The sequence below is a fragment of the Lactiplantibacillus sp. C232 genome, from assembly GCF_023806725.1.
Classification (GTDB): domain Bacteria; phylum Bacillota; class Bacilli; order Lactobacillales; family Lactobacillaceae; genus Lactiplantibacillus; species Lactiplantibacillus plantarum.
This window is the reverse complement of the sequence record NZ_JAMSKZ010000010.1, coordinates 57,672-139,887: the sequence shown is the minus strand read 5'-3', so window position 1 is coordinate 139,887 and position 82,216 is coordinate 57,672. Positions and strand designations below refer to the sequence as shown.

Annotated in this window: 77 protein-coding genes and 1 other annotated feature (1 of these 78 running past the window's edge); of the genes, 64 read left to right on the top strand and 13 right to left on the bottom strand. The window is 45.6% G+C overall.

Annotation, left to right across the window (positions count from 1 at the left end; genetic code table 11):
* Window positions 1–363: 363 nt before the first annotated feature.
* The gene (locus tag MZO41_RS10970; protein WP_003640886.1) at window positions 364–864 is read right to left on the bottom strand and encodes an antibiotic biosynthesis monooxygenase; all 501 of its coding nucleotides are present in this window, start codon (window positions 862–864) and stop codon (window positions 364–366) included.
* A 140-nt stretch (window positions 865–1,004) separates the two neighbouring features.
* On the opposite strand from MZO41_RS10970, the gene MZO41_RS10965 reads away from it, so the two are divergent.
* From MZO41_RS10965 to pepF, 5 genes are all read left to right on the top strand, one after another.
* Window positions 1,005–1,748: an MBL fold metallo-hydrolase gene (locus MZO41_RS10965; RefSeq protein WP_013355698.1), complete on the top strand. Its 744-nt coding sequence runs from the start codon at window positions 1,005–1,007 to the stop codon at window positions 1,746–1,748.
* Window positions 1,749–2,034: 286 nt separating this feature from the next.
* A complete protein-coding gene (gene spxA, locus MZO41_RS10960) occupies window positions 2,035–2,433 on the top strand; it encodes a transcriptional regulator SpxA (protein ID WP_011101690.1) in 399 nt (132 codons plus the stop codon).
* Between the two features lie 135 nt (window positions 2,434–2,568).
* Window positions 2,569–3,300, top strand: coding sequence for an adaptor protein MecA (locus MZO41_RS10955; RefSeq protein ID WP_003640883.1), 732 nt, complete (start codon window positions 2,569–2,571; stop codon window positions 3,298–3,300).
* Between the two features lie 184 nt (window positions 3,301–3,484).
* Window positions 3,485–4,570 carry a competence protein CoiA gene (locus tag MZO41_RS10950; protein ID WP_013355697.1) on the top strand — a complete coding sequence of 362 codons (1,086 nt, stop codon included), beginning with the start codon at window positions 3,485–3,487 and terminating at the stop codon, window positions 4,568–4,570.
* Window positions 4,571–4,647: 77 nt separating this feature from the next.
* The gene (gene pepF, locus MZO41_RS10945) at window positions 4,648–6,459 is read left to right on the top strand and encodes an oligoendopeptidase F (protein WP_011101688.1); all 1,812 of its coding nucleotides are present in this window, start codon (window positions 4,648–4,650) and stop codon (window positions 6,457–6,459) included.
* 214 nt (window positions 6,460–6,673) lie between these two features.
* On the opposite strand, the gene MZO41_RS10940 is transcribed toward pepF, so the two are convergent.
* On the bottom strand, window positions 6,674–7,309 hold the full coding sequence (locus MZO41_RS10940; protein ID WP_003640880.1) for a DsbA family protein: 636 nt from the start codon (window positions 7,307–7,309) through the stop codon (window positions 6,674–6,676).
* Between the two features lie 292 nt (window positions 7,310–7,601).
* Between MZO41_RS10940 and yjbM the strand changes: the two genes are divergently transcribed.
* The 3 genes from yjbM to MZO41_RS10925 are packed head-to-tail and all read left to right on the top strand — an operon-like array spanning window position 7,602 to window position 9,963.
* The gene (gene yjbM / locus MZO41_RS10935) at window positions 7,602–8,264 is read left to right on the top strand and encodes a GTP diphosphokinase (protein WP_003640879.1); all 663 of its coding nucleotides are present in this window, start codon (window positions 7,602–7,604) and stop codon (window positions 8,262–8,264) included.
* On the top strand, window positions 8,261–9,064 hold the full coding sequence (locus tag MZO41_RS10930) for an NAD kinase (RefSeq protein ID WP_003640878.1): 804 nt from the start codon (window positions 8,261–8,263) through the stop codon (window positions 9,062–9,064). The genes yjbM and MZO41_RS10930 overlap by 4 nt, the downstream gene beginning before the upstream one ends.
* Window positions 9,061–9,963 (top strand): RluA family pseudouridine synthase, encoded by a 903-nt coding sequence (locus MZO41_RS10925; RefSeq protein ID WP_003640877.1) that lies wholly within the window; start codon window positions 9,061–9,063, stop codon window positions 9,961–9,963. The genes MZO41_RS10930 and MZO41_RS10925 overlap by 4 nt, the downstream gene beginning before the upstream one ends.
* Window positions 9,964–10,216: 253 nt before the next feature.
* On the opposite strand, the gene MZO41_RS10920 is transcribed toward MZO41_RS10925, so the two are convergent.
* Both MZO41_RS10920 and MZO41_RS10915 read right to left on the bottom strand, forming a co-directional pair.
* On the bottom strand, window positions 10,217–10,855 hold the full coding sequence (locus MZO41_RS10920; RefSeq protein ID WP_003644620.1) for a copper homeostasis protein CutC: 639 nt from the start codon (window positions 10,853–10,855) through the stop codon (window positions 10,217–10,219).
* A gap of 15 nt (window positions 10,856–10,870) precedes the next feature.
* Window positions 10,871–11,890: a lactonase family protein gene (locus MZO41_RS10915; RefSeq protein WP_128650822.1), complete on the bottom strand. Its 1,020-nt coding sequence runs from the start codon at window positions 11,888–11,890 to the stop codon at window positions 10,871–10,873.
* Window positions 11,891–12,021: 131 nt separating this feature from the next.
* Here MZO41_RS10915 and MZO41_RS10910 point away from each other — a divergent pair, with 131 nt between their 5' ends.
* Together MZO41_RS10910 and MZO41_RS10905 are read left to right on the top strand one after the other, a co-directional pair.
* Window positions 12,022–12,381: a PTS glucitol/sorbitol transporter subunit IIA gene (locus MZO41_RS10910; RefSeq protein WP_003645946.1), complete on the top strand. Its 360-nt coding sequence runs from the start codon at window positions 12,022–12,024 to the stop codon at window positions 12,379–12,381.
* A gap of 14 nt (window positions 12,382–12,395) precedes the next feature.
* Window positions 12,396–13,550 carry an AI-2E family transporter gene (locus MZO41_RS10905; protein ID WP_013355696.1) on the top strand — a complete coding sequence of 385 codons (1,155 nt, stop codon included), beginning with the start codon at window positions 12,396–12,398 and terminating at the stop codon, window positions 13,548–13,550.
* 161 nt (window positions 13,551–13,711) lie between these two features.
* Here MZO41_RS10905 and rpsN read toward each other — a convergent pair whose 3' ends face one another.
* Complete coding sequence (gene rpsN / locus MZO41_RS10900; protein WP_003640872.1) at window positions 13,712–13,981, bottom strand: 30S ribosomal protein S14; 270 nt, start codon at window positions 13,979–13,981, stop codon at window positions 13,712–13,714.
* A gap of 266 nt (window positions 13,982–14,247) precedes the next feature.
* Between rpsN and MZO41_RS10895 the strand changes: the two genes are divergently transcribed.
* A complete protein-coding gene (locus tag MZO41_RS10895) occupies window positions 14,248–15,102 on the top strand; it encodes a methyltransferase domain-containing protein (RefSeq protein WP_003640871.1) in 855 nt (284 codons plus the stop codon).
* 347 nt (window positions 15,103–15,449) lie between these two features.
* Here the strand turns inward: MZO41_RS10895 and brnQ are convergent, their stop codons facing one another.
* Entirely contained in the window at window positions 15,450–16,799 is a 1,350-nt protein-coding gene (gene brnQ, locus MZO41_RS10890) for a branched-chain amino acid transport system II carrier protein (protein ID WP_011101684.1), read from the bottom strand.
* A 334-nt stretch (window positions 16,800–17,133) separates the two neighbouring features.
* Window positions 17,134–17,781 (bottom strand): NAD(P)-dependent oxidoreductase, encoded by a 648-nt coding sequence (locus MZO41_RS10885; RefSeq protein WP_013355695.1) that lies wholly within the window; start codon window positions 17,779–17,781, stop codon window positions 17,134–17,136.
* A 291-nt stretch (window positions 17,782–18,072) separates the two neighbouring features.
* Here MZO41_RS10885 and MZO41_RS10880 point away from each other — a divergent pair, with 291 nt between their 5' ends.
* Window positions 18,073–18,585 carry a tRNA (cytidine(34)-2'-O)-methyltransferase gene (locus tag MZO41_RS10880; protein ID WP_013355694.1) on the top strand — a complete coding sequence of 171 codons (513 nt, stop codon included), beginning with the start codon at window positions 18,073–18,075 and terminating at the stop codon, window positions 18,583–18,585.
* Window positions 18,586–18,697: 112 nt separating this feature from the next.
* Window positions 18,698–21,085 carry a DNA translocase FtsK gene (locus MZO41_RS10875; RefSeq protein WP_058906859.1) on the top strand — a complete coding sequence of 796 codons (2,388 nt, stop codon included), beginning with the start codon at window positions 18,698–18,700 and terminating at the stop codon, window positions 21,083–21,085.
* Window positions 21,086–21,394: 309 nt separating this feature from the next.
* On the opposite strand, the gene MZO41_RS10870 is transcribed toward MZO41_RS10875, so the two are convergent.
* Together MZO41_RS10870 and MZO41_RS10865 are read right to left on the bottom strand one after the other, a co-directional pair.
* Window positions 21,395–21,514: a DUF4044 domain-containing protein gene (locus MZO41_RS10870; protein WP_003645940.1), complete on the bottom strand. Its 120-nt coding sequence runs from the start codon at window positions 21,512–21,514 to the stop codon at window positions 21,395–21,397.
* A 75-nt stretch (window positions 21,515–21,589) separates the two neighbouring features.
* Window positions 21,590–22,549 carry a magnesium transporter CorA family protein gene (locus MZO41_RS10865; RefSeq protein WP_013355691.1) on the bottom strand — a complete coding sequence of 320 codons (960 nt, stop codon included), beginning with the start codon at window positions 22,547–22,549 and terminating at the stop codon, window positions 21,590–21,592.
* A gap of 115 nt (window positions 22,550–22,664) precedes the next feature.
* On the opposite strand from MZO41_RS10865, the gene MZO41_RS10860 reads away from it, so the two are divergent.
* The 38 genes from MZO41_RS10860 (at window position 22,665) to MZO41_RS10675 (ending at window position 62,157) form a co-directional block, all read left to right on the top strand.
* Entirely contained in the window at window positions 22,665–23,033 is a 369-nt protein-coding gene (locus tag MZO41_RS10860; protein ID WP_003640864.1) for a DUF3397 domain-containing protein, read from the top strand.
* 169 nt (window positions 23,034–23,202) lie between these two features.
* Window positions 23,203–23,628, top strand: coding sequence for a division/cell wall cluster transcriptional repressor MraZ (gene mraZ, locus MZO41_RS10855; protein WP_003644614.1), 426 nt, complete (start codon window positions 23,203–23,205; stop codon window positions 23,626–23,628).
* A 33-nt stretch (window positions 23,629–23,661) separates the two neighbouring features.
* Window positions 23,662–24,621 carry a 16S rRNA (cytosine(1402)-N(4))-methyltransferase RsmH gene (gene rsmH, locus MZO41_RS10850; RefSeq protein WP_013355690.1) on the top strand — a complete coding sequence of 320 codons (960 nt, stop codon included), beginning with the start codon at window positions 23,662–23,664 and terminating at the stop codon, window positions 24,619–24,621.
* A gap of 30 nt (window positions 24,622–24,651) precedes the next feature.
* Complete coding sequence (gene ftsL, locus MZO41_RS10845; protein ID WP_003640861.1) at window positions 24,652–25,038, top strand: cell division protein FtsL; 387 nt, start codon at window positions 24,652–24,654, stop codon at window positions 25,036–25,038.
* The gene (locus tag MZO41_RS10840) at window positions 25,035–27,176 is read left to right on the top strand and encodes a penicillin-binding transpeptidase domain-containing protein (protein WP_003640860.1); all 2,142 of its coding nucleotides are present in this window, start codon (window positions 25,035–25,037) and stop codon (window positions 27,174–27,176) included. Before ftsL ends, MZO41_RS10840 begins: the two co-directional genes overlap by 4 nt.
* Before the next feature lie 28 nt (window positions 27,177–27,204).
* Window positions 27,205–28,170, top strand: coding sequence for a phospho-N-acetylmuramoyl-pentapeptide-transferase (gene mraY / locus MZO41_RS10835; protein WP_003640859.1), 966 nt, complete (start codon window positions 27,205–27,207; stop codon window positions 28,168–28,170).
* Window positions 28,171–28,450: 280 nt separating this feature from the next.
* Window positions 28,451–29,830: a UDP-N-acetylmuramoyl-L-alanine--D-glutamate ligase gene (murD, locus tag MZO41_RS10830; protein ID WP_003644611.1), complete on the top strand. Its 1,380-nt coding sequence runs from the start codon at window positions 28,451–28,453 to the stop codon at window positions 29,828–29,830.
* Window positions 29,830–30,921 carry an undecaprenyldiphospho-muramoylpentapeptide beta-N-acetylglucosaminyltransferase gene (gene murG, locus MZO41_RS10825; RefSeq protein WP_003640857.1) on the top strand — a complete coding sequence of 364 codons (1,092 nt, stop codon included), beginning with the start codon at window positions 29,830–29,832 and terminating at the stop codon, window positions 30,919–30,921. The genes murD and murG overlap by 1 nt, the downstream gene beginning before the upstream one ends.
* 30 nt (window positions 30,922–30,951) lie before the next feature.
* Entirely contained in the window at window positions 30,952–31,827 is an 876-nt protein-coding gene (locus MZO41_RS10820) for a cell division protein FtsQ/DivIB (RefSeq protein WP_003640856.1), read from the top strand.
* 116 nt (window positions 31,828–31,943) lie between these two features.
* Window positions 31,944–33,290 carry a cell division protein FtsA gene (gene ftsA / locus MZO41_RS10815; RefSeq protein ID WP_003640855.1) on the top strand — a complete coding sequence of 449 codons (1,347 nt, stop codon included), beginning with the start codon at window positions 31,944–31,946 and terminating at the stop codon, window positions 33,288–33,290.
* A gap of 29 nt (window positions 33,291–33,319) precedes the next feature.
* Window positions 33,320–34,603, top strand: coding sequence for a cell division protein FtsZ (gene ftsZ, locus MZO41_RS10810; RefSeq protein ID WP_003640854.1), 1,284 nt, complete (start codon window positions 33,320–33,322; stop codon window positions 34,601–34,603).
* A 23-nt stretch (window positions 34,604–34,626) separates the two neighbouring features.
* Window positions 34,627–35,049, top strand: coding sequence for a cell division protein SepF (locus MZO41_RS10805; protein ID WP_003640853.1), 423 nt, complete (start codon window positions 34,627–34,629; stop codon window positions 35,047–35,049).
* An 18-nt stretch (window positions 35,050–35,067) separates the two neighbouring features.
* Window positions 35,068–35,322: a YggT family protein gene (locus MZO41_RS10800; protein WP_003645935.1), complete on the top strand. Its 255-nt coding sequence runs from the start codon at window positions 35,068–35,070 to the stop codon at window positions 35,320–35,322.
* 23 nt (window positions 35,323–35,345) lie between these two features.
* Window positions 35,346–36,131 carry a YlmH family RNA-binding protein gene (locus MZO41_RS10795; RefSeq protein ID WP_003640851.1) on the top strand — a complete coding sequence of 262 codons (786 nt, stop codon included), beginning with the start codon at window positions 35,346–35,348 and terminating at the stop codon, window positions 36,129–36,131.
* Window positions 36,132–36,148: 17 nt separating this feature from the next.
* On the top strand, window positions 36,149–36,847 hold the full coding sequence (locus tag MZO41_RS10790) for a DivIVA domain-containing protein (protein ID WP_003640850.1): 699 nt from the start codon (window positions 36,149–36,151) through the stop codon (window positions 36,845–36,847).
* 31 nt (window positions 36,848–36,878) lie between these two features.
* Window positions 36,879–37,091: a binding site (T-box leader), on the top strand.
* 69 nt (window positions 37,092–37,160) lie between these two features.
* Complete coding sequence (gene ileS, locus MZO41_RS10785; RefSeq protein ID WP_013355688.1) at window positions 37,161–39,959, top strand: isoleucine--tRNA ligase; 2,799 nt, start codon at window positions 37,161–37,163, stop codon at window positions 39,957–39,959.
* Between the two features lie 294 nt (window positions 39,960–40,253).
* Complete coding sequence (locus MZO41_RS10780; RefSeq protein ID WP_013355687.1) at window positions 40,254–41,120, top strand: ABC transporter ATP-binding protein; 867 nt, start codon at window positions 40,254–40,256, stop codon at window positions 41,118–41,120.
* Entirely contained in the window at window positions 41,121–41,987 is an 867-nt protein-coding gene (locus tag MZO41_RS10775) for an ABC transporter permease (protein ID WP_013355686.1), read from the top strand.
* A gap of 15 nt (window positions 41,988–42,002) precedes the next feature.
* Window positions 42,003–42,461 (top strand): LytTR family DNA-binding domain-containing protein, encoded by a 459-nt coding sequence (locus MZO41_RS16990; RefSeq protein ID WP_013355685.1) that lies wholly within the window; start codon window positions 42,003–42,005, stop codon window positions 42,459–42,461.
* Window positions 42,462–42,471: 10 nt separating this feature from the next.
* Window positions 42,472–42,876: a DUF3021 domain-containing protein gene (locus tag MZO41_RS10765; protein ID WP_013355684.1), complete on the top strand. Its 405-nt coding sequence runs from the start codon at window positions 42,472–42,474 to the stop codon at window positions 42,874–42,876.
* Between the two features lie 188 nt (window positions 42,877–43,064).
* On the top strand, window positions 43,065–44,063 hold the full coding sequence (dapF, locus tag MZO41_RS10760; RefSeq protein WP_003645933.1) for a diaminopimelate epimerase: 999 nt from the start codon (window positions 43,065–43,067) through the stop codon (window positions 44,061–44,063).
* 194 nt (window positions 44,064–44,257) lie between these two features.
* Window positions 44,258–44,812, top strand: coding sequence for an NUDIX hydrolase (locus MZO41_RS10755; RefSeq protein WP_003640847.1), 555 nt, complete (start codon window positions 44,258–44,260; stop codon window positions 44,810–44,812).
* On the top strand, window positions 44,812–45,063 hold the full coding sequence (locus MZO41_RS10750; RefSeq protein ID WP_003640846.1) for a hypothetical protein: 252 nt from the start codon (window positions 44,812–44,814) through the stop codon (window positions 45,061–45,063). The genes MZO41_RS10755 and MZO41_RS10750 overlap by 1 nt, the downstream gene beginning before the upstream one ends.
* 20 nt (window positions 45,064–45,083) lie before the next feature.
* The gene (locus tag MZO41_RS10745; protein WP_003640845.1) at window positions 45,084–45,776 is read left to right on the top strand and encodes a 5'-methylthioadenosine/adenosylhomocysteine nucleosidase; all 693 of its coding nucleotides are present in this window, start codon (window positions 45,084–45,086) and stop codon (window positions 45,774–45,776) included.
* A gap of 58 nt (window positions 45,777–45,834) precedes the next feature.
* Window positions 45,835–46,995 (top strand): cysteine desulfurase family protein, encoded by a 1,161-nt coding sequence (locus MZO41_RS10740; protein ID WP_003640844.1) that lies wholly within the window; start codon window positions 45,835–45,837, stop codon window positions 46,993–46,995.
* 2 nt (window positions 46,996–46,997) lie between these two features.
* Window positions 46,998–47,339: a DUF1831 domain-containing protein gene (locus MZO41_RS10735; RefSeq protein ID WP_003640843.1), complete on the top strand. Its 342-nt coding sequence runs from the start codon at window positions 46,998–47,000 to the stop codon at window positions 47,337–47,339.
* Window positions 47,340–47,434: 95 nt separating this feature from the next.
* A complete protein-coding gene (gene mnmA, locus MZO41_RS10730) occupies window positions 47,435–48,580 on the top strand; it encodes a tRNA 2-thiouridine(34) synthase MnmA (RefSeq protein WP_015640584.1) in 1,146 nt (381 codons plus the stop codon).
* A gap of 189 nt (window positions 48,581–48,769) precedes the next feature.
* Entirely contained in the window at window positions 48,770–50,128 is a 1,359-nt protein-coding gene (locus tag MZO41_RS10725; RefSeq protein ID WP_003644601.1) for a TrkH family potassium uptake protein, read from the top strand.
* Between the two features lie 9 nt (window positions 50,129–50,137).
* Window positions 50,138–50,800 carry a potassium channel family protein gene (locus MZO41_RS10720; protein ID WP_003644600.1) on the top strand — a complete coding sequence of 221 codons (663 nt, stop codon included), beginning with the start codon at window positions 50,138–50,140 and terminating at the stop codon, window positions 50,798–50,800.
* A 281-nt stretch (window positions 50,801–51,081) separates the two neighbouring features.
* The gene (locus MZO41_RS10715) at window positions 51,082–51,813 is read left to right on the top strand and encodes a WxL domain-containing protein (protein ID WP_003644599.1); all 732 of its coding nucleotides are present in this window, start codon (window positions 51,082–51,084) and stop codon (window positions 51,811–51,813) included.
* Window positions 51,814–51,871: 58 nt separating this feature from the next.
* Window positions 51,872–52,906, top strand: a complete 1,035-nt coding sequence (locus MZO41_RS10710; RefSeq protein WP_003640838.1) for a WxLIP family cell surface protein — start codon at window positions 51,872–51,874, stop codon at window positions 52,904–52,906.
* Window positions 52,907–52,912: 6 nt separating this feature from the next.
* Entirely contained in the window at window positions 52,913–54,361 is a 1,449-nt protein-coding gene (locus tag MZO41_RS10705; RefSeq protein ID WP_003640837.1) for a WxL domain-containing protein, read from the top strand.
* Window positions 54,362–54,884: 523 nt separating this feature from the next.
* A complete protein-coding gene (locus tag MZO41_RS10700; protein WP_003640836.1) occupies window positions 54,885–55,550 on the top strand; it encodes a histidine phosphatase family protein in 666 nt (221 codons plus the stop codon).
* A gap of 20 nt (window positions 55,551–55,570) precedes the next feature.
* Window positions 55,571–56,245: a tetratricopeptide repeat protein gene (locus tag MZO41_RS10695; protein ID WP_013355680.1), complete on the top strand. Its 675-nt coding sequence runs from the start codon at window positions 55,571–55,573 to the stop codon at window positions 56,243–56,245.
* Window positions 56,246–56,260: 15 nt separating this feature from the next.
* Complete coding sequence (recD2, locus tag MZO41_RS10690) at window positions 56,261–58,810, top strand: SF1B family DNA helicase RecD2 (protein WP_013355679.1); 2,550 nt, start codon at window positions 56,261–56,263, stop codon at window positions 58,808–58,810.
* 154 nt (window positions 58,811–58,964) lie between these two features.
* Window positions 58,965–59,930 carry a ribose-phosphate diphosphokinase gene (locus MZO41_RS10685; protein WP_003645927.1) on the top strand — a complete coding sequence of 322 codons (966 nt, stop codon included), beginning with the start codon at window positions 58,965–58,967 and terminating at the stop codon, window positions 59,928–59,930.
* 359 nt (window positions 59,931–60,289) lie between these two features.
* Window positions 60,290–61,780 carry a C40 family peptidase gene (locus MZO41_RS10680; protein WP_013355678.1) on the top strand — a complete coding sequence of 497 codons (1,491 nt, stop codon included), beginning with the start codon at window positions 60,290–60,292 and terminating at the stop codon, window positions 61,778–61,780.
* A 173-nt stretch (window positions 61,781–61,953) separates the two neighbouring features.
* Entirely contained in the window at window positions 61,954–62,157 is a 204-nt protein-coding gene (locus tag MZO41_RS10675) for a hypothetical protein (protein WP_003645925.1), read from the top strand.
* A gap of 221 nt (window positions 62,158–62,378) precedes the next feature.
* Here MZO41_RS10675 and MZO41_RS10670 read toward each other — a convergent pair whose 3' ends face one another.
* The 3 genes from MZO41_RS10670 to MZO41_RS10660 all read right to left on the bottom strand — a co-directional run bounded on the left by MZO41_RS10670 (window position 62,379) and on the right by MZO41_RS10660 (window position 65,292).
* Entirely contained in the window at window positions 62,379–63,338 is a 960-nt protein-coding gene (locus MZO41_RS10670; RefSeq protein WP_013355677.1) for a diacylglycerol/lipid kinase family protein, read from the bottom strand.
* Between the two features lie 62 nt (window positions 63,339–63,400).
* Window positions 63,401–65,077, bottom strand: coding sequence for a ribonuclease J1 (rnjA, locus tag MZO41_RS10665; protein WP_003640828.1), 1,677 nt, complete (start codon window positions 65,075–65,077; stop codon window positions 63,401–63,403).
* On the bottom strand, window positions 65,074–65,292 hold the full coding sequence (locus MZO41_RS10660) for a DNA-directed RNA polymerase subunit epsilon (protein ID WP_003640827.1): 219 nt from the start codon (window positions 65,290–65,292) through the stop codon (window positions 65,074–65,076). The genes rnjA and MZO41_RS10660 overlap by 4 nt, the downstream gene beginning before the upstream one ends.
* A gap of 282 nt (window positions 65,293–65,574) precedes the next feature.
* Between MZO41_RS10660 and MZO41_RS10655 the strand changes: the two genes are divergently transcribed.
* The gene (locus MZO41_RS10655; protein WP_003640826.1) at window positions 65,575–66,081 is read left to right on the top strand and encodes a hypothetical protein; all 507 of its coding nucleotides are present in this window, start codon (window positions 65,575–65,577) and stop codon (window positions 66,079–66,081) included.
* A 29-nt stretch (window positions 66,082–66,110) separates the two neighbouring features.
* On the opposite strand, the gene def is transcribed toward MZO41_RS10655, so the two are convergent.
* On the bottom strand, window positions 66,111–66,671 hold the full coding sequence (gene def / locus MZO41_RS10650; RefSeq protein ID WP_003645922.1) for a peptide deformylase: 561 nt from the start codon (window positions 66,669–66,671) through the stop codon (window positions 66,111–66,113).
* 284 nt (window positions 66,672–66,955) lie between these two features.
* On the opposite strand from def, the gene pdhA reads away from it, so the two are divergent.
* The 12 genes from pdhA to MZO41_RS10590 all read left to right on the top strand — a co-directional run.
* Window positions 66,956–68,068 (top strand): pyruvate dehydrogenase (acetyl-transferring) E1 component subunit alpha, encoded by a 1,113-nt coding sequence (pdhA, locus tag MZO41_RS10645; protein ID WP_022638187.1) that lies wholly within the window; start codon window positions 66,956–66,958, stop codon window positions 68,066–68,068.
* Between the two features lies 1 nt (window position 68,069).
* The gene (locus MZO41_RS10640) at window positions 68,070–69,047 is read left to right on the top strand and encodes an alpha-ketoacid dehydrogenase subunit beta (RefSeq protein WP_003639044.1); all 978 of its coding nucleotides are present in this window, start codon (window positions 68,070–68,072) and stop codon (window positions 69,045–69,047) included.
* 57 nt (window positions 69,048–69,104) lie between these two features.
* Window positions 69,105–70,421, top strand: coding sequence for a 2-oxo acid dehydrogenase subunit E2 (locus MZO41_RS10635; RefSeq protein WP_003644592.1), 1,317 nt, complete (start codon window positions 69,105–69,107; stop codon window positions 70,419–70,421).
* A 7-nt stretch (window positions 70,422–70,428) separates the two neighbouring features.
* Window positions 70,429–71,841, top strand: a complete 1,413-nt coding sequence (gene lpdA, locus MZO41_RS10630) for a dihydrolipoyl dehydrogenase (protein WP_003640822.1) — start codon at window positions 70,429–70,431, stop codon at window positions 71,839–71,841.
* 404 nt (window positions 71,842–72,245) lie between these two features.
* The gene (locus MZO41_RS10625; protein ID WP_011101670.1) at window positions 72,246–73,178 is read left to right on the top strand and encodes a Rossmann-fold NAD(P)-binding domain-containing protein; all 933 of its coding nucleotides are present in this window, start codon (window positions 72,246–72,248) and stop codon (window positions 73,176–73,178) included.
* Window positions 73,171–73,458 carry a UPF0223 family protein gene (locus MZO41_RS10620; protein ID WP_003645919.1) on the top strand — a complete coding sequence of 96 codons (288 nt, stop codon included), beginning with the start codon at window positions 73,171–73,173 and terminating at the stop codon, window positions 73,456–73,458. The genes MZO41_RS10625 and MZO41_RS10620 overlap by 8 nt, the downstream gene beginning before the upstream one ends.
* Window positions 73,459–73,468: 10 nt before the next feature.
* A complete protein-coding gene (locus MZO41_RS10615; RefSeq protein WP_003640819.1) occupies window positions 73,469–74,242 on the top strand; it encodes an inositol monophosphatase family protein in 774 nt (257 codons plus the stop codon).
* 189 nt (window positions 74,243–74,431) lie between these two features.
* The gene (typA, locus tag MZO41_RS10610; RefSeq protein ID WP_003644590.1) at window positions 74,432–76,270 is read left to right on the top strand and encodes a translational GTPase TypA; all 1,839 of its coding nucleotides are present in this window, start codon (window positions 74,432–74,434) and stop codon (window positions 76,268–76,270) included.
* Window positions 76,271–76,537: 267 nt separating this feature from the next.
* Window positions 76,538–77,839 (top strand): Firmicu-CTERM sorting domain-containing protein, encoded by a 1,302-nt coding sequence (locus MZO41_RS10605; protein WP_011101668.1) that lies wholly within the window; start codon window positions 76,538–76,540, stop codon window positions 77,837–77,839.
* Between the two features lie 931 nt (window positions 77,840–78,770).
* Window positions 78,771–79,370, top strand: coding sequence for an exosortase XrtG (gene xrtG, locus MZO41_RS10600; RefSeq protein WP_003640816.1), 600 nt, complete (start codon window positions 78,771–78,773; stop codon window positions 79,368–79,370).
* The gene (locus MZO41_RS10595) at window positions 79,370–80,722 is read left to right on the top strand and encodes a TIGR03111 family XrtG-associated glycosyltransferase (RefSeq protein ID WP_011101666.1); all 1,353 of its coding nucleotides are present in this window, start codon (window positions 79,370–79,372) and stop codon (window positions 80,720–80,722) included. Before xrtG ends, MZO41_RS10595 begins: the two co-directional genes overlap by 1 nt.
* A 101-nt stretch (window positions 80,723–80,823) precedes the next feature.
* Window positions 80,824–82,216, top strand: the 5' portion of a protein-coding gene (locus MZO41_RS10590; RefSeq protein ID WP_013355674.1) for a TIGR03766 family XrtG-associated glycosyltransferase. It continues 197 nt past the right edge of the window; 1,393 of the gene's 1,590 nt are visible here — the first part of the coding sequence; its start codon is at window positions 80,824–80,826; the stop codon falls past the right edge of the window.

Below are 82,216 nucleotides of genomic sequence, written 5' to 3'. Positions count from 1 at the left end.
AAACTTTATTTATCGAATTCAAATTGAGTTCAAAATCAAAATCGAAAAAAAGAACCCAATTCGTAAATGAATTGGATTCTAAATATAACTTCATCAACACCGGTTGACAGAGACCCTAAATAGGGTGGGTGTCATTCAACAGATGGCTGATTGGGCTCACGATTGCTCAACTAAAGCTGACGGCAGATTCTTTAGGATCACACTGATCGGGACATATGTTGGTTCTGACTGCGATGTGATGTTGTGAACGAGGCTTATATATCAACTGATGAGATTTAGCAGTGTTGAGTAAAAGTAATATTCATGAAAAAAGTCGTTGCAGTTCAATCACTGCAGCGACTTGAAATATCCAATACCGGATGATTATGATTTTAATGAACGTACAAATGAATAGCGACTTTCGTGGTAGCCGTAATCTGAGGTGATGTACTTGGCAAATGGCTTGAATGAAGCGCTTCGCAGCCAAACAGCATATTCGGAGTCGCTATGCCAATTTGTGACAATCACGAAGGCTGAATTATTTTTGGACTCACGTAAGATCCAAAAATGTTTCAGCCCATCTGGCTTATTATAATCGTGTCGGAAACTACTAAACTTAGATTTAAAGACTTTTTGTTCTTCTTCCGGTAAATCAATGAAGATGAAACTTGTCATTCCATGCCAGTCAGCTGATCCTTTTGAAAGTAAAACGTCATACGTTACGGGGCTTGAAAAAACGGTTTTTTCGCCGGTTAAATCGAGTAGCATATAGCGATCTTCAGTGGCGTTGGCCTGCATTAATAACAAGTCACGATCAGCATTTTGTTGTTGGATCATGGTTAGAATTTTACGTGTCCCAAATGTTGCTGCAATCTTTCCACTCATCAATATCACTCCTTATTTATTACATCTATTATTATACGTGTTTTTCAAAATAATTGAAAATATGTTAAGTTGTTGGTTTCATTTTTTCTTGGTGCTATATTAAAATAGAAGTGGACAGAGAAATGAAGGGATGGTCAATAATGAAACTAACAGTTCTTGGTTACTATGGTGGTTATCCATACGATGGCGTGGGTACGAGTTCTTACCTGATTACAGCCGGTGATTACCATTTATTGCTCGATTGTGGGTCGGGGGCGCTAAACGCCTTAGAAGAGATTTTAGACCCCTTACAGCTCGATAGTGTGCTCCTGACTCATTATCATCACGATCATACGGCGGACGTTGGGGTCTTACAATATTACTGGCAGTTGCGTGCTGGTGAACGGAAGACGCCCGTGCTGCCGATTTACGGGCACACCGCTGATCCACTTAACTTTGGTGCCTTGACCTGGGCGAATGCCACAGAAGGTCGGGCCTATGATCCGGCTGCTGTCAATCAGATTGGGCCGTTTGATGTGAGCTTTTTACCGACTAAACATCCAGTTCCAGCCTATGCCGTTAAGTTGGTCGAGCGAGCGACGGGGCAAGAACTTGTCTTTTCCGCCGATACGGCTTATTCGCCAGAATTAGCGACTTTCGCAGCCGGGGCACAGTTATTGATGACTGATACGAATTTTGCCGCAGATAAAACTGGTAAAATGTGGCATATGACGTCGGCACAGTCTGGTAAAATTGCCAAAGATGCCCGCGTCAAAAAATTATTGCTCACACACTTGCCACAAGATGTCTCATTTACACAACTCCAACAAGAAGCACAAGCAGCCGCCGGTAATGACATTCAAGTGACAGTTGCTCAAAAGTTTTTACAATTGAATCTTGGCTAGTATGATAGGGCTTAGCAAATCATTTTGCTAAGCTTTTTCTGTCAGTTTACCGTTAATAGATTATTGATATCATAAGTCATAATTAAATTGTATACGAATTAATTAATAACAAGAATGACTATAAAAGCGGTTTATTCGATAGAAAAAATACATATATCGAATAATTGTATTTTAGATTATTAGTTTTAAATAAATTAATTTTGTTAAACCTATTCACAATTAAAAGTGAGTAGCGTATAATGAATTATGTTATAAAATTGATTAACGATGCCAAGGAGGACCCAGGATGGTTATTTTATATACCGCACCAAGTTGTACCTCATGTCGCAAAGCCAAGGCTTGGTTACAGACACACGACATTGATTTTCAAGAACACAATCTGTTTACCGAACCGCTTTCAATTGAAAAAATCAAGCAGATCCTACAACTGACTGAATCAGGGACGGAAGAAATTATTTCCACTCGCTCAAAGGCCTTTCAACAACTGAACGTTGATATTAATGATTTGTCACTCAATGAATTGTTTGACATGATTACTCATGATCCTAGTCTGTTACGTCGACCAATTATGCTTGATGAGAAGCGGCTGCAAGTTGGTTACAATGAGGACGAGATTCGCCGCTTCTTGCCACGCAAAATTCGGACATTAGAATTATTACGGGCACAACAATTAGCAAATATGTGATTATCATTGGCTAGTTAGCTTAACTAATTGGCCAATTTTTGTATTTTCAGATAGATTACTTTACAATAAACTGAAATAAGTTAGAATTGTGATAGTGATTATGGCCCTTGACACTTAGAAAGGGGTGGATCTGTAATGGAGATGGAACGCATCAACGAAGATACGATTCGCGTCGTTATTGGAAATGATGATCTCAATGAACGCGGTATTCGCGTACTAGATTTACTAGGGAATCATAAGCAAATTGAAAGTTTCTTCTATAGCATCTTGGAGGAAGTTGATGTTGATCATCAATTTCAGGACAATGATGCCGTAACTTTCCAAGTATTACCAAACCGAAATGGTTTAGAATTATTTATTAGCAAAAACAGTGATAATTTACAAGATACGATTGCTAAAGCAACTCAGTCACCCGACCAATCGGATGATAGCGACTCACAAGATGATGTTTCAGATTATTTGAAGCGTAAACTGATGCAGACGGATACGAATCAGGTTGAAGATGGACAAGGTATTGCACATAATCCAACTAAGGACACTAATGATCTCGATCCGTATTTGGATGATCCTGATACACCAACTAAGGAATACGTGTTGAAATTCGATCAATTTGAGGATCTTGTTTCATTGGCACAATTATTCCGGCCAGAGGGACTCGCGTCTAACTTATTCAAGTATCGCGACCAATATTATCTAGAACTGGTTTTCTTTGTCGATCAATCATCAACGGCCACTATCAAAGATGATGTCGCAGTAGCCTTGGAATATGCCCATTTAGCTAATATTTCAGCTGACGTACTACTTGAACATGGTGAAAAGATCATGTCTAATGCTGCTTTGGAAACCATCCGGCACTATTTTAAATAGCAGTTAATTGCCTCAACATAACGTTTATTCGTAATGTTAAGGCTTTTTTGTATCCACGGATAAACAATCTGCCTGCCGGACGCTTTGCCAAAAGACGGGTGCTGCTCGGGGTCAATAAATGATGATGGGTTTGCGTGAGAATTGGCTTTAATGACGTAATTAGTTGTTGAAGGGAGGGACCATCATGTTGATCGCGATGGATGCCCAGCATCAACTCGTTAATGCGGCGACGGCTGATCGCCAAATAGAATATTACTGTCCAGGATGTGTGCAGCCGGTGCGATTGAAACGGGGGGCAGTGATCGTGCCACATTTTGCCCACGTCCATGCCACGGATTGTGATGCTTTCTCTGAAGGGGAAACAACGGAACATCTTCGTGGTAAACAACAATTAGCGACCTGGTTCGCTGCCAGTGGTTATACGGTGCGCTTAGAGGCTGGTTTGCCAGAGATACATCAGCGCCCGGATATCTTGGTTCGACGAGGTACAGCGCAACCACTCGCGTTAGAATTTCAGTGTTCACCCTTGTCAGTGGAGCGACTCGCAGCTCGGACGCAGGGCTATCGTCAGCATGGCTATCAAGTGTTATGGTTGTTGGGACGCCCCTATCAGCGACAATTGCACCTCAATAGCAAGGCTTTGAAGTTTTTGCAGTACCAGCAACGGTGGGGCCTGTTTCTACTTTTTTTGGACACTCAAAGTACTAGTGTTCGTTTATTGCATCACGTCTTGACATTGGATACGGAACCGCTGACCTATCAAACGATTCGACTGGATACGCGCAGCCAGTCGGTGTTACGTTTTCGCCAATTGGCTCCTAAAATTAACACCCCAACTTTGCCGGACACGCATTTACGGCATTATTATCAACAGTTAATGTTGGCACGGCTTCGACATCAACGTGGTTTTGATGCGTTACAAGTGGCTTGCTATCAACGCGGAGGAACGATTGTCCAGTTACCGACGTGGACGATGCCCACTGTGCCGCAACTACCGCTGTTATCGGTACCATATCTGGTCTGGCACGCCCACGTCTTTTTTGCACTGCGGCAACAGTCCGGACGGCTTGCTGGGTCACAATTAGAGGCATTGATCTGGGCCCAATTACGGCCATTACTTGCCCGGCGTGCCTGCCTGCAAGCACGAGGCACGTTAATACAACAACTGATAACGACCATGATTACGATGCTTAGCGAGCAGCAAGTGATAAACTGGCAGAAAACTGAGTGGCAGGTGAATTCCGACCAGCTTCGATGGCGCAAACATTGATTCCGGAACAGATGCTACCGCGATAGGCGTAATCTGTGGTAATCTAGTGCTATATTGAAATAATTGGAGGAATTTGCATGGTAGCAACCAAACAATTGCCGACCCGTTCGGCCGTTCCTGAAGAATTGACGTGGGATTTGACGCCCATTTATGCAGATCAGGCCGCGTATGAGGCGGATATTGCACAAGTCAAAGCTGCAATCCCCACCGTCACTGCGCTTAAAGAAACGTTTACAAGCTCGGCCGACACGGTGCTGGCTGGCATCCAGGCTGTTTTAGCGCTGTATCGTCGGTTAGAGAAAGTGGCGGTATACGCAAGTCTGAAAAGTGACCAGGATACTGGCAATAGTACCAATGCGGCTTTAGACGATCAAGCTAGTAGTTTGACTGCCAAGGTATCCGCAGCGACTGCCTGGTTCGAACCAGCAATCTTGGAATTAACGCCGGGCGAATTGGATACGTACCTTGATGAAAACGTCGATTTACGTGATTATCGGCATTTGTTGGATACGATCCGGTTGCAAAAGGGACACGTTCTGTCTGAAAGCGAAGAAGCTTTACTCGCAGGCGCTAGTGATATTTTTGGTGCTTCTGCGAAAACTTTTGGTGTACTGAATAACGCTGACTTTCAATTTCCAACGGTAAAGGATGACGACGGCAACCCTGTCAAATTGTCACAAGGAATTTATGGGGTGTTACTTGAGTCCGTTCATCCGGCTGTTCGGCGAGAGGCGTTTGAAGCACTGTATAAAGTATACGGCCAGTTCCGGCGAACACTTGCTTCGACTTTAGCTAGCCAAGTCAAGGTACACAATTTTGTTGCCCAGGCTCATCATTATCCAGATGCGCGGACGGCAGCACTTGCTGCCAATCAGATTCCGACGGCGGTTTACGATTCTTTAGTCACGTCCGTTGACAAGCATTTGGACTTATTGCACCGGTATGTTGCGTTACGGAAACAACTGCTCGGAGTTGATCAGTTGCATATGTATGATATGTACACGCCATTGGCACCCAAGCCGACGACCAACTATTCCTACCAGCAGGCTCAAGCAACTGCTTTACAAGCGCTCAAAATTTTGGGTCCTGATTATCTCAAACACGTCAAAACAGCGTTTGCTTCACGGTGGATTGATGTGGTGGAAAATCAAGGCAAACGTAGCGGGGCGTATTCGTCAGGAATGTATGATACCGCGCCATACATGCTGTTGAACTGGCAGGATAATATTGATAATTTATATACGTTGGTGCACGAAATGGGACACAGTATGCACTCTTACTTCACGACACATCATCAGCCTTATCAGTATGGTGACTATTCAATTTTCGTGGCGGAAATTGCTTCAACGACTAATGAAAACTTGTTGACGAACTATTTCTTAGCGACTGAACAAGATCCAAAAATGCGGGCGTATGTCTTGAATTACTACTTAGATGGATTTAAAGGCACCGTTTTCCGGCAGACGCAATTTGCTGAGTTTGAACAGTGGCTTCATGAGCAAGATCAAGAAGGTCAGGCTTTGACTGCCGATCGCTTGTCAAAACATTATTTGCAGTTGAACCAACGCTACTATGGTGACGCCGTCGTCAGTGATCCGCAAATTGCCGACGAATGGTCCCGTATCCCGCATTTTTATTACAATTATTATGTTTATCAGTATGCCACGGGTTTTGCAGCGGCCTCAACGTTGGCTGACCGTATTAGTACGCAACAGACAGATGCTGTTGCGGATTATCTTGGTTACTTGAAAGCTGGTTCATCTGCTTTCCCAATCGATGTCATGCACCGAGCTGGAGTTGATATGACCAAGCCTGATTATCTTGATGCAGCTTTCGAGGTATTTGAAGAACGATTAAATGAATTTGAACAGTTGGTCACCCAAGATTAACCAGTTATAAAAGCAAGCACAATGAGCGTCAGGATGTTCGGTCCCGACGCTTATTTTAGACCTGACCCGCTTATCAGTTAGGGTGTTAGCTGCCGAGTCCAGAAGGCTTATTCTGGCAGCTATAAAAGGTAAATACAGTCAAAAGCACCCGGCGAAAATGATCGTCGGGTGCTTTTGACTGGTAGGACCAGTTGAATAATTGCAATTACTGGAATTATAAAACGTGTAATTGTGCGTTGGCAAGGCTAGCACAGCTGGCATTGGTTGCCCGAGTTGCATCTTGAAAAGGATCCAGATTGCCATTGACTAAGTCAAAAAGAGTCGTGTAATTAAAATGTTCTAGCAAGACACCATAATCATATTGGTCGCAATCAAAAACGACGGCCGACGATGCTTCGGTAATGTTCATTTCAGATGCAAGCCGCTGATCAGCATGAAAGGCCTGTTTCGCCAAGTCACTGTCCCGATCTTCCATAAACATGTCTAAGTCAATCTGACAGTTAGTTGCAACCGTTTTGACGAGCTCTTCCGAATAGTGTTGACCAGCCTTGAGCATTGCAGATTGCAAGGCAATTAAAAAGTTACGCCCCCGTTTTTTGCCTTGAAAAAGGGCGGCTTTATAATCCAAAATAACTCGGTACAATGTTTGAGACTGTTGATTTTGAGCATGCCAGTCGGATGCCTTGATTCCTTGGCACTTTAGAGCCCGTTGAATCACATTAATATTGAGTAATGGTACGAATTGAAATTGGATTTGCTTGTCTGAGTCGTTTGCCAACCGTAACACGTTTTGCTCATCACGTACGCATTGGTTTGCCAACGGATTTACAAATAAATACACTTCTAACACGTTATAATTCCTCCACTTTCTCTATTCGCGTCATAGTGCAGAATACCAATCAAACGAGGTATTTGCAAGTTTTTCATTTCATAAATTTTTTAATGCAGAAAATCACTCGTTACTTAGCTTAAACCTTCACCCGTAATCATGCACCGATTTGCTAAATTCGTAAAGTATTTTGTTTCTAGGATTACAGTTTGGAAAAAAAGTGAACTTAGGGTTCAATCTCGAGAACGTTAACTTTTTATTCCGACGATTTATGGTAAAATTTTAGGGTATGGATTGAAACGGAGGTGCCCCGATGGAAGATTGGAATCATTTTTTACTGCCTTATCAGCAAGCCGTTGATGAGCTTAAAGTTAAATTGCGGGGAATGCGCAAACAATTTCGTGATTTGAATCAGCATGAACCGATTGAATTTGTAACGGGGCGGGTCAAACCCGTTGATAGCATTAAGGAAAAGATGACCCGACGTAAAGTACAAGAAGATCGCCTAGAACAAGATATGCAGGATATTGCTGGTTTGCGGATTATGTGTCAATTCGTTGAGGATATCTATCAGGTCGTTGATTTATTGCGAAAACGGACGGATATGACAATTCTGGAAGAACGCGATTACATTAGTAATGAAAAGCCATCTGGTTACCGTTCGTATCATATCGTGATTGAATATCCGGTCCAAATGGTCGGTGGTGAAAAGAAAATTTTGGCCGAAATCCAAGTCCGGACACTTGCCATGAATTTCTGGGCGACCATTGAACATTCGCTTAACTATAAATATCAAGGGGATTTCCCTGAAAACTTGAGTCAACGATTACAACGGGCTGCGGAAGCCGCCTTTAGTTTGGATAAAGAAATGTCAGAAATTCGTGAGGAAATTCAAGAAGCTCAGAGCTTGTTCTCGTATGGGAAGGGGCCGGGCAACGATGAGCCTGACACGACAAAGGAAGATCAAAATTCATGAAAGTAACGATTTTTGCAAATGCGAGTGCCAAGACCAAGAAAGTAGCGGGTGAGTTACATACTAAACTGCTGGCTGCCGGGTTTGAAATTGATGATGAGCACCCAGACATTGTTTTGTCGGTAGGAGGCGATGGGACGCTTTTAGCGGCGTTTCACCACTATAGCCACATGGTTGACCAAGTTCGCTTTGTTGGCGTGCATACTGGCCATTTAGGCTTCTATACGGACTGGCGAGATTATGAAATCGACCAACTGATCAACGGTTTACTGGAAGACAACGGCCAGAGTGTGACCTATCCCTTGCTAGCTGTAGATATTACTTATGCGGATACGGATGCGACTGATCATTATTTGGCGTTGAACGAGTCAACGCTTAAGAAGCTTGGGAGTACCATGGTTGCCGATGTTTATATTCAAGATGAACTATTTGAACGTTTTCGTGGCGATGGGTTATGCGTCTCCACTCCAACTGGTTCGACGGCTTATAATAAGTCAGTTGGTGGTGCTGTCATTCATCCGCGCTTGGACGCTTTACAAATGGCCGAGATTGCGTCGATCAACAACCGAGTCTTCCGAACATTAGGCTCGCCAGTCATCGTAGCGCCGTATGAAACAATAACGATTCGGCCACAACAGCAGTCACACTTTGTCTTTACAGCTGATCAAATGGATACGCAGCCGCGGCCAATTGAACAAATTCGTTATTCAATTGCTAATCGTCGAATTGCATTTGCTCAGCATCGTCATAATCGCTTCTGGCAACGGGTCGGGACATCCTTCATCGGGTTGGACGAGCAATGAGGTTTACTTGGATCAACCATGAGACGACCCCGATGAAAGTTAAGACACTCTTGGCACAACATGGCGTGACACGTAGTTTGTTGAAAAAAGTTAAGTTTCATGGTGGGGCAATTCTCGTTGATGAACGACCGGTATTAGCGATTCATATGCTGACAGGCGGTGAGACTGTGACGATGGTCACACCTGCTGAAATTGGTAATGACCACTTAGGCGTCTCGACGTTGCCGATCGATATCTTATATGAGGATCGTGACTACCTGATTGTGAATAAACCAGCAGGAGTGGCCTCAGTACCGGCGCATGCCTTACCTGACAATACCTTAGCGAATCGGGTAAAAGGTTATTATCAAGCGGCCCATTATGATAATGAGGTTGTGCATATCACCACGCGTTTGGATCGGGATACGAGCGGTATCGTTCTCTTCGCTAAGCACCATTTTGCCCATTCGATTATTGATCATCAATTGAAGGCCCATGCGATGCGCAAAATGTACTTAGCCGTCGTCAGTGGTGAATTGACGACTGACCACGGGTGGCTAGATGCGCCCATTGGTCGTGCCGCTGATTCATTTATCAAACGAACGACCCGTCCCGACGGTAAGCCGTCTTTAACCGAGTACTGGGTGGTCAAGCGGCTGCGTAACATGACAGTCGTCCGGGTACGGCTGCATACCGGCCGAACGCATCAGATTCGGGTGCACTTTGCAGCTAGCGGTCATCCATTGATCGGTGATGCCCTTTATGGCGGTCCTCGTGACCCGTGGATTCAGCGCCAAGCACTGCACTGCATGCAACTGGAATTTGATGATCCATTCATTAGCCAGACCCTCACGACCTTTGCACCATTACCGGCTGATCTTAACCGTTTAATTATTCATAATCAACGTGCCAATTCATAAAGTGACCATTAAGATTTGGTCCGTTTTATGTTTATCCTAATTAGCATGATTGATGATGAACACGAGCCAATTGATCAGCGTTGACAATGACCAATTTGTTCGCGGAAGAGGGCTCAGGGCAAGTTGGCTTAGTGCGGGCGCTTGTGCCAATATTAGACCATTGAATAACCGTGATTAATGGTCTAATTTTTTAGTTTACTTCGCCAATCAAAAGGCGCATCTCAAAAAATGAGATGCGCCTTTTTGGCAGTTCTTAGTAATTAATAATCTTGGTCCCATGGGCCTGTTTGACGCCGAGCGTTGTGGTGATGTCGGCGACATTGGCGGTGGTAATGCCACCACCAGGTAGGATCTGAATTCGGCCAGCGGCCTGTTTGATCGTCGTTTGCAAGTGGGGGACACAGTCAGCAATCGGCTGATCAAGTGGGCCGCCATGTGTCAAAATGCGATCGACGTCATGGTCTACTAACCAGTCAATTGCCGCGGCTTGTTGATTTTCAGGGATGGCGTCAAAAGCCATGTGGAAGGTGATCGACATGCCACCGGCTGCACCAATTAATAACGCTAAGGCTTCTTCGTCAAGCTGATTATCCGCAGTCAAAGCACCAAATGCGACACCATCAACACCTAATGATTGAGCCTGTAGCAGGTCCGCTTCCATGATTTTTAATTCCGTATCATTATAAACGAAATTGCCACCACGGGGGCGAATCATGGTCACTAGGGGCACGTGATGTTCACTGGTATACTTGGCTGCCTCAGCCATTACACCACGACTGACCGTTGTACCGCCAACGGATAGGTTATCGTTGAGTTCGATCCGATTGGCACCGGCCGCAATGGCTGCGGGAATGTTAGTGTAATTTTCAACACAGACTTCTTTTAATAACATGAGTTTCATCCTTTACTAGAAACGGACGCAAACGCCTTCAGGCACAGTAACGTCCTTTTGTAATAGACTTAGTTTACCACTCGTTAAGTCGCGTGCATACAAAGTGGCATTATCAGTGTTTTGATTAACGACCACGACAAAGGCTTCAGTTGGATCTAAATCAAAATCACGGGGGAAGTCACCTTCCGTACTGATTTGCTGAATCAGGGTCAAATGACCGTCGGCGGTTACTGCAAAGACAGCTAACGTATTGTAGCCACGATTGGAGACGTAGAGAAAATGACCGTCGTGACTTAAGCGGATGGCTGCGGCACCGTTGTGCGCCGTGTAGTCGGCAGGAATGGTCTTCACAATGCCAAGCTGCGTAAAGGCACCAGTTTGGGCGTCATATTTTAAGCTCGCAATCTGACTCGATAATTCACCAGCTAAGAAGGCGTATTGGCCGTCTGGACTGAACACGAGGTGACGTGGTCCAAAGCCAGCTTCCATAGTGAGCACGGCTTGTTCACTTAACTGACCGGCGTCGCTGACGTTATAGACATAGACCTTATCGCTACCTAAATCGATTACGGCTAAGCGATTATCTGGCGTGAGGTCGGTGTAATGAATATGGGAGCCGTCTTGTTCCGGACGAGGGCCATGGCCACTATGTTGAACAGTATCGGTCAAAGTCAGCGCGCCATCAGCAGCAATTTTCATGACTTCGGCCGTTCCCTTATGATAGTTGGCACTGTAGACGAGTTGCCGGGCCTCATCGACAGCAACGTAAGCTGGTGGGGTGCCAGGTGCGACAACGGTGTTTAGTTTGTGAGCAGTTTGCCCGTCGATTTGCCAAGCAGCGATACCGCCCTCGTCATCTTCCTTATCGACACTGTATAGGCAATCCTTAGCTGAGAGGGCCAAATAGGTGGGATTTTGAGTGGCTGCCAGTAAGCCATCGTTGGTTAAGGTTTTGGCAGTGGTGTCAAGGGTTCCTTGGTAAATCCCTTGGCTTGTTTTTTTCGTATATGTTCCGAATAAAATGCGTTCTTGCATGATAACAAACCTCCTTGATAGATAATTCAAGTATAGCATAGATATGGCCCGTGTAAGCGATGACAAATTGGCGTCTGTGATTAGGACTATGCTACAATTAAAGCAATTAATTAACCGATGGGGGTCTCAATATGACAATAACTGCAACAGTACAATCGATTGGTGCGAATGCTATCGATTCCAAGGAACCAATTTTAGTTTTATTCGATGAAACGGCCACGGCACCATTACAGCAAATCGCGGTGATTCAGAAATTTGAGCAGCCCATCGCGAGTCTGTCGTTAGTTGCTGGTAGCACCATTACGATCGATCGACAAACTTATACGGTGGCCTTTGCAGGGGGACTAGTGGAAGCTAATTTAACGTCAATTGGGCACGCGACGTTGTACTTCAAACCAGTACCTGCCAAACCAATGGAAAACGGCATTTATTTGACACCAAACCAGTTACCAACAATCAAGGTCGGTAGCGTTATTACGTATCAGGCTTAGGAAGGAGGGATTGTTTGAACCCTGATTCACAGAAACAACGGTGGTCAGCGCAACGGCTCATTCGGATTTTGGTCGTTATTTTATTAGTATTGACGATCTTCTTTATGGGCAAGCAAGTCGATTGGCTATTAGATCCGGTCCGGCAATTTTTTAGCATCGTGGGTTTGCCGATTATTTTGGCCGGTGTGCTGTACTACTTGCTTAATCCACTTGTTGACTGGCTAGAAAAGCGTTTTCGCGTACGACGAACCTGGACGATCATTGGTTTGTTTATTGTGGTTGTCGCGCTGTTGGCGTTAGGCATTATTGCGATTATCCCAACGATTCGCGATCAAACTTTATCAATTATCAATGACTGGCCCAATTATTGGAAAAATGCCAGTACTGAAGTTAATCGCTGGCTCAATGATCCACAACTCAGTAGTATCCGTGACCAACTTGAAAGTTGGAACACGGATCTCAGTAAGCTAGTGAGTGGCCGCTTTTCGAAGTATTTGACCGGGACGGTGACTTCACTTACAGGCGTATTTAGTACCGTAACGACCGTCATCATTGGGTTGATAACAATGCCGTTTATTCTTTTTTACCTATTGCGCGATGGTCATCAACTACCGAAGTATATGGCTAAGTTTGTACCTACCAAAGCGCGCTCAGGATTCTTAGAAGTTTTGTCAGAAATCAATTCACAGGTCAGTAATTATATTCGTGGTCAATTGACCGTGGCGTTCTTTGTTGCCGTGATGTTTGCGGCTGGTTACAGTATTATTGGCTTGAAATTTGCGCTGACGTTGGGAATTGCGGCTGGAATCTTAAATTTGATTCCATATTTAGGGTCTTTTCTCGCAATGGTGCCTTCAGTGGTCATTGCGTTAGTCACCTCACCATGGATGTTGGTCCAAGTTCTGATTGTCTTCGTCATTGAACAAACGATTGAAGGCCGCTTTATCTCACCGTTAGTCTTAGGGAGTAGCTTAGCTATTCATCCGATTACGATTTTAGTCGTCCTATTAGCGGCTGGTAAAATCTTCGGGTTGATGGGGGTTATTTTCGGGATTCCAGGCTATGCGATCTTGAAAGTTTTGTGGACACATCTGTTTGACTGGTATCGACGGTCTTCGGGATTGTATGAGGCTGAAGCAACCCCATCAACTGATCAAACTAACAAGTAAGGTAATTGTTGGCTACTCAGATGGCGCTGAAACGCGATTAAACCAATAACGCCAAATTAAAAAGGTTCCACAGAAGTCTGATGACAATTCTGTGGAACCTTTTTAATTTAACTGAATGGTGATGTTACTAATCATTAGTGAATATCACGCCAGTTGTCACTTTACCAGCTTGCTTTTTTAACACCTGGAATTTGACCAGCGTGCGCTAAGCGACGAAAGTTAAGGCGCGACATGCCGAACTTACGTAGGTAAGCATGTGGTCGACCGTCAAGTGAGTCGCGCCGATGAATACGCACGGGTGAAGCATTACGTGGTAATTTTGCCAATTCGGTATAGTTGCCAGCAGCTTTAAGTGCTTGGCGTCGTTCGGCATACTTAGCCACGGTTGCTTCGATGCGTTTTTCTTTCGCAATTTTTGATTTTTTTGCCATCTGAATGAGTCTCCTTTATGTCATTAAATTCATGCCATTCGGTAGCAAATTCATTTTGACAATTTAAGTCAGCCTTTAGAACAGTTAATAAGATACCACACCTAAATCGTAACAGCTACTATTTTGTCCGCCCCGATATGGTATGATTGAACATACGTCCTTTACACGATGTTGTCATCGTGAATCCATAGTTTCAGGTAAGCTGGAAAGCATCGCTTGGATATGGGACGCCTAATGATAAAATTAACCAAGGTAAGGTGACACCTGTGAAAAAAATTGACCGCGGCATCCAGTTTGTTCAGGCAAATATCGATCGCTTTCGATGCTTAGTTTGTAATCAAGCATACGTGACAATTGACGGCCACAGCTTATGTTGTCCTAATGGGCATCAAGTAGATTTTTCAAAAAAAGGGACGTTGTATTTTCTGACGCATCAAGTCGCTAGCGAATATGATGCTAACATGCTGGCAGCGCGGCGCCGAGTTTTGCAAGCTGGTTTTTTCGGCCCCATTGTCCAAGCCATTAATGCGGCATTGCCAAAAACGGCGCAACGAATCTTAGATATTGGTAGCGGTGAAGGCACCCCCCTAGCTGATTTGTTGACAATGCATGCCAATTCTGAAGACGTGGGGATTGGTTTTGACATTAGTAAGGATGGGGTTAACTTAGCGACCCAATTGACGACGACTGCTTATTATTGTGTGGCCGATTTGGCCCAATTACCCTTTACCGATGGGGCATTCACGGCCATTATGGATGTCTTCTCACCATCCGCTTACCAAGAGTTTGAACGGGTCCTTGCGCCCGGTGGACAGTTATTGAAGATCGTGCCAAATCCTGAGTACTTAGTTGAACTGCGTCATTTACTATTTAAACCGACTGATCGACAGTATCAGTATGATAATCAACGGGTGTTAGATCTGTTTGCCCAGCACTATCCCACTGCTAAGCGGCAACGAATTCAATACCAAGTTGCGCTTGATAACATTGACTTTAACGACTTATTAGTCATGACACCGCTGCACTGGGGTGCGGATGCTGAGCAGCTCGCAACCGCTAAACGGCAGGGGTTAACTAAGATTACCGTTGATGTGAGTTTATTAACGATGCAAAAAGGTTAGCGCGGGTGCTTGCATGATTGAAACGCCGGTGTTAAGATAACCTTTGAGAAATCGTTTGGTAGTTAACATCGATATGTCGTTGGTGACTACCGAGTTGTACTTCATTAACGTAGCGTTTCGCCGTGCCCACACCGAAATACTACGTTTTTTTGTGTCTTCAAAAGCTGACGGTGAGGTGTGACCATGTGTTGCTATTGCATTCATACCAGTCCTGAATAATGCCATGATTCACCGGTGAGGTTCAATGGCAACCAGTCAATTGGCATGGCTCTCGTAATTTAAAGCGGACCTTCTGAAAAGTCGTGGATGGCTATCAGAAGGTCCGCTATTTTATATGTGACGCTATATTAATGCAATTTAGAAGCAGATGGTTGTTTACGGCTGATCAACCACCCTAAACCAAAACCTAGCAGTGCGGGTACACTCCAGCCTAACCCTAGATTGGCAAGCGGTAGCCACGCGTTGAGATGAAGCAAAGCTTGCAACCAGGATGCTTGTACCCAGGCGGATGGCATAGCGTTAATGCCGGCAAGAATGGCCGGAATCATGGTCCAGACAGTTGTCATTCCATATAACCAGCGGGACATCCCAAGCCATGGTGCCAGTACTGCCAGTATGATTAACACGATTGCGAGCGGGTAGAGAAACATCAGCACTGGGGTTGAATAAGTAATCATTTCAGTTAGCCCAACGTTAGCAAGAATGGCTGGAATGAGACAAGCGATGGTGATCAGCCAATGGTAGGAAATCTTAGGAAACATGCCATGCAACGTATCACCGAAAGCAGAAGTGAGGCCAATGGCAGTTTTTAAGCAAGCGATGATGACAATTAGAGCTAGTAAAACATTACCGAATCGGCCGAAGTAGGCATCGGCAATTTGAGCTAAGGTAATCCCCCCATTGGCAGCTGGAGCAAAGCGACCTAAGCTCATGGTACCCATAATCGCCAGCAGGCCATAGATGACTGCCATTAAACTCATGCTGATTAGGCCTGCTTTAATGGTATCAGTTGCGATTTGCCCCGGATCACGGACACCGAGGTCGCGAATCGCATCAATCACGACGATGCCAAAAGCTAGCGAGGCTAACGCATCCATCGTGTTGTAGCCTTCAGTAAAACCAGTTAGAACTGGATGGCTGACATAGGCGCCACTCGCCGCGACGTTAAGTGATCCCAGTGGCTTAATGATAGCGACAAGCATTAAGGCACCTAATAATAGCAAAAAGATGGGTGTCAGCCACTTACCAACATAGGTCATAATCTTACCGGGATTACGAGCCAGTAACCAAGTGACGACGAAAAAAGCAACGGAGAAGCCCAATAGCACCACGGGTTGTAATTTGGTGGTTAAGAAGGGGGCCAGTCCAATCTGAAAGGCCGTAGTTGCTAATCGTGGCATTGCAAAAAGTGGCCCGAGGGTAAAGTAAAGCAGTACGGTGAAGACATACGCGTATGATCGGCTAACGTTTGTTGCCAGGTCAAATACGCCCTGACTGCGCGTCAGCCCCATGCCGATCACGCCTAGTAATGGAAGTCCAATCCCGGTGATCAATAGTCCGATAATGGCCGCACCAACGTGTTGGCCGGCTTGCTGGCCCAGAAAAATTGGAAAAATCAAGTTACCAGCACCGAAAAATAGTCCAAATAACATGGTGCCGATGAAGAGTAAATTCCGTCCTGATAAACGGTTATTCATGGTATCCCCACTTTCAAATAAACATGGCAATAGTTTAGCATGCTTTGGTGAAGAATTAATTAAAGGTCGGTGAGGGCGTTAACTGGCGGTGTAATGCAACCAACTGGTTAGTGACAATGTTGGCTACGACTGTCGCAATGAGGAGAGATGGGGCGGTGGCAGCACTTAGCTGTTAAATACTGCCAGCAATTGCGACGCCACAAAAGTCCCGTCAGATTCTGGCGGGATTAATTGGTCTTATTTAAAGCGCGTCACAGTTAACTAAATTGCTCAAGTAGCGCTCGGCTTGTGGTTTGGCTGCCACTCGATATTTTAGCGCTGCTAGGCAAGACGTTTACTGGTTAGCGACTGTAAAGCGTTCTTGATGATGTTTGGGCGTTTCCAGTTCGTTTAAAACGGCTACCGCCATCGTGCCACTATTGGTCACTGATTCACCAGTAGTGTTCGTCAGTAATGTGTCATGGCCGTACTGGGCCGGGGTAGCAGGACCTGCTGTGAAATTGGCGGCCGGGGAAACTCCAACCCAATCGACGTTGTTGACGGTTCGTAAGAAGGTCAGTTCGGCCAGTTGGTTTTGCGGAATAGCGACGAAGGCAGCATTGGCGGGATTACTTTCAATGTCGTGCACGAAGAGGTGTTGATCATCACCAGTTGTTAAACTACCGGCCCCTAAGATGAAGAGGAGACGTGGCCGCTGTTGTTCGCGGAGCTGAGCGATCAGCTTAGTTGCCAGATCCACGTGTCGGTAAGCCTTATCAGGACTAGTCGCCATTGCGTCAACGACCACGTCAACCGCCTGTAGCTCAGATAGTGTGAGATCGAAAGCGTCTTTAGCTTTGGTCTGCAAATTTGGGTTAGCCGGTAGAGCGGCTAGCTTTTCTTCAGAACGTCCGATGGCTACGACGGTGTGGTTCCGTTCAAGTGCTAGTTTGGTGATGGCTGAGCCAGCCATTCCGGTTGCGCCAATAATCATAATTTTCATAGATAATTCCTCCTCGAGTTATAAAATGATCCGAATGCTGCCTTGTACGTGTTAATCCGGCATGAATCATGATGACAACGTGTCAGGTTTAGATTGGTGTTCGTCAGCCAGTGTGCGTCCTGTTCCGCCCTCCGGCGCGTACGGTGATTAGTATAGGAAAGATTGGTTAAGAATGCGAACAAAGCGTTTTTTAGTTTCAAAGTTCGCTGTTGAACCATAGACATGGTATGATTAATAGGATTGCTATGAATGAACATGGCGTAGAGACTAAAATGAATGAGGACGATTATTTTGACAAATCACATTGCGTTATTTGAACCGTTAATGCCAGCGAATACTGGTAATATTGCCCGGACGTGTGCCGGAACGGATACGGCCTTGCATCTGATTGAACCGTTGGGCTTCAAAATTGATGATAAGCACTTAAAACGGGCTGGCTTGGACTACTGGGATAGTGTCGATATTACTTATCATGCTGACTTGCAAGATTTTTTAGCTAGTATCCCTGATTTAAATCAGTTGTACTTAGTGTCTAAATTTGCTGAACATGACTATACGGATGTTGATTATAGTGATACGGGTAAGGATCACTATTTCTTATTTGGTAAGGAAACGACAGGGTTACCAGAACCATTTATGCGCAAATATCCCGAAAAGGCCATTCGGATTCCTCAAGATGATTCACATATTCGAGCCTTGAATTTATCGAATTCGGCTGCGATTGTGATTTATGAAGCCCTGCGGCAACAACAATTCCTGAACCTTGAACGGTCGCACCACTATGAAAATGATAAGTTGAAGTAACCAACAGAACGTGCACTAGCGCTAAACGTTAGGGTGCGTTTTTTGATGGGGACGGGGGAACTTGAGTTTGTTATAATGAAGACAGTATTAATTGAGAAAGGATGAACGAAGCGTGGCGCGTAGACAAGCAACAACAAAAAAGCGCCGGACCTCGACGCGCAAGAAGAAGCCGACGGTTGCGGCTAAGCGGCAGATGACGGGGAATGTCATTGGCCTGATTGGACTATTGGTCACGATCCTCGCCTTGTTGAAGGTGGGGTTAGTGGGCATGGTATTCGCAGAGTTTTTCCGAGCCATTGCTGGGAATGCCTACCAGATTTTTGCCGGGCTAACACTCCTCGTCATGGGATATTTGATGATTTTTGGTCGGTGGCCACGACTTACTTGGCGGTGGTGGGTCGGTGGTAACTTGTTTTTCTTCAGTTACTTATTGCTATTAGAGATCCCGATGTTTAATCAATTGAATCACCATACCGATTTTTGGTCGTTGACGTGGAATCTGATCAAAAATGATTTTGCCAAGGGGGGCATGGCCAGTAATCTTGGTGGCGGATTAGTCGGCGCTGCTGGCTATAGTGTCACTTATCCACTATTGGCTAATGTCGGGACAATTTTGATCGCACTGATCCTGATGGTTGCCAGTATCTACATTACCTTTGATTTGCCGTTCCATAAGACGATGCAAGCGTTGCGTCAGGCCTTGATGCAATTGGGCCAGCAACTGCGATCCGGTTATGAATGGCTGACGCACGTGCTCCGGGTTCAAATTGCCCGTTGGCGGGTTCACCAACAAGTGCGCGCCAATCAAGCGGCAAGTACTGAGAAGCAGCCAACGTCAACCGTACCACAGTCAGCAGCCCCTGCTGAGACAACGAGCGGGACTTCGGCGCCGGACTCAGCAGCCAGTGCAGTTACGAGCTCGCCTGCCGACTTGAATATCACGGTGGCTAGTGATCGTGAAGCCTCGCCCATAAAATCCCCAACTTCAGCTGCTACGGTTGATCATGAACAAGAACTCCAAGGGACTGAAGTGATGGATGATGCGGACTACCAATTGCCAGAGTCAACACTATTGACGAAGATTCCAAAAACGGATCAGAGTGCTGAGTACGCAACGATTGAGAGTAACTCGCAGAAGCTAACAACCACGTTGGCAAGTTTCGGTGTTCAAGTTGAAGTGAAGAATGTCAGCTTAGGGCCATCCGTAACGAAGTATGAGTTACATCCAGCTGTTGGGGTCAAGGTCAGCAAGGTCGTCAATTTAGCGGACGACTTAGCGTTAGCGCTGGCAGCGAAGGATCTTCGAATCGAAGCGCCCATTCCCGGTAAATCATTGATTGGAATCGAAGTGCCAAATAAACAGATTTCAACAGTGTCATTTCGGGATATCGTTGAGGCCCAACCAGCGCACCCGACCAAACCGTTGGCCGTACCGCTCGGCCGTGATGTTTCTGGTAATTTAGTCGTTGCCGACTTGTCTAAAATGCCGCACCTACTGATTGCTGGTTCAACTGGGAGTGGGAAGTCGGTTGCCATTAACGTGATGATCACGGGGCTACTGATGAACACGAAACCAAGTCAAGTTAAGTTTATGCTGATTGACCCTAAAAAGGTTGAATTAGGGGTTTACAATGGGATTCCACATCTGTTGACGCCCGTAGTCACGGAACCGAAGAAGGCGGCCCGGGCGTTGCATAAGGTCGTTGCCGAGATGGAGCGACGCTATGAATTGTTCGCGGATTCCAAGCAGCGTAACATGCAGGGGTACAACCAATATATCCGTCAACAAAATGCGGCTGATGGGCAGTCACGGCCCGTCTTACCATACATTGTGGTGGTCGTCGATGAATTAGCCGATTTAATGATGGTCACTTCGAGCGAAGTGGAGGATGCCATTATTCGCTTGGGTCAAATGGCCCGGGCAGCCGGTATTCATATGATTTTGGCAACACAACGGCCGTCGGTAGATGTTATTACCGGATTAATTAAAGCCAATGTACCGTCACGGATGGCATTTGCCGTTTCAAGTGGGACGGATTCGCGGACAATTATTGATAGTAACGGTGCTGAAAAGCTACTTGGTCGTGGGGACATGCTGTATCAGCCAATGGGCATGAATAAGCCACTGCGCGTGCAGGGTGCTTATATTTCTGACCATGATGTTGAAGAAGTTGTCAACTTTATCAAAGCCCAACAGACGGCTGATTATGACGATAGTATGCTGGTCAAGGATGACGAGACGGATGCCGTTGGTAGTGGGGACCCTCGTGACGGTGAGGATGAGTATTATGCCGAAGCCGTTGAATTGGTGACTGATCAACAGTCCGCCAGTGTCTCGATGCTCCAACGACGCTTCCGTATCGGGTATAACCGGGCAGCACGGATCGTCGACGAAATGGAGGAACGCGGCGTGGTGGGCCCTTCGGAGGGGAGTAAGCCACGTAAGGTTTACCGCCAAAAATCGGCCGACGAAGCGCCCGCGTCGGGTAATGACGCTTAGCGTCCAGTAAGATTGGTGGGCATCATTTGAATGGCATGACTTCACATGGTGGCGCTGCCGATACGATTGAATAATCGACGTTAAAGTAAAGGTTTCAATCGTTAGCCAGATTTGACTAACGGTTGGAACCTTTTTCAGAGACAAATGCGTGATTTTTTTAATTCACATTGTCTCAGAAGTTGGTGGCTAGGCTTGCCGACCATGGCTGAGTGATCCACCAGTAATAAAAAAAGTTACGCTTGTTGTGAGCAAGCGTAACTTTTTTCTTGGTAAGTATTGCAACCATTCGTGGTTCGCAAGGTGTTTAACCTAGAAGGTTAGTAAACCTAACCCAGATAAGGCGGTAAGCACCAATGACCCAATGGTAGAAATGATCATTAACCAGATAACGACCATCGTAATTTTTTGAAAAGTTGATTTTTTCTTCATTATGTTTGTATGCACCACACTTTACGAGTAATTCTTTCATAGTTTAACGTGGAATCAGTTTTTTTTCAATTGAAATTAAAAATAGTCATGGTTTCGTAAATATTCGATACTAATAATGCAAAGAATAATCGTTCCTAGCATCAGCCAAGTGAAAGCGTGGACGAGACCGGCACCAGGTAATTTGACGTTCATGCCATAGATTCCACCGATAATCGTTGGAATCGTCAACACCATCGTGAGTGAGGTCAGAAATTTCATGACATCATTCAAATTATTGGAAATTACTGAACCCACTAATTGACTATATTGCTGCAAAATCTGATTGGTCGTTTCAGCCATGTCACTCGCTTGCTGGGTCTCAATCTTAATATCATCGGTGAGTGATTGGTGATTAGGTGCGTTGAAATGGGTGATCGAAGTTTCAACCGCGTCAAGCGTGGGTGTGTTCTGATTAAGGGCGGCCTTAAAACGAATCAAGGATTTTTGGTAAGCCATAATGGTAAAGAGTTCCACGTTGTGAGTAGCTTGATTCAAACGGCTTTCCAGGGCGCTTGTCCGTTGGTTGATCAATTCGAGTGCGGTCACAAAACTGTGCTCGATGTACCACATGATAGTCAGCACAAAATCTTCGTGATTATCCAGACTTAGCTTAGACGAGGCCGGGTCCATCACAAAGTCTTGAATAAAATTAGCCGGGTAATTACTGACGGTGATGACCACTTGATCCACTAAAATCAAGGCGAAGGGATAGACTTGAAATTCAAGGTAACCCAGCTTACTCGTCGTGAGTTTGGGATACTGCATCACGATTAAGATTGGTTGACTGGATTGCGTGGTTGATAATTGCTCGGATCGTGAAACCTCCGCATCGTCGAGGATGGCGGTTAAGTAATCTTTGGGAAGATCAAATTGTGTGACCAGTTGGTCGATTTCAGTTGAGGTCGGGCGTTCAACGTTGATCCAGTATGGCTGATCGTGATGGTCGTCCGGCGTAGTCAAAAGGCCATTTTTACCAGTGGTAAAGTATTGTAACAACGGTCATCCCTCCAGTAATAGTTTATGTTTATTATAGGGCTGTCACAGATGATTGAAAAGTTTAACGATAATCTCTATAATTTAACCCGACACTAATGGGGAGGCAAGTACGCATATGCGAGATTTATGGACCACTTGGTATGGGCAGCTGGTATTTTTAGCCGCCATCTCGATGATCATTTTAGGTGCTAAACGGGTTGCACACCGCGTTTGGCCACATGGATTAAGATTGTTGGATTTTTGGCCGCCATTTTTAATTGTTTTCACCCACTTTCTGACACTGCAAGCAACGGATAGTTCGCTGGCACCGTACGAAGTGTTGTCCCTAATGATTTTGGGGATCGGTTTAACACTGATTGAAGCTGTTGAACGCGGAGAAATCCTTTACTGGCGCTTTTTTAAGCTCTATTGGCGGGGAGCGGAATTATTGACACTCGTCGTCTATATCCTAGCACTTGGCAGCCACTTCTTTTTAACATCGTAAAAATGTCCCCCACTAAGTCCCACCTAACGAAACTAACGTTAGGTGGGACTTTTTTTGATATTTTGTTAACAATTTGGAAAAGTAACAAAACGATGTGGTAGGAAGTGGGGGGGTGTGGTAGACTTGAATTATGTTTAATGAAAGGGGTTGATTGGCCGTGGCGTCTAAGATGTTTTTCGGAGAGTTTGAACATGCCTTAGATGCGAAAGGGCGACTAATCATTCCTGCCAAGTTTCGTGAGCTATTGGGCACTTCGTTTGTCATTACTCGTGGGATGGATGGTTGTATTTTTGGCTATCCCGCTGAACGGTGGGCAACGCTTCAAGCACAGTTAGATGATTTACCACTAACTCGCAAGGATGCGCGAGCGTTTGTCCGGTTTTTCTATGCTGCTGCTGCCGAATGTGAATTAGACAAACAGGGACGGGTCATGATACCTGCAACCTTGAGACAATATGCAAAGTTGGAAAAGCAATGTGTGATCGTCGGAGTTTCTGACCGATTTGAAATCTGGGGTGCCGAACACTGGCAACAGTTTGAGACGGAGACCGCAGCGAACTTCGATGATCTTGCAGAAAACTTGATTGATTTTTAAATAACAATAATAATTTAGGAAGGGGGCGCACGCGTGGCAACATTTGAACACACAACGGTACTTTTGCATGAAGCAATCGCCGCGTTAAACGTCCGGCCGGATGGCATCTACGTGGACTGTACGTTAGGTGGCGGTGGTCATTCTCGTGAAATTTTGCAACAGTTAGGTCCGGAAGGCCACTTGTATAGCTTTGACCAGGATCAAACCGCAATCGATTATAACCAAAGTAACTTAGCGACTTATCTTGAACGTGGTCAGGTCACGTTCATCAAAAGTAACTTTGCCAACTTGAAGACTGAACTAAATGCTCGGGGCCTTGACCACGTTGACGGGGTAGTTTATGATCTCGGCGTTTCGTCGCCACAATTTGATGATGCTGCCCGCGGCTTCTCGTATCAACATGATGCGCCGTTAGATATGCGGATGGATCAGAGTCAGAAATTAACTGCTCAAACAGTTGTCAATACTTGGCCCTATGCGGACTTGGTTCGTATTTTCTATCGCTATGGTGAGGAGAAGTTTTCTAAACAAGTCGCACGGTTGATTGAGCGTGAACGGGCGGTTCAGCCGATCGTGACGACGGGGCAATTGGTCGAAATTATTAAGAATGCCATTCCAGCAAGAGCGCGGCGAACGGGTGGTCATCCTGCTAAACGGGTTTTCCAGGCTATTCGAATTGCGGTGAATAACGAATTGGGCGTACTGGAGACTTCGCTCGAACAAGCAATTGATTTAATCAATGTTCATGGTCGTGTCAGTGTCATCACATTCCAATCGTTAGAAGATCGTCTCGTCAAGACGATCTTTAAGGAGCACAGCGATTTGCCGGAGCTGCCACCTGGTTTACCAGTTATCCCAGCTGAAATGCAACCAGATTACCGCTTAGTCAGTCGTAAACCGGTCGTGCCTAGCGATGCGGAAATCGAAGCTAATCGTCGTGCCCGCAGCGCCAAGTTACGAGCCATCGAACGTTTAAAGATAACGAATAAATAATATTCAGGAATAATTAAAGGAGTGATTAAAATGGCCCAAAATGGATTAGCGCGGGAGTTGCCACAGCAAACTCCTGGCGCAACCACCCCGGTACATAAAACAAAAACCGTTGTGACCCCGAATCCGTCCATCAAGACGCAGCGAGTTGCTTTTTCATTATTTGAAAAAGTATTGTGTGTTGGTTTGAGTTTGGTGGTGTTTGGATTAGCCATTATGTTAGTTTCAACGAACATTGCAACGAGTAACGCACAAAGTCAGTTACAGACGGTGCAAACGAAAGTCACAAAAGTGCAGGCAAAAAATACGTCGGCCGCACAAGAAATCAGTGAACTTTCAAGTCGGAGCCGTTTAAATAAAATTGCTAAGCAGTACGGGTTATCGCTGAACAACGGTAGCATAAGGAATGTTTACAAATGAATAAGAACAAACAACGAATGACTTCGAAACGGTCACCAAAACAAAATCGTAGAATTTTTGGCCAATGGCTATTTTTTGGCGCGATTGCCGTCTTTGGTGTTTTGATCATTCGTTTTTCATATATCGCGATTGTGCGCCACGTCAACGGGGTCAATCTGGTCGAGGCCACCAAGAAACTTTATACGGAAGACCAGACCATCACGGCCAAACGTGGGACTATTTATACGGCCAACGGTGACCCAATCGCTGAAGATACTAGCACGTACACGGTCTACGCCATTATGGCGAAAAATCAGCAAAGTGCTAGTGGCAAGGCACTGTATGTTAAAAATAATGCGAAGGCGGCGCGTGTCTTATCGAAGTATTTGCCAATCAGCTATAAGAAAGCCCTCGCGACCTTGCAAAAAGGCGCAGGTAAGTTCCAAATTGAATTTGGGACGGCTGGTAAGAATATTTCACTGACGACTAAGGAAAAGATCGATGCCCAAAATGTGGCTGGGCTGCACTTTATTGAATCTGAAGCGCGGCTCTACCCAAACGGCACGTTTGCTTCCCACTTGGTTGGGCTGACCACCTCCAAGAGTCAGAAGGATACCGATCAGACGCGGTTAACGGGGTCGATGGGCATCGAGTTGGCTTTTAACAAGCAGTTATCGGGAACCGATGGTCGCAAGACGATTACGAAGAGCGGATATCAAGGTAGCACTGAGACTGGTAAGAAGGTTAAGGATGGGGATAATATTTATACCACCATCGATAGTAAGTTGCAGACATTACTGGAAACTAAAGTTTCACAAGTTAACGCTAAGGTCTCACCTAAGTCAATGACAGCAACGTTGATGAACGCGAAGACTGGTGCCATTCTGGCGACGACGCAGCGACCGACATTTAATGCGCAAACAAAGACCGGACTATCTAAAATGTGGCGTAATTTGTTGGTTGAAGACACGTATGAACCAGGATCGACGATGAAGGTCTTTACAATGGCAGCGGCGATCGACAGCGGTAAGTACAATGCTAATGTAACCGTCCCAACCGGTGAATATAAGATCGGTAATAATACCGTTCCTGATTGGAATACGAGCGGGTGGGGCAATATTACCTATGCTAAGGGGTTTGCCCTTTCAAGTAACACGGCGATGGCCCACCTAGAACAAGCAATGGGGGCCAAGACTTGGCTGAAGTACATTAAACGCTTTGGGTTGCGTGAGAGTACTAATAGTGGTCTTGACAACGAGCAGAGTGGTTCAATTCAATTTACGTATCCAATCGAACAAGCGGATACGGCCTTTGGTCAGGGGATTCAGGTGACCGCTATGCAGATGCTTCGTGGATTCACAGCGATTGCTAATCATGGTAAGATGTTACAGCCGTACTTTATCTCCAAGATCACTAACCCTAACACCAACAAAACGGTTTATACGGGTAAGAAGAAGGTTGTAAGCCAGCCAATCAGTTCGAAGACTGCCAGCAAGGTGTTGGATCATATGCAAGATGTGGTATATAAGTCATACGGTACTGGCTCATCATATAAGATCAGCGGGTATCGCATTGCTGCTAAGACTGGGACTGCCCAGGTCAGCAACGGGAGTACGTATGAGCAAGGTGACAACACCTATCTGTACTCGGTCGTCGGGATGGCGCCAGCTAAAAATCCGAAGTACATTATGTACATTACGATGAAACAACCGACACTTAACGGAAGTTCCGCGTCAGATGACATGGCAGAGATTTTTGATACCGTGATGAAACGGGCATTGGAAGAACAAAAAGCGAGTGAGACTAAAGCGACGACGATCAAAATGAAAGATTTGACGAGTAAGTCGACTAGCGCGGCCAAGAAAGCTGCTAAGAAGCAGGGACTTGACGTGGTCGTTGTTGGTAAGGGTAGTCGGGTCGTCAAGCAATCCATTTCTTCTGGCACTGTCGTTTCAAGTGGTCAACGCGTCATTCTGGTTACCAACGGGCAGATGTATATGCCGAACTTATCTGGATGGTCGGCAAGTGAAGTGGCTGATTTTGCGACGTTGACGGGCGTTAAGCTCACGACTAGCGGGACGGGTTACGTCAAGACGCAAAGTGTGACTGCGGGTAATCCGATCGAAGCTAAGCAGGCAATTAGTGTGACACTGAAGTAGTTATCAAGTCTTAGAATGGAGAATTGTTGTGAGTTTATTAGTGTGGGGTGCAACCCTAATTAGTGGTTTTATTATTGTGTTTGCGTTAATGCCGTCACTTATTCGGTATTTCCGCGCCCGCAAAGAAGGACAGATGATTCGTGAGGAAGGTCCTAAGTGGCATGAGAAAAAATCTGGGACGCCAACTATGGGGGGCCTACTGTTCATTATCGCAATCTTAGTCACCACGTTATGGGTCGGTGGGTGGCAACATCAGCTACAACCAACCACCTGGATTTTGATGTTTATCCTGGTCTTATACGGTGCACTTGGTTTTTGGGATGATAGTATCAAGCTTTGGCGTAAACAAAACGAAGGTTTAAAGGCTTGGCAAAAATTACTTGGTCAAGTCATTGGGGCAGTAATTTTAACGTTGGTCTATCAACATGAACATTTGCCAATGGCACTTAGAATTCCAGGCTTGGGGGTCTGGTCGCTGGGAATTTGGTACATGCTCTTCGCCATCATCTGGTTAGTGGGCTTCTCAAATGCCGTCAACTTAACGGATGGGTTGGACGGATTAGTCGCTGGTCAGGCCACGATTGCTTTTGGTGCGTATGCCGTGATTGCTTACGCTCAAAATCAGTATAATGTGATGTTATTCTGTTTGGCCGTCGTGGGGTCACTATTAGGTTTCTTCGTGTATAATCACAAACCGGCCAAGATCTTTATGGGTGACATGGGATCATTAGCGCTCGGTGGTGCTTTAGCTGCAGTATCGATCTTATTGCATCATGAACTATCCCTCCTCTTGATTGGCATCATTTTTGTCATTGAAACGGCTTCAGTTATCCTCCAAGTCGCCTCGTTCAAGTTAACGGGAAAACGGATCTTTCTGATGAGTCCAATTCACCATCACTTTGAGATGAAGGGTTGGAGCGAGTGGAAGATTGATATCGTTTTTTGGTCGATTGGTTTAGTGGCAGCCGTAATCAGTGTTGCCACGATTATTTAGTCACAGTTTGCTAACTCGGGCATTCTTGTCCGAGTTAGCTGTACATAATTGGTCTTTGCGGTATGACTTTATTCATTGGTGGTCGCCAAGTAAATAGTACTGATTCCTATCAACGCAACGATTGTTCTTTAAATGGTTGCGTTGTCTGCCGCAGATTATGTCGTGGAATTGGTCACTGGCTCACCATGAATAATTTGCTGATGACCACGAGTTGGTGCATCAGCCACATAACAAGTTAATTTAGGTATCATCTACAAACATTATAGGGAGATCTTGGTTTATGAAGTCGGTTGAGCAGTATCGTAACCAAAAGGTTTTGGTTCTTGGATTAGCAAAGAGCGGGGTCAATGCCGCACGGTTGCTCCACAAATTAGGTGCGTTTGTGACCGTTAATGATAAAAAGAAATTTGATGAGAACCCGGATGCACAGGAATTATTGAGTGATGGAATCAAAGTTATCACGGGTGGTCACCCGCTGTCACTACTAGATGAAGATTTTAAAGTTGTTGTCAAGAACCCGGGTATTCCATACTCAAATCCAATTGTGAGTGGGGCTCAGGAAAAGGGTATTCCAGTCATTACCGAAGTTGAGCTTGCATCGCAAATCCTAGCGGGAGAGTTGATTGGTGTGACGGGGACGAACGGTAAAACCACGACAACGACGATGATCACGATGATGCTTAATCAACGCACAAATGCCGGTAAAGCTTACGTGGCAGGTAATATTGGCGTGCCGGCCTCAGCAATTGCACAAAAGGCTACGGCGGCCGACACAATGGTGACTGAGCTTTCGAGTTTTATGTTGTGTGGTATTCAAACTTTGCACCCACATATTGCGGTGATTACGAATATTTATTCGACGCATTTGGATTACCATGGCTCACGTGAGAACTATGTCAAGGCAAAGATGCGAATCACCATGAACCAAACGGCTAATGATTATCTAGTCATTAATTGGGATAGTGAAGAATGGCGGCAACTCAGTAAGCAATCACAAGCAACCGTCGTGCCATTTTCACGGCAAGCCAATACGAAAGATGGCGCCTATGAAGAGGCCGGCAAGCTGTACTTTAAAGATGAGTACATCATGGATGCTGCTGATATCCGGATTCCTGGTGATCATAATGTTGAAAATGCGTTAGCAGCGATTGCTGTTGCTAAACTTCAAGCCGTTCCAACAGCAGGAATCGTTCAAGTCTTGAAGACGTTTACGGGTGTTCGACACCGGACTCAATATGTCGAGACGTATCAGGACCGGCAATTTTACAACGATTCCAAAGCAACCAACTTGGTGTCGACCGAGATGGCCTTGAAGGGCTTTGATCAGCCGGTCATTTTACTTGCTGGTGGTTTGGACCGTGGTAATACGTTTGAAAAGCTTGCTCCCGCATTAAAGGCGCATGTCAAGACGTTAATCGTCTTCGGTGAGACTGCTGAAAAAATGGCGGACGCTGGGCGTTTGGCTGGTATTCAAGATATTGAGTTTACGGACAACTGTGAGACTGCTGTGCCAATTGCTTGGCAACATAGTCAGGCTGGTGACATCATCATGTTATCGCCGGCTTGTGCCAGTTGGGATCAGTACCCGAACTTCGAAGTGCGGGGCGACCGATTTATTAAAGCAATCGAACAGTTAACTGGAAAGGCGGAAGAAAACTAATGCGATTAATGATTTCTGGCGGCGGGACAGGTGGTCATATCTATCCCGCACTGGCACTGATCGATGCCTTAAAAGCACATGATCCCGAAGCGCAAGTTCAGTTTGTGGGAACCCATCGTGGACTAGAGAGCCGCATTGTGCCGGAACGGGGGATCGATTTTAAAACAATCAAGATCCAGGGATTTAAGCGTTCATTGTCATTACAAAATGTTAAAACAGTCTATTTATTTTTAAAGAGCGTGGTTACGGCGCGTAAGTACATTAAGGCGTTTAAACCTGATGTTGTGGTCGGAACCGGGGGCTACGTGAGTGGTGCGGTCGTTTTCGCGGCGAGCCAGATGCACATTCCAACGGTCATTCATGAACAGAATTCAGTTGTTGGTGTCACTAACAAATTCCTAAGTCGGTTTGTGGATAAAATCGCCATTTCATTTGAGAGTGCGCGATCACAATTTCCCGCTCAAAAAGTTGTGATGACTGGGAATCCTCGAGCCCAACAAGTGGCTAATATTAAAAAAAGTGGCGCTTTGGCGCAGTTTGATCTGGATCCTGACATTCCAACGGCGTTGATTTTTGGGGGGAGCCGGGGTGCTGCGCGCATTAACGCAGCAGCGGTCGCGGCAATTCCTGAACTGAACAAACGTGACTATCAGACCTTGTTCGTCACCGGCCAGGTACACTACGAAAAGATTCGGAATGGCTTGTCAGCGACAGCGCTAGCTCCGAATGTTAAAATCGAACCATACATCAAAAATATGCCAGCAATTCTACCAGAAGTCGCGGTTATTCTTGGTCGAGCAGGTGCAACTAGTATTGCGGAAATTACGGCTTTAGGGATTCCTTCAATTCTAGTTCCTAGTCCATACGTTACGAATGATCATCAGACCAAGAATGCACAAAGCCTCGTGAATGCGGGGGCGGCTGAACTGATTAAGGAAGCTGATTTGACGGGAACCAGTTTGGTAGCTGCATTAGATGGCCTTCTCCAAAGTACCACGCATCGTGAAACGATGGCGGCTAATGCGAAAAAACTGGGGATGCCTGATGCGGCCGACCAGTTACTACACGTTTTAGAAACGGTGATTAAGTAGCACAGAGACTAGAGTGAAAGGGTGGGTGTGATGGCCATTTTTCATAAAAAGCCCAAGGAGCGTGAGCACCCCGAGCAGCTGACACCCTGGGAACGGTTTCAACGAGACGCGGCTGAGAATCATCGCGCAGCGCAAAAGAGTCACCATAGTTGGTCAGGTAAACGCCTGCGAATTGGCGATAAATTACCGAAACTCAAATCTCAGCGCCGCCGATTACTTTTCAAACGGGTCGTGATCTTGATGGGCTGTTTTCTGATCGGTGCTGGTGTGGCTGGTTACTTCATTTCACCACTGAGCCATGTTCAGACGGTGACCGTACATGGTAACGATCAATTGTCTGTTACGCAGGTCAAGACGGCGACTAAGATCAACCCTGGAGTTGCCTTATGGTCCGTGATTGGTCATGATCAACGGACTACTAAGCGCGCAGAACGTGCCCAGCCGCAAATCGGCAAGGTCACGACTAAGTTAGTTGGATTGAACAGTGTTCGGGTGACAGTTAAAGAAATTCGCATCGCGGGTTACTTATCGACTGGTCAACACTATCGACGAATTTTGGAAAATGGGTTGATTTTGAAAGCGACCTATTCTCAACCCGGTGGCGGTTCACCGATCTATGCCAACTTTAAAAGCGGTCACCGCTTAGCAACGATGATTGCACAGTACGCTAAGTTACCATCGGCGGTCAAACACAATATTTCTGAGATCAAGTTTGCGCCGAACAAGGCTAATCCCGAACGGGTTCATCTTTACATGAATGACGGTAATGAAGTGTACGCAACAATTAGCACTTTTGCTAGCAAGATGGCTTATTATCCGGGAATTGTGGCGAAGATGAAAACCAAGGGTGTCATCAATCTTGAGGTGGGCGCATACTCCTATCCGTTCAAGAATCAGAATAATTGATAGAATGCTAAGTGTGACCTTTTTAAAAGCGCTTAGGATATGGTAAACTAAGGAATAACTGGATATGTCAGCGAATCCTTGAATATTTATGTAAAATACTAGGAGGTTCCTCTATTATGGATAATTCAGGAATTTATGTCGGACTTGATATAGGGACCACCTCAATAAAAGTCATTGTTGCTGAACGTGTTAAAGGGCAAATGAACGTTATTGGTGTGGGAAGCGCACGTTCTAATGGTTTAAGTCGTGGCGTGATCGTCGATATTGATAAGGCGGCCGAAACGATTCGATCAGCAGTACGCCAAGCTGAAGAAAAAGCAAGTATCGAAATAAAAAAGGTGATTGCGGGAGTTCCCGCTAACCTGGTTAAAATTGAACGCTGTCGTGGTATGATTGCCGTGGCAGATGAGTCCAAAGAAATTAATAATGAAGATGTTCAAAACGTTGCGGCGGCTGCGTTAGTTCAGAGTTTACCGCCAGAGCGGGAAGTACTGGATGTCATCCCCGATGAATTTGTCGTCGATGGTTTTGATGGCATCAAGGACCCACGTGGCATGGTTGGGGTCCGGCTTGAAATGCACGGCACCCTGTTCACTGGTCCGAAAACAATCATTCACAATACGCGGAAGGCTTTGGAAAAGGCTGGACTGCAAATTGAACAGATTGTGATCGCGCCCTTGGCATTAAGTTCCTTAGTGCTGAATGACGGTGAACAAGATTTTGGTTCGATCATTATTGACATGGGCGGTGGTCAAACGACTGCGGCAGTTATACATGATCACCAATTGAAGTATACTTACGTTGACCAAGAAGGCGGCCAGTATATTACCAAAGATATCTCGGTCGTTTTGAATACATCGATCGAGAATGCCGAGAAGTTAAAGCGTGATTATGGCTATGCCGATGCTCAGCAGGCCTCGGATGATGAACTTTTCCCAGTTGATGTTGTTGGGCAAAGTACACCGGAGCAAATAAGTGAGCAATACTTAGCAGAAATCATTGAGGCTCGTCTAGACCAGATCTTTGATAAGGTCAAGCAGCACTTGGATGAGATTCGGGCGCTCGAGCTCCCCGGGGGCATTGTTTTAACTGGTGGGGTGGCAGCATTACCCGGTATCACTGATTTGGCGGCGCAACGTTTTGGAACGCGAGTTCGCGTCTTTACGCCTAATCAAATGGGCTTGAGGCATCCGTCGTTTGATGAGGCGTTAGCGGTCATCAAATATCAAGCGGCCTTGAGTGAAGTTACGTTACTCGTTAAGAGTGCACTTACCGGTGATACTCGTGCCAGTGTGGCGTTGGAATTTGCTGATACAACACCAGCACCTAGCCAACCCGCAGCACAACCTAAAAAAGCAACTAAGAAACAGTCTGCGCCACAAGCACCACAGGAACAGGCTGATCCAGATCATAAGGGAACTGTTGAACGGGTCAAAGGCTTCTTCAACCACTTCTTTGATTAATATCGGATAGAAATGACGGAGGAAAAAACATGGAATTTTCTTTAGATTCAACCCAGAACTCAGGGGCTAATATTAAAGTCATCGGTGTCGGTGGCGGTGGTGGTAACGCCGTTAACCGGATGATTGCTGAAGATGTTAAAGGCGTCGAATTCATCGTTGCCAACACTGATGTGCAGGCATTACAAACTTCAAATGCCGAAACTAAAATTCAACTTGGACCAAAGCTTACGCGGGGATTAGGCGCAGGTTCTAATCCTGATGTTGGTTCCAAGGCTGCGCAGGAAAGTGAAGAGGCCTTGACAGAAGCGTTACAAGGCTCAGATATGGTGTTTGTAACGGCCGGTATGGGTGGCGGTACTGGTAATGGTGCGGCACCAGTTGTGGCTAAAATTGCTAAGGACTCCGGCGCGCTGACAGTGGGTGTTGTCACCCGTCCATTTACATTTGAAGGTCCTAAGCGTGCTCGTAACGCTGCTGAAGGAATTGCTCAGATGAAAGACAACGTTGATACGTTGATCATTATTGCTAACAACCGTTTGCTTGAAATCGTTGATAAGAAGACTCCAATGATGGAAGCCTTCCAAGAAGCTGATAATGTGTTACGTCAAGGGGTTCAAGGTATCTCTGACTTAATCACGTCACCAGGGTACGTTAACTTGGACTTTGCCGACGTTAAGACGGTCATGCAAAACCAAGGTTCCGCTCTGATGGGTATTGGCTCTGCTAGTGGTGAAAACCGGACGGCGGACGCGACTAAACAAGCCATTTCTTCACCATTATTGGAAGTTTCAATCGATGGTGCCGAACAAGTCTTGCTGAACATCACGGGTGGCCCCGACATGTCCTTGTATGAAGCCCAAGCTGCTTCTGACATTGTTTCCCAAGCGGCAACGACTGATGTTAACATTATCTTTGGGACTTCGATCGATGAAAGTCTTGGCGATGAAGTCCGGGTGACCGTGATTGCCACTGGTATCGATCAGAAGCAACGCGAACTCAAGATGGACAGCCAGCCTAGTCGTAGTGAAGCTAGTCAGCAACGAGGCGGCATGTTCGCAACGCCAACTGACCAGCCAGCGACGAGTGAAGCGGCCCAATCAAGTGAGTCCCAAGCTAACGACCCATTCGGTAATTGGGATATTCGGCGCGAACCGAACAATTCACGGCCAGTCAACAATGGTCAAGAGTTTAACAATGTTGAAAAAACTGATTTTGATGTCTTTAATGACAACTCACAAGCTGACGATAGTAAGGATGATAACAGTGGTGATTCGCTAGATACACCACCATTCTTCAAGCGCCGGCGTAAGTAAAACGGTGAAGGGAGCGCAAGCACATGGCCGGATTCATTAGTAACTTTTTTGGTGTTGGTGATTCTGACAGTCAGTATGAGGAACCCACCGAAGCTTCCCAAGCGGCGGCTCCCACTGAATCTGCAACCAATACTCGGAGCACGCCAAAGGTAGTTCCAATGCAAGGGGGCAAGTCGGTGAATAGCAAAATTGCCCTATTCGAACCGAAAATTTATTCGGACGTGAAAGAAATTGCGACGCAGTTATTGAAAAATCAAGCTGTAATCATTAATTTTGATCACGTCGATGATGAAATGGCACGCCGGATTGTGGATTTTTTGACCGGGACGGTTTTTGCCATCAATGGTGAGATCGAACGGATCGGTGATGAAATTTTCCTCTGTATTCCTGAAAATTACGAGGTTTCCGGAAGTACGACAAGTCAGTTTGATACGAGCAAATTATAAGGAGTGAGTGGCCTGTTAGTGACGATTATTAGTCGGTTGTTTCAACTGTACCAATTAGCCATTGTGGTTTACATTTTGATGTCATGGTTCCCGGGAGCTTATAATACTCGCGTGGGCCAATTCTTAGGTCAAATCTGTGAACCATTTCTCAGTATTTTTCGGCGCTTTATTCCCGCAATTGCCGGACTGGATTTTTCGCCGATCATTGCGCTGTTAGTGCTCCAATTAGCTGAAAGTGGCCTATTTTATCTGATAACTTTATTGATATACTAAATTAAAATAACGAGGATAGTATCGTGAATGATAACTTAAAACAACATTTTCGCGATAGTGAAGCCCCATTTATTGAACAGGTCACTGGTTGGCTACGGCAAGTAGCTGATCAGTACCGACCAATCTTAACTGCGTTTTTGAACCCGCGACAAATCTACATTGCGCAAACGCTGGTCAACCAGTTAGACGACGTGCGGATGCGGGCATCCGGTGGCTTTGAAGGTGCTGAGTTACAACGGATCTTATTTTACCCGGTGTATTACGAACCTGAAGTGGCCGATTTTCAAATCACACTGTTTAACATTGTTTATCCCGTGAAGTTTGCCACCTTAAAGCATGGTCAAATTCTGGGTACGCTTGCCAATGCCGGCGTCGAGCGTGATGTCTTTGGTGACATCGTGACTGACGGAACGACATGGCAGTTTGTGTGCGAAACCGAGATGGCCAGCTATTTCGAGGAGCAAATCGACCGTTTTGGTAAGACGAAAGTCCACTTAACAGCGGTACCATTGTCGGCGGTGATCACACCGGAAGACGACTGGGAGGCAGTTACTACGACGGTTAGTTCATTACGTGCGGATAGTATCATTAAGGCGGCGTTCAACTTGTCGCGGCATCACGCCAAGGAATTGATCGAAGGTGCTAAGGTTCGGCTGAATTGGGCTGACTTACCGAAAGCTGATTACGAGTTAGCATTGTTAGATATGCTGAGTGTGAACCATTACGGTCGTGTCCGACTTGCCGAAATTAGCGGTGAGACCAAAAAAGCGCGGCTGCGAATAACATTAAATATTATTCATAGTAAATAGATATTGGAGGAATTCTAATGGTGTTAAGTCCTGATGACATTCATAACAAAGAGTTTTCAACGAAACTGCGTGGTTACAATATTGATGAGGTTAATGATTTTCTAGAACAAATTATCAAAGATTATCAAATTACCTTGAAGCAAAATAAAGACCTCCAAGAACGGTTGGACTCGAGTGAAGGTAAGTTGAAGTATTTCAATGAATTGAAAGATTCCTTGAATCAATCTATCTTGGTGGCTCAAGAAGCTGCTGATAAAGTGAAGACGAACTCTAAGAAGGAAGCCGACATTATCACCCGCGAAGCTCAGAAACAAGCGTCTGACATTGTGAGTGAAGCAACCGACAAGTCAAACCAAATGATTGACGAAGCTTCTCAAAAGGCCAAACGATTATCCGTTGAAACTGATGATTTGAAGAAACAAACGCGGGTCTTCCGGCAACGCTTGCAAGTGATGTTAGAATCGCAGTTAGAAGTGGTTAAGAGCAAGGATTGGGATCAACTACTTAGCGAAACGAATACGGCTGATTATGCTGAAATTCAACACGTTTTAAAGGAAGATAACCTTGACAACTCGGGGGATGCGAGCGTAAACTCAGAAGCAACCGTTGAAATTACGGAAGCAACGAGTGGTGAGACCCCCGTTGCGGACGGTGGCGATCAAGTCCAACAACAGACGGTGGTTATTTTCCCTGATGATGACAGCACTAATAATTAATTAGGCGATCGTCAGGCACAATTGAAGCGAATTGAATGTATTGAGGAGAACAGCAAACAATTAACTAATACGCCCAGAGAGCTGCCGGCAATGGAAAGGCAGTCGTCCCTTAGTTAGTTGCAGATCATCTCCGAATGCTATCCTGAATTGAGTAAGGGTGGCCGGTCCATGGACGTTAACCATGCTAAGAGAGAATTTAAACAATTCTAAAATTGGGTGGTACCACGATAACTTCGTCCCTGGGTGGACGAAGTTTTTTTGTGTCTAAAAATCCAATGGTGATTGTTTGATAAAAATTTTAAGGAGTGAGAATATGCGCGTTAAAGAAACGTTAAACCTCGGTAAGACCAAGTTTAAAATGCGTGGAAACTTACCGGTCAAAGAAGTTGAACGGCAAAATGTGTGGGCTGAAAATAAAGTCTACGAACAACGGCAAAAATTGAATGAAGGTAAGCCAAGCTTTATCTTACACGATGGCCCACCATACGCGAATGGTGATATCCATATGGGGCACGCCTTAAATAAGATCACGAAGGATTTCATCGTTCGCTATAAGTCGATGAATGGGTTTCGGGCACCTTACGTTCCTGGTTGGGATACCCATGGGCTACCAATCGAACAGAAGTTAAAGCAAGCCGGTTATGACCGCAAGAAGATGACGGACAATGAATTCCGAGAACTTTGTCGGAAATACGCGTTGGAACAAGTTGATCGTCAACGTGATGAGTTTAAGCGCTTAGGCGTTGCTGGTGAATGGGACAACCCATACTTAACGTTAAAGCCAGAATTTGAAGCGGCTCAAGTGCGGGTCTTTGGTGCGTTTGCTAAACGTCACTTGATCTACCGGGGCCAAAAGCCTGTCTTCTGGTCATGGTCTTCTGAATCGGCTTTGGCAGAAGCTGAAGTGGAATATCATGATGTGACATCACCATCCGCCTTCTACGGTGAACATGTCATTGATGGTAAGGGTGTCTTAGATGATGATACCTATATGGTTGTTTGGACAACAACTCCTTGGACGATTCCAGCTTCAGAAGGAATCACAATCGATGCAAGTTTTGATTACGTCGTTGTGCAACCGGCTGGTGAAAATCGTAAGTTTGTGCTCGCGGCTGAATTGTTGGACGAAAATGCCGAACGATTTGGTTGGGAAGATGTTCAAGTGCTTAAAACGGTCAAGGGTGCGGAACTCGAAAACATTTTGTGCGAACATCCTTTTGACAATAGTCGGCATTTAGTAACGATGTTAGGTGATTTTGTCACACTTGATTCTGGGACTGGGCTAGTGCATACTGCGCCTGGTTATGGGGAAGATGACTACCGGATCGGTAAGCAATACGACCTGCCAATCTTTGCTCCCGTAGATGACAAAGGGTTCTTAACGGCTGAAGCTGGTGATGATTTTGCGGGGGTCTTCTACGATGACGCTAACAAGATCGCACTGGACAAGTTGAAGGCCGCTGGGTTATTACTGAAATATATGCCATACGAACACAGCTATCCATTTGACTGGCGGACTAAGAAGCCGATTATCTTCCGGGCAACGCCACAGTGGTTTGCTTCCGTTGGTGATATGCGTGATGAAATCCTTAAGTCGATGGATGACGTTGAATTCTTCCCAGAGTGGGGTAAAAAGCGTCTTTACAACATGATTCGTGATCGTGGTGACTGGGTCATTTCACGGCAACGAGTTTGGGGTGTACCTCTTCCAATCTTCTATGCTGAAGATGGCACTGCCATCATGGACGAAGTGACGATTAACCACGTAGCTGATTTATTTGGCAAGTATGGTTCGAATGTTTGGTTCGAACGCGACGCAAAGGACCTATTGCCAGATGGTTATACCAATGAACATTCACCAAACGGTACCTTTACTAAGGAAACCGATATTATGGATGTTTGGTTCGACTCTGGTTCATCACACCAAGGTGTCCTGGCAGAGCGCTCATACCTCGACTATCCAGCCGACTTATACCTTGAAGGTTCTGACCAATATCGTGGTTGGTTCAACTCAAGCTTGATTACGAGTGTGGCTGTTTCTGGACATGCCCCATACAAGCAAGTCTTGTCACAAGGTTTCACGTTGGATAATCAAGGTCGTAAGATGAGTAAGTCACTGGGCAACACGATTGCGCCAGCTGATGTTATTAAGCAGATGGGTGCTGAAATCGTTCGGATGTGGGTCGCTTCAGTGGATACCAGTTCCGACGTTCGGGTCTCAATGGAAAGCTTTAAGCAAGTGGCCGATTCCTACAAGAAGTTCCGGAATACGGTACGCTTCATGTTAGGCAACACCGCAGACTTTGATCCGAAGGCCAACCGCGTGGCTTATGAAGATTTAGCAAGTGTGGACCAGTACATGGAAACACGGTTGAACGAATTCGTAGCTGAGACGAAGGACCATTACGATCATTATGATTTCTTGGATATCTACAAGAAGTTGATCAACTTCTTGACGGTTGATTTATCAAACTTCTATCTCGATATTGCCAAGGATATTATGTACATTGATGCCGAGGATAGCCATTCACGGCGGTCGATGCAAACGGTCTTCTACGATGTTTTGGTTGCCTTGACGAAGCTCTTCACACCAATGCTGCCACACACGACTGAAGAAATTTGGCCATTTTTGAAGGAACCAGAAGAATTTGCGCAATTAGCTGAGATGCCAGCTGTTCAAAATTATGCGAACAGCGACGAGTTGATGGCTCAATGGACGCGGTTCATGGATCTTCGGAGTAACGTCTTAAAGGCGTTGGAAGAAGCCCGGGATGCTAAGTTGATTGGTAAATCCTTGGAAGCACACTTGGATTTGTATGTTGATGATGATACGCAAGCCTTCTTAGATCATCTGAACACCAATGTTCGGCAGATGTTGATGGTTTCAGCATTAGATCTACACGCGTTAAGTGACGCGCCTGAAGACGCAGAAACATTTGGTGACACGTTAGCCATCAAGGCTGGCCATGCTGACGGTGACGTTTGTGATCGTTGCCGAATGGTTAAGACCGATGTTGGCAGTGACGAGGCTTATCCGATGTTATGTGCACGGTGCGCCGCAATCGTTCGTGAAAACTACCCTGAATCAGTAACAACTGGTTTGGAAGTTTAATCTGAATTAAATTTAGCGTGAGTCTTGATAACTTATGAAAAGTGCCACTAATCAGTCGAACGGGACTGATTAGTGGCACTTTTTTATTAGATTTTTTGGGAATGCGGTTACCAGATGGCGGATGATTGAACATGTTTGGTTTTAAATTAAATGTTGCATGTGAATGATTGGAAGCGAATTTGACTGTCTCAATCTGACCACTTGCCACGTGAATGAGACCACTTGCCTTTAAAAGTGAGACACGATGGTCATATGCGGGTATGCTGACGGTATTCTAAGTGGGAGATGGTAACCATGTTATTAACAACGCATCATTTAACCAAAACTTATCGGCAACGCGTCGCTGTCAATGATATTAACTTACAAGTGACGACGGGGAGCTTGACTGCTATCATAGGCCCAAACGGCGCTGGTAAGAGTACGTTGATCAAAATGCTGATTGGTCAGTTGGTACCAAGCGCTGGTACGATTGAGTTACAGACGACTAAACAAGTTGGGGTCGTTTTTCAAAACAGTGTTTTGGATTCAGAACTAACGGTTGTTGAAAATTTACAGTTGCGTGCCCATCAGTATCACTATTTACCAAAGCACCGAGTTGAACAGCTCGGAGCACAATTGGGATTGACACGCTTTTTGCATCAGCGTTATGGGACACTTTCTGGTGGTCAAAAGCGGCGGGTTGATATTGCCCGGGCATTGCTCAATCAGCCGGAAATCTTGTTTTTAGATGAACCGACGACGGCCTTGGATATTCAAACTAGGACGGCAATTTGGCACTTGTTGCATCAGTTGCAACAGCAAGAACACTTGACGATTATTTTGACGACTCATTACTTGGATGAAGCGGATACAGCCGATAATGTTTACGTGATTGCGTCAGGACAGGTAATTGCTAATGGGACGGCGACCAGTATTAAGCAGCAATATGCTCAACAACGGCTTGTGTTGACAGCGGCGCCAACATGTGTGTCCGCAGTATTGAAGCGACTACCACCAATGAAAGTGGACGTGGCAGGCAATCAAGTGAGTTGCGTTGTACCTAATATGACGATAGCCTTACAGGTCTTGGATACTTGTCGTATGTTATTAACAAATTTTGAATTTCATCCGGGAACTATGAATGAGGCATTCATGACCTTAACAGGAAAGGAGCTGGTTTAAATGTTGGCATTGATTAAGCGTAACTATCTGTTATACTTTCGCAATCGGAGCGGGGTGTTATTGTCACTATTGAGTGCTGCAATCTCATTTATCTTATACTTGGTTTTTCTCAAACAAGGTATGCACCGCGACTGGGCACAACTGCCCCAAGCCAACCAATTATTGGACAACTGGCTAATTAGTGGGACGTTAGCACTCACGGGAATCACAACGACACTAGCTGGTTTGAATCAACTGGTTTGGGATCGGGAACGACAGATTCAGACGGACTTATTGTTAACTGATGCCGGGCCGCTTCAGTTACAGGTGAGTTATTTAGTTAGCGCGACCATCGTTGGAATCGTGATGCAGCTCTTGATGTTCTTCGGCATGTGGGGGTATTTTAATGCAGCGGATGGCTTAACCATCTCCGGCTCAGAATTGTTGGCCGTCTTTGGTTTGATTGTCGTTAGCGCCGCCTTTGCGACCCTGGTCAATGCGGTTATTTTGAAGCGGGTCCGAGCAGTTGATAATCTTGGTAAAATAGCAACGATTCTCGGCACTGCGGCTGGCTTTTTAGTTGGAATCTATATTCCGGTTGGGTCGTTACCGTCATTTGCTCAGACTTTAGTCAAACTGACACCAGGAAGTTACGTGGCGTCGCTATATCGGCAAGCATTAATGTCCGACACGCTCAACCATGTTTTCAATCATCAAATGACGGCACAAGCCCATTTTGAACGATTGATGGGTGTCCGACTGAACTGGTCAGGATTATTGACGACCTCCCAAACATATCAGATAATGGGATATATCTTTTTAGGCTGCTTGTTAGCAGTGTTGATAGCACCGTATCGACAGCGACGTCGCATACAACGACTAAATTAAAATGGGGTGGTCAAGGTGGTCCAAAGTCAGTTTATACAGGATGAACAGGTAGCGGCAACACAGCCGGAGGTGTTAGTTAAGGCACCGGTACTGAATCAGCCAGTTCGAGTGCTGATGACGTACATTGACCAATTTGAAACAGGGCAACCGGCGATCTTACCGGTGAAAACGACCGAGCAATTGATGATGGTAAAAATCATCGATATTATTCTGGCGGATGTCCAACATGGTCAGCTGATGATTTACACACAGACAGGCATCGTGACCAGTAAGGAGCCACTGATCCATTTTCGGCAACGACTGGCAAACTCTGACTTTGTTCAAGTTTCGAAACATGCTGTTCTGAATCTTAACCATCTAATAACCTTGAGTGATAGCTTTTCGGGTAATATGACGGCAAGATTGACTAATCAGGTTAAAACTGAGGTGAGCCGGAAGTATGTAAAGTCACTGATGACTAGTTTAGGGGTTTAGGAGGATAGCGATGAAGGTTTTCTTACGGCGAATAATGAGTGGGTGTGGTTATGGTGCGGTTGCCTACCTTGTTCTGCTTGCATTGGGAGTTCAGGCGACGCGTCCCACGCCAATGAATATCGTGAGTGTATTGGTGATGAGTTCGTTGATTGGGTTGCTGACCTTAATATTTGACGTTGAACAACTATCAGAATTAGGAGCGTTATTGTTGCATGTTGGTGGTACGTTAGTTCTTGTCATTGGTATGTTAGGTTTTAATCACTGGCACGTGACGATTGTTTTCTGGGGTTTGTTCACAGGTGTCTACCTAGTACTCTGGGGTACGGTCCGCTTCAATCAATATTTGAAGGTTACCAAGATTAACCAAGCGTTGGCTAAACGGCAACCCACGACAGCGACCCGGCCGCACTCATAGTGTTAAACAGGAGTGCACGTGCTGATCGATGACAGCGTCAGTGATTTATTGAACAATTCAAGTGCTGGACCTGGTCACTCGAATGGTTATTATGAGAAATGGTCCTTTGCAATTGAATTTTCATAAAAAAGTCAGTATGATAATGAAGTAGTTTAAATTAAGGTCGATTTTATATAGATAGGATGTTGATGGCTGTGAAAATGATCAAGGTACACGGTTCTGGTAACGATTTTTATTTATTGGATCAAACACAATTTCAAGCACCGTTATCGGATGCGGATTTGAAGCAATTGGCAATTAACATTTGTAAACGTGACGGCGCAGGTTTGTACGATGGCGCTGATGGCGTGTTGGTTGTTGATAAATCAGAACATCCACAAGTACTTGGTCGGATGCGGGTCATTAATGCGGACGGGACGGAAGCTAGCATGTGCGGTAATGGGCTACGGACCGTTGCTCGTTATTTGGGCACGCAAAATAGTCAGGAAGACTTCCGGGTTCAGACGATGTATGCGGACTTAAAGGTGCAGGCCGTTGCTGATTTTGCGGCCCACGTCCCAGCTTACAGTGTTGAAATTTCACCCGTAACTTTCGACGCGCAGACACTTGGCATGCATGCGAATAACGATGCGACGACAATTATTAATGAAAAGATTCCAGCGCTGTCTGCTGACTTGAAATTCTCAGCTGTGGCGGTGCCTAATCCGCATTTGATTGCGTTCGTTGACCATGATACGTTGGTTGGCCCCGAATTAGGACGTATCGGTGAATGGATGAATGATGGTAAAAACCAAATTTTCCCTGATGGCGTCAACGTTAGTTTTGTGGAAGTCTTAGGACCAAATTCAATTTTTGTACGCACGTTTGAACGCGGGGTTGGTTTTACCAATGCTTGTGGGACTGCGATGTCGGCTTCCTCATTGATGTACGTGTTATTACACCAAGAAAGTACCGATTTTAATCAAGAAATCCACGTCACCAATCCTGGTGGGATGGTCAAAACCGTTGTTCACCAAGGTGCCGATGAAGAATACTGGATGGAATTGATCGGTAACGCGACGTTCGTCCGGATCGTGACTTTGCCATTAGAAGATGCGCTTCAGGGCGACTACAGCCCAGCTACCGCAACGGAAACTGGTGAGCAGGTTGCTTATGAAGATTTCGTCGCTAACCTTGCAAAGGCCTAATGGCGATTAGTGTCAATTGGTCCGCTTGATTTTAAGAATTGGAAAAATGGGTTAAGGAGCCAAATTGGTCGCTCGTTAGCCCATTTTTTGCGGGTTCGTTAAAATTACCGAAATCGCCCAGTTGAAAATTGCAATCGAGCTAAAAAATCGGTATCCTTATTGAGAGAGCAGACACTGAAAGGGGTTCTTGATCAATGACATTTGAGGAACGGGTTCAGAGTCGTCAGTTGGTTTATCAAGGCGGGTTGGTACAGGTCGAACGACAAGAAGTCACTTTACCAGATCAAACGACGGCAACACGTGAAATTGTGCGACACCAGCCGGCCGTCGCGATGCTGATGATTACCGCGCAACATAAAATGATTGTTGAACAACAGTGGCGCGCTGCAACCGGTGGGCTGACCGTCGAGATTCCGGCTGGTAAGGTCGAATCCGGTGAGACCATGGACCAGGCGGCCGTCCGCGAATTAAATGAGGAAACCCGATTGACAGCTCAGCACTTAGAAGCAGTCGCCCAATTCTACACGTCACCCGGGTTTACGGACGAACTAATGAAGTTGTACGTTGCTACCGGTCTGAGTGCGGTTGCAACGGCATTCCCACAAGACCCTGACGAACAAATTAGGCTCATCAAGCTGGACCTCGCGACGGCTGTCAGTCAAGTTCAGACTGGTCAGATTCAGGATGCCAAAACCGTAATGGCGATTTGGTACTGGCAAAGTCACCCTGAGTTAGGAGTTGAAGCATAGTGGCAGATGATGATCGACTCACCAGACAGCAATATCGACAACAACGTAGCCAGCCAACTGGTCACGATACTCAGGAACAAGAATCACCAACGGCCGAACCCAGTGCATCCCGACAAGCGTATGCTGCTGAGAACAACCGGGCTGTTGAAGAAGCCAAGACGAAACGGCTAGCCCGCAAATTGAATTGGGCGATTGCTGGACTAGTCGTTGGGATTATTATTGTCTTTTTAATTTTATTTTTAACACCATAGAAAGTAGGCGCTAGGCTCACATGAAATTTGGAATTATTTGTGCGATGGAAGAAGAACTTAAAACGTTACGGGATGCTTTGCAAGACGAAAAGATCGTTAATATTAAGGATATTACGTTCTATGATGGGACAATTGATCAGCAGGAAGTTGTCTTAGTGCAATCAGGCATTGGTAAAGTGCAAGCTGGTATGACTACGGCTTTAATGATTACTAACTTTGATGTGGACGTTGTCATCAACTCTGGTTCTGCAGGTGGGATTGGCGCTGGTTTGCATGTCGGTGACGTTGTCGTAGCTAAGGCAACTGCTTATCACGATGTTGATGCGACGGCCTTTGACTACGAATATGGCCAATTACCACAACAGCCACTATACTACGAAACGGATGCCAATTGGGTAAAGCAAATCATGGCGGCGGCCAAGGCAACCGGTTTGAATGCCAAGACTGGACTGATTGTTTCCGGTGACCAATTTATCGCAGGTAAGGCGGCTACCGATAAGATTTTAGCACACTTTCCAGAAGCACTATCTAGTGAAATGGAGGGCGCCGCAATTGGTCAAGCTTGTCACCAGTTCCAGACGCCATATGTGGTGATTCGCGCGATGTCTGATGTCGGTGATGAAAATGCCGGTGTTAGTTTTGACGAATTTATCCTGGAAGCGGGTAAGCAGTCCGCAGCGATGTTACTTGCATTATTTGCGGCGCAAAATTAGTCAGATGTATCGCAGCGATGCTAATAACTAAGAATTATTTAGAAGGAAGTATGATGTAATGAAGCAAGTGTACCTAGACAATGCGGCAACGACCCCAATGGCAGCGTCCGTTATTCAGACGATGACGGATCAAATGACGAATACGTTTGGCAATGCTTCAAGCACCCACGCATTCGGTCGGGCCGCCCGTGAAGTTTTAGACGATAGTCGGCACGTGATTGCCCAAAGCATTAACGCAGCTGACGATGACATTATCTTTACCAGTGGTGGTACAGAAAGTGATAATACGGCGGTGATGCAGACCGCGTGGACGCGCCAACATTTAGGCAAGCATATTATTACGACGGCAATCGAACATCAAGCAATTCTTAAATCGACTGCTTTTTTGGCAGAACATGGGTTTGAGATTACTTATTTACCCGTGAATGAACAGGGACAAATTAGTCTGGATGATTTGAAGGCGGCACTACGTCCTGATACGATTCTCGTCTCAATCATGACCGGGAATAATGAAGTTGGTTCACAGATGCCAATCCATGAAATTGGTGAATTGTTAAAGGATCACCAGGCATGGTTCCATACGGATGCAGTGCAGGCCTACGGGTTGTTGGATATTGATGTGCAACGGGATCATATTGACATGTTGTCCACCTCAGCACATAAAATCAATGGGCCTAAATTCTTGGGCTTCTTGTATAGACGCAATGGCATTAACTTTCCTAGCTTTGTCAAGGGTGGCGAACAGGAAGATAAGCGCCGTGCCGGTACTGAAAATATCCCGGCAATCGCGGGCTTTGCCACGGCCGTGCAAGAACTGACGACCGCTGAGAAAGCCCACCGGCAGGCTAAGTATCGTGAGTTCAAGCAATACATCGTTGACCAGTTAACGGCTAACGGAGTTGATTTTGAAGTCAACGGGTCCCTCGGTGAGCATAACTTGCAACACGTTTTGAACTTATGGATCAAAGGGGTATCGACCTATACAATGCAAACTAACCTGGACTTAGGTGGTGTCGCAGTTTCTGGGGGCTCCGCATGTACGGCGGGGAGCCTAGAACCATCACACGTTTTAATTGCAATGTATGGTGAAGACTCTCCCCGGATCAGCGAGTCGATTCGGTTGAGCTTTGGTCGCTATACTACTAAGGCTGATCTGGATCAGTTTGTAACGGTGCTGACGAAGACGACGCAGCGCTTATTAAAAAAGCAGGGGGCGTGACGATGGCATACACAACAACGGTTAAACTAGATGGGGATACTAAGACGTATACGCTGAGTCCAACGGTCAAGAAATACACGTTGATGGATTTGGGTTTTGTGAAGGGTCGCTCGGGCGCGTTTAGTTTTGAACGTTCCTTGGATCCCACTTCACCCTATCAAGCGGCTTTCAAGCTGAAGATGACAGTCAATGCGGATTTGACTGGGTTTAAGATGACGACGGTAACGGGCAATGGTGTCCAACGGGCAAATATTTTCAAAAATGACGCCCATCCGGAAGCTGTTGAACAATTACGGTATATTTTAGCTAACTTTATTGAACGGGATGTCCTCACGACGGACTAATCAGGGAACGCCTGGCTTGCAGCCGGCGTTTTCTTTGTTATAATGGAACTTACTGGACTTGTACGACCTTCAAATCGTGGATTCTCCAGAATCTTTTGGAAATGATGGTGAAAAGTATGACTGATCACAGTAACACGCGTGTCGTTGTCGGCATGAGTGGTGGTGTTGATTCATCCGTAGTGGCGTTGCTCTTGAAGCAGCAAGGTTATGACGTGGTGGGCGTGTTTATGAAGAATTGGGACGATACGGACGAAAATGGTGTCTGTACCGCGACCGAAGATTATAAAGATGTTGCCAAAGTGGCAGATAAAATTGGGATTCCTTATTACTCGATTAACTTCGAGAAGGAATATTGGGACCGGGTCTTCACGTACTTCTTAGACGAATACAAGAAGGGACGCACACCGAACCCCGATGTTATCTGCAACAAAGAAATTAAGTTTAAGGCGTTTTTAGATTACGCGATGGATTTAGGGGCGGATTACATTGCCACTGGTCATTACGCGCGGTTACAACATGATGAAGATGGCACGATGCACCTTTTGCGTGGTGTTGACAGCAACAAGGACCAAACTTATTTCTTAAGTCAGCTGGATTCGAAGACCTTACAAAAGGTGATGTTCCCACTTGGCGAAATGGTGAAGCCTGACGTTCGTAAGCTTGCTTTAAACGCGGGCTTGGCAACAGCTAAGAAGAAGGACTCCGTTGGGATCTGCTTCATTGGCGAAAAGAACTTCAAGGAATTCCTAGGCCATTACTTACCAGCAACACCAGGTAAGATGATGACTTTCGATGGTCAAGTAAAGGGTGAGCACGCCGGGCTGATGTATTACACGATTGGCCAGCGCCGCGGACTTGGTATCGGTGGTGATGGTGAGGATAACGAGCCATGGTTTGTGGTCGGTAAAGATCTGAAGAAAAATATTCTGTATGTTGGCAAGGGCTACCATAATCCGCACCTGTACGCAACCCACTTAAAGGCGTCCGACTTACACTTTGTGACTGATGAAGACTTAGGTAATGACTTCCACGTGACGGCAAAGTTCCGTTACCGGCAAAAAGATTCTGGTGTGACGGTGCATTTTAATGATGACCACACGGAAGTTACCGTGACTTTTGATGATCCAGTTCGGGCGATTACTCCTGGACAGGCCGTTGTCTTCTACAACGGTGAGGAATGCTTAGGTTCCGGTATGATTGACGCTGCTTATAATGATGAGCGCGTCTTACAGTATGTTTAGTTCGTAATTGGTTTACCGCTGATCAAGCTGAGCTTGATTAGCGGTTTTTTTGTATGTATTGGGTCGGCCGTGGCCGGCGTACGTCAAAGCTTAGGTCGGACTTGCTTTTCTTGGCTAGGTTGATTAAGCTAAATGGAGTATGATCAATCGGACTGATTGGTTATAATCGATAAGCTGTTGTGGGATGGAATGATTATGAGACAATTAGCACATTTTAAATTTTTTGATACGCTATCTAAGAAAATGGTAGCCGGTTTTATTATCTTAATTCTGATTGGGACAGTCTTACTGAGCCTCCCATGGGCGACGCCAGCGAACGTGCACACGTCGTTGATCGATGTGTTGTTTACGTCGGCATCAGCGACATGTATTACTGGGCTGACCGTCGTCAATACTGCTGCGCACTGGACAACGTTTGGTCAATTGGTGATTCTGGTACTTTCGGAGGTCGGTGCGCTGGGCTACATGACCTTTGCGGTACTCCTCTTTAATATTATGCGTCGTCAGATCGGTCTCTCTACGCAGTTGATGGTCAAGGCCTCCCTGAATTTGGAACGATTGAGTGATACTAAAAGCGTTATGAAGTATGTCGTGGGTTTGTCACTGCTCTTTCAGCTAGGCGGTCTTGGGTTGCTCGCAATTGATTTTGTACCTCGATTTGGTTGGCGTCACGGATTGTATGTGTCACTATACCATGCGGTTATGTCATTTTGTAATGCCGGTTTTGATGTGTTTGGCGATAGTCTGCAAGGCTTTCGTAATGATCCATACGTCTTGACGGTCACGATGATCCTAATTATTGCGGGTGGCCTTGGATTTTTAGTTTGGCGTGACGTGCTGCTGTACCATACGCGTAAGCGACTGACTTTAAATTCCAAACTGACCTTACTCACAACTTTCAGTTTATTTGTCATCGGTTTTGTCTTGTTGTTGATCACTGAACGTGACTTGGAACTGTTGCCAACCGGAATGTCGTGGGTCAACCGAACGATCAATACGCTGTTTTTAAGTGTTACCCCCCGGACAGCGGGTTTAATCACAATGCCTACTCAAGGATTGCAAGCGGGGAGTTTATTGGTCATTATGATTCTGATGTTCGTTGGTGGGACGCCTGGATCGACTGCGGGTGGGATCAAGACGACAACGTTTGGCGTTTTGATGTTCCAAAGTATTGCCCAGCTACGTGGTCGCCGTGATGTTGAGTTTAGTCATCGTCGTTTTAGTCAGGAGAATATCAATCGGGCGCTAATGCTGATTTTCTTGGCTAGTATTGTGCTGACAGTGGCAACACTGATCTTAACGCAGACTGAAAAAATTCCGAAGGGCTTCGGGTTGGAATACGTTTTGTTTGAAGTGTTATCAGCATTTGGAACCGTCGGACTCAGTTTGGGATTGACGCCCAATCTGACTTTGATTGGGAAGATTGTAATCATGATGCTAATGTTTATTGGCCGGGTGGGGATCTTCACGTCACTCTACGCGCTTTCCAGACGTCAAGCTAGGGTGAACTTGATCCGTTATCCGGCAGAAAATATTTTGATTGGTTAGGTGGGCAACATGCGAAAAAGTTTTGCTGTATTTGGTCTAGGACGGTTTGGTGAGAGTGTTGTTCGGGCGCTTGCCGCAGCTCATCAGGATGTTTTGGCCGTTGATATTAACGAAGAACCAGTTAACGAGCTAATGGACGTGGCGACACAGACAATGATTGCTGATACCCGTGACGAGCAGGTGTTGCGTGATTTGAACGTCGATACGTTTGATTATGTGATTATTGGGATTGGCAATAATATGGAAGCCAGTATTCTGACGACGATGTTGAGCAAGGAGCAGGGGGCGAAAAAGGTCATCGCCAAGGCCGAAACTAGCGACCAGGGGCGGGTCCTTGAACGGGTCGGCGCTGACCAAGTCGTATTTCCGGAACGTGATATGGGTCAGGGCATTGCCCACCGCATCCTTTCCAACCATATTTTAAACTTTATTGACTTAAGTGATGAGTATACGTTGGCCGCAATCGAGATTACGGATCCGAACTTTGTTAATCAGAATCTGATCGATTTAAAGATCCGGCAACGTTTTGGTCTGACGGTAATTGCAATCAAACACGAGAAACACATTGATGTCTCGCCCAAGCCGACGGATATGATGGCCCTCCATGATGTGATTACTGTGGTTGGTCCAGTTAAGGGCGTTATTGCGTTAGATGAAGCGTTAAAAAAATAAATGAATTAATGATGTAAAAACATCAAGGACAACGGGCCTTGATGTTTTTTTGGTTACAAGGGTGACTGGGTATCCACGTTGTGGCCGGTTATCACCAGGCGTTTAATTAATATGGAAAGTTAATGAATCAAAACATAACCCACAGTTTCGATTGGTATACATGATAAACTATGGTTGGCGTCAGGGGAAGAGGACGGTGAAAGCGGAATCATAAAGTGATTAGTAAACTAATATGGTAGCAGGCGACTGGAAAAGCAGTCGATTGAGAAGGAGGAAGCAACATGCGAACTTTTAAATTAATGACCGGGTTGAGTGGTGGCGCAACTTTACTATCACTTGCGCTAATGCCCCTAGCGGCGTTAGCGGCCGGACCCGGAACAGCAAGCAACAATTTGACGACAGTTTCGTCTGGTTATGTTGCGGATAGCACGGGTAATGCGGAAGCGTTATCGAATGCACAATTTACGGTTATGCCCGGTGAATTAACGTTGGATGCTGTGCCAAATATCGCGTTAAGTTCGACCAACGTTAAGAATATTGCATCTGCTGCCACAACGTTAAATGCAACAAGTAGCAATACGTCGGGAGGCAGTGGCTATGATGGCAATGGTAGTGGCAATTTAAACGTTAGCGACTTTCGGGGAAATCATGCTGGCTGGACGTTGACAGTTGGGATGGGACCGTTTAGTTCGGGAGCGGCTAAAGTTGACTCGGCCACATTGAATTTGAATATGACCAAGGGTAACGCTGACAATGCTAATACTGCCGCGCCGACCGCATTGAGTTTGAATCAGAGCGAAGTGACAAACGGATGGGTCGCGAGCCCACAAACGTTATGGAATGCTGCTGCAGATAGTGGTGAAGGTTCAAATACAGCGACGACTGCCACGAGCAGTTCATTGCAAGTCGGTAAGCAGTCCAATATTTCTGCTGGAACTTACACAGCAACGCTTTACTGGACGCTTCAAAATGCACCAGCAGCTGCTGCAGCAACACCAAAAGCAGCTTCATAGGTTCAGCTGATCATCGCGCGTCGTTATTCAATGATTAAGTGAAGTGGGGGTGTTTAGAATGCGATGGAAACAAATCGGTCAGTGGTGGTTATTAGTGTTGGCATTGCTACTAGGCGGGCTTTTAGGGTCATTACCTGGTCAAGCGGCATCTAACACACCCGCATCGGGTTTTATTCTGACACCCCTACTGCCCAAGGATCAACTAGATAAGCAGGCGGGTTACTTTAATATGAAGGTCACGCCGGGAACGACGTCAACGTTCAGAGTCTCCGTCAGCAATCCTGGTAAATCAGCAATTACGTTGCAGGTAACACCGGTCAACGCAACGACCTCAGATGCAGGCAGCGTCGCGTACGTGCCGTCTAAGCGGCATGACCCATCTGCCACGACGACGTTTACTGACATGACGTCAAGTGGCGTCGTAGTTAAGTTAGCGGCTCATCAAGCGAAAACGGTGGCTTTTAAGACCACGATTCCCAAGTCTGGGTTCCAAGGGGAGGTGTTAGGTGGCCTCTTTGTCACCAATCCAACCGCCAATGCGGCCCGGCCAACGACGAGTCAAGGTTTTATGTTGAAGAATCGCTATGCAGAGGTTACAGCGGTGGCGCTTTGGTGTCAGCCGCAAGTGACGATTCCAGTTAAGTTAGTCCTCGATGAAGTCAAAGTGACGCCCACCAATGGGCAACCAGTACTCTTTGCCAAACTCCGTAATCTGACGCCGACACTTTTTGGACAACTCAAAATTCAAGCACGCGTTATTCAACGCACGACGGGAAAAACCGTTGCCACGCAGCAACTTAAATCAGGATCAATGGCACCGAATAGCTGGTTTAACTATCAAGTCGCGTTGGGCACGCAAAACTTAGCCGCAGGGAAGTACCGACTAAAATTGCATCTAACGAGCGGCCAGCGTGTCTGGGATTTCACCCGTGACTTTACCTTGACTGCAGAACGGGCGCAACAACATAATCATCATCTGGTTGGACCGCGTCAGGTCAACTGGTGGCTGTGGGGTGCAGTGGCACTAGTCATTCTCTTAGCACTTCTAATGGCGGCGTACTGGTTTGGCCAGCGGCGTTCGCGTAAGGAGTGAGGAACGATGAGAAAGTTGATCAAGGCTTGTGGCCTAATGGTGATAAGTATGCTGGTTGGTTTAGGTATCGTCACGAGTGCCTTAGCAGCCAAAACGGCGCCCCAATCGCCAAGCAGTCCACCGAGTTCCGTCTTAGGTTTGAATCTATCGGGCGGTTTTTCACAACAGCCAATCGATTCAAATGTGATTGGTGGCAACTCAGTAACGCTGTCGGTTCGGGCCCAGCGCAGTGCGCTTGAGGCGGCGACAAGTCTGTTGAGTGGTCGCAAGTACGTTTGGTGGGAATCGACGGATGAGGGGCAAACCTATCAGAAGATTGGCACTAATAGTCGAACCTATACTTTCAATGCGCCGCAAGTGACCAAAACAACGCATCTTTATTTTCAGGTCCAGTATGATTTCTCTGGTGTTGGGGCGTTTCCTGATTATTGGTCCAAAATCGCGAAAGTGACGGTCACGCCAGCCCGGGTGGTAACGACTGGCATCAAAGTGACGAGTGATGACGCGTGGCTCAATAATGCACAAACGACCATGGTACATGCAGCACTGACGCCAGAGGAAGCAACGGATCCAATTACTTGGAAGAGTAGTGACCCGTCACTTGCGGCAGTTGATGAATATGGGAATGTGACCGCAGCGGATGCCGCCACGGATAATTCCGGAAAAGCGGATGATCACGGAACTGTCACGATTACCGGAACCTCTAATGGTCTGAGTGATAGCGTCAAAATTTTGGTTGGAGCGTTACAAGATGTGACGGTCGTAGAAGGGACGCCGGCAACATTTACATTACCAGCATTGCCCGAGGGGGTGACTGTTAGCAATTGGTATCGTGTCAAGAATGGTAAGGCTACAGCCCTCAATGTCACGGATACGAGTTATACGGTCAAGGTACCGACCAATGCGGATGATGATGGAACGGCCTACTATGCGAGTCTAAGCTATCCGGTCAATGGCAAGCCACAGACGGTGACGACCAACGCCGCTTTGCTAACAGTTAAGAGTGGTGGGCGGTTATCATTGAGTGCCGTTCCTAATTTTAATTTTGGAACGTTAAACCTGCAGCGACTTGCACAAGGCACTGACTTGGCGACAGACCCGACGGCCGTAAAAGCTAATGACGGTTATGACGGTAATAATGACTATCGGTTGGCCGTGGTTGATGACCGGACTGTTGGGGCTGACTGGCAGTTAATGGCGAGTCTGAGTCCCTTTACTGCTGGAAATACAACAATCAAGACGGCTCGGTTAATGCTCAAAGACTCGACGGGAGTGCTCAATCAAACGATACCAACGGATGGTTCGACAACCAGCGTTTACCGGCAAACTGGTCATCAGAGTCAAACTTTTGATGTGGCACCTAGTTCATTACAGTTACCAGCAACACCATTGGCAACGCCTGGTGAGTATCAAAGCATTATTACTTGGACCTTGGCGATTGTGCCCGCTGCATAATAATTAGTGGTGGTAAGTAGTGTTTCAAAGCTACTTACCACTTTTTTGTTAAAGCAGGGTAATGCTGGAGTTGAAGTTGGTTCGGCTGATTTAGTTTACATAATTATATTTTTATTAAGTAGATTGGAAAAACGACGATTTACTCTTACGGCTGAGTAGTACGGTGAATAACAGCCATTGGCAGTATGGCGTAGCAGTTGCATACTTAGTGGCTAAAAGATACCATGCCCGGTCAACTGATCGCGTTTATCAAATAATAGCGTGATGATCGTTAAAATTCGTGAACAGATTTTGAAAATCAGTCTGAAAACTGTCATAATATAGAACGTAAGACGTGTTGCGAGCGTGACGAAGTATCACGACCATCCGCCACGTCATTTGAAGTATTAACAGGGTTGGCCTAACGGCGATTGACGATGAGTTGCAATGATACTGCTGAATCATCGCAACCGTTATTCAGTTTGGAGGGGCCATTGCTCGAAAATAAGATCAAATCAAGACACTAGAGTAAGGAAGTAAGCAATTGACAAAACTATTATTTGTTCGCCATGGGAAAACAGAGTGGAATCTTGAGGGGCGCTATCAAGGCTCTCAGGGAGATTCACCATTATTACCGACTAGTTATCAAGAAATTCATGAATTGGCAGCGGCGCTCCAGGATATTCGGTTTAGTCATATCTATGTCAGTCCGTTAAAACGGGCGCGTGATACAGCGATGACACTACGTAATGATTTGACACAATCAGAGTTACCCATAACGGTACTGAGTCGTTTACGGGAGTTCAATCTCGGTAAGATGGAAGGAATGGCCTTCACGGATGTTGAAGCTACGTATCCGGCCGAATTCGACGCGTTTCGAAATCATCCGGATCAGTATGACCCGACAGCGATTCAGGGGGAGAGCTTTCAACAACTGCTGAAGCGGATGACTCCCGCTATTAAGCAAATTGTTCAAGCAAATCCACGTCGCGATGACAATGTTTTGATCGTTAGTCATGGTGCGGCCTTGAATGCCTTGGTCAACTCATTATTGGGAGCGACACTGGCGACGTTACGGCAACGGGGTGGCTTGTCGAATACGTCAACAACAATTTTAGAGACGCGTGACCGTGGTCAACATTTTAAGCTATTAGATTGGAATGACACCTCATACCTATCACGGCGGCCCGATGCAACTGATACGATTTAATATAGAAGGAAGTGGTTCGGATGGCAAAAACATCACGTCCTAGCAAAGCTAAACAGCAAGCACTAGTCCATCAACTCATTGGCAAGATTGATGCACAGCCCGAGGACTACCATGCTTATTATGAACTAGTGGTATTATTAACGGCTGGTCAAGATTTTGAACAGGCAGAGGCGTTAGCAATGAAGGCGTTGGGAAAGTTTGACCACCAACAACCCGCAGCCGACTACCTGCGTTATGCGTTGGGAAATGTCTATTATCAAGCTCAAACTTATGACAAAGCGTTACCATATTATCAACAAATTACGGATGATCAACTAAAACAGGATGCTTATTTAATGAGTGCACAAGCTTTAATGGCCCAACACGATTACCAACATGCCCTAGTCTGGGCCATTACGGCTCAAGAGGCACGTCCACAACAACTTGACGCTAATTTGTTAGTAGCAGACATATTACTTGCATTAGGCAATAATCAGCAAGCATCGGATTACTATCAACGCGCATATAAGATTGATTCGCAATCTGGGCGAGCTGCTTTTAACCTTGGACTGACCGCAATGGTACTGGGGAAACCGTATGCCACCTGGTTTGAACGCGCGCATAAATTGGACAGTCAATATTTTAAAAGTCATCAGCAACAGCTAACGGATATTGAAAAAATGTTAGCCGCACAAGCAGATAATCAAAATCACTAATTTAGGAGGATTTCCGTGACGGACGAACAAGCACATTTATTTTCCGACGATATTGGTCGGGAACCGGTCACACACTTTATCGTCGGTAAAGTCGCTGCCGTTTTTTTTAGCAGTGCCGATAGTTTTTATAAAGTCTTATTAGTCAAAGTAACTGAACAGAACATTGATTGGTCGGAAGATGAGATCGTTGTTACTGGAAATTTTGCGGATATTCAGGAGGAGACAACGTATCGTTTTACCGGTAAAACGGTCACGCATCCCAAATACGGGGTTCAGTTTCAAGCGGATAATTATCAAAATGAAACGCCCACGACACGCGCAGGCTTGATTGCCTATCTATCTGGTAGTGATTTTCCTGGGTTGGGTAAGCGGACTGCTGAGCGAATCGTCGATACTTTGGGCGAAGATGCCATTGATCAAATTTTAGCTGATCCGAAGGTTTTAAAACCAATCGGACTTCGGGCCAGCGTTCAGACGACTTTGATCGACACGCTCACGGTCAATAACGGTTTGGAGCAAACTATCATTGGACTTAATGCGTACGGTTTTGGGAGTCGGTTAGCTGCGGCCATCTATGCACGCTATCAAGGTGACACTTTGGCTAAGATTCAAGAGAACCCGTACTGTTTGGTTGAGGATATCAAAGGCGTCGGGTTCAAAAAAGCGGATCAAATTGCGGCCCAACTTAAAATTGATCCCCAAGCGGATGACCGGTTAAAGGCGGCCCTATTGACTGAGATTAATGAGCTGTGCGTGGAAAACGGTGATACGTATACCACGGCTCAACCGTTGCTGAATCAAACGTTGCAACTACTTGAGAATGCTCGCAATGTTCAAATTGATCCTTCGAAGCTGGCTGATCAGTTGGTCGTCTTGGCGAAGGAAAATAAAATCGTGGGTGACGAGAATCGTATCTACTTGCGCGGCCTCTATGAAGCCGAGTGGCGCGTTGCGGAACATTTACAACGGTTGTTAGCCGCCGATAATGATGAAAAATTGTCTGAACGTGCCGTGGATCATGCTATCGAGCATGTCGGTCGAGCTAGCAACATTACTTATGATGAATCACAAACCGAAGCACTAAAAGCGGCGATTACGGCGCCTGTTTTTCTACTAACTGGGGGACCGGGGACTGGTAAAACGACCATTATCCGTGGCTTAGTCGCGCTCTATGCGGAATTACACGACGTTGCACTAGATATCAATCAGTATAAGGATAAGCCTTTTCCAATTCTGTTGGCGGCACCGACTGGACGGGCAGCCAAGCGGATGGCTGAAACGACTGGGCTCCCAGCTAGTACTATTCATCGGTTGCTTGGGTTGACGGGGCGTGAAGATGGTCCCGAGGAGCCTAGTAAGGAATTAGATGGGGGCCTCCTGATTATTGACGAAATGTCGATGGTTGACACGGTACTGTTTCAGCAGTTACTGACGGCGATTCCAAGTCACATGCAAGTCATTCTTGTTGGCGATAAGGATCAACTGCCATCGGTAGGAGCCGGGCAAGTGTTTCATGATTTATTGAAGTTTAGTGAACTGCCCCAAATTGAGTTAACGACAATCTACCGGCAGGGCAATGATTCCAGTATTATTCCGTTGGCCCACGCCATCAAAGATGGTTATTTACCGGCCGATTTTGCCGTCAACCAACCGGATCGCTCATTTATTGCCTGCAACGCTTATCAAGTCAATCACATTGTTGAACAAGTTGTGGCACGTGCCAAGGCGAAGGGCTTCAGTGCTGAGGAGGTACAAATTCTGGCCCCGATGTATCGCGGCACTGCCGGGATCGATCAGCTGAATACCACGGTTCAGAAAATCTTTAATCCGTTGAAGAGTGCCCGTCAGAAGCATCTAACGTATAACGGTCAAGATTTTCGGGTCGGTGATAAGGTCCTGCACCTCGTTAATTCACCCGAGGATAATGTTTTTAATGGCGACATTGGTAAAATCGTCGGTATCGATCTGGCAAATGATTCTCACAATGAATCGAAGAAAGACCAGATCACGATTGCCTTTGATCAAAATGAAGTGACTTATCAACGCAATGAATGGAATCGATTGACATTAGCGTACAGTATGTCGATCCACAAGTCTCAAGGGAGCCAGTTTAAAATGGTGATTCTGCCACTGGTACCACAATTTGCACGGATGCTACAACGCAATCTACTGTATACTGCCGTGACACGTGCTGAACAAATGCTGATCCTGTTAGGTGATAGTCAATCATTTGAGCGGAGCGTTACCAATGAATCGGTTAATCGCCAAACCACACTGACGAAACGGTTACAACAAGTCTTTTGCGGGGATACCGTATCCGATGAAACGGCCACTATTGCGACTACTGACCAAGCAGAGGCAATGCCAGCCGGCGAAAAAGCGACGGCGGTTAAGAAAGTTGCTTCTGACGAGGAGTCGGCCACTGAAAAAACTCAGGAACCGAGTTCCCAGTCTGCTGGACCAACAATTTTGACCCCAGCGCTAGTCAGCGCTGGCCGAATCGATCCGATGATTGGCATGAATGGTATCACGCCAGCTAATTTCATGCCGCAAGTAGCTAATTGATAATTAATTGGTTATTGCAACTGAAATTACGGTGAACGACACATTGTCGGCGACGCTCATTATGCAAGAAAATTTGCTTGTGTGCGGTTTTTAGCCGTGGTTACTGCTATAATCAAAGTAGCAAAATCATCAAACAACTTTTATGGAGGTCGTTATGTCAACAGATCAATCTTATGCCAAACTGAAACTGTTTGCCCTGAATTCGAACCTACCGTTAGCCGAAAAAATTGCGCAGCGGGTCGGAATTCCACTCGGCAAAAGTTCCGTAAAGCGGTTTAGTGATGGTGAAATTCAGATCAACATCGAAGAAAGTATTCGTGGGGCGGAAGTTTTCGTCATTCAATCTATTTCGGAACCGGTCAATGATACAATATTAGAATTATTGATCATGATCGATGCCTTAAGACGTGCTAGTGCCAGTCAGATTAACGTGGTTATTCCTTATTACGGGTACTCACGTCAAGATCGCAAAGCGCGTTCACGTGAGCCCATTACTGCGAAATTAATTGCAACGTTATTGGAAAAGGACCGGGCCAGTCGAGTCTTGACGGTCGATTTGCACGCCGCACAGATTCAAGGATTCTTTGATATTCCGGTTGATCATTTATTTGCGGCCCCACTCTTGGCAAGTTATTTTAAAGATCGCGGCATTACCGATAATCTCGTCGTCGTGTCACCAGATCATGCCGGTGTTTCGCGGGCACGTAAGATGGCAGAACTATTGGGGGCCCCAATTGCGATTATTGATAATCGACACCCAGATGATGATGACCTAGTGCCAAGTAGTATTATTGGTGATGTGAAAGGGCGCGTCGCCATTGTGATCGATGATATGATTGATACGGGAACCCGGTTCGATGTCTCGGCAGATGCTTTAGCACAAGCGGGAGCAGCGACCGTATACGGCTGTGCGACTCACGCAATCTTTTCACAGGATGCAGTGGCTAAATTACAGGCTTCCAAGTTCGAGAAAGTCATCGTGACGGATACGATTCAGATCCCAGCGGATAAACAATTTGATAAGTTGGTGCAACTTTCGGTTGGTCCATTATTGGGTGATGCAATCAAATTAGTACATGAACAGCAACCAGTTGATCGGTTGTTTGATCCTCGCATCTAGATCGCAACTTTAAGCACATTAACCTACAAAAAGGTTAATGTGCTTTTTGGTTCGTTTACTGAATAGCGTAACTCGTCCAAACAGTGCAACTAATTACTTGAAGTAATCAAAAGATAACATTCCGTTTATATGCATAAACGTTGCTATAACAGCCAAATGCGCCGCTTTGGCATTGGCAAACGTTTTTTAAAATAACCGGACTGTTTTGTAAAAAAACGAGCGATTCTAGTTTGTATTTTGGTAAATTGTGCTACAATAAAATTATGATTTGTAAAAGCAGGTTAAGAATTTCTTAATCTTCAGTCACAAGACGATTTTGTTACTGTTAATTTGAGTTCAAAAACTAAGGAGTGAATTAAATGTCACAAGCACATACAACGGGCAAGGTCCTAGCCAGTACGGTTGGTGCCGTTGGTTTATTGCTTGCTACAGGCCAAGCTGCCAATGCTGCCTCAATCACTGTAAAAGCAAACGATACAGTTTGGGGCCTCGCTCAACAACACGGTGTTTCCGTGCAGAGTATTGAAAAACTTAACCAGATTAAAGCATCTGATGGTAATATCGATTTAATTTATGTTGGTCAAAACTTACAAATTGGTGGATCCGCAACTAAGACCGCCACGACTAAGTCAGCAACTAAGAAAGCCGCTACTAAGGGTACATATACCGTTAAAGCGGGTGACACTCTTTGGGCGCTTGCTGATAAGTACAACACTTCTGTTCACGCTCTCCAGACGTTAAATGGTCTTTCTGGCGATTTAATTGTGGTGGGTCAGAACATTCAAGTGCCAGGAGCAACGACCAAGACGACCGCTAAGACGAGTCAAAAAACAACCATGTCAGCTACTAGTGCAGCGTCAACTACGAGTACGACTGCCAAGGCTACGACGGCTGTTAGTGCGAGTTCCACCTCAAGTACAAGTGCGAGTTCGGTTTCAAGTGTGAGTGCAAGCGTTGTAAGTAGCACCAGTGCAGCAAGTCAGGATGCTGTCAGTGCGAACTCAGCAAGCAGTACTAGCACGTCAACGATATCATCATCGACCGGCTCTGTTGCTTCATCAACGGCTACGACCTCAAATGCACCGGTCAAAGCAGTCGCAACGAGTGCAGCCATATCAGCAAGTAGTGCTAGTTCTTCGACTGCTACCAGTCAGTCGAAGAGTGTTGCAGCGAGCGCCTCAGTAACGAGTAGCGCGTCCTCATCAGCTGCTAGTTCAACAACGACTAGTCAAAGTACCGCTTCAACTGCGAGTGCAACTAGTACTAGCAGTACGACTGCTACTAGCACAGCTAGTCAAGCATCAAGTACAGCTGCTAGTGCAGCATCAACTACGAGTACAGCGAGCCAGAGTAGCTCGGCAGCGACTAGTTCAAGCACGACCAGTCAGAGTAGTTCTTCAGCAGCCACTAGCAGTGCAAGCAATACCGCAAGTAGTACCGCAACGACTAATAGTAGCAGTACCACTACTAGTTCAACGAGTGATTTAGCTACTGGTTCTGTAACCGGCCTTGCGCTGAAGTTGGCTAGTGCCAACATCCCTTATGTTTGGGGTGGTGCGAGTCTTTCGGGAATGGATTGTTCTGGTTTAGTTTCCTATGTTTACCAACATGCAGCTGGGATTACCTTGCCACATAGTACGGTTGCACAGGAATCTTATGTGACTACGCATTCCGTTGCGGATGCTCAACCTGGAGATATTTTATTCTGGGGTAGTCGTGGTAGCACTTATCACGATGCCATCTATATTGGAAATAATCAATACGTTGCGGCTCCAACTGAAGGCCAAAACGTTCAAGTTCAGACAATCAGTTCTTACTTCATGCCAAGTTTTGCAGGTACGGTTAAGTAAGCCGATTTTAATTGCTAATACCCCTAACACGATATTGTTAAGTGTTAGGGGTATTTTTATTTAAATTTTTTTGAATTTTATGATTTAAACTTACCAATAATTGTGGTATATTATGTTTGTCGTTTTTCAATTCGAAAAATTGGACCATCTATTGTGATAAGGAAGTGCTATCAGTGAGTAATCGTTTTGAGATTCTGGAAGAATATCAAGAGGCTAATACCGAACTCGATCATTTAAGGACGCTAGCCGTTCGGCAACAGGATCGCTCACGGGTTGTGACCATTTATCCGCATTTGAAAGAACGGGTGAGTCACTTATCTCGTAAATGTGAACAACTTGACATGCTTCTGGAAGCAATCAACGCTTCTGAGGACTAAGATTAATCAAGACTGACTGTGTGACCATATTGAGATGGTCAGCAGTCTTTTTTATTAGCCGAGTGGGTGGGGAGTCAATTAAGTGGTCATTAGCATTGCTGGCCGGTAAGTGGACGGTGCTCAAGTAGTATGAATTGCCAATCTGGGTCCTATAAAAAAGTCGTTGCGGGCATCTTCGCAACGACTTTTTATCGCTAATTTGTATTGTTTTAGCAGTAGAGTTAGTGGTGGTCATGGATACTAGTGTCGATCCAGAATGGGTAGGGATGGGTGGACAAGTAGAGGTCGTAGTTACGATTCCCAATAATTTGACCATCCATCTGACCAATTTCAACAGAGTTAACCAATAAGTGCAAGTTAGCGTTGCGATAATGGTGAACGAAACGCGACTTGAGATGACGGCCACCCAGTAGCAGTAAGACGAACAACCAGAGGATAATCCACCAGTGAGGCTCTTCGACAACGATTAATTCGAGCTGATCATCGTGCAGATTAGCCTGAGGCAGAATTTTAACTCCGCCACCAAAGTATGGAATGTTCGAGACTGTACAAAGGAAAGCCCGCTTATAATAGTCTCGCTTCCGGTTAACGTGTACGGTTAGCGGGAAGCCTTCCTGTTGGGAATATGCGGCCAGCATGTTACTGAGATAAGCCCAACGACCCAGACGGCCCTTCTTTTTGCTACGGTTTGTGTCATCAACGATTTGAGCGTCAAATCCTAAACCAACGTTGTTGACGAAATACCGGTGTTCGTTTTTCAAGGTTTCATGGAAATAACCAACATTTAACGAACGGGGCCGCATATTGTTGAGTACTTGTGCAAGTGCAATTGCTGGATCAGTCGCCATACCCAGACCGCGAGCAAAGTCGTTGCCCGAACCTCCAGGAATGTAGGCGAGCGGGATCGGTTCAGCTTGTGGGACCTGCATAATACCATTCAAGGCCTCGTTCAGTGTGCCATCACCACCAATGACCAGAATGACCGGGGTCACGTTTGGTCGTCGTTGAATGGTTTTAACGTACTCATTTGCGAGCCGAATTGTGTGGCCGGCATATTCAGAAATTCGATATTCAAATCGAATCTGTCGTTGTTCTAGAATCGGCTTGACGGTTTCCCAAACGACCTTACCGTGACCAGAGCCTGCCAGTTCATTAATAATAATGTAGTATTCAGCAATCAAAATTACACCTCATATCAGTCTTACACCATAAAAAACCGGAACGAGATCGTTCCGGCAAGTAGTTAGTTCATAATCAACATTGGCAGAATCATTGGGTGCCGTTCAGTCTTATCAAATAAGAAACTCTGCAGGTCGTCAATAATCGCATTGCGGATAGTCGCTTCGGTTGCTTTATCCGACTTCATTTTGCGCCGGATCGTACGGAAGACATGCCGCCGGGCTTCGTTAATTAGATCGCCAGACTCGCGCATGTAGACAAAACCACGTGACAGAATATCTGGACCAGCTTGGATCTCTTTTTTGTTCAAATTGATGGTAGCAACGACAACAACCAAACCTTCTTCCGAAAGCACTTGGCGGTCGCGTAACACAACGTTGCCAATATCGCCGATTCCAGAACCATCAACATAGACATCGCCAGCACCAAAGTGACCGGCAACCCGGGCAGAATCCTTAGTAAAGGCAAGCACATCACCATTTTCAAGGATAAAACTATGGTCTAGTGGCACACCACATTGTTCGGCCAGTTCGGTGTGAATCTTCAACATTCGATATTCACCGTGAATCGGCATAAAGAACTTTGGTTTCATCAGCCGTAGCATCAGTTTCTGTTCTTCCTGACCACCATGACCAGATGTATGAATGTTATTGACTTTACCATGAATGACATTCGCACCGGCTTCTTCGAGTTCGTTGATTACGTGGTTAACACTTAACGTATTACCAGGAATCGGTGAACTTGAAAAGATCACGGTGTCGCCAGGTTCAATAGAAATCTGGCGATGAGTACCGTTGGCAATTCGCGAGAGCGCCGCCATTGGTTCACCTTGGGAACCAGTACATAGAATCATGACTTTATTGGCGGGGAGGGAGCGTAAATCGTTAGCATCAACGATGGCTTCGTCAGGGATGTTTAAATAGCCTAATTCACGTCCGTTGACGATAGCTGCTTCCATACTACGCCCAAATACCGCGATTTTACGATGATGTTCAAGGGCGACCTGCGCTGCCTCTTGAATCCGCGAGATGTTAGAAGCGAAGGTAGCAAAGATGATTCGACCTTCAACTTGTTCAAAAATGTGGCGAATTGATTGCGCCACCCACCGTTCAGATTTCGTCCAGATTGGCCGTTCGGCGTTAGTACTGTCTGACATTAGCGCCAAGACACCACGTTCACCGAGATGCGCCATCTTTTGAAGGTTCGGCGGCTGGTTAGTAATTGGTGTCAGATCGAACTTATAGTCTCCGGTCTCTACAATCGTGCCAGGTGGTGTTTGAACGGCGATTCCCAGTGTATCAGGAATTGAATGGGTCGTTCTGAAGAACGAGACACGCGTCTTACGGAACTTGAGCACCGTATCTTCATTGATCTCGTGTAATTCAGTTGTTTTTAATAACCCGTGTTCCTCTAACTTACCCTTAATCAAGGCTAAGGCTAGGGGGCCGGCATAGATTGGCACGTTGATCTGTTTTAATAGGAATGGAATCCCACCGATATGATCTTCATGACCGTGCGTAATCACTAAAGCTTTTATTTTTTGCTGATTTGCAACTAGATAAGAATAGTCTGGAATAACGTAATCAATTCCGAGAAGTTCATCTTCAGGGAATTTAATTCCGGCATCAATCAGAATAATCTCATCTTGAAATTGGATACCATAGGTATTTTTCCCAATTTCTCCCAAACCGCCGACTGCAAAAACAGCGGTTTCGTTATTTTTGACGTTTAACCGTTTCATTTATTGAACTCCGTTAGGTGATACTCTGGATTTTTTTGTTCGTAATCCAAGAAGTTACCTTCTAACGGTTCGATAAATTCGATGTTGTGATCTGTATTATCTTCCACTAAGGTCCGTGCCGCTACTTCGGTCTCGGCTTCGAGATACAAAGATTGGGTCGTTTCCCGTTGTGGGTTCCGTTCTTTGGTTTCTTGGTAATATACTTTGTAAATCATGTGTAAAACTCCTTAATATAAACAAGATTTATTTAGATACTAAGTAATCTAAATAGATAGCAAAAATAAAAGTTTGATCCGTACACCAGGTTGTGTAAACACAACAATTATCTTACATTTTAGCATAATTTGAGATGGGTGTATACAATGTTAACTTTCTTCAAAAATAGAGCGGTTAAAAGAATTTTTTTTGATGAAACATGCTATGCTAAACATAAGTAATAAAATGAAAAATTCCTAAAATTGTGAATCATTATACAAAAAAAGAATTGAGGGTTGAGCATGCAGAGTTGGTTAACAATCATTGGTGGGGTACTAATGGCAATCGTCGTTTATGAATTGCTGCGACGGCAAGTGCTGAAGCGTGCAGCGTTGAAGATTCGGCGGGCTGGCCAACGAACGGTTGATAGTGCGATGGTAGCAGCATTCAAAGTGCTCGCAAATGCGATGACGATTCAAGAGGTTGCGGGGGCGATTCATTCGGTACCCGTCGCAGACGTCTGGGGGCGTGGTGTGATGGCCTTTGAGTACGTGCTAGATGCACCAGGCATGGTCACGGCCGATTTGCCAGAAGTTCGGCGATTATTCAATAACGAATTGCAAGCGTACGCAATTCACAATCAGGTGGTTGCTTTCCGGGAAGCTGGACCAGCGTTACGAGTGACTGATGCGTGGCTGCGCAGCGGACAGCTCCACTTAGATATTGCCTATTTGATGAATGAGGCCACTTTAGAGTATTTGGAAGATTTGCGTCGGTTGAATTCGAGTGCACCAAAAAAGCAGTCCTGAACATTTCAGGACTGCTTTTTTAAATGACTTTAAGAAATTAGAACTAAATCATCATCAGCGGCAAATGGATTGTCGCCATTGATATGGTCGTAGAATAAAATACCATGAAGATGGTCAATTTCATGTTGACAAACAATGGCCGGATAATTCTTGAGACGAATCTTTTTCTCTTCACCAGCCATATTATAGTAGCGTAACGTAATCCGATCGTGTCGAATAACGTAGCCAGCAATATCACGGTCGACGGATAAGCAACCTTCACCTTCAGTTAAGGCGCCGGGTTGGACGGAGTGACTGATGATCACGGGGTTGATAATGACGTCTTTAAAGACCGGTTCATCATCTTCATTTTCACTCGGAACAAGGACAGCAGCCATCTGTTCCGAAACGTCGACTTGCGGTGCAGCTAAACCAACACCGGCACGCAGTCCGTATTTTTTAGCCAATTCGGGATCCTGGCTGTTTTCTAAGTATTCCATCATGTCATTGGCCAACTTCTGATCAGCTTCACTCAACGGAAATTTAACTTGCTTTGCTTCCGCGCGTAACGTGTGATTACCTTCGCGGATAATGTCGCGCATTTTAATCAATTCCAATTACCTCCAAAATTAAGATCGCGCAGTTTACACTTAATACCTAGTTTATCATAAGCCTACGCCAAAAAGTAGCGCCCGTTATGAAAAAGATGAAAACAGAATTAAGCACAAATTAAATAGTTCACAATCATTTGGACAGAAAAAGCCGGCTTTTCGCTCTTTGGAAGGGCTTGCAAAAGATGAAACGCAATGGTAAATTAGACTTGTAATTATGAAAACGATTACGAACGCGGTGCGATGCACAACGTTTGTACGTTCATGAAAGGGATGTGTCATTTATGGACAACGAAAAACCAATTGTTGATTTTGGTGCGATCCGCGATGCACTTGGGAAAGACTTTGAGCCCGTGCAAGTATTGGATGGTCAAGCTAAAGTAATGAAACCAGAAATTGTCTCTAAATATTCAAACGAACAACTCGTTGAATTCTTTAAATTAATGTTATGGGAACGGACGTTACATCAACGTTCTAACGCTTTGACACGGCAAGGACGCTTAGGATTCTATGCGCCGACTGAGGGCCAAGAAGCCAGTGAGATGGGGAGTAACGCCGCGATGAAGAAAACCGACGTTTTAATGCCTGCTTACCGTGATATTCCACAATTGATTCAACACGGACTACCTGTTTATAAAGCGTTCCTATGGTCTCGTGGTCATGTCTTGGGTAACGAATATCCAGAAGACTTCCATGCAATGCCACCACAGATTATTATCGGCGCTCAATACGTACAAGCTGCCGGTGTGGCCTTAGGAATTAAAAAGAACGGTACCGAAGACAAAGTTGCCTACACTTATACTGGTGATGGTGGGACTTCTCAAGGTGACTTCTATGAAGGTATGAACTTTGCCGGAGCCTTCGAAGCACCGGCCGTCTTCATTGTTCAAAACAATGGTTATGCCATTTCAGTACCACGGCGCAAGCAAACAGCTGCGAAGACGTTGGCTCAAAAAGCAGTTGCTGCCGGTATTCCAAGTGTTCAGGTCGATGGGATGGACTTCCTAGCTGTTTATGAAGTAACAAAGGCCGCCCGGGAATACGCTGCTGCTGGCAACGGTCCTGTCATGATTGAAACGCTGACATACCGGTTTGGCCCACATACGAATGCTGGGGATGATCCTAAGCGTTACCGGACTAAGGACGAAGAACAGCCTTGGTTCGATAATGATCCATTGATTCGTTACCGTAAGTACTTGACTGATCAAGGTGTTTGGTCAGAAGATCAAGAAAACGAATACGTTGAACAAGTTAAAGAAGATATCAAGGCTGCTGTTAAACAAGCAGATGAAGCACCAAAGCAAAAAATGACCGAATTCTTGGGGAATGTTTTTGAGGAACAACCACAAAACATTCAACAACAAATTACGGAATTCCAAGCAAAGGAGTCGAAGTAACATGTCAAAGAAAACGTATATTCAAGCGATCACCGATGCACTTCGATTAGAACTCGGGTCAGACGAAAAGACCTTAGTTTTTGGTGAAGATGTTGGTAAAAACGGTGGGGTCTTTCGGGCAACCGATGGCCTGCAAGCCGAATTTGGTGAAGATCGTGTTTTTGACACTCCTTTAGCAGAATCCGGTATTGGCGGTTTATCAATTGGGCTGGCATTGGAAGGTTTCCGGCCAATCCCTGAAATTCAATTTCTTGGATTCATTTTTGAAACTTTGGATTCAATTGCTGGTCAAATGTCACGGGAACGTTTCCGGACAGGTGGCACGCGGCATATGCCGATTACCATTCGTTCACCATATGGTGGTGGAACGCATACACCGGAAATGCACGCGGACTCATTAGAAGGCTATTTAGCTCAAATTCCTGGTTTGCGGGTCGTGACGCCATCTAATCCTTACGATGCCAAGGGGCTATTAATTTCTTCTATTCGGAATAACGATCCAGTTTTCTTCCTTGAAAACTTGAAGTTATACCGGTCAATGAAGGCGGATATTCCGGATGAAGCTTATACCGTTCCGTTAGATAAGGCAAACGTGGTTCGTGAAGGTACTGATATTTCCTTGATTGCTTACAGTGCACAAGTTAACCAGTCACTGAAGGTTGCGGAAAAGCTCGAAAAAGAAGGAATCTCCGTTGAAGTTGTTGACTTACGGACCTTGTCACCTTTAGATGAAGAAACAATTCTCAAGTCTGTTCAAAAGACTGGTCGGGCCGTTGCGATTCAAGAAGCACAACGACAGGCTGGGATTGCTGCGAACGTTGCTTCACTGATTGCTGAAAAAGGTGCGCTTTATCTCAGTGCCCCAGTTGGCCGGGTGTACGCACCAGATACGGTCTACCCATTCGGATTAGCAGAAGACGATTGGTTACCAGCTGAAGATGAAATTGAGGCAAAAACCCGCGAAATCTTGAACTATTAATCAAGACGCGGCATCGAAAAACAGTCACCTGAGACTGTCATGAAAGGAAGTTATCCAATGGCTTACGAGTTTAAATTACCAGAGCTTGGTGAAGGTCTTGAAGAAGGCGAAATTGCATCATGGCTCGTAAAACCTGGTGATGAAGTCAAAGAAGACGATTCTCTAGTTGAAATTCAAAATGATAAATCGGTGGAAGAATTACCATCGCCAGTAAGTGGTAAAGTTATTGATATTTTAGTTCCAGAAGGTGAAACGGCTAAAATTGGTGATGTGATCGTCACGATTGACGATGGTTCTGGCGACGCTGCGCCAGCGGCTAAGGCTGAAACACCAGCGGCTACTAAGACGGAAGCCCCGGCAAGTGAAGCAGCTGAAACTCCCGCTGCAACATCAGCACAACCGACTGGAACCCCGGCTGCGGGCAATCCTAATAAACGGGTCTTGGCAATGCCATCAGTGCGCCAGTACGCACGTGATAAGGACATTGACATCACGTTAGTTACGCCAACTGGTGCCCATGGTCAGATCACAAAGCAAGATATTGACAATTACACAGGTGCGCCAGCGGCAACGGGTGCTAAACCAGCAGCTACGCCAGCGACAACGGCTCCGGCTGCAAGTGAAGCACCAGCACCAACACCAGTTAAACCATATGTTTCTGACACACCTGAATTAGAGACGCGTGAAAAGATGACGCCAATTCGGAAGGCAATCTCTAAGGCTATGGTGAATAGTAAACACACCGCGCCACATGTTACTTTATTTGATGAAGTTGAAGTGAGTGCGTTGATGGCACACCGGAAGAAGTACAAGCAAGTTGCTTTGGATCGCGACATCCATCTTACCTTCTTACCATACTTCGTGAAAGCTTTGGTTGCGGTTTTACAACAATTCCCAGAATTGAACGCGTCGATCGATGATGCAAACAAGGAAATTGTTTACAAACACTACTTCAATATTGGGGTAGCTACCGATACTGACCGTGGATTGTTAGTGCCAAATATTAAGCACGCTGAAGGTAAGGGCTTGTTTGCAATTGCCAAAGAAATTACTGACAATACGCAAAAAGCTTACGATGGCAAGTTAAAGGCCAGTGAAATGAGCGGTGGGTCTATTACTATTAGTAATATTGGCTCAATTGGCGGCGGCTGGTTTACCCCAGTTATCAACCAACCGGAAGTTGCCATTTTAGGTGTTGGGCGTATCGGTAAGGAACCTTACGTCAATGACGATGGTGAAATCGTTGTTGGTAAGATGCAGAAGTTGTCCTTGAGTTTTGATCACCGTCTGATTGATGGTGCAACGGCCCAACGGGCAATGAACTTATTGAAGCAATTGTTACATGATCCAGAATTACTTTTGATGGAAGGATGAGGTCAGAATGGTTGTAGGAGATTTTGCTGAAGAACGCGATACAATGATCATCGGCGCGGGCCCTGGGGGTTACGTCGCTGCGATTCGGGCCGCGGAACTCGGCCAAAAAGTCACCGTGGTGGAAAAGGAATATATCGGTGGTGTCTGCCTTAACGTTGGCTGTATTCCATCAAAAGCCTTGATCAGTGCTGGTCATCGTCTACAAGAAGCCAAGGACAGTAAGATCTTTGGTATTAAAAATATTCAGGATCCGGTGTTAGATTTTAAGGTGACCCAGGACTGGAAAGACCATCAAGTTGTTGATCGGTTGACTGGTGGCGTTGAAATGCTGCTCAAGAAGCATAAGGTGGAAGTGGTCCGTGGGGAAGCCTATATGCATGATAATCATACCTTACGGGTGATGAATGGCGACCATACTGGTCAGACTTATAAATTCAAACATTTGATCATCGCAACTGGTTCACGGCCAGTTGAAATTCCGGGCTTCAAGTTTAGTGGTCGGGTCGTTGACTCGACGGGTGGCTTGAATTTGCCTGAAGTGCCTAAAGAATTAGTGGTTATCGGTGGTGGGTACATCGGTTCTGAGTTAGCTGGTGCCTATGCCAACCTCGGTGCTCACGTGACGATTCTTGAAGGGACACCGCAAATCTTACCTAACTTCGAAAAAGATATGGTCAAGCTTGTCTTGAACAGCTTTAAGAAGAAGGGGGTTGATGTCATTACTAATGCGATGGCTAAAAACTCCGAACAAGATGATAGTGGTGTTACGGTTACCTACGCTGTCGACGGGAAAGAAACTGAGATTCATGCTGACTATGTTATGGTCACAGTTGGTCGGCGGCCTAATACTGACGACATGGGCTTGGAATACACTGACGTCAAGCTAACGAAGCGCGGCTTGATCGAAGTTGATGAACAGGGGCGGACGGCCGCTGAGGATATCTTCGCAATCGGAGATATTGTCGCCGGTGCTGCGCTGGCACACAAAGCTTTTGCTGAAGCCAAAGTTGCTGCTGGTGCAATCAGTGGCAAGAAGACGGCGAACGACTACGTTTCAATTCCGGCAGTTTGCTTTACTGATCCAGAATTGGCAACAGTTGGCATGACGAAGGCTGAAGCTGAAGAAGCCGGCTTGCAGGTGAAGACGTCGAAGTTCCCATTTGCTGGTAATGGTCGTGCAATCTCGTTGAACGCCATGGACGGCTTCTTCCGTCTTGTCAGTACGAAGGACGAAGGCACCATTGTCGGCGCCCAAATTGCCGGACCAGGTGCCAGTGATTTGATTTCTGAATTAAGCGTTGCGGTCAATGGTGGGATGAATGTCGAAGACCTTGCTTTGACGATTCATCCACACCCGACCCTAGGTGAAGTAGTTCAAGAAGCGGCGGATGAAGCGATGGGTTACCCAACGCACATCTAAAGCGGATGATGGCTTAATAAAAGTTTGAGGCGTGAGTCTCAAACTTTTATTTTACATAGGATGTTGCAGCCAGTAGGGATTACCGAAGTACCAGTCAAGATAGTCACGTAAAAACGTAACTTAAACGGCACTGTCAGGCGCAATGAAGGTCAGTCTTGTGAATCATTACTCAGCTGATCCGTAAGTGACGCCTTTGAACCTGACGTGGATGTTGTTATTCAAATTGCTAACTTTTTAGCATGTAGTGGTCTATATTAATAACATATCAAAATGTGTTTGCTTCGGGGGGAAGTGGACCAATTGGTTACGCAAAAATGTTACAAAAGAGTAAGCTTTTTATTAACATTTACTTGAATTCATTGACAGCTCAGGTACAATTATTATCGAAGGTTGGAGGGATTGAAATGATTAATACAGTAATTATTCGGGGATTATTCGAGTTCGTACAACAATTAATATTAGTCGCAATTGCCAAAGATTTGCCAGTGAAATTAGTGGTCGCAACGGGTGCTGAAGAAGCGCCGCGCTACCAAGCACTGGTAACAGCGAGTTTAACTTGTCGTCAGTTTACACTAGTGGCGCAAGCTAAGCCGGATTATTCGCAAGCAGATAGCTTGATTATTGGAAATTTAGTGCCATTGGCAAGCGACCGTGATGCCAGTGGTGATTTAAAGGCGACTTTGCCGCTATTTCGCGCGTTTGTGAATGATGCGATGGGCGCTGGTTTTAACGGAAAAATTATTTTGGCTGGTAGCAATGATGCGGTTTTAAGTGTCTTAGCTGCGCGTTTCAGTGGCATTGATCATTCTAAAGTGGTCGGATTGGGTACTTTGCCGCAGAGTCGTTTATTGGAACAACTACTACGTCAGCAATTAAGTGTCGGCCCGGCGGATGTCCGCGCATTCGTAGTGGGAACTGCGGCGACACACCTGATCTCATGGAGTCGTTCATATATTGGGCCGGCGCCCGTGATGACTTATTTGGCTAACCAGGATATTAGTTTTGGGATGGACGAAATGAGTGCAGCGACGGAGCAGATCGACGACCCCACGATTGTTACTAATCAGACCTTGAGTGTGTTAGCATTAGTACAAGTGCTCAATGCGTTTTACGCCCAGACACCGTTTATCGGTACCGTCACAAATATCCAAACACCAGTCGATGACGACCAGCTGGTTGGATTATCATCACCGGTACTGATTAGTGCTAACGGAATCAAACGAATGGCGGATATGGTGCTATCTGATGAAGAGCAGAAAGAATACGCTGAGATTGCGAGCCAGGTTCAAGAGGAACTTGACCGGGTCACGGCGGGGGAGTTGGATGAAGATGCCTAAACACAATGATAATTACCAATATCCACTGGATGAGACGTGGACCACGGCCGAGATCATTAAGGTTACGACCTTTTATCAAGCCATCGAGGCCGCTAATGAAGGAACAATCGCTACAGCAGACTTGTTGGCAGCCTATCGTGATTTTAAGACGGTCGTTCCGGCTAAGTCGGAAGAAAAACGACTGGCTCGTGATTATGAGGCTGCTTCAGGTTATCGGATTTATCAAACAATGCGCGCAGCTCAGGAAACTAACAAGCAGCGATTTCAATACCGAGACTAGGTGACTTAACGTGCAAACGAATGTGGTGAAACAGTTAAATCAGAAAATGCAAGTCGTGATGCAAACTGCGAGAGCGCAAGTGTTGGCGAAGATGGGCACCCACTTGACGGTTGCGGAGAAGACGAGTCGGCGTGATTTGGTCACTAACGTGGATCATAGCAATGAAGATTTTTTGGTGCGTCAGATTCGAGCCTTGGATCCAGTTGCGAAGATTTTAGCTGAGGAAGGAACCGGCGACCAAGTTACTGATATGAATGGTCACGTCTGGATCGTTGACCCAATCGACGGTACCATGAATTTTGTGCATCAGCGTAATCATTTTGCGATGATGGTGGGCTTGTATGTTGACGGTAAACCAACACTGGGATATATCTTTGATGTCATGGCGAATAAATTATATGCTGGTGGTCCTGAAGTCGGCGTCACGCTTAACGGTGAATTGCTGGCTGCACCCGCGGATGTTGATCTGAGTGCGGGGCTGTTTGGTGCGAGTGCGCCGTTACTAATTCAAGACCGCTTCAATATGCAGACGATTATTGCCAAATCACTGGGACCACGGATTATGGGTAGTGCTGGTATTCAAATTAGCCAGGTCTTAGCGGGCGAACTGGTCGGCTACCTGTCATACTTGCGACCATGGGATTTTGCGGCTGGTCGCGTTCTCGCGGAAAGCCTTGGCTTAGTTGTGTCTAGAGTTGACGGCAACCCGGTTAATATGTTATCATCGGGTGCTGTACTGATAGCGACAAAGCGCGCACAACGCTCAATTTTGGCAATCGTCTAGTAAGTAGTGGGACTGTGACCCATATGTCACAGTTTTTTTATGTCAATGGATGAAAGCCGCTGAAAACGTCGTTATGAAGGTTTCAAGTTGAAGCTATGACTTGATAGTAACGGCGGATTGTATTAATATATGTAAGATTTCTGCTGTCGAAGATAGTCAGAATTTTGAAGGATGAAAGGAAGATCAATTTTGAAATTTAGAGATGATATCCGCAACATTGCCATTATTGCCCACGTTGACCACGGTAAAACGACGTTGGTTAACGAAATGCTTAAACAATCGGATACCCTTGACGAACATGTCCAGATTGACGATCGGGCGATGGACACTAATGCCATTGAAAAGGAACGCGGTATCACGATCCTTTCGAAAAACACGGCCGTACGTTACGGCGACAAACAAATTAACATTCTAGATACACCAGGACATGCTGACTTCGGTGGTGAAGTCGAACGAATCATGCGCATGGTTGACGGGGTATTACTCGTTGTTGATGCGTTTGAAGGAACGATGCCTCAAACTCGGTTTGTTTTGAAAAAAGCTTTGGAACAACACCTAACACCAATCGTTGTTATTAACAAAATCGACCGCCCCGGTGCACGTCCTGAAGAGGTCGTTGACGAAGTGTTAGACCTCTTCATCGAATTAGGTGCTGACGAATCACAATTAGACTTCCCAGTGGTCTATGTTTCAGCTTTAAATGGGACTTCTAGTTATGAATCAGATCCTGCTAAGCAGGAACATACGATGCAACCAATCTTCGATACGATCATCAAGACGATTCCATCACCAATTGACAACTCTGACGAACCTTTACAATTCCAAGTGGCCTTATTAGACTACAACGATTATGTTGGTCGGGTTGGTATCGGTCGGGTCTTCCGTGGTACGATCAAGGTTGGTGACAGTGTTTCTGTCATGAAACTTGATGGTAGTAAGAAGAATTTCCGCGTAACTAAGTTGTTTGGGTTCTTTGGTCTTCAACGTTTGGAAATCAATGAAGCCCACGCCGGTGACTTAGTTGCTGTTTCTGGGATGGAAGATATCAACGTTGGTGAAACGGTTGCTGATTCAGCTAATCCTGAAGCTTTGCCAATCTTACGGATTGACGAACCAACTTTACAAATGACTTTCGGTACGAACTCCTCACCATTTGCGGGTAAGGAAGGTAAGTTCGTAACTGCCCGTCAACTTGAAATGCGGTTGAAGGCTGAACTTGAAACCGATGTTTCACTTCGGGTTGATGATACTGACGAACCTGGTTCATGGGTCGTTTCTGGTCGTGGGGAATTGCATTTGTCAATCTTAATCGAAACGTTACGGCGTGAAGGTTATGAACTACAAGCATCTCGTCCAGAAGTTATCTATCGCGAAATTGATGGTAAGCGTTGCGAACCATTTGAATCTGTTCAAATCGATACGCCAGACGAATATACTGGTTCAATTATTGATACCTTATCAAAGCGTAAGGCTGAAATGAAGAACATGGAAAGTACTGGTAATAACCAAACCCGGTTGACTTTCTTAGCACCTTCACGAGGCTTGATCGGTTATTCAACTGAATTCCTTTCATTGACACGTGGTTACGGAATCATGAACCATACTTTCTCTGAATACCTCCCAGTTATTCCTAACTGGAACCCAGGCCGTCGTAACGGTGCTTTGGTTTCAATCAACCAGGGTAAGACCACGACATACGCCACAATGGGAATCGAAGACCGGGGAACGATTTTTGTTGATCCAGGTACCGAAGTATATGAAGGCATGATCGTGGGCCAAAACAGCCGCGAAAATGACATTTCAGTTAACATTACTAAGGGTAAGAACATGACCAACGTGCGTTCTTCTAACAAGGATTTGACGGCGACAATCAAGACACCAACGCATTTGACATTGGAAGAATCGCTTGAATTCTTGAATAGTGATGAATTCTGTGAAATTACGCCAGATCATGTTCGCTTGCGGAAACGCATTTTGAACACGAACTCCCGTGAAAAAGAAGCTAAAAAGCGTAAAATGAACAAGTAAGTTGATTGCTTGGAAGCACGTCCTTAATAGGGCGTGCTTTTTTAGTACTGGCATGCCTAAGGCTGTATCGGCCAAAGCGGTTTGAAGAGGAGTCGTTTAATCACCAACTCAAATAGTTGCCCCATTAATGGTTATTGGGTTCATTTAGATGGAAATAATGATTGATAAATTGTTATCCAGAGTATAGTATTAGTTTATAGGGTAAAAAGAGTCTGATGGTCTTCGTTACCCGTTAAAATGGTATTGAACTTGGGAGGTGTGATCATCGTGAAAAAAATTAATAAGTTGATGATCTTAGGCATGCTCGTTTTTGGGGTAACGGGGGCAACAATGATCAATCCTGAAATGACGACCGCAGCGCATGCTAGCGCCAACATCACCATTGATGGCAAGATGAACGACTGGAAAGATGCGACGTTAACGGAGGGCTATAATGGTTACACGGCACTCGCGAGTGCTGGCCAGTATGTCAATGTTTACGTCAAGATGAAAAATGGTGCTGTGCCAGGATATGGCGACTATAATTTCACTATTGATGGTAAGACGTATTATATTTGGTCTAAGAATATTTCAGGTAGTGTTAGCTCGGGAACGGTCAAGTCCTTCACATTAACTGGTGGTAAATGGAACGATGGTACTCAGTATGGAACTGTCGGGACGGGATATGTGACCAACGACGGTTCGCATAATTATGCCGAATTTCAGATTGACTTAACCAAGTTAGGATTAACTGACAGTGCGAGTGGTAAGCAGATTTCGATGGTCAATCCGAATATCGGCAGTGACTCTACGACTAGCACTGTTGGAACAATTACGGCGACTTCAACTAGCTCAAGTAGTAGTACCAGTTCAAGTACAAATGCGAATTCTACAACTAGTTCAAGTTCTACGACTAGCACCAGTAGTGCAGCCAGTTCCTCAGCAACTAGCTCAGCTGGGGTAATTACTGATAAAAGCACGGTCTCTTCCAAGGCGTCCTCGACGACGGACAATAATGCAGCCAATGACAATGATAATCTCAACATTAAAATCGATGGTAACTTTAATGATTGGAAGAACGTGACTTTGACCGAGGGTTATAACGGTTATATGGCAATGGTTAGTGACGGGAAGTACGTCTACGTTTATGTCAAGATGAAGTATGGACAGGTTCCCGGTTACGGGGATTATAATTTCGACATTGGTGGTCAGAAGTATTACGTGTGGTCCAATGAGATGCCTAGCTCGCAAAGCGACGGGGCGGTCAAAGCTGTCTCATTTACGGGTGGTAAGTACAATGAGGGCCATCAGTACGGGACGGTCGGCAACGGGTATGTTTCTCAAGCCGGTTCACATTCGATTGCTGAATTCCGAGTGGACTTGAGCAAGTTCGATATTTCAACGATGACCGGCCAAACGATTACGATGTCCAATCCGAATATCGGTAATCAAAAAATGACCGTGGCCGGGGGCTCAACTGGTCCGTACGTAATTTCCGGTGTCGGTGTCGTAATCGTTGCTTGGGGATACTTTAAATTCCGCAAGCGGCGTCGATTAACTGCAACGGATTTACCGACCACTAAGAACTAATGATTGATAACATGTTGTGCTCGTTATTATTTAGCATTAACCACGATTAAAACGTGCCGTTCCTTTAAATTCAGAAGCAGCCAGCTTAAACCCGCTGGAAATAGATACGAGTTGGTGTAAACTTGTTTTGCTGGTTCGTCCTAAGCCGACTTCCAGGCATTTCTGCCAATTGCTGGAACGCGGTGGACACAGATTTAAGCCGCAACCCACGTCTTAAATACTGGTCTTCCACTAACCAAGCCAAGGACGCTTGCTAAGTGGAATTTCACCGCTGAGCATTGGCCGAAACGCCTTCCAGTCGGGACAGTGTTCGAATGGCGGACATGTGCGTACCCAACTTTTGGTGAATTCGTCATTGTTTTTCATAAACCATAATTTTGTCAATCAACTGTCAGACTGAAAATGATATTGAGATAGCTCACTAATCCTAAATTGTTGTAGTGAGATTTAATCTCTTGACGGAGTGCTTAATACACCTAACGCTTTGTTTAAAATTCCAGTATCAAAATAGTCAACGACAAATTGTACCGAGTTCGATGGTCGTTCATTAGCCATTCGAGCGGCTTCCCGACCGGAGGGGCTGGGTGACAATGCTCAGTAGCCAAATTATTCTTAGTCGGAAGTGTCTTTCTTCCGGCTTAGAATAAGACTCGTATTTGAGATGACGCGGGTTATGCGTTAGCTCAAATCGACGTCGGCTGCGTTCCAGCAATTGTCACCCAGCCCCGTAGGTCGGAATAGGACGCGCACCGGCTGACGAACAGGAATCTAAAATTGGCACGTTTTAATCATGATTAAAGATAGATTAACTTGCACGATGTGAATTGAATCGATAACTATTGAACTAATGATATTTAATTTACTGACAATCAATTTATAACCACCGGCGGCTTAGGCGCGTCGGTAAGCTAATTAATAGGACTGATGTACGATGAATGTAAAGATCCTACTAGGGATTGTGATATGGTTATACGGACTGTCAGTGCTCAAACGGGCTCGGCTATCTGCCTTCTACTTCATTGTGGGAAGCGCCGGGCTCTTTTTTATCTTGACGGCAATTAGTCGTCCGTATTGGGTGTGGTTTTTTACCCACGCTGTGATTCATGGGGTAGCGCTGTTTAGTGATATCACCGGTTGGTGCAGTATTATGTTCAAAATGGGCCTGGTCTACATTATTAATAGTGGTAATCCGGTAATCATGTCGATTGATTATGAATGCTCGGGAATCATTGAGACGTGCGCATTTATTTCGCTAGTAGCCTTTTACCCGGCTTACCAGCGTCGTGAAAAGGTGTTTTATGGTGTTTTTGGATTGTTGTATATTTACTTGATTAATGTATTACGCCTGTCCGTAGTGATTGTGATTGTTCACTTTGGCGGTGGTCAAACATTCTTTCTGGCTCATTCAGTGATTGGGCGGTTACTGTTCTATGTTCTGGTCATTGTCTTATATTACAATGTTTTTACCTATTCACAGTTAGCTCGAGGACTTTATCAGCAGTTTATTGATTGGAGGGAGCGAATCCTGTGATGTACTGGATAAACTTAGCGCTGACTAGAATGGGGTTTTGGATTACCTGGGCCTTAGTGCCGATCGTGGTGGAAATTATTCCGGCAATTATGTCGACTATTAAGTTAATGCGACTACATCGCCACATGCCCCGGCTTAAAGCGCCTGCTAAGTGGCCGTGGGTAACCATCATTGTACCGGTTTATAATTCTGAAGATACGTTATTTGACTGCATTCGTTCCATCGATCATCAAACGTATGATAAAAAAAGCATGCAAATTATTTTGGCGAATAATCAGAGTACCGATGATAGTTTTGGGGCGTATGCTCGCGCCCAAAATGCGTTTCCTAATTTATTTTTACGGTATGTCAATACTGACAAGGGGAAAGCTCGCGCGCTTAACGCGGCCATTTACGAGAGTATTGGTAGTTATGTCATTAATATTGATAGTGATGGTTTATTGGAACCCAACGCGATTAAAAATATGGTACTACGGTTCGAGAACGATGAGCAGATTGCGGCCATGACCGGGGCAGTGCTCCCACAAAGAAACTTGGTTAAGCAAGTTCATGGTTGGTGGCATCGGCTGTTGGCTAAAAATGAGTATTACGAATATGCACAGGCTTTTCTTTCTGGCCGTACCATCGAGTCGTTCCGTGACCAGCTGTTTACCATGTCAGGAGCTTTCTCGGCATTTCGACGGGAAGTGTTAATGGAAACTTTCTTGTATGACACCGATACAATCGGTGAGGACACGGACATGACGTTTCAGATTCGGACACGTTTAGGCAAAAAGGTCGTTATTTGTGCGGATGCTATTTTTTATGTGGCGCCAATTTCAGGCTTTTCCGAGTTATATACGCAACGCCAGCGCTGGCAACGTGGTGAACTGGAAGTTGCACAACATTATATGTCACAAACAGCTAGCATCAAGGGCTTTTTCAAAGAATTTTTGGTGCGGCGAATTATGATTGATCACACGTTTACGTTTCCACGAATGATTTGGACTTTTGCGACGATTGTTTTGATTGCTTTTGGCTATTCAACTGTGGTCGTGGGGCTTTCATATCTCTTGATCTATAGTTTATACGTCATGGTAGGGGTTATTAACTTTATTAGTGTTGGTATTTTATTAAAGCCGTATCCTGAAGAACGCCATTTCTACAAGCATTTATGGTGGCTAACATTAACGCTGCCACTTTATATGTTTTTGACAGCTTGGATTCGATTGATTGGTGTTATCAATGCGATGACGACCCAGGCAACTTGGAAAATGCGGGGGTTCACCGAAGAATGGCAACGGTTGTTGGCCGTCTTACGTGATGATAGGCGTACAATTCACAATCACTATCGACGCCGGAAAGGAAAATGAGTTGAAGCGGCACGTGTTGGCTGACTACAAGATATCACGCGAAGTTAGCGGAATATCTTGATTGTTTAGTTCAGGTGCAAGAATTCAAACGAAGTAGATTAATGATGAGACGTTATTTTTATCAATTTAGTCAGAAGATGATTACGAGCGTTTGGTGGTTACTATTTGTACCAATGTTGTTATTTGCAGTAATGTCGCCGAATATTATTTTAGGGGATAACGCGACGTTTGGGACGAGTACGACCTTATTGACGACGGGGTTGATTATTGTGATTGTCGCCGTGTTGATTATGAACTATGCGTATCCGCGCGTTCATCGGGGGCTATATCGACTACTAATCACAAAACAGCTCCGGACGGCTGGTGTCTTGTTAGCACTTGTTTTTATTGGTCAGCTCGTATTCGTGACATTTGTCCATCCCGTCAGTGGTTTTGACGCTGGGATGCTCCACTATGCGGCTACCAGTGCGAAACACGTCCAGGAGGTGGGCGTGACGGCGTATTACAGTCTTAATCAAAACAACATGCCAATCATGCTTTTTATGCACTGGCTATCGGAAGTGACTGGTCAAACTTCATGGCAATTTTTTGATTACGTGACGCTGTTTTTTGTCGATCTTTCAGCAGCTTTCAATTTAATGAGCGTATTTGTGGTACGACGCTCGGCGTTAGGAATCGCTATGTATCTGCACGCCGGTTGGTTAGCGGTTTTTCCAAGTATTATTATGCCGTATACGGATGCTTGGGGACTGCCGCTGGTTTCGTTTTTCATGCTGTGCTATTTTGTGATGAGTCAAACGAAGCGACCGCCGTTACTGCGTGTGGCCGCCGCCGTTGGGTTTGGTGTGAGCGTGACATTAACGTACTTCATGAAACCGTCATCCATTATTCCGGTAATCGCCATTGCCATCATCAGCTTTTTAGCACGTTTGCGGTCGCGGCAAGGTTCACAAACGACGATGATTTTTGTGACGGTCGCCATGGCAATCTTGATGCTCGAAAGTGCCGGCCTCACTTATCATTATACGAATCAGGCCATCCAGAACCAGACGTATATCAAAATCGATAAATCAAGGTCGATTCCGGCGATTCATTTTATGGCCATGGGCGTTTACGGCACCGGCGGGTATAGTGAAAAGCAGGCGATACAGATGGCCGTTTTGCCCACCAAGGCACAAAAAACGGCTTACTCAATCAAGATGCTGAAGCGTCAGCTCAAGAAACTGGGACCGTGGGGTTACCTTGAATTCTTGGTAAAAAAGCAACGCAATAATACTGCTGACGGGACCTTTGGCTGGTTGAAGGAAGGCAATTTCTTTCGCGAAAATCAAAAACCAAGCAACCAGGGCTTTAGTAATTGGTTAAAAAACTTTATTTATTTATACGGTCGCCATATTGCAGATTTTCGGTTTGTGGCGCAACTGTGGTGGTTAGTGCTACTCGTGATTATCGCGTTGGGTTTTGGCCCGCGCTGGCAATTGATTCAATTGCTCC

Excerpts from the sequence above, each read along its gene's own strand:
- MZO41_RS10970 (WP_003640886.1), bottom strand. The coding sequence starts at position 864 with ATGAGTGGAAAGATTGCAGCAACATTTGGGACACGTAAAATTCTAACC.
- MZO41_RS10965 (WP_013355698.1), top strand. The coding sequence starts at position 1,005 with ATGAAACTAACAGTTCTTGGTTACTATGGTGGTTATCCATACGATGGC.
- spxA (WP_011101690.1), top strand. The coding sequence starts at position 2,035 with ATGGTTATTTTATATACCGCACCAAGTTGTACCTCATGTCGCAAAGCC.
- MZO41_RS10955 (WP_003640883.1), top strand. The coding sequence starts at position 2,569 with ATGGAGATGGAACGCATCAACGAAGATACGATTCGCGTCGTTATTGGA.
- MZO41_RS10950 (WP_013355697.1), top strand. The coding sequence starts at position 3,485 with ATGTTGATCGCGATGGATGCCCAGCATCAACTCGTTAATGCGGCGACG.
- pepF (WP_011101688.1), top strand. The coding sequence starts at position 4,648 with ATGGTAGCAACCAAACAATTGCCGACCCGTTCGGCCGTTCCTGAAGAA.
- yjbM (WP_003640879.1), top strand. The coding sequence starts at position 7,602 with ATGGAAGATTGGAATCATTTTTTACTGCCTTATCAGCAAGCCGTTGAT.
- MZO41_RS10930 (WP_003640878.1), top strand. The coding sequence starts at position 8,261 with ATGAAAGTAACGATTTTTGCAAATGCGAGTGCCAAGACCAAGAAAGTA.
- MZO41_RS10925 (WP_003640877.1), top strand. The coding sequence starts at position 9,061 with ATGAGGTTTACTTGGATCAACCATGAGACGACCCCGATGAAAGTTAAG.
- MZO41_RS10920 (WP_003644620.1), bottom strand. The coding sequence starts at position 10,855 with ATGTTATTAAAAGAAGTCTGTGTTGAAAATTACACTAACATTCCCGCA.
- MZO41_RS10915 (WP_128650822.1), bottom strand. The coding sequence starts at position 11,890 with ATGCAAGAACGCATTTTATTCGGAACATATACGAAAAAAACAAGCCAA.
- MZO41_RS10910 (WP_003645946.1), top strand. The coding sequence starts at position 12,022 with ATGACAATAACTGCAACAGTACAATCGATTGGTGCGAATGCTATCGAT.
- rpsN (WP_003640872.1), bottom strand. The coding sequence starts at position 13,981 with ATGGCAAAAAAATCAAAAATTGCGAAAGAAAAACGCATCGAAGCAACC.
- brnQ (WP_011101684.1), bottom strand. The coding sequence starts at position 16,799 with ATGAATAACCGTTTATCAGGACGGAATTTACTCTTCATCGGCACCATG.
- MZO41_RS10885 (WP_013355695.1), bottom strand. The coding sequence starts at position 17,781 with ATGAAAATTATGATTATTGGCGCAACCGGAATGGCTGGCTCAGCCATC.
- MZO41_RS10870 (WP_003645940.1), bottom strand. The coding sequence starts at position 21,514 with ATGAAGAAAAAATCAACTTTTCAAAAAATTACGATGGTCGTTATCTGG.
- MZO41_RS10860 (WP_003640864.1), top strand. The coding sequence starts at position 22,665 with ATGCGAGATTTATGGACCACTTGGTATGGGCAGCTGGTATTTTTAGCC.
- mraZ (WP_003644614.1), top strand. The coding sequence starts at position 23,203 with ATGTTTTTCGGAGAGTTTGAACATGCCTTAGATGCGAAAGGGCGACTA.
- ftsL (WP_003640861.1), top strand. The coding sequence starts at position 24,652 with ATGGCCCAAAATGGATTAGCGCGGGAGTTGCCACAGCAAACTCCTGGC.
- MZO41_RS10840 (WP_003640860.1), top strand. The coding sequence starts at position 25,035 with ATGAATAAGAACAAACAACGAATGACTTCGAAACGGTCACCAAAACAA.
- murD (WP_003644611.1), top strand. The coding sequence starts at position 28,451 with ATGAAGTCGGTTGAGCAGTATCGTAACCAAAAGGTTTTGGTTCTTGGA.
- murG (WP_003640857.1), top strand. The coding sequence starts at position 29,830 with ATGCGATTAATGATTTCTGGCGGCGGGACAGGTGGTCATATCTATCCC.
- MZO41_RS10820 (WP_003640856.1), top strand. The coding sequence starts at position 30,952 with ATGGCCATTTTTCATAAAAAGCCCAAGGAGCGTGAGCACCCCGAGCAG.
- ftsA (WP_003640855.1), top strand. The coding sequence starts at position 31,944 with ATGGATAATTCAGGAATTTATGTCGGACTTGATATAGGGACCACCTCA.
- ftsZ (WP_003640854.1), top strand. The coding sequence starts at position 33,320 with ATGGAATTTTCTTTAGATTCAACCCAGAACTCAGGGGCTAATATTAAA.
- MZO41_RS10805 (WP_003640853.1), top strand. The coding sequence starts at position 34,627 with ATGGCCGGATTCATTAGTAACTTTTTTGGTGTTGGTGATTCTGACAGT.
- MZO41_RS10790 (WP_003640850.1), top strand. The coding sequence starts at position 36,149 with ATGGTGTTAAGTCCTGATGACATTCATAACAAAGAGTTTTCAACGAAA.
- ileS (WP_013355688.1), top strand. The coding sequence starts at position 37,161 with ATGCGCGTTAAAGAAACGTTAAACCTCGGTAAGACCAAGTTTAAAATG.
- MZO41_RS10780 (WP_013355687.1), top strand. The coding sequence starts at position 40,254 with ATGTTATTAACAACGCATCATTTAACCAAAACTTATCGGCAACGCGTC.
- MZO41_RS10775 (WP_013355686.1), top strand. The coding sequence starts at position 41,121 with ATGTTGGCATTGATTAAGCGTAACTATCTGTTATACTTTCGCAATCGG.
- MZO41_RS10765 (WP_013355684.1), top strand. The coding sequence starts at position 42,472 with ATGAAGGTTTTCTTACGGCGAATAATGAGTGGGTGTGGTTATGGTGCG.
- dapF (WP_003645933.1), top strand. The coding sequence starts at position 43,065 with ATGGCTGTGAAAATGATCAAGGTACACGGTTCTGGTAACGATTTTTAT.
- MZO41_RS10755 (WP_003640847.1), top strand. The coding sequence starts at position 44,258 with ATGACATTTGAGGAACGGGTTCAGAGTCGTCAGTTGGTTTATCAAGGC.
- MZO41_RS10745 (WP_003640845.1), top strand. The coding sequence starts at position 45,084 with ATGAAATTTGGAATTATTTGTGCGATGGAAGAAGAACTTAAAACGTTA.
- MZO41_RS10740 (WP_003640844.1), top strand. The coding sequence starts at position 45,835 with ATGAAGCAAGTGTACCTAGACAATGCGGCAACGACCCCAATGGCAGCG.
- MZO41_RS10735 (WP_003640843.1), top strand. The coding sequence starts at position 46,998 with ATGGCATACACAACAACGGTTAAACTAGATGGGGATACTAAGACGTAT.
- MZO41_RS10725 (WP_003644601.1), top strand. The coding sequence starts at position 48,770 with ATGATTATGAGACAATTAGCACATTTTAAATTTTTTGATACGCTATCT.
- MZO41_RS10720 (WP_003644600.1), top strand. The coding sequence starts at position 50,138 with ATGCGAAAAAGTTTTGCTGTATTTGGTCTAGGACGGTTTGGTGAGAGT.
- MZO41_RS10715 (WP_003644599.1), top strand. The coding sequence starts at position 51,082 with ATGCGAACTTTTAAATTAATGACCGGGTTGAGTGGTGGCGCAACTTTA.
- MZO41_RS10710 (WP_003640838.1), top strand. The coding sequence starts at position 51,872 with ATGCGATGGAAACAAATCGGTCAGTGGTGGTTATTAGTGTTGGCATTG.
- MZO41_RS10705 (WP_003640837.1), top strand. The coding sequence starts at position 52,913 with ATGAGAAAGTTGATCAAGGCTTGTGGCCTAATGGTGATAAGTATGCTG.
- MZO41_RS10695 (WP_013355680.1), top strand. The coding sequence starts at position 55,571 with ATGGCAAAAACATCACGTCCTAGCAAAGCTAAACAGCAAGCACTAGTC.
- MZO41_RS10685 (WP_003645927.1), top strand. The coding sequence starts at position 58,965 with ATGTCAACAGATCAATCTTATGCCAAACTGAAACTGTTTGCCCTGAAT.
- MZO41_RS10680 (WP_013355678.1), top strand. The coding sequence starts at position 60,290 with ATGTCACAAGCACATACAACGGGCAAGGTCCTAGCCAGTACGGTTGGT.
- rnjA (WP_003640828.1), bottom strand. The coding sequence starts at position 65,077 with ATGAAACGGTTAAACGTCAAAAATAACGAAACCGCTGTTTTTGCAGTC.
- MZO41_RS10660 (WP_003640827.1), bottom strand. The coding sequence starts at position 65,292 with ATGATTTACAAAGTATATTACCAAGAAACCAAAGAACGGAACCCACAA.
- MZO41_RS10655 (WP_003640826.1), top strand. The coding sequence starts at position 65,575 with ATGCAGAGTTGGTTAACAATCATTGGTGGGGTACTAATGGCAATCGTC.
- pdhA (WP_022638187.1), top strand. The coding sequence starts at position 66,956 with ATGGACAACGAAAAACCAATTGTTGATTTTGGTGCGATCCGCGATGCA.
- MZO41_RS10640 (WP_003639044.1), top strand. The coding sequence starts at position 68,070 with ATGTCAAAGAAAACGTATATTCAAGCGATCACCGATGCACTTCGATTA.
- MZO41_RS10635 (WP_003644592.1), top strand. The coding sequence starts at position 69,105 with ATGGCTTACGAGTTTAAATTACCAGAGCTTGGTGAAGGTCTTGAAGAA.
- lpdA (WP_003640822.1), top strand. The coding sequence starts at position 70,429 with ATGGTTGTAGGAGATTTTGCTGAAGAACGCGATACAATGATCATCGGC.
- MZO41_RS10625 (WP_011101670.1), top strand. The coding sequence starts at position 72,246 with ATGATTAATACAGTAATTATTCGGGGATTATTCGAGTTCGTACAACAA.
- MZO41_RS10620 (WP_003645919.1), top strand. The coding sequence starts at position 73,171 with ATGCCTAAACACAATGATAATTACCAATATCCACTGGATGAGACGTGG.
- xrtG (WP_003640816.1), top strand. The coding sequence starts at position 78,771 with ATGAATGTAAAGATCCTACTAGGGATTGTGATATGGTTATACGGACTG.
- MZO41_RS10595 (WP_011101666.1), top strand. The coding sequence starts at position 79,370 with ATGTACTGGATAAACTTAGCGCTGACTAGAATGGGGTTTTGGATTACC.